Raw genomic sequence first — 83,246 nt, 5'->3', positions numbered from 1 at the left:
CGTCGTGCCACCCCCTCGCCTCTGCTCCCGGCCGCCGCTGTCTGCCAGCCGCCCGTCCCGGGCCCGCCGCGTGCACGGGTGGAACATCACCCACCCGGACAACTGACCAGCGCTCGTCCACAGGTTATCCACAGCCTGTGCACCGACTGATTGTGGCCGCCCGCCGGGCGCGGGACCTGCCCCTGCCTGGACGGCCGCTGAAGCGGGTTCACCGTGCCGAACGATTCACCAGCGTGTCCGGTCTTGCCTGCGCGCGACGACCGGAGCATCCGACGCTCACCGCAATCGGGCACGGTAACAGCGTTGTCCCTGCCCCATCAACCGGCGACGCCCCAGCGACCTTGTCGGCATCAGCGAAAACCGCCCCTTCGGTCCCGGGCGCGTCCCGACCCCCTCGCTGCGGATGTTTGACGGTCATTGCACCCCTGCGTAGGCTGGAGGGGCTGCTCTCTCGCCCTCTGCTAGGGTGATGGGTGCTTGCTGCCCGTGGTCGTTTCCCCGCACCATCGGTTCCGATCCGCAGGGCAGCGCCGAACGGTGGCCATCGTCGAGGTGGCCTGGACCACCCCACGACCCCGGCGATCCCGTCGCGCGGGGCGCGTACGAAAACGGAGAGCCTGACGTGAGCAAGCGCACCTACCAGCCGAACAACCGCCGGCGCGCGAAGACCCACGGCTTCCGGCTGCGCATGCGCACCCGTGCCGGCCGTGCCATCCTCTCGAGCCGCCGCGCCAAGGGTCGCACCACCCTGTCGGCCTGAGCCGACCGGGCCGGTCCGGGGGGCGTGGGCAGTCATGCTGGCCGCCGCACAGCGACTGCGGCGTAGCACTGACTTCGCCGCAGCGGTTCGCGGTGGCCGACGTGTCGGCCGAGGCGCCGTCGTGGTCCACCTGACCATGCCTCCGGCCACCCAGCACACCACAGCTACCTCGCCGAAGCCGGCGCGGGAGCCCGGTGCGGAGCAGCCCTCCGCGCCGGCCCGCGCCGGTTTCGTCGTATCCAAGGCTGTCGGCAACGCGGTGGTCCGCAACAAGGTGCGCCGTCGACTCCGGGCGCTGACCCGGGAACGGCTGGGCGCGCTGCCCGACGGCAGCACCCTGGTCGTCCGGGCACTGCCCTCCGCCGCCGAGGCGTCGTACGCCCGGCTCAGCACCGACCTGGACGCCGCCATCGCGGTTGCCCGGTCGCCGCGGGAGAGGCGGGCCCGGTGAGCCCCGATCCGACCACCACACGCCCGCCGTCGACAGGTGCCAGGGTGCTGATCGCGCCCATCATCGCGTACCGTCGGTGGATAAGTCCGGCACTGCCGGCACGCTGCCGGTTCTACCCGTCGTGCAGTGCGTACGCCCAGGAGGCGCTCGTACGGCACGGCGCGTTCCGGGGAGTCGTGCTGGCGGTCCGGCGGTTGCTGCGCTGCCACCCCTTTCACCCTGGTGGACATGACCCGGTTCCGGAGCCGGGCGGTCGCCGCCGTGTCGATGTGACTGGAGCCCCGAATTGAGTCTCGACTGGATCTACTTCGCGATTTCGTGGATCCTGCTGACCTGGCACTCTGCCTGGGATGCCATCGGGGTGCCCGTCGACGCGGTGATCGGCACCAACTTCGCCTGGATCCTGGCCATCGTCTTCCTGGTGGTCACCGTCCGGGTCATCCTGTTCCCGGTCTTCGTCAAGCAGATCAAGTCCCAGCGGGCGATGCAGGCGCTGCAGCCCAAGGTCAAGGAGCTGCAGGAGAAGCACAAGGGTGACCGGGAGACGCTCCAAAAGGAGATGATGGAGCTCTATCGGAAGGAAAAGGCCAACCCCCTGATGGGCTGCCTTCCGATGTTCCTCCAGATCCCGGTCTTCCTGGGCCTCTTCCACGTGCTGCGCCGCCTCGACCCGGCCAAGCAGAGCAAGACGCTCTACGGCTGGACGGTCGAGCAGTTCGACAGCGCCTCGAACGCCAAGCTCTTCACGGCCCCGATCGCCGGCAAGTTCGGCTCGACCGCCGACGAGCTGGCCCGCCTCGGCGCGAACGGCACCACCGTCAAGATCATCGCGGGTGTCCTGGTGCTGGTCATGATCGCCACCACCTACCTGACCAGCCGTCAGATGATCCTCAAGACCGGCTGGGCCGAGGACCCGCAGCAGCGGATGATCCAGCGCCTGATGCTCTACGGCATCCCGGCCTCGCTGCTGATCTCCGGCGCGATCTTCCCGATCGGTGTGATCATCTACTGGGTCACGAACAACCTTTTCACCCTCGGCCAGCAGCAGTGGGTGCTGCGGAAGTTCCCGCCGCCGGTGACGGCCAAGAAGGCCACCGCCCCCGCGGCCAGCCGCAACCCCGTGCAGCCCGCCAAGTCGGGTGGACTCTTCGGGCGTGGAAAGGCCGCCCCGGCCGCGCCCGTCAAGGCCGCCGCGCCGAAGGTGGCCGGCCCGAAGCCGGGCGCCAAGCCCGCCAACCCGAAGAAGAGCCGGCCCGCCAAGCGGCAGGGCTGACGGCCCTGCGGCCGTCGCCGGGCAACCGGCGACGGCCCGGGCCCCGCACCGCGCAGCCGCCGTACGGCAGGCGCCGGGCGGAACCGGCCGCGCACGGCGCGGTCACGGGCGACACTGCCCGTACAGACGTGCCCGTGGGCACCGGCGACCTCCCGCCGGCCCCGGGAAACCAGCGGACCCGACGGTCCGGCCGAGCGAGTACGGAGATGAGACCGTGACCGAGACCAGCATCCCCCGCGCCGAGCAGCCCCTGGACGAGGAGGAGACCGCGACGCTCGAGGTGGACGGCGACGACACCGAAGCCGACGACGCCGAGGCTCCGGCCGGCGGTCGTGAGAAGAAGGGCGCGGGCGAGAGCGACCTGTTCCGGCAGAGCGAGATCGCGGCCGACTACGTCGAAGGACTGCTCGACATTCTCGACTACGACGGCGACATCGACGAGCTGGTGGCCGGTGGCCGTCCCGTCGTCGAGGTGGTCGGCTCCCGGCTGCAGAACCTGGTCGGCCAGCGTGGCGCCACCCTGGAGGCGCTCCAGGAGCTGACCCGGCTCGCCGTCTTCCGACAGACCGGTACGCCGAGCCGCCTGCTGCTCGACGTCGGTGGCTACCGGGCGAACCGTCGCAAGGAACTCGCCGCCGTCGCCAAGAACGCCGTCGAGAAGGTGAAGGAGTACGGCGAGCCCGTGCGCCTGGAGGCGATGAACGCGTTCGAGCGCAAGTGCGTCCACGACGTGGTCAACGCGATGGCCGGCGTGGCGAGCGAGTCGGAGGGCGTCGAGCCGAACCGTCGTATCGTCGTACGGCCGGCGGACTGACTCCGTTGACCCACGACGACACCACGGCTCACGCCGTGACCGGCCCGGGCGGCACGCCGTCCGGGCCGTCGGCTGTCCGGCACGGCGACGAGACGGGCGGCGCAGACCCGTCGCCGGCCGACGCCGCGCTGCCGCCCGAACTGGCCCCGGCCGCGCTGACCCTCTTCGGCGATCGGCTCGACCTGGCCGCCGCGTACGCCGAACTGCTGGCCACCGACGGCGTGGTCCGCGGTCTGATCGGTCCGCGCGAGGCGCCCCGGATCTGGGACCGTCACCTTCTCAACTGTGCCGCCGTGGTCGAGCGCATCCCGAGCGACGCAAGGGTGCTCGACGTGGGCTCCGGCGCGGGGCTGCCCGGTCTGGTGCTGGCCATCGCGCGTCCCGACCTGACGGTCACGCTGATCGAGCCGCTCGCCCGGCGGACGTCGTTCCTCATCGAGGTCGTCGAGCGGCTCGGCCTGACCCGATCGGTGCGAGTGTTCCGTGGCCGGGCCGACGAGGCCGCCAGCGGATCGAGCGGCCGGGACCCGATCAGCGGCGACGTGGTGACCGCCCGCGCGGTAGCGCCGCTGGACCGACTGGCGACCTGGTGCCTGCCGCTCGCCGTGCGGGGCGGGCGGCTGCTGGCCCTCAAGGGATCATCCGCGGCTGCCGAGATCGAGGAGCACGCCGCTGTCGTGGAGCGTCTCGGCGGCGGCGAGGCCGCCGTGCACCTCTGCGGCGTCGGCGTGATCGACCCGCCCACCACGGTGGTGGAGATCGTGCGGGAGCGGATGGTCGGCCCGGCCCGGCCGGCGGCGAGCAAGCGCTCGCGCGGCGGGCGGGCTCGTCGCCGCTGACACCGCGCCATCGGGCGTCCGGTCGGCGGGTTGGCTCGTTGTATCGGTACGGATGGACGAGGGAATGAGAACCCGACGTGGACCGGCCACGCCCGTCCGCCGTAGGCTGGCCGCGCGTCGATAATGTGGAGCGGCCGACGGACGTCGCGGACTCCGACCGCTCCCGAGAGGCCGTACGCTCCGGGGTGCGAGAGCGGGTGTGGCCAAGTTGACCGGGGCGCGGACCGACCATCCGAAGCGGGCAGGGATGACAGGTGCATGACGACGGCAGGTACGACGATCCACGCGTGACCGGGTCAACCAGCGACCCTGTTTCACGTGAAACCGACTACCCGAGCTGGTCCCCCGGCGCCGCCGGACCGTCCATTCCGGTGGACGACGATTTGTTCACCCCGCCGGACGAGGCAGCGGTTCCGGGCGTCGGGCCGGAGCCGACGACCGGGCGTCGGGCGGCCGACGGCCCGAGCCGACCCGGCAATGCCGCCGACGTGCGGCAGACACCTGGTCGGCGGAACAGCGCCGCGGCGGTTCGCTTCGAGGCCGCCGTGCCCCACCAGCCCACCGCCGCAGCGGCGCGCGATGCCGCGCCGGTGGTTCCCGACGTACCGGTCGCGTCAGCCGAGTCGTTGGCGGTGGTCGCGGCCGACCCCACGTACGTTTCACGTGAAACCCCGACGCGCGAAGAGGATGACCCACCGTTGGCTATGGAGGCGATGCGCGCCGTGCAGATCCTGAATCCCAGTGGCGAGGTGACCATGCCTCGACCGGACCGGACCCGGGTCATGTGCGTCGCCAACCAGAAGGGCGGCGTGGGTAAGACCACGACCACGGTCAACCTCGCGGTGGCACTCGCCCTGCACGGCAACCGGGTGCTCGTGGTCGATCTGGACCCGCAGGGCAACGCGTCGACCGGTCTGAACGTGCCCCACCACACCGGCATCCCGGACGTCTACGACTGCCTGATCAACAGCGTCCCGCTGGCCGAGGTGGCACAGGCGGTCGAGGGCATCCCCAACCTGTGGTGCGTACCAGCCACGATCGACCTCGCCGGGGCGGAGATCGAGCTGGTGTCGGTGGTGGCTCGCGAGTCTCGCCTGGACCGCGCCATCGCCGCCTACCCGGGCCAGTTCGACTACGTCTTCATCGACTGCCCGCCCTCGCTCGGTCTGCTGACGGTCAACGCCCTGGTCGCCGCGCAGGAGGTGCTGATCCCGATCCAGTGCGAGTACTACGCGCTGGAAGGCCTCAACCAGTTGATCAACAACATCAACCTGGTGCGCCAACACCTCAACCCGAAGCTCGACGTCTCCACCATCCTGCTCACCATGTACGACCGCCGTACCCGCCTCGCGGACGCGGTCGAGCAGGACGTCCGGAACCACTTCGGCGACAAGGTTCTCCAGGCGGTCATCCCCCGCAACGTGCGGGTGTCGGAGGCACCCAGCTACGGCCAGTCGGTGATGACCTACGATCCCGGTTCGCGGGGTGCCACGAGTTACTTCGAGGCCGCCCAGGAGATTGCCGAGCGAGGCGTCAAGGAGCCGGTGGGCCGGAATGCGTAGTGGGGACAAGTCGCTGGGAGGCGTGGCATGAAGAACCGCCCTCGGGGCGGTCTGGGGCGGGGCCTGGGAGCCCTCATCCCGACCGGGCCCGTGCCGGGTGCCGCCGGCACCGTGACGGCCGAGCCGGAGAACGGGAGCGTCGACGCTGACGAGGGCGCGCCCTCCACCGCCGTCCGTACGGCCCCGGTGAGCGCCGCCGCCCACGAGCCGGAGCCCGTACTCAGCCCGGTGCCGGGCGCTCGCTTCGCGGAGATCCCGGTCGACGCGATCGTGCCGAACCCGAAGCAGCCCCGTCAGGTCTTCGACGAGGAGGCGTTGGAGGAGCTGAAGACCTCCATCCGGGAGGTCGGCTTCCTCCAGCCGATCGTCGTGCGCCAGCTCGATGACGAGAAGTACGAGCTCGTGATGGGCGAGCGCCGTTGGCGGGCCGCGCAGGCGGTGGGACGGGACAACATCCCCGCCATCGTCCGGGACACCCGCGACGACGCCATGCTTCGTGATGCGCTGCTGGAGAACATCCACCGGGCTAACCTCAACCCGCTGGAGGAGGCCGCCGCATACCAGCAGTTGCTGGAGGAGTTCGGCGCCACCCACGAGGAACTGGCCCGCCGGATCGGCCGCAGCCGTCCCCAGATCTCCAACACGATCCGACTCCTCAACCTGCCGGCCCAGGTGCAGCGCCGGGTCGCCGCGGGCATCCTCTCCGCCGGCCATGCCCGCGCACTGCTCAGCCTCGACGACTCGGAAGCCCAGGATCAGCTGGCGCTGCGGATCGTCGCCGAAGGGCTGTCGGTGCGGGCGACCGAGGAGATCGTGGCCCTGACGCTGAACGACGGGCCGGCGAAGGGACAGGCCGCCAAGCGGCGACCGAAGCCCCACGCGCCCGCCCTGACGGATCTGGCCGATCGTCTGTCGGACCGCTTCGACACGCGGGTGAAGGTCGACATCGGCCGGAGCAAGGGCAAGATCACCATTGAGTTCGCCACCGTGGACGATCTGGAACGGATCGTCGGCATCATCGGCGTTCAGGAGGAGGGGACGCAGGACTGACGTCCGCGACCCACGTCCGAGGGCCGCGCCTCCCCAGGGAGGCGCGGCCCTCGCGTATACGGCCTCGTTTCACGTGAAACCGTCGCCTTCGACTCGACATCACTGCGGCGGCGACCGAAGCGCCTGCCCGCCACGGCCCGCCAGCGCGCCCCAGGCGGCCGGACTGACGTGGACAGTGCCGTCTGGCGTCTCGAGGGCGGCAGCGGCCTTCTCAGGCGACGCGTGGGCCACTGCTCGCCTGAGCCGGAGCCACCAGGGCCCAGGGCGGCTAGCGGTCATCGTGCGTTTCACGTGAAACAGCCTTCCTCATGCGTTCCTCCGAGAGTGCTGGCAGCAGTGGAAGCGACCGCGCCACCGACGGCCTGGCGGTCCGAGTGAATCAGCGGCCGGAGCGGGGCGCAGCCGCGCAGGTGCCGTCAGCGCCCGGAGGAGCGCACCGGCAGCGCCGGAGAAGCACACCGGCAGCGCTCGGAGGAGCACACCGACGGTTTCGCTGGACCTGACCGACCTCGGCGCCCCGCGCCGGGAGGAGCGCTGCGGCAGCGTCGCGAGGAGCGCACCACGGCAGCCCGGGAGGATCGCCACCGGCAGCGCCGCAAAAGGACCCACTAATGGCCGCAGCGGGAGGCGTGCGTCGCCCGTACACGCCGTCGGCGGCCCGGAGGAGCGCGTCAACGCGTGGGTCCGGGAGTGCCCGGTGAGAGCGCGCGACTCATGGGCGCCGGCAGCGCTGGGCGGAGCGGAGCCAAGCTCGGTGGGAGGCGCGCGCGCAACGATCCAGGGGGCGAAAAGTTATCCACACCGGTTGTCCACAGGCACCCCTCGTTTCACGTGAAACGCCGCGTGAAAGCGGGTGGCAGCCTGTGGATGACCGCGTGTATCGGCGTCCTCGGCAGCCTGTGGATATCGACTCGACGACGGACGGGGACAGGTGACGGCGATCGACGACGGACGCTGATCGGAGCGGCCGGAACCGGTCGAACAGGTAGGGACAGCGGTGCCAGACTCGGTTAGGGTCAGCGTCGTGCGCGACACCCCTCCCTCAGTCCCGGACTTCACCCAGTGGCCCTCGTTCCCCTTCGAGGGCGAGCTGCGGGTGAAGCAGCTCGACGACCCGGTCCCGGTCGAACCGCCCCGCAAGGGCGAGGGTCTCCGGGAATGCACCGCCTGCAACGCACCCGACGACGCCTACATCTGGGTGGGAGAGCGGTGGCGGGTCCGCGCCATGGACCGGCCGACCGGCCTGCCGATGGTGCTCATCCTGGAATCGAGGAGTCACCTCGATCTGGGCGATCTACCGAACCTGCTCGCAGCCGAGCTGGGGGTGATGACGGTACGTCTCGAGCGGGCCATCCGGTCGCTGGACGGCGTGGCGCGGGTGCACGTGAACCGGTGGGGCGACGGCTCCGCCCACCTGCACATGTGGTTCCTCGCCCGGCCGTACGGCCGGCTCCAACTACGGGGAACCTTCCTGTCCCTGTGGGACTCCATCCTGCCGCCGATCTCCGAGGAGCAGTGGCGGGAGAATTTGGCGCTCGTCGCCGCCTGGCTCGCCGAGTTCGGCGGCCGACCGTTGGCCGAGCCGCCGCGCATCCAGTGGCAGGCCCCGTCGAGCCTGCTGGCCCAGTCCGCGGCGGCGGCACACGCCGCAGCCGCCGAAGATGAGGCCGTGTCGGTCATCGAGGCGGCCGAGGAGATTCCGGAGCCGGCGGTCGAGGACGCCGACGGTGACGGCCGCGACGGCGACCCTGTGGCCGCTCCCTCGGCCGCGAACGATGTCCCATCAGCAGCCCCCGTCGTCGACAGCGTCGACAGCGACGACGAGAGCAACGACAGCGACGACGAGAGCAACGACAGCGACGACGAGAGCAACGACAGCGACGCCGACAGGAACGACAGCGGCCTGGCAGTCGACGCCACGTCCCCTGCCGCGGTCAACCCGGCGGCCGGGTCGGCTACCGATGCCGCGGCGATCCCGGAGCCCGAGCGCGACACCGAGAACCAGGCCTCCCGGAGTCCGGTCGTCCCGTCGCCACGCAGGACCCCCACCGACGACGCCAGCGAGGGCGGGATCACCCCTCCCGACGTGAGCGCCACACACTGATCACCGGTTGCGGGCGGGGTTGGCGGAGCGGAGATTCTCCCGCCAGCCCCAACCCGTCCCGGCGATCAACGGCCCGCAACGCCGCGAGTAGCGGACCGGCACGACCGCGAGTAGCGGACCGACACGGCCGCGCTTGACGGAACGGCAGCGCCGCGAGCAGCGGGTCGGAGGCGCCGCGGACAGCGGGACGGTAGCCGGTACGAGGCCCGGGTCAGGACGCGTGGCGGGCGGCGGCCCGGGTGACCAGTGAGCCCACCAGGCGGCCGAAGTCCAGGCCGGCCGCCTGGACGGCCAGCGGCAGCAGTGAGGTCTCCGTCATGCCGGGCGAGACGTTGACCTCCAGCACGTGCGGACGGCCCTCGGCGTCCACGATCACGTCGACCCGGGACAGGTCCCGCAGACCGAGTGCGGTGTGCGCGGCGAGCGCCACGTCGGCCACCGCGGCGGCCACCTCCGGCTCCAACCGGGCGGGGGCGTGCCACGTGGTGCGGCCGGCGGTGTAGCGGGCGGCGTAGTCGTACACGCCGTTGCGCGGCACGATCTCCACCGGTGGCAGTGCCTGCGGACCGTCGCCGAGGTCGACCACGGAGACCGCCACGTCGATCCCGGGTACGTACCGCTCGACGAGGGCCGTCGAGTCGTACGCGAAGCAACCGACCATCGCGGCCGGGAGTGACGCGGCGTCCCGGACCACGGCGGCGCCCAGACCGGAGCCGCCCTGCGCCGGCTTGACCATCAGTGGCAGGCCGAGCCGGTCGGCGATGCGGTCCAGCACGGCGACCGCGCCGAGTTCGGAGAAGCGGTCGTGCGGCAGGGCCACCCAGTCGGGGGTGGGGATGCCGGCCTCACGGAGCACCGCCTTGGCGGAGGGCTTGTCCCAGGCGAGCCGGGAGGACCGGGCGTCACAGCCGACGTACGGGATGCCGCACAGATCCAGAACTCCCCGCAGCGAACCGTCCTCGCCGGTCGCGCCGTGCAGAGCGATCACGACGGCGTCCGGCGGGTCGGCCGTGAGGGACGGCAGGAGGGCCACGTCGGCGTCCCTCAGTTCGGCGTCGACGCCGACGGCACGCAGGGCGTCGAGCACGCGCCGACCGGAACGCAGCGACACGTCCCGTTCGTAGGAGAGTCCACCGGCGAGAACCAGCACTCGCAGGTCGGCCGCGACGGCGGAACTGGTCACGGAGAAGCGCTCGGCAGCGGTCGTACCCATGCCGGCATCATGCCAAGTCGGGACCCGGCACGTCGGAGCCGGGCCGGCCGCGACGGCCGGCGACACCGCTCACGGCGCCGAAGACGCGGCGCGTCGCGAGCTCCTGCTCCATGACGCCCGCCAACCGGCGTACGCCCTCGCGGATGCGCTCGGGGGGCGGGAAGCTGAAGTTCAGCCGCATCGCGTCGGTGCCCGTGCCGTCGGCGTAGAAGCCGGTGCCGGGCACGTAGGCGACCCGTGCGGCGATGGCGCGCGGCATCATGGCCTTGGAGTCCAGGCCCTCCGGGAGGGTGGCCCAGACGAAGAGCCCGCCCGCCGGGGTGGTCCAGGTGGTGCCCTCGGGCATCAGGTCGGCCAACGCGTCGAGCAGGGCGTCGCGGCGTTCCCGGTAGACCTCGCGGTAGACCTTGAGCTGCTGCCGCCACGGCATCGTGCCCAGGTAGGTGGAGACGGCGGCCTGGGCGTAGGCGCTCGGGCAGAGGATCTGCGCCTCGCTGGCGATGACCAGCTTGTCGCGGACCGCGTGCGGCGCCAGGATCCATCCCACCCGTAGGCCCGGGGCAAACGTCTTGGAGAAGGTGCTGAGGTAGAAGACGCCGTCGCGCCGCCGGGCCCGCAGCGGCGCCGGAGCCTCACCCTCGAAACCCAGTTGGCCGTACGGGTCGTCCTCGACCACCAGCAGACCGGCGCGCTCGCAGATGTCGAGGACGCGCTCGCGGCGCTCCTCGCTCAGCGTCACGCCGGCCGGGTTCTGGTAGGTGGGGATGGTGTAGAGGAACTTGACCCGTCGGCCGGCCCGGGCGAGGTCGGCGATGGCCGTCTCCAACGCCTCGGGGATCAGTCCGTCGGCGTCCATCGGCACGTGCACCACCTGTGCCTGGGCGGCCTGGAACACTCCGAGCGCGCCCACGTAGGTGGGACCCTCGGCGAGCACCACGTCGCCGGGGTCGAGGAAGAGCCGGGCGACCAGGTCGAGCGCCTGTTGCCCGCCCACCGTGACCACCACGTCTTCCGGCGAGGCGCCGCACGAGGCGTCGATGCCGGAGAGCGCCATCACCTCGCAGATCCGCTCGCGCAGCTCCAGGGTGCCCTGGCCGATGCCGTACTGGAGGGTGGTGCTCCCGTGCTCGGAGCCGAGCCGACCCAGCATCTCGCCGACCGCGTCGAGCGGCAGCGCGGCGATGTACGGGGCGCCGCCGGCGAGCGACACGACCTCCGGTCGACTGGCCACCGCGAAGAGTGCTCGGATCTCGGAGGCGGTCATCCCGCGCACGCGCCGGGCATACCGGTCGGTGTAGTCGTCGAGTGTCGTGCCGGTCATGACCTCACCTCGATCACTGCTCGGGTGGCTACCGCCCCGGGTACCCCGCCTGCTCGTGACCATGGCGGCGGCACACCGATTGTCGATCCTAGTCGGCCGAGGCCTGGTTGCCGCCCTGGTGGAACGGATCGACCACATGGCGGACCCTCGGCCGGGGGTGGGGATCTGCGCGTCCCCTCCCGTACGGTCGATCGGCGGCGTACGATCGCTCGTCGGGGGCAGGAAGGCGGCGCTGTCGTTCCATGCCGGTCTCACCACCGAGCCTATTGTGGGGATGCGCCATATGTCGCGACGTCTGGTCAGCCTGACCCTCGACACGCTGGAGGATCTTCCGCGCCCCTGCCGTCAGTGCGTCTACTGGGAGCTTGATCCGGTCTCCGCGGACCGCGCGTGCGCCGCCGGCGACCCGGGCCTGGAGAAGGAGGCGTGGGTCTCCCAGACCCTGCTGGAGTGGGGGTCCTGCGGCAAGCTCGCGTACGTCGACGGCATGCCGGCGGGCTTCGTGATGTACGCGCCGCCCGCCTACGTTCCCCGTTCGATGGCGTTCCCGACGTCGCCCGTCTCGGCCGATGCCGCGCTGTTGATGACCGCCAACGTGGTCGCCGCGTTCGCCGGGGGCGGGTTGGGCCGGATGTTGGTGCAGGGCGTCGCACGGGACCTGACGAAGCGTGGCATCAAGGCGATCGAGGCGTTCGGTGACGCCAAGTTCGGCGATGCCGACGATCCGGCCGGCGGCTGCGTGGCACCGGCCGACTTCTTCCTCTCCGTCGGCTTCAAGACGGTACGTCCGCATCCCCGCTTTCCTCGGCTGCGCCTCGAACTGCGTACGGCGCTGAGCTGGAAGTCCGACGTCGAGTACGCGCTGGAGAAGCTGCTCGGCTCGATGAGCCCGGAGACGCTGCTCCGGCCGGTCCGGCCCGCGCCGGCCACCCGCTCCACGCAGGGCTGAGGGGTCAGTCGACCACGGTGCCGGCGGCCACGACCGCGCGCAGTTCGCTGACGTCGAGCGAGCCGGTCGGCACGTCCCGCTCGATCGGGTAGTACATCCGCTGGACGGCGGCCACGATCGCCTCCACCACGCGGTCGCGGAATCGGGGGTCGACGAGCCGGGCGCGGTCCACGGGCGAGGTGAGGTAGCCGACCTCGACCCGGACGGCCGGCATCCTCGTCAGCCGCAGCAGGTCCCACGCCTTGGCGTGCGTACGGCAGTCCCGCAGTCCGGTCCGCGCCACGATCTCCCGCTGCACCAGACCCGCCAACCGTTCACCGGTTGCCGAGGTCACCCCGTTGTCGGTGCCGTAGTGGTAGGTCGCCACCCCCTCCGCATCCGGGTTGGCGTGCCCGTCGAGGTGCAGGGAGATGAACACGTCGGCGCCGAGCGAATTCGCCAGCAACGCCCGGTCGGTGTCCGGCAGGCACGCGTCGGGCGCGGGACCTCGGGTGAGCTGGACCCGGACCCCGGACGCGGCGAGCCGCCCCTCCAACCGGCTCGCCAGGTCGTGCACGAGGTCGGCCTCCGTCCAGCGCAGCGGGCCGTCCGGCACCACCATTCCGGGGTCGGTGCCACCGTGGCCGGGGTCGATGACCACCGTCTTGCCGACCAGCGCCGGTCCGGACTGGCGGATCGCGTCGGACTCGCGCAACCACTGGGGGCGGCCGCCGACGACCTTGCGTCCGATCCGGCGCAGAGCGTCCATCGTGTGGGGGCCGCAGGCGCCGTCCGGCGTGAGACCCACCTCGCGCTGGAACTGGGCCACGGCTCGGGACGTCCGGATGCCGTAGATGGCGTCGGCGCGGCCGACGTCGTACCCCATCTCCAGCAGCCGCTCCTGCAGCGACCGGACATCCTCGCCGGTGAGCGGCTCGGGCACCGCGTGGTAGAGGGTGCGGGCGCCGAGTCGCCAGCGTGCGGCCTCCAGCGCGCCCCAGGTCTCCGAGCCGACCCGGCCGTCCACGCTGAGCCCCCGGGACTGCTGGAACGCGCGGACCGCGCGTTCGGTGTCGAGGTCGAACTCGTCGCTGTGCGGGCCGGCGGCGAGCAGGTCGAGGCCGGTGAGGATGGTACGGATCTCCGTGACCGCAGGTCCCCGGTCTCCGGGTCGGATCGGACGCACGCACGACCCCCTCTGCACGAGTGTGGCTGGCCGGGCGGCGGCCCTGGCTTGAGGCTATGCGTTCCGGACCGGTGACGGGCTCGGGCCGGGAAAAACACCGAACCCCGCACCCGACGAGCGGGTACGGGGTTCGGTGGTGTCTGCGCTGGTCAGAGGGCCGACTCGATGAGCCGGACCAGCTCGCCCTTCGGCTTGGCGCCGGCGATCGACTGCACGGGCTGGCCGTTCTTGAAGACGGTGAGGGTCGGCACCGACATGACCCGGTAGGCCCGGGCGGTCTCCGGGTTCTCGTCGATGTTGAGCTTCACGATGGTGACCTGGTCGCCCATCTCGCCCGCGATCTCCTCGAGCAGCGGCGACACCTTGCGGCACGGCCCGCACCACTCGGCCCAGAAGTCCACCAGCACCGGCTTGTCGGCCTGCAGCACGTCAGCGACGAAACTCGCGTCCGTGACCGCCTTGGTATTTCCCACTATTGCCCTCCTCCGGGATGTGTTTCCTGTTTCAGCTGAGCGTCGCGATGAACCGCTCGGCGTCGAGCGCGGCGGCACAGCCGGTGCCGGCCGCGGTGATCGCCTGGCGGTAGGTGTGGTCGACCACGTCACCGGCGGCGAAGACGCCGGGCACGCTCGTCCGGGTGCTGGGGGCCTGGACCTTCACGTAGCCCTCGTCGTCCAGCTCGACCTGGCCCTGGAAGAGCTCACTGCGGGGGTCGTGGCCGATGGCCACGAACACGCCGGTCACGTCCAGCACCTTGGTCTCGCCGGTGTGCACGTTGCGCACCCGTACGCCGGTGACCTTGCCGTCAGCGCCCAGGACCTCTTCGACGGTGCTGTTCCACTCGACCTTGATCTTCTCGTTGCTCAGCGCCCGGTCGGCCATGATCTTGCTGGCCCGGAACGAGTCGCGCCGGTGGATGATGGTCACCGAGTCGGCGAAGCGCGTGAGGAAGCTGGCCTCCTCCATCGCCGAGTCGCCACCGCCCACGACGACGATGTGCTGGTTGCGGAAGAAGAAGCCGTCACAGGTGGCACACGAGGAGACGCCGTGGCCCAGGTACTCCTGCTCGCCGGGAACGCCCAGCGGACGCCAGGCCGAACCGGTGGAGAGGATGACGGCGCGGGCCTGGTAGGCGGTCTGCCCGACCCACACGGTGCTCGTCGCGCCCGAGCCGGCGTCGCCGGTGTCGGCCAGCTCGACCCGCGTCACGTCGTCGGTCAGGAACTCCGCGCCGAACCGCTCGGCCTGCTTGCGCATGTTGTCCATCAGCTCGGGGCCGAGGATGCCGTCGGCGAAGCCGGGGAAGTTCTCCACCTCGGTCGTGGTCATCAGCGCGCCACCGGACTGGACACCCTCGATGATCAGCGGCTTCAGGTTGGCGCGCGCCGCGTAGACCGCCGCCGTGTAACCGGCCGGGCCGGAGCCGATGATGATCAGGTTGCGGACCTCGTCCACTGCCGTCTCCCGAGTTGTGTGTGTTCGGCGTCGGCGCGCGCACCGATGCTGATCCGAGTGCCGACGCCTGGGGGGTGCCGGCAGCTGACTTCCAGAACGTCATCGTACGAAGCGGGGATTCCCGAACCGGGCAACCGGTGGGTCAGGTCACGTGGACGCTCATCGTGCTGCGGATTCACCCTACCCGCGCCGAATACCGGCTGTCCGAGCCGGACCCGGGTACTCCACACTCGGCCCCGCTCACCCACACCCAGCGCGCCCCGGTCGCGTCGGTGAACCGGATGACCAGCGCCTGCTCGCCCTGGAACCGCGCGTAGTCGATCACTTCGACGACCAGTGGACCCGAGCCGTGCTCCGCGGCCACGGACGACAGGCACGCGGTCAACGCGGCCTCGTCGGTGAGCCGGGCGAGCTGGTTCGACCCGTTGGGTGCGGGCCGCCGGTCGCCTTCGGCGTCCACCCCGGGTTGGTGACCCGGGACGCTGCTGCTCGCCCCCAGCAACGGCGACGGTGGGCTCGGCGTGCCGCCGAGGCTCTGCGGGGTGTAGTCGACACCGCTATGCAGGGTCGGACCGGACGTGCGGGCGGTCCCGCCGGCATCGGCGACGGCGGGCGCGTTGGCCGGACGTTCCGCGGCACCGGTGTCCGCGGTGTCGGTCGACAGCTGGTCGAGCCCCAGACCGACCGCGACGACGGCAGCCGCCGCGACGGCCACCGGGGCGGCGGCACGGACCCAGCGACGCTGCCGGCGGCCGGGGCCGGTCGGGCCCCGCCCGGACTCGGCGGGCGACGAGCTGGTGGGCCGACGTCCACCCTGCGCCGGCACGGTCACCGGCGAGGTCGGCGTCTCGGGTGACCCGGTGGCGTCGGCCGGCGGGGTGTCCGCGGCCACCAACGCGGCGGCGATTCGTTCGGCGACGGCGGGCGGCAGCTCCGGAGCAGGCTCGGCCCACCGGGCCAGGTCGGCACTGACCTGCGTCACCGCGGGTGCCAGCAGCGCGTACGCCTCGGCCCAGGCCGGGTCCGCGGCGACCAGGCGGGCGATCTGGGCCTGCTGCGGCGTGCCGTCCAACGCGCCGCCGAGGTAGTCAGCGAGCAGGTCGGCGTCGACCTCCCGGAACTCCTCGGCTGTCACGTGTCCTCCTGATTGGCGTCCTGCCGGATGCGGACCGACCCCGATCCGACGCCCTCGGCCGCGCGCGGGTTCCCCGCCGTGACGTCGGGCACGTCGGCGTCGGGGTCGACCCGGTCGGGGCGCGTCGACGCGGTCGGGCGGAGATGCCCGAGCAGCACCGCCAACCGGGCCCGGCCCCGGGCGCACCGGCTCTTCACCGTCCCCTCGGCGACGCCGAGGATGCGGGCCACCTCGGCCACCGGGTAGCCCTGAAGGTCCACCAGCACGAGGGCGGCCCGCTGCTCGACCGGCAGCGCGGCGAGCGCGGCGCGGACGACGAGCGCGGTGTCGTGGTCCGGCGCGGGCGTGGCCGGCTCGACACCGCCGGTGCCCCACCCGTCGGTCCGGTTGCCGTCGGGCAGCGGCACCGTGGGGTGCGCCTGGCGGCGTCGAATGCGGTCCAGGCAGGCGTTCACCACGATCCGGTGCAGCCACGTGGTGACGGCGGAGTCGCCACGGAAGCGGGCCGCCGCGCGGTGAGCCGACAGCAGGGCGTCCTGGAGCGCGTCGGCGGCCTCCTCACGGTCGCCGAGCGTCCGCAGGGCCACCGCCCAGAGCCGGTCGCGGTGCCGGTGGAACAGGGCCGCGAAGGCGTCCCGGTCACCGGCGACGTGGGCGCGCAGCAGCTCCAGATCCGTTGCCGCGTCGCGCCCGTCCATCACCACGTCCGGTGGATGTGCCCGGGTCGTGCTGCGCGGCTCACGAACCCTGGACCGTGATCTCCTGCACGCCGAGCTTGAAGCCACCGTCGTCGCCGTTGGGCGGCAACTCGGTGAACCAGAGCAGCAGGTAGCGGTACTTCTCGTCGGCGTTGAACCCGTTGAAGGTCATCGTGGTGCCGTCGTGCTCCTTCAAGACACCGATCTCGGTCTTGTAGTTCGCCACCATCGACTTGTCGCCGTTGGAGGTCGACGGGTAGGTGGTCGTGCCGGCGAGCAGCTTCGCGGTGGCGCCTCGACCGGAGAGCACCGCCTGCACCGACTTCACCGTGTGGGGGGAGCCCAGGTCGAACCAGACGCCCATTCCGGACTTGAGGTTCCCGTACGTGGCGTTCGGGTAGCGGTCGGTCTCCCAGCCCTTGTCGTTGTCACCGTCGATCATCTTCTTGGCGCCGTCGAGCTCGTCCCGTGGGGCGCTGTCCGGGTCGATGATCTTGATGTCCTGCACCTTGAGGTTACGAACCGTGGCGGCGGCCGGGGTGGCCTCGCCGGCCGGAGCGCTGGCGCTGGGGGTCGCCGCGGCGTTGTCCTGCGGGTCCTTGTCGTCGCCGCCGAGCGCGCTGATGCCGATGAGCAGACCGACCAGGGCGACCGCCAGCAGGCCGGCGATGCCGATTGCGACCTTGCGACCGCCGGCGGCGGCCAGCGGGGACGGCTCCTCCCCGGTCTCGGCGGTGAACCGCAGCGGGCCGCCGTTGTCGAGGTAGTGCTCCTCCTCGGCCGGCACGTCCAGCCGGGCCAACTCGGCCGCCAGCACGTCGGACGACGGCGGCGCGATGTCGGCGTCGAGCAGGTCCATCGTCAGGTCGTCCAGGTACGCGGGCACCCCGGCCCGAACCTGGCGGGGCGCCGCGAGGACACCTGCGGCGTCCCGGACGGCGTCCGGAATGGCGGCCCGCCCGTGACCGGCGGTGGCCCCGCGCAGCGGTGCCTCGGTGTGCGGCCAGTGACCGGTCAGCGCGAAGTAGAGAACGCCGCCGACCGCCCGGATGTCGCTCTCCTGGCTGTCGTCGCCGTCGGTGCGGGCGTCGGCCAGGACCACGCGGCCATCGTCGCTGATCATGACGGTGCCGGGATGGACGTTGCCGTGCACCATGCCGGTGGCGTGCACCGCGGCCAGCGCGCTGGCGACGGCGTTGCCGATGGCGGTGGCGCGGGCCGGGTCCAGCGGGCCGTCGGCGGCCAGATCGCGCAACGACTGCCCGTCCACCCACTCGCGGACCACGTACGCCCGCTCGGCCTCGTCGATGGCGTCGTACACGCCGACGAGGTTGGGGTGGATGACCCGGCTGGCCGCGACGGCCGCCTGAAGCATTTCGGTGGCGGAGTCGCCACCCGGGTAGCGCAGCACCACCGCGACCGGGCGGCGCAGGATGACGTCGACCCCGCGCCAGACCAGCCGACCCGCGCTGTCGTTGTTGATGTGCTCGACCAGCTCGTAACGCTCGGCGAGGATCTCACCGGCCGTGGGAGCACCGAAGGTCATGATCGGAGGAGCGCTCTCGTCCGCCTCCTGACCCTCGCCGACCTGGGTCACCCGTCCTCCCTCGGTGATCGTATCGATCGATGGACCCGTACTGCTGGGCATGTGGCTTCCCGCTCTGCCGTTGAAGGAACCGGCCAACCGGTGTCGACGCGCAGCGTCGGCGCCTGCCGTACCCGTCGAGAGCGACCTTACCCGGGTTGCCCGTCTCCCCGACATGTCATCTTCTTGCCGTACCCGGCGGGGTGCCGGGGATCGGGGAAGTCGTCCGGTTACGACCGTTGTCAGCCACGTTGCTGGCACATGTACTAGCTAATCTACGGCTTCACCGCAAGTGACCGACGTCGGGGCCGGGCCGGGCGTCGTGCCCTCGTCCAACAGCCAGTTCCCCGCCGATCGGCCGCCCACGCTCAGCCGTACGGTTGGTTATCCACAGGCCGATCCGGCGGCTGACCGGTGAATCGCGGAGTTATCCACAGGTGCATCCCCAGCCTGGTGATCCATGGTCACGTTCCGTGTGGCGGTGCCGGATGCTCCTCGGAACCTCGCCGTCAGCGACCGAGACGACGACGGACCATGCCGACAACTTCGGTGATCTCCCCGATCCGCAGCGCCATGGCGAGCCCCAGGTACGTCCCACCGATCACGGCGCCACCGATCACGAGCTGAAGAACGGCCTGCATCCAGCTCGGCGTGTCGCCGCCGGGCAGCAGGCTCACCACGAGCAGGCCGACCAGTGCGGCCCCCAACGCGGCCACGAGGACCCGGCCGAGCGTACGCAGGATGGCGCCCATTCCGATCCGGCCGACCCGGGGCCGCAGCAGCCACGCCGAGGCGAACGCCGCGGCCAGGTAGGACACGGCGTTACCGATCATCATTCCGGCCGCCGCGAAGTGCGCGGCGAAGGCGACGTAGAGCACCACCTGCACGCCGATCCGCAGTGCCACCACGGGAATGTTGATCAGCGCCGGGGTGCGGGTGTCCGGTAGGGCGTAGAAGGCGAAGGTGAAGAGCTGGCTGATCGCGAACGGCACCAGGGCCAGGGCCGCGAGCAGCAGCACCAGCGAGGTGTCGGCGGCGTTCTCGTCGGTGAACGCGCCGTAGCGGAACAGCGTCACGGCCAGCGGGGTGGCCAGCACCGCGTAGCAGACCGCGATCGGAGCGAGCACCGCCGAGACCGTGCGGGTGCCCCGGGACAGGTCGGCGGCGACATCGGCGTACCGGCCGTCGGCGGCAGCCGCGCTCATCCGGGGCATCAGCGCCGTGATGATCGAGACGGCGATGATGCCGTGCGCCATCATCAGCAGCAGGAACACGTTGTTGTAGATCAGCGGACCGGCGGCGTTCTCCCTGCCCGCCCTGTTCAGCAGGTTGAACAGCACGATCAGGCCGACCTGGCTCACCGCCACGTAGCAGAACATCCAGCCGCCCAGGCGGCCCAGCTCGCGCAGCCCGAGCGTGCGGAAGTCGAACCGGAACCGCCAGCGGAAGCCGACCTTGCGCAGCGCCGGCAGCAGTCCGGCGGCCTGGATGGCGACACCGAGCAGGGTGCCGCCGCCGATGAGCAGGATCCGCCCGGTGGTCATCTCGTCGGGCCGGACGATCTCCGCACCGAAGATCGCGATGTAGAGCCCCGCCGTGCCGATCACCACGATGTTGTTCAGGATCGGCGCCCACATCGGCGCGGCGAAGTGCCCCCGGGTGTTGAGCACCGCGCTGATCAGGGCGCTGAGACCGGTGAAGAAGATCATCGGCAACATCAGGTACGACAGCGCCGTGACCAGATCCCGGAAGTCCGCCCCGGTCTTCTTGCTGGCGTAGAGCGAGGTCAGCACGGAGGCGAAGGCCACCGCCACCAGCGCCGCCGCGGCCAGCGCCAGCACCGCGAGGGTCAGCAACCGCTGGGTGTACGCCTGACCGCCGTCGCTGTCGACCTTCCGGCGGCGGACCAGCACCGGGATCAGGACACTGGTGAGGATGCCGCCGAGCAGGAACTCGTAGACCATTCCGGGCAGGATCTGCGCGGTCGTGTACGCGTCACCCACCAGCGCGCCGCCGAGCGCGGCGGTCAGCGCCAGCGTGCGCAGGAAGCCCGTACCCCGGCTGACTAGGCTCCCGATCGCCATCACCGCGCTGTTGGTCGCCGCGCTCGCCTCGCCCACCTGTTCCTGCGGCGGGGCGGTCGACTCCATCGCCGGCTGGTTCAGCGGCTCGGCGGAGATGAAGGTGGCGCCGTCGGAGGGGCGGATGTTGGCTCCCGCACCGCCGTCCCGCGCGGCGTTCGCGCTGCGGTAGAGCCCGCCGCTCATCTCCAGCCTCCCAGGGGTACGTCGAGCCGGGCACCGACCCGCACGTCACAGACCTTAGTCAACCCGCACCCGTTACCCGCGCCCGGCGGATCGGATCACACCCCGGCCCGATAGGCTGGCGATCCCATGTCCGAAGCCTCCGCTCCCCACGCCGCCGACCGCCGCGACCTGACCGCCGCGCAGCGCAACGCCGTCGCCGAACTGCTCCGGGTCTCCCCGGTCGCCGACGAGCTGGGCCGCCGTTTCGTCCGTGCCGGCCACGAGCTCCACCTGGTGGGCGGTTCGGTACGCGACGCGCTGCTCGGCCGGCTCGGCGATGACCTCGACTTCTGCACCGACGCGCACCCCGACGAGACGTTGCGGATCATCAAGGGTTGGGCCGAGTCGATCTGGGAGACCGGCCGCGAGTTCGGCACCATCGGCGCCCAGCGCGACGGCCTCCGGTTGGAGATCACCACCTTCCGCGCCGAGTCGTACGACCAGGTCAGCCGCAACCCGGTGGTGGTGTACGGCACCAGTCTCGACGAGGACCTGAAGCGGCGCGACTTCACCATCAACGCGATGGCGGTCAGCCTGCCGGAGCACCGCTTCACCGATCCGCACGGTGGGCTGGACGACCTCGCGGCCAAGGTCATCCGTACTCCCAGCACCCCGCGGGAGTCCTTCGGCGACGACCCGCTGCGCATGCTGCGGGCCGCCCGGTTCGCCGCCCAACTGCGCTTCGCCGTCCACCCGGACGTACACGTCGCGATGTCCGAGATGGCCGCCGACCTGGACCGGATCACCGCCGAGCGGATCCGTGACGAGTTCACCAAGCTGCTCTGCGGCGCCGACCCGATCACCGGGCTGCGTCTGCTGGTCGACACCGGTCTGGCCGAGCGGTTCCTGCCGGAGCTGACCGGCCTGAAGCTGGAGATCGACGAGCACGCCCAGCACAAGGACGTCTACGAGCACACGCTGACGGTGGTCGAGAACGCGGTCTCCTACGAGGAGGACGGCTGCGACTTCGTCCTGCGAATGGCCGCCCTCATGCACGACGTGGGCAAGCCGGCGACGAAGGCCGTCGGGTCCGACGGTCGGGTCAGCTTCCACCACCACGAGGTGGTCGGTGCCCGGCTGACCAAGGCCCGGATGAAGGCGATGCGGTACCCCAAGGAGATCACCGCGAAGGTGACCGCGCTGGTCGCGCTGCACCTGCGCTTCTACGGGTACGGCCGCGGGGAGTGGACCGACTCGGCGGTGCGCCGTTACGTCGCCGACGCCGGTGACCTGCTGCCCCGGCTGCACAAGCTGACCCGTTCGGACTGCACGACCCGCAACCGTCGTAAGGCGGCCCAGCTCGCCGCCGACTACGACGCGCTGGAGGAGCGGATCTCCCGGCTCGCCGCCGAGGAGGATCTGGCCCGGGTACGCCCCGACCTGGACGGCAACGCGATCATGGAATTGCTCGGCGTACCTCCGGGGCCCATCGTCGGGCGGGCCTGGAAGCACCTCAAGGAACAGCGCCTGGAGCACGGCCCCCTGGACCGCGACGCCGCCGAGGCGGAGTTGCTGCGCTGGGCCCGCGCCGAGGGCCTGATCCCCTAACCCCCCCCCGCGCACCCCGCCCCACCCCCCGCGCGCCCCGCCCCAACCCCCGCGATCTTGCACTTTCTGTTGCGACAAAAACGGACAGTGTCCTTATATCGACGACAGAAAGTGCAAGATCGGCGAGCAGGGCGGGGTAGGGCAGGGCAGGGCGGGCAGGGCGGGCAGGGCGCTAGCGCGTTTCGACGGCTGTTCCGTCTACCGACGGGCCCTTGGCCGTGGGGGTGCCGTTGCCGCCGGGCGTCGACGCCGAGCCGAGGCGGGCCAGTAGGCCGGCCAGGTCGATGCCGGTGAGGTCGCTGCCGAGCTGCAGACCCTGCGCCACGTTGCCGGCCACCGACTTCGTCAGCGACGACGCGCCCTCGGTGGAGATGACCGTCATCTTGTCGATGGCACCGATCGGAGCGCTGGCCGCCTCGACGACCTGCGGCAGGACCTTGACCAGCAGGTCCAGCACCGCGGCCTCGCCGTACGCGGCGAACGCCTCGGCCTTGCGCGCCATCGCGTCGGCCTCGGCCTCACCCCTGGCCAGGATGGCCGCCGCCTCGGCCTGACCCTCGCGCTCGACGGCCTCGGCGATCGCGGAGCGCCGCCGCTGCTCGGCCTCACCCTCCTTGGCGCCCTCGATCGCGTTCGCCTCGGCGAGGGCCGCCCGTCGGGCCCGCTCGCCCTCACCGGTGAGCCGTGCCTGCTCGGCGGAGGCCTGGGCGGCGGCGATGACGGCCTGGCGTTGCGCGTCCGCGCTGAGCACGGCCGCGTTGCGGGCCGCCTCGGCCTCCTGCTCCACCTTGTACCGGGCGGCGTCGGCCGGCTTGCGCACCTCGGTGTCCAGTTGGCGCTGCTTCAGCTCGGCGTTGCGCTCGGCCACCTTCTGCTGCTCGGAGAGGATGGCCTGGTCCCGTTCCGCCTGGGCGAGCGGCCCGGCCGCGGCCGACTTGGCCTTGGCCGCGTCGATCTCCGCCTGGATGCCGGCCTGCTTGAGGGCCAGGTTGCGGTTCGCCTCGGCGATGGCCTCCTCGGCGAGCAGCCGCTCCTGCTCGGCCTGCTGCCGAGCCCGCGCCTCGGCGATGGCCGCGTCCTTGAGTACCCGGGCGGCCTCGGGTCGGCCCAGGTCCTGCAGGTAGGAGCCCTCGGCGAGGATGTCCTGGAGTTGGAAGGTGTCCAGCACCAGACCCTGGTTTGTCATCGAGTGCTCGGCCTCCTCGGCCACGGCACTGGCGAATGCCGCCCGGTCCCGGATGACCTCCTCGACGGTGAGCCGCCCGACGATCGAGCGCAGCGCGCCGGCCAGCACCTCCCGGGTGAAGTTGTCGATCTCGTCCTGCTGGTGCAGGAACCGCTGGGCGGCCGCCCGGATCGCGTCCTCGGTGCCGCCGACCTTCACGATCGCCACGCCGTGCAGGTCGGCACGGATGCCCTGCTTGCTGACCGCGCCCCGGATGCCGACGTCGATCCGCCGGCTGGACAGGTCGAGCGACTGGAGCTTCTGCACCACCGGGAGCACGAAGACCGAGGCGCCGAGCACGACCTTCTGCCCGGAGGTGTCGGTCGACCGGCCGCCGTCGGCGGTGTGCGTGGTACGCCCCTTGCGACCCGTGACGATGAACGCCTCGTTCGGCCCGGCCACCTTGATCCGGGACAGCACGAACAACACCAGGACGAGCGCGAGGATGACCGCGCCCACGACAGCAATCAACAGGGGCATGGAGGGGGTCCTGTCTACGAGAGGAATCAGTAGGTCTCGACGTGCACGCTGGTGTCACTCAGCGCCTGCACGACGAAGACCTGCGCGCCGATCGGGATCGGCTGGTCGGCGCGGGCGTTGAGCTTGACCGGCTGGCCGGCGACGCGTACCCGCACCTCGCCGTACCCGTCGAGGGGCACCGGCGTGACGACCAGGCCGAGCGCGCCGACCAGGTCGTCGCGGGTGGGGGTGGCGTCGGTGCGCATGTTGCGCGCCGCCCGACTGAACCGCGACGCCAGCCACGCCGTGGGCACGGCCGCGAGCAGGCCACCGGCCGCCGCGCCCGCGATCATTCCGGGGGTACGGGCACCGAGCAGTTCGTTGACGATCGCCCCGCCGAAGCCGAACGCTCCGGCGAAGCCGGCGATCGTCTCGGTGGAGATCGGCCCGTCCACGTCGGGGTGCCCGAAGTGGAGCATTTCGCTGCCGAGCAGGGCGAGCGCCAGTACCGCGACACCGGCCCCGCCGATGATCAGAAAGATGAGCGTCCCCGTGGCCACGACCTGCACGGTATCGACGCCGCGCAACGGCGATGAAGGGCCGAACGGCTCAACGGGGCGCCACGCTGATCTCCAACTCGGACAGCTGTGCGGGCAGTGGCTGGCGGACGAGTTCGTGCCCGGTCGTGTCGGCGAGCACGAAGTCACCCTGGTACGGCTCCCGGTAGAGCAGCAGGTCGTCGTCGACCCACGTGGCGTCGGCGCTCGGCAACGGGTTGACCACCCGCCCGCTGGCCGCCTCCACCAGCAACGGTTCGTGCTGGCCCTGGACGACGACCAGGCGGCCGTCCGACGACCAGGCCCACGGCCCGGCGGGATCGCCGGGTAGCGGCTCCGAGCGGGTTGGTCGTCCGTCGTCGGCGGAGAACATCTGCACGCCACTCCGAGGGTGCCGGACCGACTCGGACCGTGGCCTGCCCTGGGCGGTCTGCGGCAGCGCCACCTCCCGGCCGTTCCGGGTCCAGACGAAGGAGCACTGGTCGGTGCAGAGGTAATCCTTGCGGGACACCTGGTGCGTACGCTTCGTGCCGTCCCGCTCGACCACGACGAAGCCGAAGTGATCCAGCGCAGTGGTGGTGAAAAGCAGGCGTCGACCATCCGGTGACCAGGTCGGGCGGCTCAACGCACGGCCAACCTCGTGCCAGCGGGTCTTCCCCGTGTCCAGGTCGACGAGACCGACCTCGCGTGGACGGTCCTCCTCGATGACCGCCACCAGAGACCCGGTCGGTGCTGGGAAGATGGCGTCGTAGCGGTCGGTCGGCACATAGCGGCCCCGGCTGCGGTCCAGCAGGAATCCGCTGCCCGACCCGCCGGCGAACTGTGCCCGGGTCACCACCCAGTTACCGGGCAGCACCAGCGGTGCGGCGGTCCAGTTCGCGCCGGGCGTGGGCCGGATCGACGGCGACGACGTCATCGACGGCGACGGAGTCGCGGTTGCGGGCGGCGTCGTCGGGGGTGCGGCCGGTCGGGGCCGGAGCAGCACGAATGGCACAACCGCCGTGACGACCGCGACCATCGCCGCGCCGCCGACGGTCAGGCGTCGCTGACGGCGCAGCCGGCGACCCTGGCCGAGCGCCCGGTCGGCGAGCCCGGGAGCGGGCGCGGCGCCGTCGGCGAGGTCGCGTACGGCCCGGCGAAGCATGTCGTCCAGATGCGTGGTCAACGCGTCACCCCCGGGCCGGTGGTCAACTCGTCCAGCCCCGGCACCAGGCCGCGGAGCCGTGCCAGTGCCTTGGCGCTCTGGCTGGCGACCGTGCCGGCTCGACAGCCGAGCAGCGTCGCGGTCTGCTCGACGCTCAGGTCCTCCAGGTAGCGCAGGGTCAGCACGGCCCGCTGCCGTGGCGGCAGCGCCCGCAGAGCCTCCAGCAGCAGCAGACGCAGATCGGTCTCGCGGCGGTCGTCGTCCGCCGCCCGTTCCGGCACCTCCGCCACGGGCACCTCGGTGCGCCGCGCTCGTCGTCGCCAGCTGGAGACCTGGTCGTGGTAGAGGATGCGTTTCACGTACGGCTCGGCGTCACCCCTGATCCGCGGCCAGCGGGCGTACGCCTTGGCCAGCGCGTTCTGCAGCAGGTCCTCCGCCGCGTGCTGGTTCCCGGCCAGCACGTACGCGACGCGCAGCAGGGCGGCACCCCGCTCCTGAACGAATGTGGTGAACTCCCCGTCGACATCCGCCACCGCCCACCTCCGTAGTTCAGACGCCGGGCGACGGCGAAACTTTGCCTCGCCGCGCGGGACAATGGCGACATGCGCTGGACTGTGCTCGACTCGCCGATCGGGGAGTTCTCCGTGGCCACCGACGACACGAGTGTGTGCGGGGCACACTTCGGTCGGGTGGACGGGGCCGCCGACGAGCCTGCTGATCCGTTGTCCCGGCAGGTCGTGGCCGAGCTGCGGGCGTACTTCGCCGGTGAGCTGACCGCGTTCACGGTTCCCGTCTCGGCCCCGCGCGGCTCCGAGTTCGAGCGGGCGGTGTGGCGGGAGATGACCCGCATTCCGTACGGCGAGACGCTCACGTACGGCGAGGTGGCGCGGCTGGTCGGTGATCCGGGCGCGGCGCGCGCGGTGGGGGTGGCCTGCAACCGCAACCCCATCCCCGTGGTCGTGCCGTGCCACCGGATCGTCGGCGCGGGCGGCAAACTGGTCGGCTTCGGCGGCGGTCTGCCGCGCAAGGTCACGTTGCTGGAGCTGGAGGCGGGCGTCGCCCTGCGGCGGGCCTGGTCCTGACCTGCTGATCGTTGGCTGCCGAGCGACTTGGCGCGCCGAGCGCCCGCGCGGCTGAGCTGCCACCGATCGCCGCACCTTCGGTGCCCGAACGCGGCGAGGGCCGGGTCCCGTAGGACCCGGCCCTCGGCCGTGCTGGTTGTTCAGCGGGTCAGCGCTCGACCTCGCCGGCGATGAACTCCTCGACGGCCTGGTGGGCGTCGTGGTCGGCGTACTGCACCGGCGGGGACTTCATGAAGTACGACGAGGCCGACAGGATCGGGCCACCGATCTTGCGGTCCAGCGCGATCTTCGCGGCCCGGACGGCGTCGATGATGACACCGGCCGAGTTCGGCGAGTCCCACACCTCGAGCTTCAGCTCCGCGTTGAGCGGGGTGTCGCCGAAGGAGCGGCCCTCCAGGCGGATGTACGCCCACTTGCGGTCGTCCAACCACGGCACGTGGTCCGACGGGCCGATGTGCACGTCGCTCTTGCTCATCTCGTGCGGGATCTGCGAGGTGACCGACTGGGTCTTCGAGATCTTCTTCGAGACCAGGCGGTTGCGCTCCAGCATGTTCATGAAGTCCATGTTGCCGCCGAAGTTGAGCTGGTACGTGCGCAGCAGCTCGACACCGCGGTCCTCGAAGAGCTTCGCGAGCGCGCGGTGCACGATGGTGGCGCCGACCTGGCTCTTGATGTCGTCGCCGACGATCGGCAGGCCCGCGTCGGTGAACTTCTGCGCCCACTCGGGGTCGGAGGCGATGAAGACCGGCAGGGCGTTGACGAACGCGCAACCGGCGTCGATCGCGGCCTGGGCGTAGAACTTGTCGGCCTGCTCGGAGCCGACCGGCAGGTAGGAGACGACGACGTCGACCTGCGCGTCGCGCAGCGCCTGGGCCACGTCGACCGGGGTGGCGTCGGACTCCTCGACGATCTCGCGGTAGTACTGGCCCAGACCGTCGAAGGTCGGGCCGCGCTGCACGGACACGCCGGTCGGCGGCACGTCACAGAGCTTGATGGTGTTGTTCTCGCTGGCGACGATCGCCTCCGCGAGGTCCATGCCCACCTTCTTGGCGTCGACGTCGAACGCCGCGACGAACTGAACGTCAGAGACGTGGTAGTCGCCGAAGGTGACGTGCATGAGACCCGGGACGCGGTCGTTCGGGTCGGCGTTGCGGTAGTACTCGACGCCCTGAACCAGGGACGAGGCGCAGTTACCCACACCGACGATGGCGACGCGGACGGAGCCCATAGCGTCTGCCTCCTTCTTTTCTGTCACGGCCGCTCTTTCCTGGTCTCTCCAGGCGGAGGCGGGCTGTTGTCTTCTCGTCGGCCACCGGCTGTCCCTGGGTGCGGGACCGTCGGGGCTCGGCCGGAGCGCTCGTTTGCGATGAGCTCCTCCAGCCAGCGGACCTCACGCTCACAGGCGTCCAGGCCGTGGCGCTGCAGTTCCAAGGTGTAAGCGTCGAGGCGCTCGGCCGCCCGGCCCAGCACGTCGCGAAGGCCTTCACGACGTTCCTCGATCTTGCGGCGGCGACCCTCCAAGATGCGCAGGCGGGTCGCCTGGTCGGTCCGGGCGAAGAACGCGAAGTGCACACCGAAACCCGTGTCGTCGTACGTCTCGGGCCCGGCCTGTGCGATGAGCTGGGCGAAGCGTTCCTTGCCCTCCGCGGTGATTTTGTAGACCACCCGACCTCGTCGGCTGGTCAGCGCGGGAACCTCCTCGGCGGTGGCGGGTGTCTCGGCGGCTTCGGTGATCCAGCCCGCCGCCTGCAACCTGCGCAGGGTCGGGTAGAGCGAGCCGTAGCTGATCGCCGCCCGGATCGCGCCGAGTTTGGCGGTCAGCTCCTTGCGCAGCTCATAGCCGTGCATCGGAGACTCCTGCAGGAGGCCGAGGATGGCGAATTCGAGCACGAGCCACCCTCTCTTTACCCTCCGACGCGGAGCGGTAACCGCCGCGATGTATCGGACCGATACATCGCACGTTAGCGGCTGCTGCCGGCCAGGGCAAACCCCCGTTCCGGGATGTTGTCGTCACGCATCGTGACCGTGGTCGCCTCGTCGAGCCGGACCGCGTACCCTTCACCGCATGCGTACGCAGCGCCAGATCGTCGACTACTCGCTTCAGAAGCGAGCAGTGCTGCGTGAGCTGATGGCCAGCCGCATCGGTACGTACGACGTGTGTGACGCGTCGCCGTACCTGAAGAACGCTGCGCGGTTCCACGGCGAGCCGACGGAGCTGCGCTGCCCCATCTGTCGCAGCGAGAATCTGACGCTGGTCCACTACATTTACGGGGACGAACTCAAGCAGTCCGCCGGACAGGCCCGGACACTGGCCGAGTTGCCCGTGCTGGCGATGACGCTACGTGAGTTCCAGGTCTTCGTGGTGGAGGTGTGCCTCGGCTGTGACTGGAACCATCTCGTCGAGCAGTACCTGCTCGGTCGGGACGGTCTCACCGGCGACGGCGACGGTGTTGGCGCTGACGAGCAGGACACTGCGGCCGCCGAGGGCGTGGGTCGGCGGAGGCGAGAGGCGCAACGGTGATCTCAGCGAGTTGGACCGGCTCCGGGGCTGGGGACATGACCCGGGACGGCCGACCACTCGTTGGTCCGATTAGCCCGATTGATTCGGCAATGACCCTGGCGAACCGGCACCCTCGTGCCGGCGGTCCGGGTGAAGCAACTCACGGCAACCCGGTGGCGGCGCTGTCGCGCCCCACCGCGACCGGCAGGGTGTGAAGAATGAACTCGTACGGCGATCCCAGCTCCGCGCGCGGTCGGGCCCAGTACCCGGGCCCGGACGGTGACCCCGGACCGGGCGCGGACGACGCGTACCGCAGACCCGGCGGTGACTCCCGCGCGGGCGGCTGGTCCTCCGCGGAGCCCGCAGCGCCTCCCGGCCGGGCCTCGGTGACACCGAGAGCCGCCGGCGGTCGTGCGTCGGTCGGCGGCTCGGCCTCCGTGCCCCCGCCCGGCGCTGCCGCCGGATCCGCATCCGTGGGCCCGGCGACGCCCGGGCGCAGCGGTCGAGCCTCGGTGCCCGTGTCGCCGGCGCCGGGTGCGGCTGCGGGCCGTGCCGGTGCCGGTCGGGCGTCTGTTCCGGTGTCTCCGGCACCGGGAGCGCCCGCCGGTCGGGCCCGGGTGGGCGCCGCCGCCGTCGGCGCCGCCTCAGCGGGCCGAGCCAGCGTCGGCTCCGCCTCGGTGGGTGGCCGTGCCGCGGTCGCCCGGGCGAGCGTCTCCCCGGTGTCCGGCGGCCCAGGTGGTCCCGGTGGCCCGGGCGGACCGGGCGGACCCGGTCGTGGTGGCCGGGGCGGTCGCGGCGCGGGTGACCCGGCCGCGGCGGCGCGGGCCAAGAAGCGCAAGCGGATGAACCTGCTCATCGCCGGGTTCGCCGTCTTCATCATGCTCGCCGGTGTCGGCGTGGTGGGGTTCACCTACTACTCGACAAACGTGGTCATGCCCGAGGAACTGCCGCTGCCGCTGTCCACCACCGTGTACGCCAAGGACGGCAAGACGACGCTCGCCAGGCTGGGCAGCGAGAACCGCACCTTCGTCACCATCAACCAGATTCCGGAGCACGTGCAGCACGCGGTGGCGGCAGCCGAGGACCGGAACTTCTACCGGCACTCGGGCGTCGACTACAAGGGCATCGTGCGGGCCGCGTGGAACAACGTCTCCAACGGTGACAAGCAGGGCGCGTCGACGATCACCCAGCAGTACGCCCGCAACGCGTTCGAGAATCTCCAGGACGACACGTACGGCCGCAAGGTCAAGGAGGCCATCCTCGCCTCCAAGCTGAACGACGCGTACAGCAAGCCGGAGATCATGCAGCACTACCTCAACGTCATCTACTTCGGACGTGGCGCGTACGGCATCGAGGCGGCGGCACAGACGTACTTCGGCAAGTCGGCGATCAAGCTGACCCCCGCGGAGGGCGCGGTCCTGGCCGCGCTGATCAAGCAGCCGGTGGCGACCGACACCCACAAGGGTTACGACCCGGCGGTCAACCCGACCGACGCGAAGACCCGGTGGGACTACGTGATCGACGGGATGAAGAAGGAGAAGTGGCTGGACCCCGCCGCCCCGGTCGCGTACCCGAAGGTGCTGCCGCCGAAGAAGGGCGGCAACGGCTTCGGCGTCGACAGCCCCCGGGGCAACGTCATCAACTACGTCCGTCAGGAGATGGACGCGATGGGCCTCTGCTCCGACAGCGGCGCGGACGGCAAGACGAGCTGTGTCGACGCGCTGCGTGACGGCGGCTACCGGATCACCACGACCATCGACCCGAAGCTCCAGACGGCCGCCGAGAACGTCGCCATGCAGTCCAAAAAGGGCTCGGAGCTCAACGACCAGCCCAAGAACCTGATGGCGGCCGTTGTCTCGATCGACCCGAAGAAGGGCCGCGTGCTCGCCTACTACGGCGGTGACAGTGGCGCCGACTTCGACTACGCCGGCAAGAACACCGACAAGAACGGCGACCTGACCGGTGGTCACGCGCCAGGCTCGTCGATGAAGGTGTACACCCTGGCCGCCGCGATCGAAGCGGGCATCTCGGTGAAGTCGCACTGGGACCCCACGCCGTACAAGCCCGAGGGTTCCAAGGTCGCGATCGGTAACGCCGGTCGGACCAACCTCAAGTGCGGCAAGTACTGCACTCTCGAAGAGTCGACGATCCAGTCGTACAACGTGCCGTTCTACTGGGTCACCAAGGAGATCGGCGCCGAGAAGGTGGTCGACATGGCCCACAAGGCCGGCGTGACCACCATGTGGGGAGTCGACCCGCCGCAGGCGTTCGACCTGTCGAAGAAGGGGCCGAACCCGTTCGACAACTACACCGGTTTCGGCAAGTACCCGCTCACCGTGTTCGACCACGCGAACGCGATGGCGACGTTCGCCAACGACGGCAAGTACATCAAGGCGCACTTCGTCATCAAGGTGGAGCAGCAGGACAAGGACACCGGTAAGTGGAAGGTCGTCGGCAGCGAGCGCATCAAGCCGGAGCAGCGGATCGACAAGAAGGTCACCGACGAGGTCACCGCGGTCCTGAAGCAGATTCCCGCTCCCAACAAGCTCTCGCTGGAGGACGGCCGCCAGGCCGCCGCCAAGACGGGCACCTGGGAGTACAACAGCACGGACAACGCGCACGCCTGGACGGTCGGCTACACCCCGCAGATCGCCACGGCCGTCTGGGTGGGCAGCCGGGATATCAAGAAGCCCCAGATCCGCCTCGCGAGCGGTAAGCCCATCGGCGGCTCGACCCTCCCCGGCCCGATCTGGGAAAAGTACATGAACACCGCCCTGAAGGGTCAGGAGGAGATCCCCCTGCCCACCGTCACCGGTGAGGGCGACATCACCAAGGGCAACGGCAAGGAGCCGGCCGCGCCACCGCCGGTTCCGGGACAGCCGGGACAGCCAGGGCAGCCAGGGCAGCCAGGGCAGCCGTGTGACCCGTTGACCAATCCGTTCTGCCCCCGGAACGACGGCAACCCCGGAGGTAACAACCCGGGTGGGCCGGGCGGTCCCGGTGGGCCCGGCGGCGGTCCGAACGGTTAACCGCCACCCGACCTGCCACTGAGCACCCTGGAACACGAGCCACAGCGCACACGCCGCCGCCGGCCGGACGACCTGTCCGGCCGGCGGTTGACGTAGTGGCACCGGGTGGTCGTCGCTTGTCGACCGTGCGGGTTGTGACCCCGGCGGGCACACGAGTACATGACGCACCGCTGCGAGTACGGCAGGATGCCTCTCTATGAGCACCCAGTCGACGCCCGGCATCGACGACGCCGGAACCACCGACCACCCGTCCCGCTCCGACGGGTTCGTCCGCGGCCTCTCCGGCGCCATCGGCGGGCCGCTGGGCGACCACGCGACGGCACTGGACCGGCCGGCCGGGCAGGAACGCCGATTCTGGACCGCCGTCCGGATCGTCCTGGCGCTGGCCTGCCTCACGCTCGCGCTGCACTGGGTGCAGAAATCCCCGTGCCAGGACGGCGCCTGGCAGAACAACGTCCAGTACACCCGGTTCTGCTACACGGACGTCCTCGCTCTCTACTACGCCGAGGGCCTCAACGAGGGCAAGGTGCCCTACCGGGACCACCCGGTCGAGTACCCGGTGCTCACCGGCTACTTCATGGGCGCCCTCGGTCTGCCGGTGCACGCGATCGGCGACGGCGACCCGAGCATCAACCAGGGTCAGTGGTTCTACAACCTCAACGCGCTCGTACTGGGCGCGCTCGCCGTGGCCACCGTCGCGGTGATCCTCACGTTGCGCCGCCGACGACCCTGGGACGCCGCGTTGTTCGCGCTCGCCCCGGCGCTGCTGCTCACCGCGACCGTCAACTGGGACCTGCTCGCCATCGGGTTGGCGGCGTTCGGTCTGCTGGCGTGGGCCCGGCGACAACCGGCGGCGGCCGGTGTCCTGCTCGGGCTGGCGGGCGCGGCGAAACTCTGGCCGCTGTTCCTGCTGGGGCCGATCCTCGTCCTGGCGCTGCGGGCCAACCGGCTCCGCGCCGCGCTCACCGCGCTCGGCGCGGCGGTGGTGGCCGTGGTGCTGGTGAACCTGCCCGCCTACCGGGCCAACCCGGACAACTGGGGCCGGTTCTTCGAGCTGAACACCACCCGGCCGATCGACTGGGGCACGCTCTGGTACATCGGGCGCTACCTCGACGGCAAGGTCGGCAACGACCCCGGCCAGCAGGGCCCGTTCGAATGGTTGAACACCAACATCCCGACCCTCAACACCATCTCGTACGCCCTGTTCGGGCTGGCCTGCATCGGCGTGGCCGTGCTGGCGTTGCGCGCCCCGCGCCGGCCGCGGCTCGCCCAGCTCGCCTTCCTGGTGGTCGCCGCGTTCCTCATCTTCAGCAAGGTCTGGTCCCAGCAGTTCGTGCTCTGGATGCTGCCGCTGGTGGTGCTGGCTCGACCGAAGTGGGGCGCCTTCCTGGCCTGGCAACTCGCCGAGGTCTGCTACTTCGTGGCCTTCTACGGTGAGCTGCTGGGTGCGGCGACCAGTCGTCCCGTCTTCCCCGAAGGGGTGTTCGTGCTCGCCTCGACGCTGCGGCTGACGACCGTGGTGATCCTGTGCGTGTTCGTCGTCCGGGAGATCCTGCACCCGGAGCAGGACGCGGTACGCGCCACCTACGCCGACGACCCGGACGGCGGCGTCCTGGACGGCGCACCGGACGCACCCTGGCTGGACCGCTGGCGACGACCCGCGACCAAGCCCGAACCCGAGCCCGAACCCGAGCCCGTTTGATCCCTGAGGAACGGACGCGCCGTACCCACGTCAGGTTTGCGGGGGGAGCCCGCCCGGCGCAGGGATCAAGCCTGACCGCCCGGAGCCGGGCGGGCTCCCCCCGCAAACCGCCCGAGAGGCGAGCACGTCAGAGCCGATACACCACGGCGTCGCCGATCTCCTGGCGCGTGATGTCGAGCGACTCGACCGGCGCGTCGATGGTGATCTCCCAGGGCGTGCCGGGCACCTCGTCGCGCAGCAGCACCACGGTCCGCACGCCGTACGTCCGCAGGTAGTTGACGCTGTTCCGGTCGGGGAACGACTGGCTGGCCCGGCGGAGATCGTCGAGCTGCCGGGGCGTGAAGCCGCTGCCGCCGTTCGCCACGTCGGGGAATCCGCTCGTCGACCACAGCATCACGTGCTGGTCGAGGCCCTGGTCGCTGGGGAGAACAAGCAGCGGGCCCTCCGCCGAGCGCATCGCGGCGGGCTGCTTCGGCACCACCGGATGCGGGGTCGCGTTCAACCCTTCGACGGCGACCAGCAGCAGCGGCAGCAGCGTGGCGATCCGCAGCCACGGCCCGGGCCAGGACGGAACCCGCTGCGCGGCCAGCTCACGGACCCGGTCGGTGAGGGCGGTGACCGCGCCCGCCGCGAGCAGCGCGAGCAGCAACGTGATCCAGAGCATCAACCGCCCGGGGGTACGCAGCGCGTTCCAGCCCGGCGCGTGCTCGAACAGCGGCACGTAGGTGAAGGTGCCGTCGAAGAAGCGGGTGCCCATCGCGAGCACCATCGTGACCAGCACACCGGCGAGCAGGAACAGCCGGTGCCGCAGCCGCCAGACCGAGAAGAAGAGCCCGCCGAACGCCAGCGCGTAGAGCACGAACCCCGGCAGCAGCGTCATCTCCGCAGGGAAGGACAGCGTCGCGCGGGCACCCTCGTGCAATCCACCCCAGATCCGCGACTCGGCGGGCGCGGTGACGAAGCCGGACGCCGGCGGCGAGAAGATGGCGATGTCGCCGACGGTCCGCTCGGCGTACGGGTGCAGTTCGGTCACCTGGAAGTACGGGAGCGCCATCAGCGCGCCCACCCCGGCGAAGAACACCCCGCCGACCAGGTCGGCCACGAGCAGTCGACGGCCGAACGGCAGGGTACGACCGGACCGCAGCCACTGCACTGCGAACAGCGCGGCGGCGACCAGCGCGGCGACGGCCAGGAAGTACGCGAACGGCAGGCCGATGCCGAAGCCGAGGCTGATCTGCCAGGCCGCCACCAGCCAGCCGGCGTACACCCAGCCGTCGTGTCGCCGTTCGGGCCGGTAGCCGTGCCGCAGCGACCAGCCGTGCCCCCGCGCGAGCATCGCCAGGGCCAGCGGGATGCCACCGTTGGACAGCACGTGCAGGTGCCCGGCCTGGGCGAGCAGCCACGGCGCGTAGGCGTAGCCGACCCCGGCGACGGCGGCGCCGATCCGACCTGCGCCGAGCTGCCGGGCCAGGGCGTACCCCCCGAGGGTGGCGAGCGCGTGCGCCAGCACGAACATGATGTTGTAGCGCAGGACCGCGTCCTCGGGGCCGCTTCCGAGCATCCCGGCCGGGGCGTAACCGAGCAGCGTGTCCGAGAACGCGAAGCTCCACAGCTCCGGGAAGAACGTGTTCGACTGCCACAGGCGGGCCGGATCGGCCAGCAGGATGTGGCCGGACCATGCCATCTGCCATGCCTGGAGGCTCGGATCCCAGGTGTCCTGCGGCAGGGTGTAGCGCGGGTAACGCAGCGTCGGCCAGGTCATCAGCACGGCCAGCGCCAACGAGGCGAGGGCCGCCAGGGTCCACTCGTGGACCAGGGACCGGCCCACCGGGCGGGCAGACCGGGTGAGCCAACTGGGCCGGGGCTCCGGCGCCGAGGCGAACGCCTCCCAGCGGTCGGGCTCGACCGGCTGCCCCTCGCCGCCGTCGGTCGCCTTCGCGCTCACGGTCGACTCGGCGTCCTTGGCGGTGCCGCCCGCGGCGTCCTTGGCGGTGCCGCCCGCCGCAACCTCGGCGGCGTCGGCCTTCTTGTCGCCGTCGTTCGTCGTACCGCCGCTCCTGGCCGTGTCGGTCTTCTCCGCGTCTTTCTTCGCACGACCGTTCGTGGCGGCGGCGTCGTTCGCGGGCGTGCTGGCGCTGTCCGTGCCGGCCTGCTCGTCGCCGGCGCCGTTCGCGGCCGTACTGGCGTTCTTGCGGGCCTTCCTCCGCGCCGCGTCCTTCCGGGTCGTCGCGCTCGTGGTGGTGGCGGCCGGGGCGGCGGGGGCACCACCGGTGGGTGGCGCGGCTGGTCGGATGGGGTCGTCGCCGGTGGACGTGGGCCGCGCCTTCCCCGACTTGGACTGTCCGGTCGTCATGCTGCCGGGCGCTCCGTCGGGAGCTGCTGGCGCAGGAAGTCGATGTCGGCGGCCTGGCCCGCGACGCCGCCCGGCGTCTCGACGACCACCGGCGCCCCGGCGGCGCGGATCACTGCGACCACCAGCTCCGGGTCGATCGTCCCGCCGTCGAGGTTGTCGTGCCGGTCCTGGCCGGAGTTGAACGCGCCCTTGGAGTTGTTGGCGTGCACCAGATCGATCCGGCCGGTGATCGCCTTGACGCGGTCGACGAGGCCGAGCAGTTCCTCGCCCCCGGCGTACGCGTGGCAGGTGTCCAGGCAGAAGCCGACCTCGTGGTCGCCGACCGCGTCCCAGAGCCGGGCCAGCGCGTCCAGCCGGCGGGCGCACGCGTTGTCGCCGCCGGCCGTGTTCTCGATGAGGACCGGCACGCCGAACCCGCCGGAGTCGGCCGCGTACGCGAAGGTCTTGCGCCAGTTGTCGAAGCCGACCGCCAGGTCGTCCCCGGCATTGACGTGCCCACCGTGGACGATCAGGCCCTTCGCGCCGATCTCGGCCGCCGCGGTCGCGTGCCCGAGCAGCAGCTTGCGACTGGGGATCCGGATGCGGTTGTTGAGGGTGGCCACGTTGATGACGTACGGCGCGTGCACGTAGAGGTCGACCTCGGCGGCACGCAGCCGCTCGGCGTCCTCTCGAGGCTTTGGTGCCTTCCATCCCTGCGGGTCGGAAAGGAAGAACTGCACGGTGTCGGCGGACCGTGCGGCTGCCTCCGCCAGCGGGTCGGTCGAATCGACGTGGGCTCCGATACGCATGGCAGCGAGCCTACGTCGGGACCCCGACGGGCGCGGTGACGGCCGGCGCGATGTCGTCACTCCGGCCGTCAGACGATCGTTGAGGGGATGGGATCCGACGAGCGGGCCGTGGGCTGGGCGCGACGGCGCACCCGGTACGACCATCGGGTGTTCGTCGGCCCGACAGCGAGGTCACCCCCGCGTCGCGGCCCGGCGTCGCGGGGGGAGACCCGTCGTCGCGCCAGACAGGCACAGCCGCAGAATCTCGGAAATTTCTGCCTTTTACCCCTACACCGGACGAGAGCCGTTGTATCGTCAGATAACAACACGATAAAGCTCCGCGGGGCGTCTCCGGTCCAACCTCATCGGTGTGGTCGTTCCTCCCCAGGTCCCACCCAAGGAATGCGGACGGGACGCTCCGCGGCCTCGTTGACGGGGGCTCGCACCGACCAGTGACGGTCGGGTGGCGGGCCCCCGTCGGCATGCCCGGGGTGCCGACCCGACCACCCCGGGCATGATCGTCCGGACCGGGTATCCTGGTCAGGTTGTCCGCGTCCGGTCGGGTTCCCCCGGCACGTGCGGGCAGCGACGCACGACCTCCTGCCACGGAAGGACCGTGGCCGCTTAGCCCACAGGAGGTGAGCACGTCTTGCGTCACTACGAGATCATGGTGATCCTCGACCCCAGCCTCGAGGAGCGCACCGTCGCCCCGTCGCTCGACACGTACCTGAACGTGATTCGGACCGCGGGTGGCTCGGTTGAGAAGACGGACGTGTGGGGCCGCCGGCGCCTCGCGTTCGAGATCAACAAAAAGGCCGAGGGCATCTACGCCGTCGTCGACCTGCAGGCTACGCCTGCTGCCGTGGCCGAGCTGGACCGTCAGCTCCGCCTGAACGAGTCCGTGCTGCGCACCAAGGTCATCCGGCCGGAGATGCGCTAAGCATTCAGTCCGGCATTCAACCCGGTTCGCCCGGATCAGCCTCCGCGACTCTGTCGTACGGCTCTGAGAGCCTGTACGACGAGACGCTGAGTGCGCGAGGAGATGGTCATGGCAGGAGACACCACCATCACGGTCATCGGCAATCTGACCGATGACCCCGAGTTGCGGTTCACCCCCTCCGGGGCTGCGGTCGCCAAGTTCCGTGTCGCCTCGACGCCCCGATTCATGGACAAGGCGTCGGGCGAGTGGAAGGACGGCGAGCCGCTGTTCCTCGCCTGCACCGTCTGGCGGCAGGCCGCCGAGCACGTCGCCGAGTCGCTGCAGCGCGGCGCTCGGGTGATCGTCTCGGGTCGGCTGCGTCAGCGGTCGTACGAGACCCGCGAGGGTGAGAAGCGCACCGTCATCGAGCTCGAGGTCGACGAGATCGGCCCGTCGCTGCGCTACGCCACGGCGAAGGTGCAGAAGATGTCCCGCTCCGGTGGCGGTGGCGGCGGCTTCGGTGGTGGCGGCGGTGGTGGTGGCCAGGGTGGCGGCGGAGGCAACTTCGACGACCCCTGGGCTTCGGCCGCACCCTCTCCCGCGCGTGCCGGTTCGGGCGGCAACTTCGACGAGGAGCCTCCGTTCTAATGGCGCCGAGCGCCCGCGATCGCAAACCAGGAGCAAGGTCAATGGCCAAGGCTGCGGCACTTCGCAAGCCGAAGAAGAAGGTGAACCCGCTCGACAAGGACGGGATCACCTACATCGATTACAAGGACACGGCGCTGCTGCGCAAGTTCATCTCCGACCGCGGCAAGATCCGCGCTCGGCGGGTCACCGGCGTGACCTCGCAGCAGCAGCGGCAGATCGCCCGCGCGGTCAAGAACGCCCGCGAGATGGCGCTCCTGCCGTACACCGCCACGGCCCGCTGAGAGGAGGCACCGATATGAAGATCATCCTGACTCAGGAAGTGTCCGGCCTCGGTGCCCCGGGCGACATCGTCGAGGTCAAGGACGGCTTCGGCCGTAACTACCTGCTGCCGCAGGGCTTCGCGATCGCCTGGACCAAGGGCGCGGAAAAGCAGGTCACGGTCATCAAGCGGGCCCGCTCGGCCCGCGAGATCCGCGACCTCGACCACGCCAACGAGGTCAAGGGCCAGCTCGAGGGTCTCAAGGTCAACCTGAAGGCCCGTGCCGGCGACGGCGGGCGGCTCTTCGGCTCGGTCACCTCGGCCGAGATCGTCGACGCCGTCAAGGGCGCCGGCGGTCCGGTCCTGGACCGTCGCCGGCTGGAGGTGCCCGGTCACATCAAGTCGACCGGCACCTACCCGGTGAAGATCAAGCTGCACCCCGAGGTCACCGCGTCGTTCAACCTGAACGTCGTTCAGGGCTGACGACCCGCCGCACCACACGACGAGGGCCCGCACCGATCGCTCGGTGCGGGCCCTCGCGCATGCGCCAGGCGTGACCCCGCCCGCCTCACCCGATCGGCTGGCCCGTCACCGCGCTGATCAACACCGTGGAGAGACCACCGCCGACCACCGCGGCGGCGAGCGCGATCGTCGCCGACCGCCACGTCGTGCCGACCCGCCGCAGCAGCGCCGCCACCACCAGGCTGCTCACCAGCGCCAACCCGAAACGCGGCGAGCCGGCGAGCAACGACTCCAGCGCGCGTGACCGTGCCGAGTCGCAGCCACCCCCACTGATGTCCGTGACACACCCGGCGGGCGCCTGCGCGTCCAGCGTCAGCAACCACGCGAAGATCAGCATCGCCGGCACCAGGTAGCAGGCGGTGGTGTAGAGCAGCGGTCGGACGGACCCGCCGGGATCCGGATCGAGCAGGTCGTCCTCCAGACGACGCGCCCAACCGCCCGTGGCCACCGACTCGACCCGCCGCCGCACCGACGCCGTACCGACCGGCGAGCGGTCCGCCCGCCGCCGGGGCGCAACCGGAGGGGGTACGGGCGCGCTGCGCGGCCGCGGGGCGGTGTAACCCACCACCGGCGACCGAGGCGCCGACGTCGTCGTCGTGTCCATCCAGCGCGGATCGTCACCGGACAACCGCGTACCCGACCAGAAGCCGCTGTCCCGACTCGGCCATCCCTCGGTCAGGCGGTCCGAGCGGGGCGGCAGCGTCCGGTCCCACTGGTCGTCCTCGACCGCGGACCGCTCCCACTGGCCGGTGCGGTCCGACCGCTCCCAACCACCGACACTCTCCCCCTGGGACCACTGCTCGCTCAGGTCCGTGGTGTCCGAGCCGGGGGTTGGCCAGGCCTGGACACCCGAGGCGTCCCACGGATCCACGGCGGGCGCGTACGGCGGGTCAGGCTCGGCCGTCCGCCCCGCCCCGCGCTCCCACGGGTCGACCGCCGGACGCGTCCAAGACTCCTCCGCCGCGCGCCGGCTGCGCCGCGTCGGTCGGCTCACCTCCGGACGGGATGCCGCCTCGGGCGAGTCGGTCTCCAGGTCCCCACCCGACCAGATCACCTGGGGACGACCGGCCGGCGCGCGACGGGGACGACGGTCGGCGGCGGCGCCGGAGACCGGCTCCTCCTCTGCCGAGTCGGCGCGTCGACGGCCCGCATAGCCCTGCTCCTGCGGACGGTCGAGCGTCCACTCCCGGGTGTGGTCCGAATCCGGACCCGCGCCGATCGCCGGCTGTGTCCGCCAAGCGCTCGCGCTGATCGCCGGCTGCTCGCGCCAACCACTCGCGTCGGCCCGTCGCCGGCCCGTCGTCTCGGGACTGCGCCAACCGGCACCCGAACTCGGGCGCTCGACCTCGGCCTCGTCCTCGTCGGGTGCGGCGTGCCGACCACCACCGTCGGCACGCTGGACACCCGATTCCAGCGCCCACCGCGGCAGGTAGGCGTCGACTGGTTCGTCCTGCCCACGGTCCCGCGCACGCCGCCGGCTGGAGGTGCGGTAACGCCCGTCCTCGTCGTACGGATCGGCCGGAGCAGCGGGCAGCGCGGGCTGACCCCACGAGGCGGTTGACGGACGCTCCCGCGGGCTGCCCTCCCCGCGTCCCCAGTCCCGGTAACTCACGGCCGGAGTGTGACCCTTCTGAACCCAAAGCGTGATCCGCTGTCCAGGTGTAGCCGTTCGCTGGAGATAGTACGGGAAGATCGTGTAAAAGAACCGACCGAAATATTCTCCTCCACAGGGTGGGGACCGCATTTCACCAGGTCAACGCCCTGCGGCCGAGAATTCCCCAGCGGTTGTCCACAGGCTGTGCACACCCTGCGCACATGCTCGTCCACCGGCGTCCACAGGTTGTCCCGAGGCTCGTCCACCGTGCTTGTTGAGTCGCTGACCTTGGGGTCCGTATGGTTGGCCCTCGACCGCCGGCGCGATGGCCCCCGATCGACCGGCTCGGTCGGGAGAACTGTCGTACCCCAGCGGTAGAGCTGGGACGGATCCGAACGCAGTGGAGGGGGGACCGGGTGTCGGTCACCGACGACATGCGGGCGGAGGCCCGGTCCGGCAACGGCCAGCCACCCGTGCAGCGGGACGGCCAGTTCGACAAGACTCCACCCCAGGACGTCGCCGCCGAGCAGTGCGTCCTCGGCGGCATGTTGCTGTCCAAGGACGCCATCGCCGACGTCGTCGAGATCCTCAAGACCAACGACTTCTACCGGCCGGTGCACGCCACCATCTTCGACACCATCCTCGACATCTACGGCCGGGGTGAGCCGGCAGACTCGATCACCGTCGCGGCGGCGCTCGCCGATTCCGGGGATCTCGTTCGCGTCGGCGGCGCGCCGTACCTGCACACCCTCATCGCCAGTGTGCCCACCGCCGCGAACGCCGCGTACTACGCGCGGATCGTCAGCGAGCGAGCCGTGCTGCGCCGGCTCGTCGAGGCCGGCACCAAGATCGTGCAACTGGGCTACGGCACCGCCAACGGCGGCAGCCGGGACGTCGACGACATCGTCGACCTCGCCCAGCAGGCCGTCTACGACGTCACCGAACGCCGGGTCAGCGAGGACTTCGCGGTCCTGGCCGACATGCTCCAGCCCACGCTGGACGAGATCGAGGCGGTGGGCGCGCAGGGCGGCGTGATGACGGGCGTGCCGACCGGGTTCAGCGACCTGGACCGGCTGCTCAACGGCCTGCACGCGGGGCAGTTGATCATTGTGGCCGGCCGGCCTGGTTTGGGTAAGGCGCTCGCGCTCGACACCCCGCTGCCGACACCGGATGGCTGGACCACGATGGGTGAGGTCCGCGTGGGTGATCAACTGGTGGCGGCGGACGGCCGCCCCACCACGGTGACGCACGCCTTCGACGTCATGCACGGCCGTCCCTGCTACGAAGTCGAGTTCTCGGACGGCACTGTCATCGTGGCGGACGCAGAACATCTCTGGAAGACGACCAGCCGGGCAAGTCGACGGCAGTCTCCGGGCCGGCGGAGGCAAGCGTGGCCCGAGTCGTCGCTGGCCGTCGTACGCGCGGCGCAGAAGAGAGCCGGCGGCACGCATAACCAGCCAATAACGCTCTTCGACGCGATCGAGCAGGTCGGCCCGGAGTTCCGCCATGTCCTGCACGGGGTTGCCCGGGAGGTCGGATCGACCGGCCGGATCAGCCGTCCCGTCGTCCGCAACGGCACTACGCGCAACTGGACAGCGCCCGGCTACCCATCCGGCCCTCTTCTGACCGAACTCCTCGGTCGAATCGAGCGGCTGGCCGAAACCAACAATCGGGTTGCGCGCGACGGCGTTGTCACGACCGCCGAAATCGCAGCCACGCTGCGTACCGACACCGCCGATCGACGGCTCAATCACGCCGTCCGAAACAGCGCTCCCCTGCACCTTCCGCATCGGAAGTTGCTGGTCCCGCCCTACACGCTGGGGGTGTGGCTCGGTGACGGTCACACCGGTGCCAGCCGGTTCACCACCGCAGACCCAGAGATGATCAACCACGTCGAGAAGGATGGCTTCGTCGTTCGGAAGAGCGGGCCGATGGTCTACACCATCCTCCTGCCGCCCAGCCCGGCTACTCAAGGGACCGGCGTCTGCGCGGACTGCGGTGTTTCCACCCGGGCACTGCGCGAGAACGCGGCGACCAGAAGGTGTGCCAGCTGCCGCTGGCAGAACGGTGCCTTCCTTGGCCTGCTGCGTCAGGTCGGGGTGGCCACGGACAAGCACATCCCGCATACCTACCTGCGCGCCTCGGAGAGCCAACGCCGAGCGCTATTGGCTGGGCTGATGGACACGGACGGTACCGTCGCCCCAGCGGGCAACCTGCAGTACACGTCGACCTCGAAGCGGCTGGCGGACGACGTACGCGAGCTTATCGTCAGCCTCGGCTACCGGTGCACCATCAACGCGAAGCCGGTTCGCGGGCGAACCCCCGAGTCGTCGATCGCATACACGTTGAACTTCTCCACGCCTGATCCCGTCTTCCGGCTCAAGCGAAAGCAGGACGCGCACGCCGAGCGCCGCCGTACCGCGTCAGACGTACGCACGACCTCCCGCTTCATCGTCGACGTCCGCCAAGTGCCCAGCGTGCCGGTCCGCTGCGTCACCGTGGACAACCCAGAACATCTCTACCTGGCCAGCCGGGCGATGATTCCCACCCACAACAGCACCGCCAGCATGGACTTCGCGCGAAACGCCGCTATTCGGGCAAATCAGGCTGCCGCTATCTTCTCCCTGGAAATGAGCAAGGTCGAGATCGTCATGCGACTGCTCTCGGCCGAGGCGCGGGTGCCGCTGCACGTGCTGCGCAGCGGGCAGCTCTCCGACGACGACTGGACCAAGCTGGCTCGCTGCATGGGCGAGATCAGCGAGGCGCCGCTGTTCGTCGATGACACGCCGAGCATGAACCTGATGGAGATTCGCGCGAAGGCCCGTCGGCTCAAGCAGCGGCACGACCTCAAGATGATCGTGGTCGACTACCTCCAGCTGATGACCTCGCCCAAGCGCACGGAGAGCCGGCAGCAGGAGGTCGCGGACCTCTCCCGTGGCCTCAAGCTGCTGGCCAAGGAGGTCGAGTGCCCGGTAATCGCGGTGAGTCAGCTGAACCGTGGCCCGGAGCAGCGCACCGACAAGCGCCCGCAGTTGTCCGACCTGCGTGAGTCGGGATGTCTCACTGCGGACACCCGGGTCGTTCGTGCGGACAACAACGCGGAGATCACGCTCGGTGAACTGCTGTCGAACCGGACGAAAGACATTCCAGTCTGGGCCCTCGACGAAGGGCTTCGCTACACCCCCCGCACCATGACTCACGTCTTCCCGAGTGGTACCCGCGAGGTCTTCAGGTTGACGTTGGCCTCAGGCAAGCAGATCGACGCAACGGCGAACCACCCCTTTCTTGCCTTCACGGGATGGGTGCCGCTCGGTGAACTGGCACCGGGAGACCGCATCGCCACGCCACGACACCTGCCGCCCCCGATGACGATCCGCCCGTGGGCCGAGGCGGAGGTCGTCATGCTGGCGCACCTGCTGGGCGACGGCTCCTTCGTGCGACGTCAGCCGATTCGCTACGCAAGCCGGGACGAGCTGAATCTGCAGGCGGTGACGGAGGCGGCGAAACATTTCGGAATTACCGCCCTGCGCGACGATTATGCGGCCGCCCGGGTGACCACGCTGCGGCTACCTGCGCCCTTCCGGCTAGCTCGAGGCCGACGTAACCCGATAGCGGAGTGGCTGGAAGGCTTGGGCCTCTTCGGTCTGCGGTCGCACGAGAAGTTCGTTCCATCCCCGGTCTTCGGACTTCCCAAGGAGCAGGTCACTGTTTTCCTACGGCATCTCTGGGCCACTGACGGATCGGTCACCGTCAACAGCTCAGGCCGCGGCGGGCGGGTCTACTTCTCGTCCACGAGCCGGCGAATGCTGGAGGACATCTCCAGGCTTCTTTTGAGGTACGGCATCACTGCCCGCCTCCGGGCCGTACCCGTGGTGGGCCACCGCCCGCAATACACGCTCGACATTTCCGGCCGGGACGACCAGTTGCGGTTCCTGCGCGAGATCGGTGTCCACGGACAGCGGTCGGAGGGCTGTGCTGCTCTCCTTCGCGTGTTGGAGTCGACGGAGAGCAATACCAACGTCGACACGGTCCCCCGCGAGGTCTGGTCCAGGGTCAAGGAGATTCTGGTTGAGCAGGGGATGTCCCACCGTGAGTTCGCGAAGGCCATCGGCACCCAGTTCTGCGGCAGTTCGCTCTGGAAGCGTGCGCCCAGCCGCTCTCGGCTCGCGGCGGTTGCCGCAGTGCTCGACTCTGCCGACCTCGACCTGCACGCGACCAACGACATCTTCTGGGACTCGATCGTGTCCATCGAGTCAATCGGTGAGCAGGAGGTGTTCGACGCGACGGTGCTCGGTACACACAACTTTGTCGCGAACGGCATCGCCACCCACAACTCGATTGAGCAGGATGCCGACGTGGTCATCCTTCTGCACCGCGACGACTACTACGACAAGGAGTCACCGCGGGCGGGAGAGGCGGATTTTATTGTTGCTAAGCATCGAAATGGACCAACCGACACGGTGACGGTCGCAGCCCAACTGCACCTGTCCCGCTTCGTCGACATGGCCATCGGCTGACCTGATCGGACGTCACCCCAGCAGGGGGAACCAGCCCGCCGCCTCGCCCAGCTCCAGCCGGTCCCGATCGGTCAGGGAGACACGGCCGGTCGCCTTCAACAGGAACTCCCGGTCGTCCCAACCGGCAGGGCGGACCGCATCGTCGCTCAACAGGCCATCCATCGTGGACACCGCGACGCCGACCGCCAGTGGTCCGGGTGGCGGCGAGGTCGGCAGTTCCGGCGTGAGGTCCAGGTGGTGCACCACGGCCTCGGTGGTCAGCGTGGCCAGGAAATCGGGTACGCGCAGCACGTGGCCCTGTGTGGTCACGTACCCCTCGGGATCGGCGAACCCGGCGGCGCGGACCGCCGCCGGGGCGGTCTCCGTCCACAGCCGAACGATGGCGGTCGGCCGGTCGAAGGCGGACGCCGACCGCCGGATCCACCAGGCGTGCCGGGCTGCCTGTTCGTTGCCGGCCGGGAAGCCGCGCCAGTAGGAGACGTCGTCCACGTCGGCGGGACCGTCGACCGGGCTGGCCAGGGCCACCAGCGCCCGCTGGGCGTCGCCGAGCACGTGCAGGAGCAGGTCGGCGACGAGCCAGCCTCGGCATCGCGTGGCCTGTTGCAGGTCAGCGTCGTCGAGGGCGTCGACCACTGCGGTGATGCCGTCGTACGCCTCGGCGAGGGCCTCGTCGTGCCGGGTGCCGGTCATGCGGTGCAGCCTCGCACGGACCATCGCGCCAGCCAATCGTCCGGTGGCGGCGTTGCCCGGGTCGACGTCGATCGACCCGGGCGGGAGTCTCGGCCGGACTCAGCCGAACATCTCGTCGAGGAAGCTCTTGCGCTTCTTGTGCCGGTAGTGGCCGTGGTAGCCGTGGTGCTGCTGCTGGTGGCCGTAGGCGGGCGCCGGCGGGTAGCCGTGCACCGGCGGCGGGGGCGGCGGCGGGACGGCGCCGTAGCCGGGCTGGTGCTGAGCGGGCGGCGGGGGTGGAGGAGCGTAACCGCCGGGCTGCTGTGCCGGCGCGGCCGGTCCGGCCTGCTGGCGGCTCCAGTTGGCCTCTGCCTCGAACAGCTTCTCGAGCTCGCCGCGATCGAGGAAGATGCCCCGGCACTCGCCGCACTGGTCGATGACGACGCCGCTGCGCTCGTACTGGCGCATCTCGCCGCGACACTTGGGACAGATGAGGTCACTCATCACCCGACGGTACCTGGTCGACCTAAGCGATTGCTGTGAGCGCCTCGATGACTTCGTCGTCGGAGACCTCGTGGAAGTCGTCGTAGTAGACGCTCACGGAGACGAATTCCGACGGGCGTTGGGCGCAGATGACCTGGTCGGCCTCTGCGGCCAGCAGTTCGTAAGCCTCCTGGGCGCCCACCGGCACGGCCACCACCACGCGGCGGGCGCCGAGCCGGCGGGCGACCTCGACGGCGGCACGGGCGGTCGCGCCGGTGGCCAGACCGTCGTCGACGATCACGGCGACGCGTCCGGTGAGGTCCAGCGGTGGGCGACCGCCCCGGTAGAGCTGCTCGCGGCGTTCCAACTCGACCTGTTCGCGGTGGCTGACCTCGGCGATGTCGTCGCTGCCGAGGCGGCTGGCGATCGCGTCGTTGAGCACCTGCACGCCGCCGGGGCCGAGCGCACCGAAGGCGACCTCCCTGGCCCAGGGCATGCCGAGCTTGCGGACGACCAGCACGTCCAGGGGGACGCCGAGCCGTTCGGCGACGACCCGGGCCACCGGTACGCCGCCGCGGACCAGGCCGAGGACGACGGCATCCGGGTCGCCGACCAGGGCGGTGAGCCGCTCGGCGAGCACGCGGCCCGCCTCGGCGCGGTCGCGGTAGGTGGTCATGCCTTCAGGTGTACGCCGTGCGACGTCGTTTCGCCCGCGGGTTACGCCGATGTGGCCCGACCGGGCAGGTGCTCGGGCGTCGGGGTGGTCGGTGCGGATACCGGGCGGTGCAGGGCGGGCGCCCAGACGAGCAGGGCCACCGGGTAGAGCAGGTAGCCGAACCGGGTGGAGGGCATGAGGGCGATGGCGGCGAGTAGTCCGTACCCGCAGATCAGAGCGGTGGTCGCGGCGGTGCCGGGCGGGCGTCGCGCGAGCCGGACGGCGATGGCCGCGCCGGCGGTGACCAGGAGGGCGGCGGCGATCAGCCGGCCTCCCGGCAGGGCGGTGGCGATCAGGTGGCCGGGGAACGGGGACTGTGCCGGGCTGGTGACGAGGCCGTGGCCGAGTGGGAAGCGCAGCACGTTCTCGGTGAGGGCCCCGCGGTCGACGAGCAACGCCGGTAGCAGGGCGAGAACGGGTAGCCCGACCGCGCCGGCCGCGACCCGAGCCCCGGCTCGCCGGGTCAGACCCCAGACGATCAGGACCAGGGCGATCGGCCAGGCGAACAGCTTCAGCGCGCCGGCCAGCCCGACCGCGAGACCGGCCGAGCCGGGTCGTCCGGCGGCGGCGAGCGCGAGGGCGAGCAGGCAGAGCGCGAGTACGGGTAGGTCGTCGCCGCCGGTCGCGAGGGTGAGCGCGCAGACGGGCAGGACGGTGGCTGCCTGCAGACCCCGCAGCAGGGCGGCGTCCCGCCGGTGCTTCGCGTCGAGGGTGGCGGGCGCGGCGCGCAGCGCGACCACGGCCAGGGCGAGTGCCAGCGCGGTGCCCAGCGCGAACCACACGCGGGCGTCGGTCCACCAGGCGTCGACGAGGGCTCGGGGTAGGCCGAACATCGCCATACCCGGCTGGTACGGCGTGTACCCGAGCAGTTGTTCACCGGGTGGTAGGGCGGCGATCGCGTCCCGGCCGAGGTACGGCGTGCCGTGGTCGAGCAGTCGGATGCCGGCCTGCTCGACGACCAGCACTTCCTCCTGCGCCCGGTCGGTGCGTCCGGTGGCGCGTTCGATGCTCTGCCAGAGCACGGGTACCAGTGCGGTGGTCACCCAGGCGAAGCCCGTCACCACCCAGCGGGATGCGAGGCCGGCCAGCCGGGGGCGGCGTCGGCGCAGCAGGAGTTGGACGACCACCGCCAGCGTCGCGACCAGGTAGCCGGCGACGGCGACGGCACCCCAGGCCCGGTGCGGCAGAAGGGTCGACGTGCTCGCGGTGATCGCCGCGAAGACGGCCGACACCGCGTAGAGGCCCAGGTCGAGGGCGAGTCCCCCGGCGGCGGTGTCGAGCGTCCGCCAGCGCTGGCGGCGGGCGGTCGGGGCGTCGGCGGTCACGGGCGCCAGTCTGGCAGATCTCGCTGCTCACCCAGCTGGCCGTCCAGGGCGCTGCCGTGGTCGGGGCGCCGATGCCCGATCAGGCCGGGAGGTGGCGGTCGGGGCGGGAGCGACTGGCCTGGCGGCGGGTCTGGTTGAGGCGGATCACCGCGCCCGTGTCGTGCAGCGGCGGTGCCAGAGTGCCGGGTTGGCCACCGGAGCCGCGCTGCATCGCGGCGAGCAGGGTCCCGGCGGGCATCGGTCGGGCGAACAGGTGGCCCTGCCCGGCCGAGCAGCCCAGCTCCCAGAGGGCGCGTCGCTGCGGTTCGCTCTCCACGCCTTCGGCGACCACCGCCAGGTTGAGGCTGCGGCCGAGGTCGAGGGTGGAGCGGATGACGGCTGCGGCCTCGGCCGAACTCTCCATGGTCGTGACGAAGCTGCGGTCGATCTTCAACTCGTGCACGGGGATCCGGGAGAGCAGCGAGAGGGAGGAGTAGCCGGTGCCGAAGTCGTCGAGCGCCAAGCGGACGCCCTCGTCGCGGAGCCGGCTGAGCACCCGGTCGACCACGTCGAGTTGGCTGAGGGTCAACGTCTCGGTCAGCTCCAGCACCAGCCGCTCGGGCGGGAGGTCGTGGGCGCGCAGCCGGGCCAGCACCGAGCCGGGAAAGCGTGCGTCGAGCAGGCTGCGCGGCGAGACGTTGACCGCCACCGGTACGTCGAAGCCGGCGTCCCGCCAGTCCGCGGCGGCGATCAGTGCCTGGTCGAGGATCGCCTCGGCGAAGGCCGGCAGCATGCCCGAGCGTTCCACCGCCTCCAGGAAGCGCAGCGGATCGATCAGTCCGTGGGTGGGGTGGTGCCAGCGGGCCAGCGCCTCGGCGCTGGTGACCTCGCCGGTGCCCAGGTCGACGATCGGTTGGAAGTTGACGATGAACTCGTGGTCGGCAACCGCGCGGGGCAGGTCACCGCCGAGGGTGAGGCGGTTCAGGTCGGCGGTGTCCCGGGTCGGCGCGTACGTGGAGATCCGCTGTCCGGCCCGCTTCGCCTGGTACATCGCCACGTCGGCGCGGCGCAGCAGCTCCGGCATACCGCCGCTGGCCGGGGCCACGGAGATTCCGCCGCTGGCCTCGACGCTGATCCGCATGCCGTCCAGCTCGAACGGTTCGTGCAGGGCGGCCAGCAGCGTCTCGGCCCGGTGTGCGGCCACCGCCGGGGCCGGTAGCCCGCGCAGGAGTACGGCGAACTCGTCGCCGCCGAGTCGGGCCACCAGGTCACTCGACTGGGCGGCCCCGCGCAGCCGGTCGGCGACCTGGACCAGCACCTGGTCGCCGGCTGCGTGGCCGAGGGTGTCGTTGACCTCCTTGAAGTGGTTGAGGTCGATCAGCACCAGAGCGGTCACCCCGTCGGCGTGCCGGGCGCTGAGCTGCTCGGTGCCCTGGTCGAGCAGGTGCCGCCGGTTCGCGAGGGCGGTGAGCGCGTCGTGCGCGGCGGCGTACGCGTGCTCGTCGGCGACCCGGGCCAGCTCGGCGTACGCCTGTGCGTTGCGGACGGCCGTGCAGAGCGCGGAGGCGAAGGTACGCAGGGTGTACTGCTCCCGCTCGGACAGCTGTACGGGCCCGCGGAAGCGCAGGCGCAGGATGCCGACGTCGACGGAGCGGTCGTGGCCCTCCAACGGGGTGGGCACGACGGTGCCGTCCACCTCGGTGGGTGTGTCGGTCGGCCCGTCGAAGGTGATGCCGCCGGTGGCGCCCCGGACGGTGCGACCACCGTCACGCAGCTCGATCTCGACCTCGTCAGCGGAGAACAGTTCGGTGGCCTGGGTGACGGCGGTGGTGAGCACCTTGTCCAGGTCGACCACGTTGAGCGCGTCGGTGGTGCGGGCGAGGCGCTGCCATGCCTGCTGCTCGGTGCGGCCGCGGATACGGGCGGAGTAGGCGAGGTGCAGGCTCAGGACCAGGGGCGGAACGGCGAGCAGCAGGCGAGGTTCCGCCTGGAGGATGACCAGGGTGAGGGCGGCTACCACGAACCGGACTGCGAACCCGGCCAGCCGCAGGTCGAAGTGGTTACGGAACTGGCGGACGACTGGGGTGCCTGACGCCAGAGCGATGACAGGTATGGCCAGGATGTCGTCGAGCACCGCGGCGGTGAGGTAGACCGCTCCGAGCATCACGACGAGTTGCCACAGGTCGCCCGGTGGCCAGCGCTCGCCCAAGAGCATGATCACTACGGTGGCGCCGCCGGCGACGAGGGTGTGCTTCGCGATGCCGAACGCCGTCTTGATCGCGGTCAGACGGGTGAGTATCGAGGCGCAGGCGATACCTACGCCGGTGGAGAGGATCACCCAGGCCGGCGGGGCGAGGGCGAGCCCGAGCACGATGGCCGTCTCCACCCAGGCGAACGAGAAGGTGGTCGACCTGATCCGTAATTGTGCCCTGACGACTGCTCCGAGAGCGATCATCAGGACGAGAGCGCCGATTGTCGACGCATCTCCCACGCGGTCCGGCGGGTTGCGGCCGGTCGCGATCGCCGCAGCGACGGCGACGGCACTGGCAGACACCACGAGGGTTCCGACGAGGGTCAACAGGCGTGGATCGAGTCCCGTGTGACGACGCGTCATCCGGTTCACCCAACCTCACCCGTAACCCACCGTTGGTGTCCGCTGACGGGCAGCCTACCTCGGTGTCGTCGGGGCGGTAAGGAGCTAGTTCCACTCGGTGCTTCGCATCTTGCACGGCCCTTTCGTCGTCGAGATGTACATCGGGACTGAGGGTGTGGACTAGTTCCACTCGGTGCTGTTCCGCATCGTTCCGACTCCCTCCCTCTACGTGACGCCCGTGGCGTCATTCGTTGGTAGAGCCGAGAGTAGGAGCGGCGCTGCGTAGGAAGGAACAATTAATGTCGCTATGCGCAACATTAGCCAAGCTGAAGCGGGTATGTTACTTTCTGTCCGCACTCCTGAGCGGAGTGCTCAACCCCTTCGGCGTCTGCCTCGCGAGGAGACTTTGGTCCGCGAGTTGCAGGCTGCATTCAGTCTCGCCAGCCCCAACCGCCGCTCCATCCGCACTTTGGGTGGCGGCTGTCGTGGATCGGGTCGTTTGTGGAACGGGCTCTAGGCATCATTCCAGTTGACGCTGAGGCTGGCACGCAGGGCGACCTGGATCCCGGCGGGATCGTAAGCTTCGTTGCGTGATCGCTTGGACACACAACAACGTGTGAGCGGGGGGTACGTGGAGATTCGTCTTCTCGGCGGCCCGTCGGTGCAACTGACCACCCGCACATTGCACCTGGGAACGCCAAAGCAGCAGGCAATCTTCGCGATGCTCGCGGTCCGGCCGGGTCGGTTGGTGACGATGACCGATCTGATAGACGAGTTGTGGGCCGACCGTCCTCCGCGATCCGCAGTGGCGAATGTGCGCACCTATGCGGCAAATCTTCGCCGGGAGTTTGAGACGTTAGCGCTTCCCGACGCGCCTCTCGTGCGGCAAGGGAACGGCTATCGACTCACCGTGCGGCCGGACGTGATCGATGTCTTCCGCTTTCAGCAGGAGCTTTACGCGGGCCGGGATGCTCTGGGTGCTGGCGACCTGGTGCGAGCGTCGGAACTACTGGGCCGTGCTCTGGCGCGGTGGCAGGGTCCGATGCTTGCCGGCATACCGCTTGGACCCGTCCTGACGGCTCGAACCGTCGGTGCCGAGGAGGAGCGTCTTCTGGCGGTGGAACTCCTCGCCGAGGTCCACCTGCGTTCCGGGCGGGACGACCTCGCGATCCCGTCGCTTCGGGAGGTGGTTGCCCGCCACCCGCTCCGAGAGCCGACGTACCACCTGCTCATGCGTGCCCTTCACGAGCGCGGTGACAACGCGGAGGCGCTCGTCGCGTACGACGAGATCCGCAAGCACCTGATCACGGAGTTGGGAGTGGGGCCGGGAGCCAACCTCGAAGAGTTACGCCGCAGGATCGTCGCCGAGGTGACGAATGGGAAGCCCGCACTCGTCAGCCGAGGCGCAAGCCCGCGGAGCCGTGCCGCCGCGATCGCACCCGTGCCGGCGGGTAACTCGACGACCGAACGGACCCCCGTCACCCCGGTGGACCATCTGCCCCGGTCGGTCACCGATTTCGTCGGCCGGGAGGCCGTGGTGGCGCGGCTGTTGGCGGAGACGCGGCGCGTCGAGGATCGCGTCCCGGCCGTGCACGTCATCGACGGTATGGCGGGTAGTGGCAAGACGACACTCGCCGTGCACCTGGCCCGTCGACTGGGCGACCGGTACCCGGACGCCCGCTTGTACGTCGACCTGCGCGGACAGGACGACAAGGATGGGGTGGAACCGGCGGCTGCCCTCGTCGTCCTGCTTCGCCAGATCGGGGTGCCACCCGAGCGGGTGCCGGTCGACGTGGACGACAGGACGGAACTCTGGCGACGCGAGCTGGCCCGCCGACGGTCGGTGATCATCCTGGACAACGCCGGCAGCAGCGACCAGATCGTTCCTCTCCTGCCGATCGAGCCGACCGCCGTCGTCCTCGTGACGTCTCGACGGCGACTTACCCACCCGGATCTTGGCGCGTCCCAGTCCCTGCCGGTCATGTCGCCCTCGGAGGGCATCGACCTGTTGGCGTTGAGCGTGGGCCGGGAACGCGTCGACGCCGAGCCGGAAGCGGCTGTCCAGGTGGTCCGGCGGTGCGGACATCTCCCTCTGGCGATTCGACTGGCTGGCGCACGGCTCGCGCACCGTCGTGGCTGGCGGTTGGCGGATCTTGCGGCCCAGATGGACGGCGCCCCGTCGGTTCTTCCTCACCTGGCCGGCGAGAACAGCACGGTCACCGGGGCGTTCGCGACCTCCTACGAACCTCTTCCCGAGCCGTCCAAACGGGTCTTCCGCTTCCTGGGTCTGTATCCGGGTAGCCGGTTGAGCCCACCCGTCGTCGCCGCCCTGACCGGCCTGACGGTGGAGGAGGCGCGTGCGGCGCTCGACGAACTCACCGATCGGCATCTGGTCGAGGACCTGGACTCGACCCGGTATCGACTGCACGACCTCATGCGCCAGTACGCGATCGAGCTGTGCTCGCACATCGACTCCGCCACCGATCGGCAGATCGCCCTGGGGCAGCTGTTCGACTTCGTGCTGGCGGCGACTCTGCGGGTCGCCGAGACGCTCGAGCCAGGCGTGATCGGATCTCAGTTCACGCCGCTTCCGTTCGACCGACCCGAGTTGATCGAGTCGATCGGGGAGCCGAGCAGCGACTGGCTGGAGACCCAGCGAACGGACCTGGTGATGATGGTGTCGTCGGCACAGGAGTCGGGCTTTCACCAACACGCGTGGCGGCTGGCACGCTCACTGTGGCGCTTCTGCTACATCCGCGGCTATTTCGAGGACATCATCCGAGCCAACCGCGATGGACTGACCTCGGCAGAGGCGAGCGGAGACATCGATGCGATGGCGTTGATGAACAACTACCTGGCCTCGGCGTACGTCCGTACGGGTGACAAGCAGGGCACCCTCGACCACCTGTCCCGTGCGGTCGAGCTCTTTGAGGCGTCCGGGAATGTCCTGGGCGCTGCGCGATGCCGCGCCAATCTTGCCGCCGTCTATCTGTGGAGCGGCCGCCTGAGCGATGCCGTGGCACTCGGTTACGAATGCCTGCGCGACCCGCTGTACGGCGACACGGATGTGCCGATAGCGCTGCCGAACCTTGGCTTGGCGCTCACGGCGCTGGGGCGCTACGAGGAAGCGTTGCGGCTGCACCGCCTGCACCTGGCCTGGGCACGGACGAATTCCAACGACTTCCACATGCTCAACGCGCTCAGCCACATCGGCTCCGTCCGTACCCGGATGGGGGATCTCCCTCAGGCGATCCGGATCCTCCTGATCTCGTTGGCGCTACGCGACCGCACCGGTCATCGGTACGCCGAGGCAGAGGTACGCAACGACCTCGGAATCGCCTATCGCGGTCTCGGTCGTCTGGTGGAGGCACAGCAGCAACATGAGGCTGCCCGGACGCTCGCGGCAGAGGGCGGGGAACGGCACGTCGAAGTCGCGGTGTTGAACGAGCTGGCCCGCACGTTGCGCTCGCGCGGGCGGGACTCCGAGGCCGTCGAGATGCATCGGGAGGCCCTGCGCCTCGCGACGCGGATTGCTCATCCGCACGAGCAGGGTCGTGCGCTGGCCGGGCTGGCCGAACACTTCGCCCGCGCCGATCCGGCCGAGGCCCGACGGCACTGGGAACGGGCACTCGCGATCTTCCGCCGGTTGGGCGTGCCGGAGCGTCTCGGCGTCGAGCGTCGCCTCGCCGAGCTGGACCACGAAACAGGTCGCTGACCTGCGCGAACGGCTCTTATCGATTTCTTATCGCCAGGCTCGTTAGGTTGAACAACGTATCGACGAACGGGGGAGGTTCTGCCCCTGGGCAGAACCGGGTCGTCGAGACACGCCCGTCACCGGGTCACCCCCCAGCGACTTCGGTGGCGGGTCCGGCCAGGAAGGGGTGACGGAGCAGTGGATGCGCCGTCGCACCCGGCGAGCTGCTGTGCCGTCACCCCTTCCGAGCGTCGCACGTCGTACCGCACCGATAGGCTCACGGCCGTGACCGAACCCGTGCAGCTCAGCCACGTCGACCGTGCCGGCGCGGCCCGCATGGTCGATGTCTCCGCCAAGTCGGTGACCGGCCGGTTGGCCGTCGCGGCGGGCCGTCTGCGCACCACCGCGGAGGTCGTCGACCTGCTCCACCGGGACGGGTTGCCCAAGGGCGACGCGCTGGCGGTGGGTCGGCTCGCCGGCATCATGGGGGCCAAACGCACCCCGGAGCTGATCCCGCTCTGCCATCCGATCGCCCTGCACGGCGTCACCGTCGACCTGCACCTGACGACCGACACGGTGGAGATCACCGCCACCGCCCGCACGGCGGACCGGACGGGAGTCGAGATGGAGGCGCTGACCGCCGTCGCGGTCGCCGGCCTCGCGCTTGTCGACATGGTCAAGGCGGTCGACCCGGCGGCCTCGGTGGAGGCGGTCCGGGTGCTGCGCAAGGAGGGCGGCAAGACCGGCGAGTGGGTCCGGCCGGAGGACCGGCCGTGATCCGGGCCCGGGTGATCGTCGCCTCCAACCGGGCGGCGGCCGGCGTGTACGCCGACACGAGCGGACCGCTGCTCGTCGCGGGCCTGCGTGAGTTGGGCTGTCAGGTGGACGACCCGGTGGTGGTGCCCGACGGCGAGCCGGTCGGCGACGCTCTGCGTCAAGCGGTCAGCGATGGTGTCGACGTCGTGGTGACCAGTGGCGGCACTGGCGTCACGCCGTCCGACCGCACGCCGGACGTGACCCGGTCCCTGCTGGACTACGAGATTCCCGGCATCGCCGAGGCGATCCGGTCACACAGTCGGGAGCGGGTGCCCACCTCGGTGCTGTCCCGAGGGCTGGCCGGGGTGGCCGGCCGGATGCTGGTGGTCAACCTGCCCGGCTCGACGGGCGGCGCCCGCGACGGGCTGGCCGTGCTCGGTCCGATCCTCGGCCACACCGTCGACCAGCTGCGCGGCGGCGACCACTGACCGCACGCGCGGAGCTGTCCCGGCCAACCACGCCGCAGCGGCCACCGACCGGCCCGCAGCCCGTCTCGCACCCGCAGAGCGCGCCGGCTGTCCGTCCGTCCCGATAGGCTCGGTCGGTGCGAACGGAAACCACACCAACGGCGGCCCAGGTCGCCGCGCCCCCGCCGGCCGGGTGGGAGGAGGCGCGGTCCCGGGTGTACGCGGTAGGCCTGGCCGCCGCACTGCCGGCCGTCGCCCGGCCGCTGGTCGACACCGACGGGCTGACCCTGGCCGAGCCCCTGACCACCCGCACCGACCTGCCCGCGTTCCCGACCTCCAGCGTGGACGGCTGGGCCATCCGGGGTGACGGGCCGTGGCGGATCGTCGGCCGGGTACTGGCCGGCAACACTCCCGGGCCGCTCACCGACGACGGCACGACCGTCGAGATCGCGACCGGAGCCATGGTCCCGGAGGGTGCCAGCGCCGTGCTGCGCATCGAGGAGTCCACCGTCGCCGACGGCCTGGTCAGCGGCACGCCCCGGCCGACGCCCGAGTGGCGGCAGCCGGGCGAGGAGGCGTACGCCGGTGAGGAGCTGCTGCCCGTCGGCACGCCGGTCGACCCGGCGGTGATCGGCCTGGCCGCCTCCTGCGGGCACGACACGCTACGGGTCCGGCGCGCGCCGCGCGCCGCGCTGCTGGTCTTCGGCGACGAGTTGCTGACGGCGGGTCCGCCCGCGGCGGGCCGGGTGCGTGACGCGCTGGGCCCGGCGGTGCCGGCGTGGCTGCGGCGGTACGGGTGCCACGTCCGCCCCTCGGACGTGGTGGGGCCGGTGGCCGACACGCTGCCCGCACACGTGGCGGCGCTGCGGGCGGCGCTGACCACCGCCGACCTGGTCTGCACCACCGGCGGCACGATGCACGGTCCGGTCGACCATCTGCACCCGACCCTGGAGGCGCTGGGCGCCGACTACGTGGTCAACACGGTGGCGGTCCGGCCGGGATTCCCGATGTTGCTGGCGCGGCTGGCCGATCCGGACGGGCGGGTCCGGTTCGTCGCCGGCCTGCCGGGCAATCCGCAGTCCGCCATCGTCGCGCTGGTGTCACTGGTCGCGCCGCTGCTCGCCGGCCTCGCGGGCCGCTCGATGCCGGTGCTGCCGCACGCCACGTTGGCCGAGGCGGTGCCCGGGCGCGGTGACCACACCCACCTGGCGCTGGTTCGGCTGGACCGGGCCGCCGGCACGGCGTACCCGGTGCGGCACGTCGGTTCGGCGATGCTGCGCGGCCTCGCGGGCGCCGACGGGTTCGCCGTCATCCGGCCGGGCACCAGCGGTGCGCAGGGCGACCGGGTGCCGATCGTGCCGCTGCCGTTGCTGCCCGGGGAGCGGGCGTCATGACCGCGCCGGCGATCACCGTCGTCGAGGTCACCGACCGGCCTCTGGACCTCGCCGCCCACGAGGCGGCGGTCGCCGACCGTCGGGCCGGCGCGGTCGTCTCCTTTCAGGGCGTCGTCCGTGACCACGACCACGGGCGTGCGGTGGTGAGTTTGGACTACGAGGGACACCCGAGCGCCGTGCAGGTGCTGCGCGAGGTCGCCGCCGAGATCGCGGCCGACCCCGACGTGTACGCGGTGGCGGTCTCGCACCGCGTCGGCCCGCTGGCCATCGGCGACGTGGCGCTGGTCGCCGCGGTGAGCACCGCGCACCGGGCTGCGGCCTTCGCCGCGTGTGCCCGGCTGGTCGACGAGGCCAAGGCCCGGTTGCCGATCTGGAAGCGGCAGGTCTTCGCCGACGGCACCGAGGAGTGGGTGAACTGCCCCTGACCCGGCCATCCGGCCTGGCCGGGCCTGTGGCGGGCGGAGACGACGGCCGGGCCGCGTTCTAGCGGCGGCCGTTCACCACCACTGCGCGGGCCAGTCGTTCGCCGTAGAAGGCCGGCTCGGCGCCGGGGCGCCAGGGCAGGGCCGCGACCAGGACGATCAGGGCGAGAGCCAGCGAGTTCTCCATCAGCGCGCCGAACAGGCCGTCCTGGTAGTGCGACACCTCCGGCAACTGGTGCTCGTACGGCCAGATGGGGGAGATGAGGAACAGCAGGTAGAGCCCGACCGCGGCGACGCCGTGCCGAAGCCCGGTCAGCGTGGGGTACCAGATCGGCGGGCGAAGGGCGTTGAGGCCGCTCAGGCCACCGAACGTCGGCCCCTGGCCGGTGCGCTGCGGGAGGCCCCTGCTTGCCTCGCGGCGGCGTACGGCGGCGTCGGCCAGCACGATGATCGCCGGGATCACCCAGACGAGGTGGTGCGTCCAGGAGATCGGGCTGATCACGTTGGCGGTCAGGCCGACGAGTGTGAACGCGGTCAACTCGTCGCCGTCGGCGCGTGAACTGGCCGCCCGGGACAGGCCCAACGCCAGGATCAGCACCGAGAAGGCGAGCCAGAGCAGGCCGGGGGTCTCGATCGAGTCGTACAGGCGGGCCAGCAGGCCGGCGAGCGACTGGTTCGGCGTCATGTCGGCCGCGCCGACCCGCTCGGTCTGCCAGAGCACGCTGCTGAAGTAGGTGCGCGATTCGTCGCCGACGATCGCGAAGGTCCCGATGGTCACGCCGATCGCGGTGCCGATGGCGGTGGCCGCCACCCGCCACTGCCGGGTGATCAGCAGGTAGGCGATGAACAGCGCCGGGGTGAGCTTGACGGCGGTGGCCAGGCCGATGCCGGCGCCCGCCCAGGCGCCACCGTAGACGAAGCGCAGCAGCGGACCGTCGGTCGCGGCGTAGTGGGTGCCCCGGCGGGAGCGCCACCGCAGCCCGATGAGGTCCGCCATGATCAGGGCGAAGAGCAGGAGGTTGACCTGGCCGTAGCCCAGGGTCTCGCGGCTGGGCTCGATGGCGACGGCGAGCGGGACGGCCAGGGCCACGGTGAACCACAGTGGCCACGCCAACCGGTCCACGATGGGACGCAGCAGCCCGGCCAGCACCAGGGCCAGCGCGGCGATGCTGGCGAGGGCGTTGACCATCCCGGCCGCGCCGATCGGCAGCTGTGCCATCGGCAACATCACGAGTCCGGCGAACGGCGGGTAGGTGAAACCGAGCGTGGTGCCGGGCGCGATGAACTCGTAGAGCTCGTGACCGCTCGCCCACCACACCACCGCGCCGTGGTAGATCTTCATGTCGAAGAAGTTGTACGGCCGCCCGAACTCGCCGATGGCGAGCCATGCGGCGTAGGCGACGGCAGTCACGATGACGCCCCGTACGACGTTCCTGCGATCGATCCCCCGCGTCATGCGCTGAACTGGGGCGAGGCGGTCCGCCCGTCTACCGACAGTCGTCGGCATGGCGTGGCCACCCCCGTACCAAGGTCGTCCTACCCGTCCAGGTCCTGCACGGAGCCTAGAACGGCGCCTCACGTCAGTGCCTCCCGCGTTATGCGACCGTGTCCGATCCCACACATGTTTTTGACATTTCCACCGCGTTAACGCCTACCGGGTGGTTCAGGTAATTCGCGGCCTTAGCGGGGGGTGGGGGTACGAACGAGAGGCATCGAGGCAGGTCAGCCTGGAAGTCGACGCGCGGTGGCCGCCGACCGGACGGCGATCCGTGCCTCGCGGCGGGCGGTGCGTACGGCGCGCTGCATGGAACGTCGAGAGTGGCCGATGCGGTGACCCGTACGCCAGCGCACGCCGGGCTTGCCCCCGGTGTCGACGGCCGCGAGGAGGAGACCGCCCAGGAGCCCGAGGTTCTTGAGGGTGTGGATCTGGTTGTTGTTCTTGGCGACCGGGTCGTCGTTCTTCCAGAACGGATGCCCGGCGATGGTCACGGGCACCAGGGTGCCGGCGAGGACGAGCGCGGCAGGCCGGCTGAACCGTCCGGTGGCCAGCATGAGCCCGGCCCCGACCTGCGTCGCGGCGTTGAGCCGGATCAACGATTCGGTCTCGGTGGGGAAGCTCGGGTGCGCCTTCTGCAACAACGGCGCGACCTTGTCGGTGACCGGCCTGGCGGTGTCGGCCAGCCGGTGCGGGTTGCGGAGGTTGCGGTATCCCTGGATGACGAAGATGCCGCTCAGCATGGCGCGGGCGAGGGAACGTACTGGCGTCATGGATCAGTCATACCCCGTCGCGGCGTTTGTTACCCGGTCAACCGCCGGATCCGGATCGGTCGGCGTGCGCGCGCGCCACGCCGAATCGAGCGACCATCGCTGATGGACGGGGCGTGACGGGTAACGTCGCGCGGGTGACGACGCTCCGGCTCCGCCCCGAGGACCCGGCCGACGCCGGTCCGCTGCGGCGGGTGCTGGCTTCGGCGTTCGCTCGCCCGGAGGTGCAGACGCCACCGGAGGTGGGACTGGTCGACGACCTGCGGGGCACCGACGCCTGGCTGCCCGAGCTGGCCATGGTCGCCGAGTACGGCGGCGAGGTCGTCGGGTACGCGCTGCTCACCCGGGTGCGGGTGCGACCCGAACGGGGTGCCGTCGTGCCGGCCCTGGCACTCGGGCCGGTGGCCGTGGCGCCGCACCGACAGCGGGTCGGGCACGGCAGCGCTGTGGTGCAGGCCGCACTGGACGCCGCCACCGAACTGGGTGAGCGGCTGGTCGTGGTGCTCGGTGACCCGGCCTTCTACCGCCGCTTCGGCTTCGGACCGGCCGCCGAGCTGGGTCTCAGCAGCCCGTGGGCCGGTCTCGGCGAGCCGTGGCAGGCGCTGGTGCTGCCGCCGTCCACCAGCGAGGAGGGCGCGCCGCCGCGTGGCGAGGTCGTCTTCCCCGCGCCCTGGTCCCAGGTCTGACGCGTCGTCCGGGCGGGCCGACCGGAGCGCGGTCAGGCCGGCTGGGTGCGCAGGTAGCGGCCGAAGTGGGGCACGGTGAAGGCCACTGTGCCGCGCTCGCCCGAGTAGATGAGCCCCTTCTTGATCAGCGCGTCCCGGGCCGGGGAGAGGCTGGCCGGCTTCCGGCCGAGGGCCCGGGCGATCTCGGCGGTGGGCACGGCGGCGTCCATGTCGTCGCGGACCGCGCCGCTGGCTTCGCCCTCCACCAGGGACAGCGTGGCCATCGCCCGCATGTACTCGCGCTCGGCCGGGGTGGCCCGCTCGAACCGGGAGCCGAAGAACCCGACCGCCAGTTCGGCCTCGGCCTCCGGCGCGGCGACCCGGACGTCCGCCGCGGTGACGGGCGACCGGGGTGCGTGATCCCAGGTCGCCTTCCCGTACGCCTGGACGAAGTACGGGTAGCCGCCGGACTTCTCGTAGAGCAGGTCGAGCGCCTTCTGCTCGTACTCCACCTCCTCGCGCTCGGCCGGCGCGCAGAGCGCCTGGTCGGCGGCGATCCGGTCGAGCCGGTCGATGCGCTGGTAGCGGAAGAGCCGCTCGGAGTACGACTTGGCGGCGCTGAGCACAGCCGGTAGGTGGGGTAGCCCGGCGCCGACGACGATCAGTGGGGCGCCGATCTGGGACAGCTCGTGGCAGGCGGCGCAGAGCGCCGAGACGTCCTCCGGCCCGACGTCCTGCATCTCGTCGATGAAGAGCGCGATGCCGGTGCCCACGTCGCTGGCCACGGCGGCGGCGTCGGTGAACAACTCGACCAGGTCGATCTCGATGTCGCCGGAGTCGGCCCGGCCACTGGCGGCGGGTACGTCGATGCCGGGTTGCCACCGGTCGCGCAGCTTGGGCGCGGCACCGCGGCCGGCCGGCGCGGACCGCTGGGCGAACGCCTTGAGCACCCCGAGGAAGGCGTCGATCCGGTCGGGGGCGCGGTGGCGTGGGGCGAGTTCACGGACCGCCATGTGCAGCGCGGCGGCGACCGGACGGCGCAGTGACTGGTCCGGCCGAGCCTCGATCTTGCCGGTGCCCCACAGTCGGTTGATCGCCTGTGACCGCAGGGTGTTGAGCAGGACGGTCTTGCCGACGCCGCGCAGCCCGGTGAGCATGAGGCTGCGCTCGGGCCGGCCGCGGGCGATGCGTTCCAGCACGATGTCGAACACGTCCAGCTCGCGCCCCCGCCCGGCGAGTTCGGGTGGGCGCTGGCCGGCGCCCGGGGCGTACGGGTTGCGGACCGGATCCACGCATCGCAGAATATCGGGCCCTCTAGCTGCGAAGCTAGATATGGATAGATGGGGCTACCGGCGTGTCGACACCGTCGACACAAAACTAGGGCTGTCTAGCGTCCACGCTAGACAGCCCTAGTTTGCGGAATCGACTACCGCTTCTTCAGGCAGAGCACGTAGTCGAACAGGTCGATCGAGTTGTCATGCACGTAGTTGGCGGTCGCCTGCGGCGCGAGCGTCTGGCACCGGTCCCCGTCGGTGGTCGCCGGAATCCGCAGCAGCACCTGGTAGGTGTTCGGGCCGCACGGCACCTTACGCAGCTCCGCGTCGTCCTCGGAGCCGTCGTTGACGACGCAGTCCCCCTTGGCGAACTCCTCCTCCTCGTCCGGCGACGGCAGGGCCGGGCTCGGCGCCTCGCTGGGCAGGCCGGGAGGAACGACCGGCGCGCTCGCCGACGGCGTGGGCGTGGCGTCGCCGTCGGAGTCGGCGATCCGCCACGCCGCCCAGCCGGCGAGGCCGAGGCAGGGGCAGAGCAGGAGCAGCACCACCAGCCCCACGATCAGGGCGACCTTCCGGCCGTTCCGGCCAGCGGGGGCGGCGGGCGGCATCGGGTACCCGCCGGGTGGCGGCGGGCCCATCGGTGCTCCCGGCTGACCGGGGGCGGGCGGGAACGGCCCCGGCGGGGTGTTCCACTGCGCCGGCTGCTCCGGGGAACCCCACTGCGAGGGCTGAGGTGGTGGCGCCCACTGCGCCGGCTGCTCCGGGGGCGCCCACTGCGAGGGCTCAGGCGGTGGCCCCCACTGCGGGAGCGTCGGATCGACCGGTGGCGGGCCGCCGGGCCCGGTCGGCGGACGCTGGTACGGGTCGTCCGGCTGCCCGGAACCCGGTGGTCCGTAGGTCGTCATGTCATCCCCAGAGGTGGGTGGTCAGCGCTGCTTCAGGCAGAGCACGAAGTCGAGGGTGTCCAGCTCGCTGTCGAAGAAGTACCAGTTGGTGTAACCCTCGACCTTGGCGCACTTGGCCTCGGCGTCGCGTTCCCCGCTGGTCGCGCCGTCGATGCGGCGCAGCACCTCGTACGACTTCGGCGCGCAGCCGCTGATCAGCAGCTTGGGCTTGCCGCCCGACACGCCGTCGTTGCGTACGCACTGCCCGACCTTGACGAACCGCGGATCGGCCGACGACTCGGGTGCCGCAGCGCTCGGCGCTGGAGCGTCCGGGTCGCTCACACCGGCGCTCGGCTCCGCCGCCGGGGCCGAGCCGGTCGGCGCGGCGTTCGTCGGCACCGGATCGTCCGATCCCCGCAGGAACCAGTACGCGCCGCCGCCGGCCACCAACAGCAGTACGACGACGGCCAGCACCGCGATCAGCGGTCCCCGCCCCCGCCTCGGCGGCGCGGGTGCCGGGTCGTCACCGTCGGGCTGGTAGGGCCCGGGGCCGTAGGCCGGGTTCCGGTCGGCAGGCGGGTACGCGCCGCCGTAGGGCTCGGACGCCGCACCGCCGTACGGCGTGGCCGTCCCGCCGCCGTACTGGCCGCCCCCGTACTGTTGGCCGCCCCCGTACTGCTGGCCGCCGTACTGGCCGCCTCCGTACTGCTGGCCGCCGCCGTACTGCTGGCCGTCGCCGTACTGGCCGCCCTCGTGGGGCGCCGCCGGTGCGCCGCCGTACGGGCCGTCGCCGTAGGGCCGCTGCGACGCCACCGGGTAGGGCTGGACCGTCGGCGGGTAGGGCTCCGCCGCCGGCGGGTAGGGCTGCTGCGGCGGCCGGTTGGGCGTCTCGTCGGGGCGCTGCCCGCGCCACGGGCGTCCGTAGCCCTCACCCGGTGGTCCGTAGTTCGTCATGCCGCCCTCCTGCACAAGTGGTGAGAGGCCGGCCACCAATTAGCGACGCCGACTCCGAGGTCACCGTAGCGTGGTCCACCGATGAGCTCATCTCCACCGAGCGCCGCCGCCACATCCGGCCGCCGCGCCGACGCCGCGCCGAGCCTGGTCTGGACCGCGTTGATCGTGGTCTACCTGCTCTGGGGCTCCACCTACCTGGCGATCCGGATCGCGGTGGAGACGCTGCCGCCGCTGCTCTCCGCCGCACTGCGGTTCGCCGTGGCCGGCCTGGTGCTCGCGGTGGTGTTGCGGCTGCGCCGAGGGCCGGGTGCCCTCCGCGTGGGTCGTCGGCAGCTCGGCTCCGCCGCGCTTGTCGGTGTGCTCCTGCTCGCCGGCGGCAACGGATTGGTGGTGCTCGCCGAGTCCGGACCGCCCGGGGTGGCGCTGCCCTCCGGCGTCGCCGCCCTGCTGGTGGCGACCGTGCCGCTGCTCGTGGTGCTGCTGCGGTCGGCCACCGGTGACCGACCGCCGCTCTGGACGTTCGCCGGGGTCACCGTGGGCTTCGTCGGTCTGGTGCTGCTGGTGCTGCCCGCCGGCAGCGCGGACGCCGTGCCACTGGTCGGCGCGCTGACGGTGGTGGCGGGAGCCGCCGCCTGGTCGGTCGGGTCGTTCCTGTCGGGACGGATCGCAATGCCTACCGACCCGTTCGTGGCGACCGTCTACGAGATGGCGGCCGGAGCGCTGGCCCTGGCCGTGGTCGCCGCCGGTCGGGGCGAACTGCGTGACTTCCACCCGTCGGCCGTCAGCGCCCGGTCCTGGTTGGCGCTGGGCTACCTCATGGTGGCCGGATCGTTGGTGGCCTTCACCGCGTACGTGTGGCTGCTGCAGAACGCGCCCATCTCGCTGGTGTCGACGTACGCGTACGTGAACCCGGCTGTCGCGGTGGCGCTCGGCGCCCTGCTCGTGGCCGAGCCGATCACGCCCCAGGTGCTGCTCGGCGGGGCGGTCATCGTCGCCGGGGTGGCCCTGGTGGTGAGCACCGAACGCCCACGCCGCAAGGCAGCGGGACCACGATCGGGGGCGGCGCGGCCGGGAGCCCGCCGGTAACGTCCGGCCCATGTCGGCCGCCGCGCTGCTTCCGGTGGCGCTGCTCGGTGGGCTGGTCGGTCTCGTCGTACCCCCGGTGGCCTGGCGCTTCGTCGACCCGCCGGCACGGCCGGCCGGGGCGGTCCGGCTCTGTCCACCACTGGCGGTCGTGGTGTTCGTGGGGCTCGCCACCGTGCGGGGTGACGATCCGGCGCTGCCGGTCCTTCTCGCGGTGGCGGCGGTGGGCCTGGTGCTGGCTGTGGTCGACCTGGCGTGCCTGCGACTGCCCGACCCCCTGGTCGCTGCGGCCGGCGTCCTGGCCTTCGGCGGTCTGGCCGGGGCGGCGCTGCTGGCCGGCACTCCCGGGCGACTGGTCGGTGCGCTGGCCGGCGCGGCGTTCTCCGGCGCGGCGCACGTGCTGCTCGCCCTGCTGCCGAAATCCCGGCTGGGCTTCGGGGACGTGAAGCTCGCGGCCGTCCTCGGCCTGCCGCTGGGTTGGCTGGGCCGCGACGCCCTGCTCACCGGGCTTCTCCTGCCACACCTGCTGCACGGCGGACTGGTCCTCGGCCTGCTGGCCGCGCGACGGGTCCACCGCGACACCCTGCTCCCGCTCGGCCCGGCCCTGCTGGCCGGCGCCTGGCTCGCCGCACTCCTCACCTGACTGCGTCGCACGCCGAGGGAGTGAGTCGCGTCGATCATGAAGTTGTTGCCCCGACACGCCGATACGGCTGACCACAACTTCATGATCGACGGGAGCGGGGCCGCCCGGTCAGATGAGGCGGAGTTGGCGGTCCTTGGGGCGGCGGGCCTCGGTCTCGCCGAACCGTTCGAACAGGCCCGGGTCGATCGCGGCGAGGAACGGCGAGGGGGCGCAGTCCCGTTCCGCGCCGTGCCTCGTCCGCCGGGCGGCGTGGCTCACGTACAGCCGGTCCTGCGCCCGGGTCAGGCCGACGAAGAAGAGTCGGCGCTCCTCGGCGACCGCGTCCTCGTCCGGCGTCGAACCGGGCCAGCGCAGCGGCAGCAGCCCGTCCTCCGCGCCGACCAGGAAGACCACCGGGAATTCGAGGCCCTTCGCGGCGTGCAGGGTCAGCAGCGTGACCGCCTCCGCGCGCGGGTCGAGCGCGTCCACCTCGGCGCCGGTGGCGAGCTGCGACAGGAACGCCTCCAGGTCGTCGCCACAGCGGCGGGCCAGCGGAGTCAGCAGGTCCACCGCCGAACGCACGTCCTCGGGGCGGGCCCCGCTGCCCGCACCGTCCAGCGTGGGCACCGCGAACCGCTCGGCGACCGTCTGACCGGCCAGCCGCACCCGGGCCGCCAACGACCCGGCCAACCCGTCGGCGTGCCGCAGCTCGCGGGCGATCGCCGCCACCCCGGGTCGGTCCCGGAGCCGGTCGTGTGAGCGCTTCTGCACCGGGATGTTGGCCCTGGTCAGAGCGTCCACGATCGGGGCGGCCTGGGCGTCGGTGCGGTACAGAACGGCGATGTCGGAGAACGACAGCGTGGTGGACCGGCCGTCGATCCGGCCCGAGTCCAGCGATCGGTGGGACAGCCCGCCGACCAGTTCGTCGACGGTCCGGACCACGAAGTCGGCCTCGTCGGCGACGGACGACGCCGGGTACCGGCCGACCAACGGGGCCTCCGGGTCGAGCCGCGCCGGATCCAGTCGCCGGCCCTGGACCAGCGAGGACGGCGCGATGGCCTGCACGGCGGCGGCCAGGATCGGCGCCGACGAGCGGTAGTTCCGGTTGAGTCGGACCAGCCGGGCGTCCGTGAAGTCCCGCGAGAAACGCAGGAAGTAGCCGACGTCGGCACCCCGGAAGGAGTAGATCGCCTGGTCCGGGTCACCGATCGCGCAGAGGTTGCCGTCGGCGGGGCTGAGCAGCCGCAGCAGCTCGTACTGCACCGCGTCGACGTCCTGGTACTCGTCGACGAAGATCCACCGCCAGCGGTCCCGGTACCGCTCGACCAGCTTCCGGTCCGCCCGCAGCAACTCCACCGGCAGGGTCACCAGCTCGTCCAGGTCGACCAGGTCCTGCTTGCGCAGCAGCGCCGTGTAGCCAGCGACGTCGTCACCGGCCTCCGAGCGGGCCGCCGACCGTTCGGCGTCGTCGGCGATCCGGAAGCCGGCCGGCAGGCCCGCCGCGTCGGCGTTCTCCCGCAGGATGGTCAACCCCAGCGCGTGGAAGGTGCCCACGGTGACGTCCTCGGCGACCGGACCGAGCAGCCCGTCGAGGCGGTGCCGCAGCTCCTCGGCCGCGCGGCGGGTGAACGTGATCGCCAGGCAGTGCTCGGGAAAGACGTTCAGCTCCGCGCAGAGGTACGCGATGCGGTGGGTCAGCGTCCGGGTCTTGCCGGTGCCGGGGCCGGCCACGATGAGCAGCGGTCCGCCGGGGGCGGACGCCGCCACCCGCTGCATCGCGTCCAACCGGTCCAGCAGGCCGGTGCCGACCTCCTCCATGCCGGAGAGCATCGGCTCGAACGGTTCGTGCGGTGACGGCGGCGGCGCGATCGGTGGCGCGGGAGGCGGGGCCGGCTTGCGCTTCGGTTCAGCCTTGGCCGCCGCCGGGCGCTTGGCCGTCGCGCGAGCCGCCGGCTCCACCGGACGTCGCTGCGCCGGCACGGGTACGGGTACGTCGAACAGCGTCTCCTGCGCCGTGCCCGCGCCCCTGCCCAGCTCCGCCGGATCGAACAGCGTGATCACCCCGTACTCGCCGTCGTAGCCCGGTACCCGGTGTACGTCGCCCCGCCGCAGCCGCCCGATGCCCTCGGCGAGCAGCTCACCGCCGGCCTGCGCGATGTCGGACAACGGAGTCGTGGTCAGGATTTCCAGCTCGGGGCCGAGTGCGGCGAGCAGTTCGTTGAGCCGCCCCTCGACCTTCTTCGACCTGGCGCCCACCTTGTTGATCTCGCCAAGGATCTCGGCGAGCGGCACCAGATGGGTGACGTCCCGGGCATGCGCCGGCCGGTGCCCCTCGGGACGGTCGGCCAACTCCTCCACCCGGCTGAGGACGCCCACGGTGAGCGGCTTGCCGCACTCCGGACAGCGTCCGCCGGCCTCCCGGGTCCGCTCCGGCGACCAGTTGACGCCGCAGAGCCGGTGCCCGTCCGCGTGGTACTTGCCCTCCTCGGGGAAGAACTCGATGGTGCCGGCCAGGCCGACACCGGTACGCAGGGCCTCCCGGACGGCGAAGTAGTCCCGCTCGGCGGTCAGCACGGTCGCCTCCCGACCGAGGGCCGGCGGCGAGTGCGCGTCCGAGTTGGAGACGAGCTGGTAACCGTCCAGGCTGCCGACCCGCCAGTTCATCGCCGGGTCGGACGAGAGGCCCGTCTCCACGGCGAAGATGTGCTCGGCGAGGTCGGCGTAGCAGTCGGCGATCGCGTCGAAGCCGGACTTCGAGCCCAGCGCGGAGAACCACGGCGTCCAGATGTGCGCCGGCACCAGATAGCCGTCCGAGCTGGCTTCGAGGGTGATCTCCAGTAGGTCCCGCGAGTCCAGGCCGAGGATCGGCCGACCGTCGGAGCCGAGGTTGCCGATGCGCCCGAGAGCGGTGTTGAAGCGGGCCACCGCCTCCAGATCGGGCAGGTAGATCAGGTGATGGACCTTGCGCGTCCGGTCGTCCCGCTTGTAGATGGTGGAGATTTCCACGCTCAGCATGAAACGGACCGCGTCCGCGTCGGTCGTACCGGCGAGTCGTGGCGGCAGCCGGCGGGCGATGTCGCGCTCCGCCTCCGGGCTGAGCCGGTAGAGCCCCGGCTCGGCCGGGCGCAGTGCCTGGACCAAGTGGTCGTACCAGGCGGGGTGGGTGAAGTCGCCGGTGCCGAGCAGGGCGATGCCCTTGCGCCGCGCCCACCATCCGAGGGTCGGCAGGGTCAGGTCCCGGCTGCACGCGCGCGAGTACTTCGAGTGGATGTGCAGGTCCGCGACGAAGGGAGGGAGGCCACCGGGGGGTACGTCACTGAACGGGGGCACGCCGCATCCTGTCACGCCCGCCGCGCGGCCCGCCTTCCGCCACGCGCGGACGTGACGTCCGCTATGCCGAGCGCAACTCCACGAGGCTGATCTGCGGCTCGGCGCCCACCCGCACCGGCGGACCCCAGAAACCAGCGCCGTTGGTCACGTAGACCTTCGTGCCGTCGACCTCGCCGAGGCCGCTGACCACCGGCTGCTCAAGCTTGACGGCCAGGTTGAACGGCACCACCTGCCCGCCGTGCGTGTGCCCGGAGAGTTGCAGGTCGACGCCGTAGCGGGCCGCCTGCTTCGCGGCGAGGGGCTGGTGCGCGAGCAGGACGACCGGACGGCTCGGGTCGCGGTCGCCGAGGGCGGCCTCGAAGTCCGGGCCGGCGGCGAGGCCGGTGCCCGCCGGGTCCGCGTTCAGGTCGTTGACGCCGGCCAGGTCGAGCACCCCGCCCCGGGCCTGGATCTCCTGCCGGCGGTTCTGCAGCACCCGCAGGCCGAGCCGGTCCACCTCCTGCACCCACTCCTCGACCCCGGAGTAGTACTCGTGGTTGCCGGTGACGAAGAAGTTGCCGTACCGGGAGCGCAGGTCTCGCAGCGGTGCGGCGGCCGGGCCCAGCTCGGCGACCGAGCCGTCGACCAGGTCGCCGACGACGGCGACCAGGTCCGCGTCGAGGCGGTTGATCGCGGTGACGATCCGTTCGGTGTGCGCCCGGCCGCGCAGGGGGCCCAGGTGGATGTCGGAGACGGTGGCGATGCGCAGACCGTCCATGCTGCGGGGAAGCTTGCTGAGCGGGATCTGCACCCGGTCGAGGTGCGGCGGGCCGAGCGCCGTGCGGACGCCGTACCCCGTGATGCCGGTGGCGGTGAGGCCGGCGAAGATGGCCGCGCCGCGAGCCAGCAGCAGGCGGCGGGCCGGGTCGTGGTCCGGTGCCGCGACCGCGCCGATGGCCGGCGGATCGGCGGGCCCGGCGCCCCCGACCAGCACCGGCTCGGGCGCGGCGGTGGTCGGCTCGGCGACGGTCACCCGGCGGCGCAGCACCAGCCGCGCGACCAGCATCGGCACCTCCAGCACGACCAGCGTGACCAGCAGGTAGAACATGACGGCGAGCCACAGGTAACCCGGCCAGGCGAGCCAGTAGAGGCCGGCCTGCGTGCCGACGAGGGTGACCGGTACGAGCACCGCCAGCACGAGAGCGGCTACCCCGCCGACCCGCCGCCAGCGACCCGGCGTCGTCGTGTCCCGGACGAGACGTTTCCACAGATAGAGGTGGATGAGCCCGGTGACCAGCGCCAGGACGCCCATGAACCCGAGAACTGCCAACATGTGCGCGCCCCCTCAGCCGCCCGCGAACGGGGGTAGGACATCGATCGTGGCCCCGCCTGGCAGGGGTGCTTGACGATCATGGCAGGTGACGCCGTCCACGAGGAAACTGGCCACCCGCAGCACGGCGGCCAGCCGGTCACCGTGCCGCTGGGACAGTTCGGCGGTCAGGTCGTCGAGGGACCGGCCGGCGGGCGTCACCTCCTCGGAGCGGCCCGCGGCGGCCCGCGCCCCCGCGAAGTAGCGGACGGTCAACGGCCTCGGCTCCACGACTCAACCCCCGATCGCGGACATCGGCCGGGTCGGCTGGAGGAAGGTGGGGTCGTCGATGCCGTGCCCGGCTCGCTTGCCCCACATCGCGGTACGCCACCGCCGCGCCAACTCGTCGTCGGTCGCGCCGTCGCGCAACGCCGCCCGCAGGTCGGACTCCTCGGTGGCGAACAGGCAGGCGCGCACCTGGCCGTCGGCGGTCAACCGGGTGCGGTCGCAGTCGCCGCAGAAGGGCCGGGTGACGCTGGCGATCACACCGACCCGGGCCGGACCGCCGTCGACCAACCAGGTCTCCGCGGGCGCCGCGCCGCGCTCGGCGGGGTCGGGGCTGAGATCGAAGTGGGTGCGCAGGGAGGCGAGGATCTCCTCGGCGGTGACCATCGTGCTCCGGTCCCAACCGTGCTGGGCGTCCAGCGGCATCTGCTCGATGATCCGCAGGTGGTAGCCGTGGTCGAGCGCGAAGCGGAGCAGAGCGGGCGCCTCGTCCTCGTTGACGCCCCGCATCAGGACCGAGTTGATCTTCACGGGGTCGAGCCCCGCGGCTGCCGCCCCGGCGAGGCCCGTTAGCACCGCGTCGAGGCGGGGACGGCGGGTGAGCTGGGCGAACCGGGCCGCATCCAGTGTGTCCAGCGAGACGTTCACCCGGTCCAGGCCGGCCGTACGCAGCGCCGGCGCCAGCCGGTCCAGGCCGATGCCGTTCGTGGTGAGCGAGATCCGGGGGCGGGGATCGAGCGCGGCGACCGCGCCCACGATGCCGAGCAGCCCGGGCCGGATCAACGGCTCCCCGCCGGTGAACCGCACCTCGGTCACACCGAGCTGCTCGACGGCGACCCGGATCAGCCGGACGATCTCCTCGTCGCTGAGCAGCTCCGGGCCGGCCAACCAGGGCAGCCCCTCGGCCGGCATGCAGTACGTGCACCGCAGGTTGCACTTGTCGGTCAGGGACACGCGCAGGTCCCGAGCCACGCGGCCGTACCGGTCGACGAGGACGCCGTCGGTACGTCGGTCGACACTCACCGGTCGACCGTAGCGCGCTCGGCGCCACCCAGGGCGGCTCGCGCGACCTGGACAACCGCATCGCGGTAGCCGGCACCGAACAGCGCGGTGTGCACGAGCAGCAGATGCAGCTGGTGAAGTGGCACCCGCTCGCGCCAACCGTCGGCCAGCGGCCAGCTCTCCCGGTAGGCGGCCAGCACCCGGTCGAGGTACGCGACACCGCCGAAGAGCGCCAGTTGGGCGAGGTCGGTCTCGCGGTGCCCGCCGTGCGCCGCCGGGTCGACCAGCCAGGCCCGCTGGTCGATGCCCCACAACACGTTGCCCGGCCACAGGTCACCGTGGACGCGGGACGGTGGCTCGTCCCCGCCGAACTCACCTACGCGCCCGATCACCCGCTCGACCAGCGCGGCGTCGCTGCTGGTCAACGCGCCGCCGTCGACCGACAGGCGCAGGTAGGGGACGAGTCGACGCCGCGTGAACCAGGTCGACCAGGGGCCGTCGTCGGGGGTGTTGTCCTGTCCGAGCGCGCCGATGAAGCCGGCCCAGGGCGCGCCGAAGGCCGACGCGCCGGCCCGGTGCAGCACGGCCAGCTCCCGACCGAAGCGCTCGGCGGCATCCGGCGTCGGCTCGCCGGGCTCCACCCAGTCGAGCGCCAACAGGTCGGGCAGCGCCACGATCACCTCGGGTACGCCGATCGCGTCGGCCTGTCGCAGCCAGCGCAGCCCGGCGGCCTCGGCGGCGAAGAAGCCCTCGGGCGCCGGCCGGTCGGCCCCCTCCGGCCAGGACTTCGCGAAGACCGAGTGGCCGTCGTCAAGTGTCAGCCGGGCGGCGGCGCAGATGTTGCCCCCGGCGACCGGCGTCTCCCGGAGCCGCTGATGGGTCCGGAACGTCGGCAGGTGTGCCGGATGCGCGCGCAGGTACGCCAGGTCCATCAGCGCACGGTAGCCGCTGCCCGTGACACCGCGGTGTCGTGTGAGCACATCGAATCGCCTCTACCTGTGGGAATACGCTCCGTAGTTGTGGATAAGCCGCGTGTCATCCACAGGGTCTGGAAGGCTCCGCAGCTCGGACGCAGCCTTCCTGCATGACCTCGACCGAACGTCCGAAGCTCTCCGTCCGCTCGCCCGCCGATCTGATCGCCGCCGTGCCGTACCTGCTCGGCTTCCACCCGGCCGACAGCGTGGTCGCGGTGGCGCTGCGCGGTCGGCAGATCATCTTCGCCGCCCGCGCCGACCTGCCCGACCCCGCGACGGACCTGGTCGACCGTGCCCGGCACCTGGCCGGGGTGATCCACCGGCAGGGCGCGGAGGCCGCCACCGTGGTGGGCTACGGACCGTCCGACCGGGTGACCCCGAGCGTGGACGCGGTGCGCGCCGCCCTGACGGCCGCCGGACTGGAGGTGCTCGACGCGCTACGGGTGACCGACGGCCGGTGGTGGTCCTACCTGTGCACCGAGGTCGACTGCTGCCCGCCCGAGGGCCGGCGCTACGACCCGCAGGCCAATGCGGTCACCGCGTCGGCCGTGTTCGCCGGTCAGGTCGCACTCCCCGATCGGGCGGCCCTCGTGGCGCAGGTGTCGCCGGTGGCCGGCCCGGCCCGCGAGGCGCTGCGTGCCGCCACCGTCCGAGCCGAACGACGGCTGGTCGAGCTGATCGAGCGGGCGCCCGCCGGCGATCTGCTGGGCGGGCGGGCCGTGCGTTCCGCCGGGGTGACCGCGGTCCGCGACGCGCAACGCCGACACCGGCGCGGCGAGCGGCTCGACGACGACGAGGTGGCGTGGCTCAGCCTGCTGCTCGGTCACCTGCCGGTCCGCGACCATGCCTGGGAACGCACCGACGGCCGCGACCGGGACATCGACCTCTGGACCGACGTGCTGCGCCGGGCCGAGCCGGAGTTGGCCGCCGCGCCCGGAGCGCTCCTGGCGTTCGCGGCGTGGCGGGCCGGGCAGGGGGCGCTGGCGGCGGTCGCGCTGGAACGCACGCTGAGCCTGCACCCCGACTACTCGCTGGCCCTGCTCCTGGACGACCTGCTCCGGCGTGGCGTGCCACCCTCCGAACTGGACGGCTGGCCCTCGGTCGGGATGCCCGGCGTGATCCGTCCCCGCAAGCGACGTCGACGTGGCCGCCGCTGAGCCGCGTCCGGCGCGCCCCGGCCGGCGCACGAGGTCGGGGTCGGGGTCGGGGTCGTCAGGAGCTGATCCACTCCAGGTTGGCGACATGGGGGTTTCGGGGCGTCTGGATGGCCCCACATCGGCGACCTGGCGTGGATCATCGCTCGGGTCAGGCCGGCTGCTCGACCGTGATCCGCTGCGGGCCGGCGTACACGTTCATGGTCCGGCCGCGCAGGAACCCGACAAGCGTCATTCCGGCCTCCTCGGCCAGCTCGACGGCGAGGGTGCTCGGCGCGGACACCGCTGCCAGCAGCGGTAGTCCCGCCATCCAGGCCTTCTGGGTCAGCTCGAAGCTCGCTCGGCCGGACACCAGGAGCAGGTGCCCGGTCAACGGCAGGCGGCGTTCCCGCACCGCCCAGCCGATGACCTTGTCCACCGCGTTGTGCCGGCCCACGTCCTCCCGCAGCGCCACCAGCTCACCGGCTGGTGTGAACAGCCCTGCGGCGTGCAGCCCGCCGGTGCGGTCGAAGGCGCGTTGGGCGGCCCGTAGCCGGTCGGGCAGCTCGGCGAGAAGCGTGGCCGGTACGGCGAGCGGGTCCTGGACGACCGGAAACAGCGAGCGGGTACGGACGGCGTCGATGCTGGCCTTACCGCAGACCCCACAGGAGCTGGTCGTGTAGAAGTTCCGGGACGGGTCGGTGGTCGGCTCCGGCACGCCGGGAGCGAGCACCACGTCCACCACGTTGTACGTGTTCGGCGTCTCCGCGCCGGAGCAGAGTTGGGCGGTCAGCACGTCGTCGGTGGACCGGATCAGTCCCTCGGTCAGCAGGAAACCGATCGCCAGGTCCAGGTCGTCTCCGGGGGTCCGCATGGTGACGGCGAGCGGCTTGCGTCGGCCCGGACCGGCCGGGCCGACCCGGATCTCCAACGGCTCCTCCACGGAGAGGTTGTCGGGCCGTCTGACGGCTGCGCGTCCGTCCGCCGCGTCCAGGTCGATCCGCAGTACGCGCCGTCGGTCAGTCGCCCGTCCCATCCCGCCATCCTGCACCCCGCCCCGGCCGGCCCGCACGGCCGCCGCTCATCAGCACCCCGCAGCACCCCTGGCCGAGCGCCGGCACGGTTACGGTGGCCGGGTGGAGACGTACGCCGCCGTGGTGCTCGCGGGTGGGGCCGCCCGACGGATGGGTGGGGTCGACAAGGCCGCGCTGCCGATCGGTGGCCGGTCGATGCGTGACCGGGTCCTGGCTGCGGTGGGCGACGCCGCGCCCCGGGTGCTGGTCGGTCCCGGTGACGGCGTTCCCGACGGTGTGCGGGTGACGCGCGAGGATCCCCCGGGAGGCGGGCCGGTGGCCGCGATGGCGGCCGGGCTGGCGCTGCTCGACCCCGACACGACGCTCGTCGCGCTGCTCGCCGCCGACCTGCCGCTGCTCACCCGCGCCGCGATCGGCGACCTGCTGACCCACCTCGCCGCCGCCGAGACTCCCGCACTCGCCGCTCCGGCGGACAGCCCGGCGTCGCCCGCTCCGGCGGACAGCCCGGGGTCGGCCGTCCCGGCGGACAGCCCGGGGTGGGTCGCCCCGGCGGACAGCCCGGCGTCGGCCGTCCCGGCGGACAGCCCGGCGTCGGCCGCTCCGGCGGACAGCCGGTCCGGCCCGAGAGCCGGCGCTGTCCTCGCCCCAGAGCCTGTCGACGGGGTGTGCTTCGTGGACGCGGACGGCCGGCGGCAGTCGCTGTGCGGGGTGTGGCGGGTCGACGCGTTGCGGACCGCGCTGGCGGGGCTGGCCGCCGACCGGGGCGGCAGTCTGGCCGGCGCTTCCGTGCGGGCGCTGACGGCCCGGCTCGTGGTACGGGAGGTGCCGTGGGCCGGTGACGGTCCGCCGCCCTGGTTCGACTGCGACACTGACGAGGACGTACGCCGGGCGGAGGAGTGGGTGCGATGACGGTGTTGGACGACTGGGTCACGGCGGCCTGCGCCGAGGTTGGTCTGGACCCGGCCGAGGTACCGGTGTCGGCGGTGCTGGACCTGGCCCGCGACGTCGCCCATCAGGTGGTGCGACCGGGTGCGCCGGTCAGCGCGTACCTCCTGGGGTTGGCCGTCGGCAGGGGCGCCGACCCGGCGGACGCCGCGGCCCGGCTCAGCGCGCTCGCGGCCGACTGGCCGGTCGGGCTCGACGCTGAACTCGCCGACCCCACCTCCTGACCGCGGCGCCGCATGCGGGTGTTCCGACGCCGGGAGGGCGTCGGGTGTCCGATCCCGGTCCGGGCTGATTCGAGGTTCGTGGACCGTGGGTAGGGTGATCGGAACGGACGGAGGCGATCATGACGGCTGACCACCCCTCGGCGTCGGACGGAGAGCCCGGCGGTACACCCGAGCCGGCGGAGTCGATCCTGCTCGACGACCCCAGCACCACCGATCTGCGGGCCAAGGTGACGGAGGCCTGGCGGGAGTTCGCCCGGATGCTCGCCCTGCGGCTACGGGAGCTGCCGGCCGGCGCGCACCTCGAACTGACCCTCGATCCCACCGCCTCCGGCACGGGCGACGCCGTCTACTCGATCAGCGTCGACGCGACAGACGACGGCGGTCTCTCCGCGCGGGCGGTCGGTAACGCGGCGCTGCCGCAGGGCTACCGGCTGGACCGTGCCGCGGTGGCGGACATGGTGGCGCTCGGCTGGTCCCCGCCCGGCGTGGTGGCCGGCTCCGGCGGCGCGTTCGGGCTGGACGGCACGGTGGCCGAGGCCAACCGGATCGCCCCGCTGCTGTCCCGGACGCTGCGCGACGTGTACGGCGCACCCCATCCGGCCTTCCTCGTCTACCTGGTGCACGACGCCGAGGGCGAGCCGTTGGCCGTCGAGCCGTTGGGCACCGCGCGTAGCGAGTTCGGCCCGGACGCCGACGTGGAGGGCGACCTCCAGGAGGCGCTCGCCGAGGCGGCCACCGACCGGGACGACGTGCTGGACCTGCCGGAGCGCGTCCGTACCGTGGTCTCCACGATGTTGAAGTCCGACGCCGAACGGTTGCAGGTCGACTCGGACGGCGACATCACCATCCGGGCCGGCTCGGCGATGGTCTTCGTGCGGGTGCGTGACAACCCGCCGCTGGTGGACGTCCTCTCCCCGGTCCTCACCGAGGTCGAGCCGACCGAACGGCTCTACGTCAAGCTGTCGGAGCTGACCAACCGCATGCCGATCGGCCGCCTCTACTGTGCCGACGACACGGTCTGGGCCTCGATCCCGGTCTTCGGCCGTAACTTCCAGGCGACCCATCTCATGCTGGCGGTGCAGGTGATGACCGGTCTCGCCGACGAGCTCGACGATCGCCTGCACGGTGAGTTCGGCGGCAAGCGCTTCTTCGGCGAGGGCGACAAGCCGGTCCGCGGTGACGACTCCCAGCACCGCACCGGCATGTATCTCTAGCTGACGGCCACGTCCAACAGGGTCTTGCCGACCGTCGCGCGCGCCTCGATGGCGGCGTGCGCGTCGGCGGCGCGTTCAAGGGGGAAGCGCTGGCCGATCAGCGGCCGGAGCTGCCCGGCCGCCGCGTTCGCCAGCGCCCCGATGGTGTACGCCCGCAGCCGCGCGGGTGTCACGTCCGGCCGGATCAGCGTGATCCGGCGTTCGGCGGCTGCGTCCGGTGTCACGGGGGACCACTCGCCGCTGGCCAACCCGTAGCTGATCATCCGCCCGCCCGGGGCCAGCAGCTCGAACGCCGCCCGGGCCACCGGACCGCCGACGCCGTCGAACACCACGTCGACCCCGTCCACCGCGTCGCGGACGCGATCGGCCCAGTCCGGCTGTAGGTAGTCGACCGCCGCTTCGGCGCCCAGCCCGGGCAGCAGGGCCACCTTGCGCGGTCCGCCGGCCACGCCGATCACGCGTGCGCCGGCCCGCGTCGCGATCTGGACGAGCAGGCTCCCCACCCCACCCGCGGCGGCCTCGACCAGCACGCGGTCACCGGCGCGGACACCGACCGCCTCGACGAGCATGGTGGCGGTGCGCCCGTCGGCGAGCAGCGCCACGGCCGCGTCCAGCGCCAGCCCGGTCGGTACGTCGATGGGCGCGGCCGCGTCCACCACGACCCGTTCGGCGTACCCGCCGGCGCCGCCGGTGGCGGTGACCACCCGCTGCCCGAGGCGGGCCGGGTCGACGTCCGGCCCGACGGCGGTGATGACGCCGCCGACACCGTTGCCGGGGATCAGCGGCGGGGTGTACCGGTTCGGCCCGGGACGCCCCGAGCGCTGCTGCGTCTCGACGAAGGTGACGTTCGCGTGCGCGACGTCGATCGACACCTGGCCGGGGCCGGGCACCGGGTCCGGCGCCGGGCCGGGAGTCAGCACCTCGGGGCCGCCGAATTCGCGCAACCAGATCGCCCGCATGGATCCCCCCTCGTGTCGTGCCAGGCCGCCACGAGTCCAACACCTGAACCAGACTTGAGGTCAAGCCGCGATCGCAGGGTGGAGCCGCGATCGCAGGGTGGAGCCGCGCAGGCAGGGTGGAGCCGCGAACGCGGGGTCGAGCCGCGAACGGGTCGAGCCGCGCTGGGACGGTCAGGCGCCGGTGGACGGCCCGACGCCGGGGGATTCGACCAGCCGGGACAGCACGATGGTGCTGCGGGTGGACGTCACGAACGACTCGGCGCGCAACCGCTCGAGGGCCGCCTCGAGGTGAGCGATGTCGGCGGCGCGCAGGTGCACCAGCGCGTCCGCCTCGCCGGAGACGGTGTACGCGCCGACCACCTCGGGGTGGCGGCGGGCGGCCACGCCGATCTGCGCCGGGGTGGTCCGGCCGGCGCAGAACAGCTCGACGAACGCCTCGGTGGTCCAGCCGACGGCGGCCGGGTCGACGACGGCCGTGAATCCCCGGATGACGCCGGTGGCGCGCAGTCGGTCGACCCGGCGCTTGACCGCCGGGGCGGAGAGTGACACCCGGGTGCCGATGTCGGCGTACGACGCGCGGGCGTCTGCGACGAGCAACGCAATGATCCGCTGGTCAACGGCGTCTATCTGCAACGTTCCGCCTCTGGGAAGCAATGGTTGTGGCTGTTACCAAAGTTGAACGATACCTACTCTTGGTGACCGTGAACCAGCAGCGAGTCCCGCGAAAGCGGACATATCTCATGTGCTCGCCCGATCATTTCGCGGTCGAGTACGCGATCAATCCGTGGATGGACGTGACCACCCCGGTGGATCGGGAACTGGCCGTCAAGCAGTGGGACCGACTGCGCGAGACGCTCGTCGGCCTCGGCCACGAGGTGCACCTGCTCACGCCGGAGGCGGGGCTGCCCGACATGGTGTACGCCGCCAACGGCGCGTTCGTGGTCGACGGCAGCGTCTACGGCGCGCGGTTCAAGCACGAGCAGCGGGCCGCCGAGGCCGCCGCGCACCACGCGTTCTACGAGCAGCAGGGCTGGCGGTTCATCGCGCCGAGCGAGACCAACGAGGGCGAGGGCGACTTCGCGTACGTGCCGGAGGCGCACGGCGGACTCATCCTGGCCGGGCACGGTTTCCGTACCGAGATCCCGGCGCACGCCGAGGCGCAGGAGGCGCTGGGCCGGCCGGTGGTGTCGTTGCGGCTGATCGACCCGCGCTTCTACCACCTGGACGTGGCGCTCGCCGCCCTCGACGACGCGAACATCGTCTACTTCCCGGGCGCGTTCTCGGCGGCCAGTCAGCGCGTCCTCACGCAGCTCTTTCCGGATGCGGTGATCGCCGACGACGAGGATGCGATGGCCTTCGGGCTCAACCTGGTCAGCGACGGCGCGAACGTGGTGCTCAACAGCGAGGCCACCCGACTGGCCGGCAAGCTCAAGGCCGCCGGTTACACCCCGGTTCCGGTGGAGCTGGCCGAGCTCAAGAAGGGCGGCGGCAGCGTGAAGTGCTGCATCGCCGAACTGCGGCACTGACCCGAACACTGCCGCGTACGGCAGGGGCCGGCCTCCCCGCGGGAGGCCGGCCCCTGCTTCGTCCGGTGGGCACTCAGCCCAGCGTGGCCAGCTCGTTGGTCAGCACGTTCGACATGACCTGACCGTCGCGCTGGACCTCGCGCAGGTACCACTTCTGCTGCGGCGTACGCGGCTGGTTGAACTGCCAGATGCCGCGCGGGCTGTCGATCTGGCCGATCTTGCCCAGCGCCAGGTTGACCTGCTGCGGGGAGGGCGTTCCGCCGGTCAGCTGGATCGCCTGGTCGAGCACCTGGGCCGCGTCGTACGACGCCATCGCGTAGGTCGTCGGCGTGGTCTGGTGCTTCTTGCGGTACGCCGAGGCGAAGACCCGGTTCGACGTGTTGTTGAGGTCGGCCGAGTAGTTCAGGGCGGTCTGGATGCCCAGCGCGTCCCGGTCCAGGCTCTCCAGCACGGTGCCCTCGGTGAGGAAGCCGGGCGCGTAGACGGGGCCGGAGAACTGGTCGCGTAGCTGCTTGATGAACTCCACTCCGGCCGCGCCCGCGAAGAAGCAGAAGACCGCGGTGGGGTTCTTGCGCAGCGCCTTCTGGATGTCCGCCACGTAGGTGGTCTTGCCCGGGTTCGTGGTGGGGTTGGTGTTGGTCACCGGATCGGCGATGCGCGGGTCGGTGACGCCGAAGCCCTGCTTGAACCCCCGTACGACGTCCGGGCTGCCCACGTTCTCCGGCACGATGATCGCGATCCGGCCGTTCGCCGGGAGCTGGTCGCGCAGGTAGAGGCCCAGCGCCCGGCCGGCCTCGTCCAGCACGTACGAGGTACGCCAGATGTAGACGACGCTCTGCAGGCTGCTCGGTGAGGCGTTCGATCCGACGAGCGGGACCCGGGCATCCTCGACGGTGTCGCGGATGCCCACCATCACCGCCGAGTTGACCACGCCGGTGAGGGCGAGCACGTTCTGCTTGAGGAGCTGGTCGACGGCGGCCTTGCCGGTCTTGGCGGTCTCGCCCTCGTCGGCGGTGAGCAGCTCGACCGGGTGCCCACCCAGTTGCTGGTTGTGCAGGTCGAGGAAGAGCTGGAAGCCGTTGGTGATGTCGTCACCGATGGTCTTGAAGCCCCCGGCCTTCGGTGCGATCAGACCGATCTTGATCGGGCTCTTGGGTGCGGTCGGCTGGTCGACGTTGTCGGAGCCGCACGCGGTGGCGAATCCGGTCGTCCCGAGCGCGGCCAACAGTTGGAGCGCCCGCCTGCGATTCATCTGCGACACCGAGTTCCTTCCCAGGAGCGTTGCAGGGCGGAACAGCGCCCCTCCGGCGTTCTACCTGGTCGGCGACGCTGCGTCAATGGCTATTGATCATCGTGCAGGGACCGCAACGCATCCCGCACCCGAGGCCAGGCCGGGGACTCCGGATCGATCAGTCCGAAATGCTCGCATCCGGGCAGCTCAACAAGGGAGATATCGGATGCTGCGGTACGAGCTGCCGCGACGAAATCCCGGCTCATCGAGACCGGTACCTGCTCGTCCAGTGATCCATGTATCACTACCGTGCGTGTTGACATCGGTACCAATGATCGTGGATCGGCCACCGCGTAGCGGTCCGGCACATCCCCCGGGCCACCCCCCAGCAGCGCCGCCACGGCACCGGAGTCCAGGTCCAGCCGGTACGCCTCGGCGAGATCGGCGACCGGGGCCAGGGCCAGCACCCCACCCACCGTCGACGGCGCGGTGGCCGCCGCGTACAACGCCAGGTGACCACCGGCGGAATGACCGATCAGGATCGGCGCGACCTCGCTCACCCGACCGGGCAGCGCCCGCGCGACCAACTCCGGCAGCGCCGCGATCCCGGCGAGGACATCGGTCAAGGTGCCCGGCCAGCCGCCGCCCGGTTGCCCGGTACGCCGGTACTCCAGTTGCGCCACCGGATAACCGTCGGCCGCTAGCGCGGCGGCCAGCGGCCCGGTGTGCCGGCGGTCGTACTCGGCCCGCCAGAAGCCCCCGTGCACCACCACGACCAGCGGCCGGGCCGGCCCGGAGCCGGCTGGCTCGCGAAGGTCGGCGACCTGGTCGGGGTGGTCGCCGTACGCCACCGTCCGGTCCGGCGCGGCCGCCGGCCGGGTCAGCACGGCGCGTGGGTCGGCAGACATGGCGCGACGGTAGCGCGCTCACCCGGGTGGTTCGGCACCAGGAGTCGGTCCCGGGCGGCATGGGTCGCGCCGCCTGGGTAAAGATGGACCCCATGACCGCTGAGCAGAACGACCAGCCCGGCCCCGACGACTCCGGCCACTCCGGCACCGTGGTGGTGGTCGGTCCGGACGGGCGGCCGATCGGCACCGTGCAGACCGAGGAGGGCCACGGCGAGGACCCGACCCGCCTGGTCGAACAGCCGGCCAAGGTGATGCGGATCGGCAGCATGATCAAGCAGCTGCTGGAGGAGGTCAAGGCCGCCCCGCTGGACGACGCCAGCCGGCACCGGATGCGGGAGATCCACGAACGCTCGATCGTCGAGCTGAAGGAGGGTCTCGCACCCGAGCTGCGCGACGAGTTGGAGCGGATCTCACTGCCCTTCACCGAGGACAAGGCGCCCAGCGAGAGCGAGCTGCGCATCGCGCACGCCCAGCTCGTCGGCTGGCTGGAGGGCCTGTTCCACGGCATCCAGGCCGCCCTGGTGGCCCAGCAGATGGCGGCCCGGGTCCAGTTGGAGCAGATGCGCGGCGGCCGGCAGGCGCTGCCCAGCGGACCCGGCGGGGTCGTGCCCGGTATGCCGGGCATCGGCCAGCCGGGCGGCGGTGAGGGTCACAACACCGGTCAGTACCTCTGACCGGTCACTGGACCCCGAAGACCTTCTCCAGGTACGCGGCCACGCCGTCCTCGGAATTCGAGCCGGTCACCTCGTCGGCGACCGCGAGGACGGCGGGGTGCGCGTTGGCCACGGCCACGCCGCGCCCCGCCCAGCTGAGCATGGGCACGTCGTTGGGCATGTCGCCGAAGGCCACCACGTCCGCCGCGGCCACCCCGAGCCGGTCGCAGTACCAGTCGAGCCCGGCCGCCTTGGTCACTCCGGCCGCGGAGATCTCCACCAGCCCGGAGGACGACGAGTGGGTCGCCTCGGCGAGCCCCCGCAGCGCCGTGGCGATCAGCGCCGCGAACGCGTCCGGGTCCTGTTCGCCGGCGCGGGCGAGGAGCTTCACCGCCGGCACGGAGAGCAGTTCCTCCGGCGTCTCGATCGGCCGGATCGCCTCGGCGTCGGCGTCCCAGCGCAGCGGGTAGTGCGCCTCGTGCCGCATCTCCCGGCTGTCCAGGATCTCCACGGCGAAGCTGATGCCGGGTACCTCGGCGCGCAGCCGCCGCGCCACCTCCGCCAGGTGCTGTGGCGCGAGCGGATCGGCCCGTAACACCTCGTCGTTGAACGGGTCGTAGACCACGGCGCCGTTGGCGCAGACCGCCGGCAGAGGCTCGGCCAGTTGGTCGTACACCATCTTGAGCCAGCGGACCGGGCGGCCGGTGACCAGCACGACCGGCGTGCCTCGCGCGGCGATCCGCGCGAGCACGTCGGCGGTGTGTGGGCTGACCGTGTGGTCGTCGCGGATC

The 83,246-nt window shown here is 71.5% G+C and carries 73 protein-coding genes (1 of these 73 only partly in view); 34 read left to right on the top strand and 39 right to left on the bottom strand.

Annotated features, from left to right (window positions below; all coding sequences use genetic code 11):
* Positions 1-622 precede the first annotated feature (622 nt).
* The 9 genes from rpmH to ACQPZK_RS31345 all read left to right on the top strand — a co-directional run bounded on the left by rpmH (position 623) and on the right by ACQPZK_RS31345 (position 8,853).
* The gene (rpmH, locus tag ACQPZK_RS31385) at positions 623-760 is read left to right on the top strand and encodes a 50S ribosomal protein L34 (protein ID WP_007453904.1); all 138 of its coding nucleotides are present in this window, start codon (positions 623-625) and stop codon (positions 758-760) included.
* A 34-nt stretch (positions 761-794) separates the two neighbouring features.
* Positions 795-1,211, top strand: coding sequence for a ribonuclease P protein component (rnpA, locus tag ACQPZK_RS31380; RefSeq protein ID WP_433536313.1), 417 nt, complete (start codon positions 795-797; stop codon positions 1,209-1,211).
* Entirely contained in the window at positions 1,208-1,501 is a 294-nt protein-coding gene (gene yidD / locus ACQPZK_RS31375) for a membrane protein insertion efficiency factor YidD (RefSeq protein WP_433536312.1), read from the top strand. Before rnpA ends, yidD begins: the two co-directional genes overlap by 4 nt.
* On the top strand, positions 1,498-2,484 hold the full coding sequence (gene yidC, locus ACQPZK_RS31370) for a membrane protein insertase YidC (protein ID WP_355048575.1): 987 nt from the start codon (positions 1,498-1,500) through the stop codon (positions 2,482-2,484). Before yidD ends, yidC begins: the two co-directional genes overlap by 4 nt.
* Before the next feature lie 214 nt (positions 2,485-2,698).
* Positions 2,699-3,298, top strand: a complete 600-nt coding sequence (locus ACQPZK_RS31365; RefSeq protein WP_433536311.1) for a protein jag — start codon at positions 2,699-2,701, stop codon at positions 3,296-3,298.
* A 140-nt stretch (positions 3,299-3,438) separates the two neighbouring features.
* On the top strand, positions 3,439-4,137 hold the full coding sequence (gene rsmG / locus ACQPZK_RS31360) for a 16S rRNA (guanine(527)-N(7))-methyltransferase RsmG (protein WP_433539380.1): 699 nt from the start codon (positions 3,439-3,441) through the stop codon (positions 4,135-4,137).
* A gap of 254 nt (positions 4,138-4,391) precedes the next feature.
* A complete protein-coding gene (locus tag ACQPZK_RS31355) occupies positions 4,392-5,699 on the top strand; it encodes an AAA family ATPase (protein ID WP_433536310.1) in 1,308 nt (435 codons plus the stop codon).
* A gap of 27 nt (positions 5,700-5,726) precedes the next feature.
* Entirely contained in the window at positions 5,727-6,749 is a 1,023-nt protein-coding gene (locus ACQPZK_RS31350) for a ParB/RepB/Spo0J family partition protein (protein ID WP_433536309.1), read from the top strand.
* A gap of 1,024 nt (positions 6,750-7,773) precedes the next feature.
* Positions 7,774-8,853 (top strand): hypothetical protein, encoded by a 1,080-nt coding sequence (locus ACQPZK_RS31345; protein ID WP_433536308.1) that lies wholly within the window; start codon positions 7,774-7,776, stop codon positions 8,851-8,853.
* Positions 8,854-9,064: 211 nt separating this feature from the next.
* On the opposite strand, the gene ACQPZK_RS31340 is transcribed toward ACQPZK_RS31345, so the two are convergent.
* On the bottom strand, positions 9,065-10,066 hold the full coding sequence (locus tag ACQPZK_RS31340) for a D-alanine--D-alanine ligase family protein (protein WP_433536307.1): 1,002 nt from the start codon (positions 10,064-10,066) through the stop codon (positions 9,065-9,067).
* Positions 10,067-10,073: 7 nt separating this feature from the next.
* Complete coding sequence (locus ACQPZK_RS31335) at positions 10,074-11,387, bottom strand: PLP-dependent aminotransferase family protein (RefSeq protein ID WP_433536306.1); 1,314 nt, start codon at positions 11,385-11,387, stop codon at positions 10,074-10,076.
* 283 nt (positions 11,388-11,670) lie between these two features.
* On the opposite strand from ACQPZK_RS31335, the gene ACQPZK_RS31330 reads away from it, so the two are divergent.
* A complete protein-coding gene (locus tag ACQPZK_RS31330) occupies positions 11,671-12,336 on the top strand; it encodes a GNAT family N-acetyltransferase (protein WP_433536305.1) in 666 nt (221 codons plus the stop codon).
* 4 nt (positions 12,337-12,340) lie between these two features.
* Here ACQPZK_RS31330 and ACQPZK_RS31325 read toward each other — a convergent pair whose 3' ends face one another.
* The 7 genes from ACQPZK_RS31325 to murJ all read right to left on the bottom strand — a co-directional run bounded on the left by ACQPZK_RS31325 (position 12,341) and on the right by murJ (position 20,641).
* Positions 12,341-13,501 (bottom strand): N-acetylmuramoyl-L-alanine amidase, encoded by a 1,161-nt coding sequence (locus tag ACQPZK_RS31325; RefSeq protein WP_433536304.1) that lies wholly within the window; start codon positions 13,499-13,501, stop codon positions 12,341-12,343.
* 149 nt (positions 13,502-13,650) lie between these two features.
* A complete protein-coding gene (gene trxA / locus ACQPZK_RS31320) occupies positions 13,651-13,974 on the bottom strand; it encodes a thioredoxin (RefSeq protein ID WP_007453873.1) in 324 nt (107 codons plus the stop codon).
* 31 nt (positions 13,975-14,005) lie between these two features.
* The gene (trxB, locus tag ACQPZK_RS31315; RefSeq protein WP_433536303.1) at positions 14,006-14,956 is read right to left on the bottom strand and encodes a thioredoxin-disulfide reductase; all 951 of its coding nucleotides are present in this window, start codon (positions 14,954-14,956) and stop codon (positions 14,006-14,008) included.
* A 175-nt stretch (positions 14,957-15,131) separates the two neighbouring features.
* Entirely contained in the window at positions 15,132-16,091 is a 960-nt protein-coding gene (locus ACQPZK_RS31310) for a hypothetical protein (protein ID WP_433536302.1), read from the bottom strand.
* Positions 16,088-16,789, bottom strand: a complete 702-nt coding sequence (gene sigM, locus ACQPZK_RS31305) for an RNA polymerase sigma factor SigM (RefSeq protein WP_433539379.1) — start codon at positions 16,787-16,789, stop codon at positions 16,088-16,090. Before sigM ends, ACQPZK_RS31310 begins: the two co-directional genes overlap by 4 nt.
* A gap of 40 nt (positions 16,790-16,829) precedes the next feature.
* Complete coding sequence (locus tag ACQPZK_RS31300) at positions 16,830-18,437, bottom strand: protein kinase family protein (protein WP_433536301.1); 1,608 nt, start codon at positions 18,435-18,437, stop codon at positions 16,830-16,832.
* A 446-nt stretch (positions 18,438-18,883) separates the two neighbouring features.
* Entirely contained in the window at positions 18,884-20,641 is a 1,758-nt protein-coding gene (gene murJ, locus ACQPZK_RS31295) for a murein biosynthesis integral membrane protein MurJ (RefSeq protein ID WP_433536300.1), read from the bottom strand.
* A gap of 126 nt (positions 20,642-20,767) precedes the next feature.
* Here murJ and ACQPZK_RS31290 point away from each other — a divergent pair, with 126 nt between their 5' ends.
* Positions 20,768-22,228, top strand: coding sequence for a CCA tRNA nucleotidyltransferase (locus tag ACQPZK_RS31290; RefSeq protein ID WP_433536299.1), 1,461 nt, complete (start codon positions 20,768-20,770; stop codon positions 22,226-22,228).
* 172 nt (positions 22,229-22,400) lie between these two features.
* Here ACQPZK_RS31290 and ACQPZK_RS31285 read toward each other — a convergent pair whose 3' ends face one another.
* Genes ACQPZK_RS31285 through ACQPZK_RS31270 form a run of 4 tightly spaced genes read right to left on the bottom strand, consistent with a single transcriptional unit; the run spans position 22,401 to position 26,146 of the window.
* Complete coding sequence (locus tag ACQPZK_RS31285) at positions 22,401-23,933, bottom strand: flotillin family protein (RefSeq protein ID WP_433536298.1); 1,533 nt, start codon at positions 23,931-23,933, stop codon at positions 22,401-22,403.
* Positions 23,934-23,959: 26 nt separating this feature from the next.
* Positions 23,960-24,481: a hypothetical protein gene (locus ACQPZK_RS31280; protein WP_433536297.1), complete on the bottom strand. Its 522-nt coding sequence runs from the start codon at positions 24,479-24,481 to the stop codon at positions 23,960-23,962.
* Between the two features lie 40 nt (positions 24,482-24,521).
* The gene (locus tag ACQPZK_RS31275) at positions 24,522-25,634 is read right to left on the bottom strand and encodes a TolB family protein (RefSeq protein WP_433536296.1); all 1,113 of its coding nucleotides are present in this window, start codon (positions 25,632-25,634) and stop codon (positions 24,522-24,524) included.
* Positions 25,631-26,146, bottom strand: a complete 516-nt coding sequence (locus ACQPZK_RS31270; protein ID WP_433536295.1) for a SigE family RNA polymerase sigma factor — start codon at positions 26,144-26,146, stop codon at positions 25,631-25,633. Before ACQPZK_RS31270 ends, ACQPZK_RS31275 begins: the two co-directional genes overlap by 4 nt.
* A gap of 69 nt (positions 26,147-26,215) precedes the next feature.
* Here ACQPZK_RS31270 and ACQPZK_RS31265 point away from each other — a divergent pair, with 69 nt between their 5' ends.
* The gene (locus ACQPZK_RS31265; RefSeq protein ID WP_433536294.1) at positions 26,216-26,695 is read left to right on the top strand and encodes a methylated-DNA--[protein]-cysteine S-methyltransferase; all 480 of its coding nucleotides are present in this window, start codon (positions 26,216-26,218) and stop codon (positions 26,693-26,695) included.
* A gap of 148 nt (positions 26,696-26,843) precedes the next feature.
* Here ACQPZK_RS31265 and ACQPZK_RS31260 read toward each other — a convergent pair whose 3' ends face one another.
* Positions 26,844-27,923: an inositol-3-phosphate synthase gene (locus tag ACQPZK_RS31260; RefSeq protein ID WP_355048595.1), complete on the bottom strand. Its 1,080-nt coding sequence runs from the start codon at positions 27,921-27,923 to the stop codon at positions 26,844-26,846.
* Between the two features lie 23 nt (positions 27,924-27,946).
* Positions 27,947-28,585, bottom strand: a complete 639-nt coding sequence (locus ACQPZK_RS31255) for a PadR family transcriptional regulator (RefSeq protein WP_422737532.1) — start codon at positions 28,583-28,585, stop codon at positions 27,947-27,949.
* 175 nt (positions 28,586-28,760) lie between these two features.
* Here ACQPZK_RS31255 and ACQPZK_RS31250 point away from each other — a divergent pair, with 175 nt between their 5' ends.
* The 3 genes from ACQPZK_RS31250 (at position 28,761) to ACQPZK_RS31240 (ending at position 33,926) form a co-directional block, all read left to right on the top strand.
* The gene (locus ACQPZK_RS31250; protein WP_433536293.1) at positions 28,761-29,216 is read left to right on the top strand and encodes a DUF5318 domain-containing protein; all 456 of its coding nucleotides are present in this window, start codon (positions 28,761-28,763) and stop codon (positions 29,214-29,216) included.
* 197 nt (positions 29,217-29,413) lie between these two features.
* On the top strand, positions 29,414-32,224 hold the full coding sequence (locus ACQPZK_RS31245) for a transglycosylase domain-containing protein (protein ID WP_433536292.1): 2,811 nt from the start codon (positions 29,414-29,416) through the stop codon (positions 32,222-32,224).
* Between the two features lie 196 nt (positions 32,225-32,420).
* Positions 32,421-33,926: a glycosyltransferase family 87 protein gene (locus ACQPZK_RS31240; RefSeq protein ID WP_433536291.1), complete on the top strand. Its 1,506-nt coding sequence runs from the start codon at positions 32,421-32,423 to the stop codon at positions 33,924-33,926.
* 127 nt (positions 33,927-34,053) lie between these two features.
* Here ACQPZK_RS31240 and ACQPZK_RS31235 read toward each other — a convergent pair whose 3' ends face one another.
* Entirely contained in the window at positions 34,054-36,279 is a 2,226-nt protein-coding gene (locus tag ACQPZK_RS31235; RefSeq protein ID WP_433536290.1) for a hypothetical protein, read from the bottom strand.
* Positions 36,276-37,067: a deoxyribonuclease IV gene (locus tag ACQPZK_RS31230; RefSeq protein WP_433536289.1), complete on the bottom strand. Its 792-nt coding sequence runs from the start codon at positions 37,065-37,067 to the stop codon at positions 36,276-36,278. The genes ACQPZK_RS31235 and ACQPZK_RS31230 overlap by 4 nt, the downstream gene beginning before the upstream one ends.
* Positions 37,068-37,695: 628 nt before the next feature.
* Here ACQPZK_RS31230 and rpsF point away from each other — a divergent pair.
* The 4 genes from rpsF to rplI all read left to right on the top strand — a co-directional run bounded on the left by rpsF (position 37,696) and on the right by rplI (position 39,355).
* Positions 37,696-37,986 (top strand): 30S ribosomal protein S6, encoded by a 291-nt coding sequence (gene rpsF / locus ACQPZK_RS31225; protein ID WP_007453836.1) that lies wholly within the window; start codon positions 37,696-37,698, stop codon positions 37,984-37,986.
* A gap of 90 nt (positions 37,987-38,076) precedes the next feature.
* Positions 38,077-38,613 (top strand): single-stranded DNA-binding protein, encoded by a 537-nt coding sequence (locus ACQPZK_RS31220; protein WP_433536288.1) that lies wholly within the window; start codon positions 38,077-38,079, stop codon positions 38,611-38,613.
* 41 nt (positions 38,614-38,654) lie between these two features.
* The gene (rpsR, locus tag ACQPZK_RS31215) at positions 38,655-38,894 is read left to right on the top strand and encodes a 30S ribosomal protein S18 (RefSeq protein ID WP_007073789.1); all 240 of its coding nucleotides are present in this window, start codon (positions 38,655-38,657) and stop codon (positions 38,892-38,894) included.
* Between the two features lie 14 nt (positions 38,895-38,908).
* Positions 38,909-39,355, top strand: a complete 447-nt coding sequence (rplI, locus tag ACQPZK_RS31210; protein WP_007453817.1) for a 50S ribosomal protein L9 — start codon at positions 38,909-38,911, stop codon at positions 39,353-39,355.
* Between the two features lie 85 nt (positions 39,356-39,440).
* On the opposite strand, the gene ACQPZK_RS31205 is transcribed toward rplI, so the two are convergent.
* Positions 39,441-41,006, bottom strand: coding sequence for a hypothetical protein (locus ACQPZK_RS31205; protein WP_433536287.1), 1,566 nt, complete (start codon positions 41,004-41,006; stop codon positions 39,441-39,443).
* A 281-nt stretch (positions 41,007-41,287) separates the two neighbouring features.
* Between ACQPZK_RS31205 and ACQPZK_RS31200 the strand changes: the two genes are divergently transcribed.
* The gene (locus ACQPZK_RS31200) at positions 41,288-45,505 is read left to right on the top strand and encodes a replicative DNA helicase (protein WP_433536286.1); all 4,218 of its coding nucleotides are present in this window, start codon (positions 41,288-41,290) and stop codon (positions 45,503-45,505) included.
* A 12-nt stretch (positions 45,506-45,517) separates the two neighbouring features.
* On the opposite strand, the gene ACQPZK_RS31195 is transcribed toward ACQPZK_RS31200, so the two are convergent.
* From ACQPZK_RS31195 to ACQPZK_RS31175, 5 genes are all read right to left on the bottom strand, one after another.
* Complete coding sequence (locus ACQPZK_RS31195; protein WP_433536285.1) at positions 45,518-46,195, bottom strand: maleylpyruvate isomerase N-terminal domain-containing protein; 678 nt, start codon at positions 46,193-46,195, stop codon at positions 45,518-45,520.
* 99 nt (positions 46,196-46,294) lie between these two features.
* Positions 46,295-46,678 (bottom strand): zf-TFIIB domain-containing protein, encoded by a 384-nt coding sequence (locus tag ACQPZK_RS31190; protein WP_433536284.1) that lies wholly within the window; start codon positions 46,676-46,678, stop codon positions 46,295-46,297.
* Between the two features lie 22 nt (positions 46,679-46,700).
* Positions 46,701-47,333 carry a phosphoribosyltransferase gene (locus tag ACQPZK_RS31185; RefSeq protein ID WP_433536283.1) on the bottom strand — a complete coding sequence of 211 codons (633 nt, stop codon included), beginning with the start codon at positions 47,331-47,333 and terminating at the stop codon, positions 46,701-46,703.
* 41 nt (positions 47,334-47,374) lie between these two features.
* Positions 47,375-48,697, bottom strand: a complete 1,323-nt coding sequence (locus ACQPZK_RS31180) for a glycosyltransferase 87 family protein (protein ID WP_433536282.1) — start codon at positions 48,695-48,697, stop codon at positions 47,375-47,377.
* Positions 48,698-48,776: 79 nt separating this feature from the next.
* The gene (locus ACQPZK_RS31175) at positions 48,777-51,299 is read right to left on the bottom strand and encodes a putative bifunctional diguanylate cyclase/phosphodiesterase (RefSeq protein ID WP_433536281.1); all 2,523 of its coding nucleotides are present in this window, start codon (positions 51,297-51,299) and stop codon (positions 48,777-48,779) included.
* A gap of 601 nt (positions 51,300-51,900) precedes the next feature.
* On the opposite strand from ACQPZK_RS31175, the gene ACQPZK_RS31170 reads away from it, so the two are divergent.
* The 5 genes from ACQPZK_RS31170 (at position 51,901) to ACQPZK_RS31150 (ending at position 58,005) form a co-directional block, all read left to right on the top strand.
* Entirely contained in the window at positions 51,901-54,984 is a 3,084-nt protein-coding gene (locus tag ACQPZK_RS31170; protein WP_433536280.1) for an AfsR/SARP family transcriptional regulator, read from the top strand.
* Between the two features lie 264 nt (positions 54,985-55,248).
* Positions 55,249-55,740, top strand: a complete 492-nt coding sequence (gene moaC / locus ACQPZK_RS31165; RefSeq protein WP_433536279.1) for a cyclic pyranopterin monophosphate synthase MoaC — start codon at positions 55,249-55,251, stop codon at positions 55,738-55,740.
* A complete protein-coding gene (locus ACQPZK_RS31160; RefSeq protein WP_433536278.1) occupies positions 55,737-56,207 on the top strand; it encodes a MogA/MoaB family molybdenum cofactor biosynthesis protein in 471 nt (156 codons plus the stop codon). Before moaC ends, ACQPZK_RS31160 begins: the two co-directional genes overlap by 4 nt.
* 116 nt (positions 56,208-56,323) lie before the next feature.
* Complete coding sequence (locus ACQPZK_RS31155) at positions 56,324-57,580, top strand: molybdopterin molybdotransferase MoeA (protein WP_433536277.1); 1,257 nt, start codon at positions 56,324-56,326, stop codon at positions 57,578-57,580.
* Positions 57,577-58,005 carry a molybdenum cofactor biosynthesis protein MoaE gene (locus ACQPZK_RS31150; protein ID WP_433536276.1) on the top strand — a complete coding sequence of 143 codons (429 nt, stop codon included), beginning with the start codon at positions 57,577-57,579 and terminating at the stop codon, positions 58,003-58,005. The genes ACQPZK_RS31155 and ACQPZK_RS31150 overlap by 4 nt, the downstream gene beginning before the upstream one ends.
* Positions 58,006-58,063: 58 nt before the next feature.
* On the opposite strand, the gene ACQPZK_RS31145 is transcribed toward ACQPZK_RS31150, so the two are convergent.
* A complete protein-coding gene (locus ACQPZK_RS31145) occupies positions 58,064-59,509 on the bottom strand; it encodes a glycosyltransferase 87 family protein (RefSeq protein ID WP_433536275.1) in 1,446 nt (481 codons plus the stop codon).
* Positions 59,510-59,724: 215 nt separating this feature from the next.
* The gene (locus tag ACQPZK_RS31140) at positions 59,725-60,270 is read right to left on the bottom strand and encodes a DoxX family protein (protein WP_433536274.1); all 546 of its coding nucleotides are present in this window, start codon (positions 60,268-60,270) and stop codon (positions 59,725-59,727) included.
* 134 nt (positions 60,271-60,404) lie between these two features.
* Between ACQPZK_RS31140 and ACQPZK_RS31135 the strand changes: the two genes are divergently transcribed.
* Positions 60,405-60,953: a GNAT family N-acetyltransferase gene (locus ACQPZK_RS31135; protein WP_433536273.1), complete on the top strand. Its 549-nt coding sequence runs from the start codon at positions 60,405-60,407 to the stop codon at positions 60,951-60,953.
* Positions 60,954-60,985: 32 nt separating this feature from the next.
* On the opposite strand, the gene ACQPZK_RS31130 is transcribed toward ACQPZK_RS31135, so the two are convergent.
* The 3 genes from ACQPZK_RS31130 to ACQPZK_RS31120 form a co-directional block, all read right to left on the bottom strand.
* On the bottom strand, positions 60,986-62,224 hold the full coding sequence (locus ACQPZK_RS31130; protein WP_433536272.1) for an AAA family ATPase: 1,239 nt from the start codon (positions 62,222-62,224) through the stop codon (positions 60,986-60,988).
* 134 nt (positions 62,225-62,358) lie between these two features.
* Positions 62,359-62,769 carry an LppU/SCO3897 family protein gene (locus ACQPZK_RS31125; RefSeq protein WP_433539378.1) on the bottom strand — a complete coding sequence of 137 codons (411 nt, stop codon included), beginning with the start codon at positions 62,767-62,769 and terminating at the stop codon, positions 62,359-62,361.
* A 363-nt stretch (positions 62,770-63,132) separates the two neighbouring features.
* Positions 63,133-63,573, bottom strand: a complete 441-nt coding sequence (locus tag ACQPZK_RS31120) for an LppU/SCO3897 family protein (RefSeq protein WP_433539377.1) — start codon at positions 63,571-63,573, stop codon at positions 63,133-63,135.
* A gap of 552 nt (positions 63,574-64,125) precedes the next feature.
* Here ACQPZK_RS31120 and ACQPZK_RS31115 point away from each other — a divergent pair.
* On the top strand, positions 64,126-65,130 hold the full coding sequence (locus ACQPZK_RS31115) for an EamA family transporter (protein WP_433536271.1): 1,005 nt from the start codon (positions 64,126-64,128) through the stop codon (positions 65,128-65,130).
* Positions 65,131-65,140: 10 nt separating this feature from the next.
* On the top strand, positions 65,141-65,770 hold the full coding sequence (locus ACQPZK_RS31110; protein ID WP_433536270.1) for a prepilin peptidase: 630 nt from the start codon (positions 65,141-65,143) through the stop codon (positions 65,768-65,770).
* Positions 65,771-65,878: 108 nt separating this feature from the next.
* Here the strand turns inward: ACQPZK_RS31110 and ACQPZK_RS31105 are convergent, their stop codons facing one another.
* The 5 genes from ACQPZK_RS31105 to ACQPZK_RS31085 form a co-directional block, all read right to left on the bottom strand.
* Entirely contained in the window at positions 65,879-69,079 is a 3,201-nt protein-coding gene (locus ACQPZK_RS31105) for a UvrD-helicase domain-containing protein (RefSeq protein WP_433536269.1), read from the bottom strand.
* A gap of 61 nt (positions 69,080-69,140) precedes the next feature.
* The gene (locus ACQPZK_RS31100; protein ID WP_433536268.1) at positions 69,141-70,391 is read right to left on the bottom strand and encodes a metallophosphoesterase; all 1,251 of its coding nucleotides are present in this window, start codon (positions 70,389-70,391) and stop codon (positions 69,141-69,143) included.
* Between the two features lie 12 nt (positions 70,392-70,403).
* Positions 70,404-70,658, bottom strand: coding sequence for a MoaD/ThiS family protein (locus tag ACQPZK_RS31095; protein ID WP_433536267.1), 255 nt, complete (start codon positions 70,656-70,658; stop codon positions 70,404-70,406).
* A 3-nt stretch (positions 70,659-70,661) separates the two neighbouring features.
* The gene (moaA, locus tag ACQPZK_RS31090) at positions 70,662-71,675 is read right to left on the bottom strand and encodes a GTP 3',8-cyclase MoaA (protein WP_433536266.1); all 1,014 of its coding nucleotides are present in this window, start codon (positions 71,673-71,675) and stop codon (positions 70,662-70,664) included.
* Complete coding sequence (locus ACQPZK_RS31085; protein WP_433536265.1) at positions 71,672-72,586, bottom strand: fructosamine kinase family protein; 915 nt, start codon at positions 72,584-72,586, stop codon at positions 71,672-71,674. The genes moaA and ACQPZK_RS31085 overlap by 4 nt, the downstream gene beginning before the upstream one ends.
* Before the next feature lie 152 nt (positions 72,587-72,738).
* On the opposite strand from ACQPZK_RS31085, the gene ACQPZK_RS31080 reads away from it, so the two are divergent.
* Positions 72,739-73,785, top strand: coding sequence for a DUF4192 domain-containing protein (locus ACQPZK_RS31080; protein WP_433536264.1), 1,047 nt, complete (start codon positions 72,739-72,741; stop codon positions 73,783-73,785).
* Between the two features lie 148 nt (positions 73,786-73,933).
* On the opposite strand, the gene fdhD is transcribed toward ACQPZK_RS31080, so the two are convergent.
* Complete coding sequence (gene fdhD / locus ACQPZK_RS31075; RefSeq protein ID WP_433536263.1) at positions 73,934-74,797, bottom strand: formate dehydrogenase accessory sulfurtransferase FdhD; 864 nt, start codon at positions 74,795-74,797, stop codon at positions 73,934-73,936.
* Positions 74,798-74,897: 100 nt separating this feature from the next.
* Between fdhD and mobA the strand changes: the two genes are divergently transcribed.
* From mobA to ACQPZK_RS31060, 3 genes are all read left to right on the top strand, one after another.
* Positions 74,898-75,704 carry a molybdenum cofactor guanylyltransferase gene (mobA, locus tag ACQPZK_RS31070; RefSeq protein WP_433536262.1) on the top strand — a complete coding sequence of 269 codons (807 nt, stop codon included), beginning with the start codon at positions 74,898-74,900 and terminating at the stop codon, positions 75,702-75,704.
* A complete protein-coding gene (locus ACQPZK_RS31065) occupies positions 75,701-75,964 on the top strand; it encodes a DUF6457 domain-containing protein (RefSeq protein ID WP_433536261.1) in 264 nt (87 codons plus the stop codon). Before mobA ends, ACQPZK_RS31065 begins: the two co-directional genes overlap by 4 nt.
* A gap of 119 nt (positions 75,965-76,083) precedes the next feature.
* The gene (locus ACQPZK_RS31060) at positions 76,084-77,178 is read left to right on the top strand and encodes a T3SS (YopN, CesT) and YbjN peptide-binding chaperone 1 (protein WP_433536260.1); all 1,095 of its coding nucleotides are present in this window, start codon (positions 76,084-76,086) and stop codon (positions 77,176-77,178) included.
* Here the strand turns inward: ACQPZK_RS31060 and ACQPZK_RS31055 are convergent.
* Together ACQPZK_RS31055 and ACQPZK_RS31050 are read right to left on the bottom strand one after the other, a co-directional pair.
* The gene (locus ACQPZK_RS31055; RefSeq protein ID WP_433536259.1) at positions 77,175-78,137 is read right to left on the bottom strand and encodes a zinc-binding dehydrogenase; all 963 of its coding nucleotides are present in this window, start codon (positions 78,135-78,137) and stop codon (positions 77,175-77,177) included. The genes ACQPZK_RS31060 and ACQPZK_RS31055 overlap by 4 nt on opposite strands.
* Positions 78,138-78,308: 171 nt before the next feature.
* Positions 78,309-78,770 (bottom strand): Lrp/AsnC family transcriptional regulator, encoded by a 462-nt coding sequence (locus ACQPZK_RS31050; protein WP_354814963.1) that lies wholly within the window; start codon positions 78,768-78,770, stop codon positions 78,309-78,311.
* A 107-nt stretch (positions 78,771-78,877) separates the two neighbouring features.
* On the opposite strand from ACQPZK_RS31050, the gene ddaH reads away from it, so the two are divergent.
* Positions 78,878-79,663, top strand: a complete 786-nt coding sequence (gene ddaH, locus ACQPZK_RS31045) for a dimethylargininase (protein WP_433539376.1) — start codon at positions 78,878-78,880, stop codon at positions 79,661-79,663.
* A gap of 73 nt (positions 79,664-79,736) precedes the next feature.
* Here ddaH and ACQPZK_RS31040 read toward each other — a convergent pair whose 3' ends face one another.
* Together ACQPZK_RS31040 and ACQPZK_RS31035 are read right to left on the bottom strand one after the other, a co-directional pair.
* The gene (locus ACQPZK_RS31040) at positions 79,737-80,924 is read right to left on the bottom strand and encodes an ABC transporter substrate-binding protein (RefSeq protein WP_433536258.1); all 1,188 of its coding nucleotides are present in this window, start codon (positions 80,922-80,924) and stop codon (positions 79,737-79,739) included.
* A gap of 80 nt (positions 80,925-81,004) precedes the next feature.
* On the bottom strand, positions 81,005-81,802 hold the full coding sequence (locus tag ACQPZK_RS31035; protein WP_433536257.1) for an alpha/beta hydrolase family protein: 798 nt from the start codon (positions 81,800-81,802) through the stop codon (positions 81,005-81,007).
* A 59-nt stretch (positions 81,803-81,861) separates the two neighbouring features.
* On the opposite strand from ACQPZK_RS31035, the gene ACQPZK_RS31030 reads away from it, so the two are divergent.
* A complete protein-coding gene (locus ACQPZK_RS31030) occupies positions 81,862-82,476 on the top strand; it encodes a bacterial proteasome activator family protein (RefSeq protein WP_433539375.1) in 615 nt (204 codons plus the stop codon).
* A 4-nt stretch (positions 82,477-82,480) separates the two neighbouring features.
* Here the strand turns inward: ACQPZK_RS31030 and ACQPZK_RS31025 are convergent, their stop codons facing one another.
* Positions 82,481-83,246, bottom strand: partial view of a Cof-type HAD-IIB family hydrolase gene (locus ACQPZK_RS31025; protein ID WP_433536256.1) — the 3' portion only. Its footprint extends 47 nt past the window's final position; the window shows 766 of its 813 coding nt (coding positions 48-813); its start codon lies off the right edge, out of view; its stop codon occupies positions 82,481-82,483.

Origin of the sequence: Micromonospora sp. CA-249363, assembly GCF_050950185.1 — a bacterium.
In the GTDB taxonomy this organism is placed as follows: Bacteria; Actinomycetota; Actinomycetes; order Mycobacteriales; family Micromonosporaceae; genus Micromonospora.
This window is presented reverse-complemented; position numbering and strand designations above follow the sequence as displayed.

Excerpts from the sequence above, each read along its gene's own strand:
- ACQPZK_RS31065 (WP_433536261.1), top strand. The coding sequence starts at position 75,701 with ATGACGGTGTTGGACGACTGGGTCACGGCGGCCTGCGCCGAGGTTGGT.
- ACQPZK_RS31035 (WP_433536257.1), bottom strand. The coding sequence starts at position 81,802 with ATGTCTGCCGACCCACGCGCCGTGCTGACCCGGCCGGCGGCCGCGCCG.
- ACQPZK_RS31085 (WP_433536265.1), bottom strand. The coding sequence starts at position 72,586 with ATGGACCTGGCGTACCTGCGCGCGCATCCGGCACACCTGCCGACGTTC.
- ACQPZK_RS31285 (WP_433536298.1), bottom strand. The coding sequence starts at position 23,933 with ATGCCCCTGTTGATTGCTGTCGTGGGCGCGGTCATCCTCGCGCTCGTC.
- ACQPZK_RS31250 (WP_433536293.1), top strand. The coding sequence starts at position 28,761 with ATGCGTACGCAGCGCCAGATCGTCGACTACTCGCTTCAGAAGCGAGCA.
- rpsR (WP_007073789.1), top strand. The coding sequence starts at position 38,655 with ATGGCCAAGGCTGCGGCACTTCGCAAGCCGAAGAAGAAGGTGAACCCG.
- ACQPZK_RS31100 (WP_433536268.1), bottom strand. The coding sequence starts at position 70,391 with ATGTTGGCAGTTCTCGGGTTCATGGGCGTCCTGGCGCTGGTCACCGGG.
- ACQPZK_RS31110 (WP_433536270.1), top strand. The coding sequence starts at position 65,141 with ATGTCGGCCGCCGCGCTGCTTCCGGTGGCGCTGCTCGGTGGGCTGGTC.
- ACQPZK_RS31195 (WP_433536285.1), bottom strand. The coding sequence starts at position 46,195 with ATGACCGGCACCCGGCACGACGAGGCCCTCGCCGAGGCGTACGACGGC.
- ACQPZK_RS31190 (WP_433536284.1), bottom strand. The coding sequence starts at position 46,678 with ATGAGTGACCTCATCTGTCCCAAGTGTCGCGGCGAGATGCGCCAGTAC.
- ACQPZK_RS31300 (WP_433536301.1), bottom strand. The coding sequence starts at position 18,437 with ATGCCCAGCAGTACGGGTCCATCGATCGATACGATCACCGAGGGAGGA.
- ACQPZK_RS31240 (WP_433536291.1), top strand. The coding sequence starts at position 32,421 with ATGAGCACCCAGTCGACGCCCGGCATCGACGACGCCGGAACCACCGAC.
- ACQPZK_RS31145 (WP_433536275.1), bottom strand. The coding sequence starts at position 59,509 with ATGCCGACGACTGTCGGTAGACGGGCGGACCGCCTCGCCCCAGTTCAG.
- ACQPZK_RS31080 (WP_433536264.1), top strand. The coding sequence starts at position 72,739 with ATGACCTCGACCGAACGTCCGAAGCTCTCCGTCCGCTCGCCCGCCGAT.
- ACQPZK_RS31235 (WP_433536290.1), bottom strand. The coding sequence starts at position 36,279 with ATGACGACCGGACAGTCCAAGTCGGGGAAGGCGCGGCCCACGTCCACC.
- ddaH (WP_433539376.1), top strand. The coding sequence starts at position 78,878 with ATGTGCTCGCCCGATCATTTCGCGGTCGAGTACGCGATCAATCCGTGG.
- fdhD (WP_433536263.1), bottom strand. The coding sequence starts at position 74,797 with ATGGGACGGGCGACTGACCGACGGCGCGTACTGCGGATCGACCTGGAC.
- ACQPZK_RS31335 (WP_433536306.1), bottom strand. The coding sequence starts at position 11,387 with ATGACCGGCACGACACTCGACGACTACACCGACCGGTATGCCCGGCGC.
- ACQPZK_RS31350 (WP_433536309.1), top strand. The coding sequence starts at position 5,727 with ATGAAGAACCGCCCTCGGGGCGGTCTGGGGCGGGGCCTGGGAGCCCTC.
- ACQPZK_RS31185 (WP_433536283.1), bottom strand. The coding sequence starts at position 47,333 with ATGACCACCTACCGCGACCGCGCCGAGGCGGGCCGCGTGCTCGCCGAG.
- sigM (WP_433539379.1), bottom strand. The coding sequence starts at position 16,789 with ATGGACGGGCGCGACGCGGCAACGGATCTGGAGCTGCTGCGCGCCCAC.
- ACQPZK_RS31055 (WP_433536259.1), bottom strand. The coding sequence starts at position 78,137 with ATGCGGGCGATCTGGTTGCGCGAATTCGGCGGCCCCGAGGTGCTGACT.
- ACQPZK_RS31030 (WP_433539375.1), top strand. The coding sequence starts at position 81,862 with ATGGGTCGCGCCGCCTGGGTAAAGATGGACCCCATGACCGCTGAGCAG.
- ACQPZK_RS31140 (WP_433536274.1), bottom strand. The coding sequence starts at position 60,270 with ATGACGCCAGTACGTTCCCTCGCCCGCGCCATGCTGAGCGGCATCTTC.
- ACQPZK_RS31230 (WP_433536289.1), bottom strand. The coding sequence starts at position 37,067 with ATGCGTATCGGAGCCCACGTCGATTCGACCGACCCGCTGGCGGAGGCA.
- ACQPZK_RS31330 (WP_433536305.1), top strand. The coding sequence starts at position 11,671 with ATGTCGCGACGTCTGGTCAGCCTGACCCTCGACACGCTGGAGGATCTT.
- ACQPZK_RS31245 (WP_433536292.1), top strand. The coding sequence starts at position 29,414 with ATGAACTCGTACGGCGATCCCAGCTCCGCGCGCGGTCGGGCCCAGTAC.
- rplI (WP_007453817.1), top strand. The coding sequence starts at position 38,909 with ATGAAGATCATCCTGACTCAGGAAGTGTCCGGCCTCGGTGCCCCGGGC.
- ACQPZK_RS31290 (WP_433536299.1), top strand. The coding sequence starts at position 20,768 with ATGTCCGAAGCCTCCGCTCCCCACGCCGCCGACCGCCGCGACCTGACC.
- ACQPZK_RS31265 (WP_433536294.1), top strand. The coding sequence starts at position 26,216 with ATGCGCTGGACTGTGCTCGACTCGCCGATCGGGGAGTTCTCCGTGGCC.
- murJ (WP_433536300.1), bottom strand. The coding sequence starts at position 20,641 with ATGAGCGGCGGGCTCTACCGCAGCGCGAACGCCGCGCGGGACGGCGGT.
- ACQPZK_RS31260 (WP_355048595.1), bottom strand. The coding sequence starts at position 27,923 with ATGGGCTCCGTCCGCGTCGCCATCGTCGGTGTGGGTAACTGCGCCTCG.
- rnpA (WP_433536313.1), top strand. The coding sequence starts at position 795 with ATGCTGGCCGCCGCACAGCGACTGCGGCGTAGCACTGACTTCGCCGCA.
- ACQPZK_RS31115 (WP_433536271.1), top strand. The coding sequence starts at position 64,126 with ATGAGCTCATCTCCACCGAGCGCCGCCGCCACATCCGGCCGCCGCGCC.
- ACQPZK_RS31200 (WP_433536286.1), top strand. The coding sequence starts at position 41,288 with ATGGTTGGCCCTCGACCGCCGGCGCGATGGCCCCCGATCGACCGGCTC.
- ACQPZK_RS31150 (WP_433536276.1), top strand. The coding sequence starts at position 57,577 with ATGACCGCGCCGGCGATCACCGTCGTCGAGGTCACCGACCGGCCTCTG.
- ACQPZK_RS31060 (WP_433536260.1), top strand. The coding sequence starts at position 76,084 with ATGACGGCTGACCACCCCTCGGCGTCGGACGGAGAGCCCGGCGGTACA.
- ACQPZK_RS31340 (WP_433536307.1), bottom strand. The coding sequence starts at position 10,066 with ATGGGTACGACCGCTGCCGAGCGCTTCTCCGTGACCAGTTCCGCCGTC.